Annotated in this window: 98 protein-coding genes, 1 tRNA gene, 1 other RNA gene and 1 riboswitch (2 of these 101 cut by a window edge); of the genes, 48 read left to right on the top strand and 52 right to left on the bottom strand. The window is 59.5% G+C overall.

The features are described 5' to 3' along the window. The 4 genes in view from cas7e to cas3 are tightly spaced (at most 23 nt apart) and all read right to left on the bottom strand, a layout consistent with a single transcriptional unit that may run on beyond the window. Positions 1-639: the 5' portion of a type I-E CRISPR-associated protein Cas7/Cse4/CasC gene (gene cas7e / locus VSX42_RS05810; protein WP_326503388.1), read on the bottom strand. 480 nt of this gene lie to the left of the window's left edge; only the first 639 of its 1119 coding nucleotides appear in the window; it begins with the start codon at positions 637-639; its stop codon lies off the left edge, out of view. Positions 640-662: 23 nt separating this feature from the next. Further along, positions 663-1286, bottom strand: coding sequence for a type I-E CRISPR-associated protein Cse2/CasB (gene casB, locus VSX42_RS05805; RefSeq protein WP_326503387.1), 624 nt, complete (start codon positions 1284-1286; stop codon positions 663-665). Between the two features lie 11 nt (positions 1287-1297). Further along, a complete protein-coding gene (gene casA / locus VSX42_RS05800) occupies positions 1298-2977 on the bottom strand; it encodes a type I-E CRISPR-associated protein Cse1/CasA (RefSeq protein WP_326503386.1) in 1680 nt (559 codons plus the stop codon). After that, positions 2974-5853: a CRISPR-associated helicase Cas3' gene (cas3, locus tag VSX42_RS05795; protein WP_326503385.1), complete on the bottom strand. Its 2880-nt coding sequence runs from the start codon at positions 5851-5853 to the stop codon at positions 2974-2976. Before cas3 ends, casA begins: the two co-directional genes overlap by 4 nt. A 351-nt stretch (positions 5854-6204) precedes the next feature. Here cas3 and VSX42_RS05790 point away from each other — a divergent pair, with 351 nt between their 5' ends. The 5 genes from VSX42_RS05790 (at position 6205) to VSX42_RS05770 (ending at position 10754) form a co-directional block, all read left to right on the top strand. Beyond that, on the top strand, positions 6205-7647 hold the full coding sequence (locus tag VSX42_RS05790) for an RNA-binding domain-containing protein (protein WP_326503384.1): 1443 nt from the start codon (positions 6205-6207) through the stop codon (positions 7645-7647). A 138-nt stretch (positions 7648-7785) separates the two neighbouring features. Next, on the top strand, positions 7786-8517 hold the full coding sequence (locus VSX42_RS05785) for a glycerophosphodiester phosphodiesterase family protein (protein ID WP_326503383.1): 732 nt from the start codon (positions 7786-7788) through the stop codon (positions 8515-8517). Positions 8518-8567: 50 nt separating this feature from the next. After that, the gene (locus tag VSX42_RS05780; RefSeq protein ID WP_326503382.1) at positions 8568-8771 is read left to right on the top strand and encodes a type II toxin-antitoxin system HicA family toxin; all 204 of its coding nucleotides are present in this window, start codon (positions 8568-8570) and stop codon (positions 8769-8771) included. Positions 8772-8775: 4 nt separating this feature from the next. Then, the gene (locus tag VSX42_RS05775; RefSeq protein ID WP_326503381.1) at positions 8776-9150 is read left to right on the top strand and encodes a hypothetical protein; all 375 of its coding nucleotides are present in this window, start codon (positions 8776-8778) and stop codon (positions 9148-9150) included. 110 nt (positions 9151-9260) lie between these two features. Continuing rightward, positions 9261-10754, top strand: coding sequence for a DUF1846 domain-containing protein (locus tag VSX42_RS05770; protein WP_326503380.1), 1494 nt, complete (start codon positions 9261-9263; stop codon positions 10752-10754). Positions 10755-10853: 99 nt separating this feature from the next. Here the strand turns inward: VSX42_RS05770 and VSX42_RS05765 are convergent, their stop codons facing one another. The 3 genes from VSX42_RS05765 to VSX42_RS05755 all read right to left on the bottom strand — a co-directional run bounded on the left by VSX42_RS05765 (position 10854) and on the right by VSX42_RS05755 (position 15007). Beyond that, positions 10854-11255 (bottom strand): cupin domain-containing protein, encoded by a 402-nt coding sequence (locus VSX42_RS05765; protein ID WP_326503379.1) that lies wholly within the window; start codon positions 11253-11255, stop codon positions 10854-10856. A gap of 164 nt (positions 11256-11419) precedes the next feature. Continuing rightward, positions 11420-12037 (bottom strand): lytic transglycosylase domain-containing protein, encoded by a 618-nt coding sequence (locus VSX42_RS05760; protein WP_326503378.1) that lies wholly within the window; start codon positions 12035-12037, stop codon positions 11420-11422. A 138-nt stretch (positions 12038-12175) separates the two neighbouring features. Continuing rightward, the gene (locus tag VSX42_RS05755; RefSeq protein WP_326503377.1) at positions 12176-15007 is read right to left on the bottom strand and encodes a multicopper oxidase domain-containing protein; all 2832 of its coding nucleotides are present in this window, start codon (positions 15005-15007) and stop codon (positions 12176-12178) included. A 60-nt stretch (positions 15008-15067) separates the two neighbouring features. On the opposite strand from VSX42_RS05755, the gene VSX42_RS05750 reads away from it, so the two are divergent. From VSX42_RS05750 to VSX42_RS05730, 5 genes are all read left to right on the top strand, one after another. Further along, on the top strand, positions 15068-15571 hold the full coding sequence (locus tag VSX42_RS05750; protein WP_326503376.1) for a DUF456 domain-containing protein: 504 nt from the start codon (positions 15068-15070) through the stop codon (positions 15569-15571). 18 nt (positions 15572-15589) lie between these two features. Then, positions 15590-16057 (top strand): hypothetical protein, encoded by a 468-nt coding sequence (locus VSX42_RS05745; RefSeq protein ID WP_326503375.1) that lies wholly within the window; start codon positions 15590-15592, stop codon positions 16055-16057. Positions 16058-16063: 6 nt separating this feature from the next. Then, a complete protein-coding gene (locus VSX42_RS05740; protein ID WP_326503374.1) occupies positions 16064-17341 on the top strand; it encodes a glycosyltransferase 87 family protein in 1278 nt (425 codons plus the stop codon). Positions 17342-17418: 77 nt separating this feature from the next. Then, positions 17419-18567 (top strand): CPBP family intramembrane glutamic endopeptidase, encoded by a 1149-nt coding sequence (locus VSX42_RS05735; RefSeq protein WP_326503373.1) that lies wholly within the window; start codon positions 17419-17421, stop codon positions 18565-18567. A 10-nt stretch (positions 18568-18577) separates the two neighbouring features. Then, the gene (locus tag VSX42_RS05730) at positions 18578-19882 is read left to right on the top strand and encodes a M18 family aminopeptidase (RefSeq protein ID WP_326503372.1); all 1305 of its coding nucleotides are present in this window, start codon (positions 18578-18580) and stop codon (positions 19880-19882) included. Between the two features lie 106 nt (positions 19883-19988). Here the strand turns inward: VSX42_RS05730 and VSX42_RS05725 are convergent, their stop codons facing one another. Next, positions 19989-20312: a carboxymuconolactone decarboxylase family protein gene (locus VSX42_RS05725; RefSeq protein ID WP_326503371.1), complete on the bottom strand. Its 324-nt coding sequence runs from the start codon at positions 20310-20312 to the stop codon at positions 19989-19991. A gap of 167 nt (positions 20313-20479) precedes the next feature. On the opposite strand from VSX42_RS05725, the gene VSX42_RS05720 reads away from it, so the two are divergent. Continuing rightward, the gene (locus tag VSX42_RS05720; protein ID WP_326503370.1) at positions 20480-21217 is read left to right on the top strand and encodes a phosphatase PAP2 family protein; all 738 of its coding nucleotides are present in this window, start codon (positions 20480-20482) and stop codon (positions 21215-21217) included. A gap of 14 nt (positions 21218-21231) precedes the next feature. Here VSX42_RS05720 and VSX42_RS05715 read toward each other — a convergent pair whose 3' ends face one another. Together VSX42_RS05715 and nadE are read right to left on the bottom strand one after the other, a co-directional pair. Next, a complete protein-coding gene (locus tag VSX42_RS05715; protein WP_326503369.1) occupies positions 21232-22473 on the bottom strand; it encodes an ATP-binding protein in 1242 nt (413 codons plus the stop codon). An 86-nt stretch (positions 22474-22559) separates the two neighbouring features. Beyond that, complete coding sequence (nadE, locus tag VSX42_RS05710) at positions 22560-23384, bottom strand: ammonia-dependent NAD(+) synthetase (RefSeq protein WP_326503368.1); 825 nt, start codon at positions 23382-23384, stop codon at positions 22560-22562. 171 nt (positions 23385-23555) lie between these two features. Here nadE and VSX42_RS05705 point away from each other — a divergent pair, with 171 nt between their 5' ends. Continuing rightward, positions 23556-24068 carry a DUF4870 domain-containing protein gene (locus tag VSX42_RS05705; RefSeq protein WP_326503367.1) on the top strand — a complete coding sequence of 171 codons (513 nt, stop codon included), beginning with the start codon at positions 23556-23558 and terminating at the stop codon, positions 24066-24068. Positions 24069-24282: 214 nt separating this feature from the next. After that, on the top strand, positions 24283-25467 hold the full coding sequence (locus VSX42_RS05700; RefSeq protein ID WP_326503366.1) for a tyramine oxidase subunit B: 1185 nt from the start codon (positions 24283-24285) through the stop codon (positions 25465-25467). A 152-nt stretch (positions 25468-25619) separates the two neighbouring features. Here the strand turns inward: VSX42_RS05700 and VSX42_RS05695 are convergent, their stop codons facing one another. Then, positions 25620-27596, bottom strand: coding sequence for a M13 family metallopeptidase (locus VSX42_RS05695; protein ID WP_326503365.1), 1977 nt, complete (start codon positions 27594-27596; stop codon positions 25620-25622). Positions 27597-27866: 270 nt separating this feature from the next. Here VSX42_RS05695 and VSX42_RS05690 point away from each other — a divergent pair, with 270 nt between their 5' ends. Both VSX42_RS05690 and VSX42_RS05685 read left to right on the top strand, forming a co-directional pair. Further along, complete coding sequence (locus tag VSX42_RS05690; protein ID WP_326503364.1) at positions 27867-28514, top strand: Rho termination factor N-terminal domain-containing protein; 648 nt, start codon at positions 27867-27869, stop codon at positions 28512-28514. A 94-nt stretch (positions 28515-28608) separates the two neighbouring features. After that, positions 28609-30126 (top strand): MDR family MFS transporter, encoded by a 1518-nt coding sequence (locus VSX42_RS05685; RefSeq protein ID WP_326503363.1) that lies wholly within the window; start codon positions 28609-28611, stop codon positions 30124-30126. Between the two features lie 103 nt (positions 30127-30229). On the opposite strand, the gene VSX42_RS05680 is transcribed toward VSX42_RS05685, so the two are convergent. Next, on the bottom strand, positions 30230-30640 hold the full coding sequence (locus tag VSX42_RS05680) for a methylenetetrahydrofolate reductase (protein ID WP_326503362.1): 411 nt from the start codon (positions 30638-30640) through the stop codon (positions 30230-30232). Positions 30641-30786: 146 nt separating this feature from the next. Here VSX42_RS05680 and VSX42_RS05675 point away from each other — a divergent pair, with 146 nt between their 5' ends. Beyond that, complete coding sequence (locus VSX42_RS05675; protein ID WP_418950777.1) at positions 30787-31773, top strand: aldo/keto reductase; 987 nt, start codon at positions 30787-30789, stop codon at positions 31771-31773. A 93-nt stretch (positions 31774-31866) separates the two neighbouring features. Here VSX42_RS05675 and VSX42_RS05670 read toward each other — a convergent pair whose 3' ends face one another. Further along, on the bottom strand, positions 31867-32292 hold the full coding sequence (locus tag VSX42_RS05670; protein WP_326503360.1) for a low molecular weight phosphatase family protein: 426 nt from the start codon (positions 32290-32292) through the stop codon (positions 31867-31869). A gap of 104 nt (positions 32293-32396) precedes the next feature. Then, positions 32397-33422, bottom strand: coding sequence for an Ltp family lipoprotein (locus tag VSX42_RS05665; protein WP_326503359.1), 1026 nt, complete (start codon positions 33420-33422; stop codon positions 32397-32399). A gap of 268 nt (positions 33423-33690) precedes the next feature. Here VSX42_RS05665 and VSX42_RS05660 point away from each other — a divergent pair, with 268 nt between their 5' ends. Further along, positions 33691-34986: an adenylosuccinate synthase gene (locus tag VSX42_RS05660; RefSeq protein ID WP_326503451.1), complete on the top strand. Its 1296-nt coding sequence runs from the start codon at positions 33691-33693 to the stop codon at positions 34984-34986. Between the two features lie 93 nt (positions 34987-35079). On the opposite strand, the gene VSX42_RS05655 is transcribed toward VSX42_RS05660, so the two are convergent. Continuing rightward, positions 35080-36615 (bottom strand): MFS transporter, encoded by a 1536-nt coding sequence (locus tag VSX42_RS05655; RefSeq protein ID WP_326503358.1) that lies wholly within the window; start codon positions 36613-36615, stop codon positions 35080-35082. A 176-nt stretch (positions 36616-36791) separates the two neighbouring features. Between VSX42_RS05655 and VSX42_RS05650 the strand changes: the two genes are divergently transcribed. Beyond that, positions 36792-37322: a helix-turn-helix domain-containing protein gene (locus VSX42_RS05650; RefSeq protein ID WP_326503357.1), complete on the top strand. Its 531-nt coding sequence runs from the start codon at positions 36792-36794 to the stop codon at positions 37320-37322. Here the strand turns inward: VSX42_RS05650 and VSX42_RS05645 are convergent. Continuing rightward, the gene (locus tag VSX42_RS05645) at positions 37319-38968 is read right to left on the bottom strand and encodes an alpha,alpha-phosphotrehalase (protein WP_326503356.1); all 1650 of its coding nucleotides are present in this window, start codon (positions 38966-38968) and stop codon (positions 37319-37321) included. The two genes, VSX42_RS05650 and VSX42_RS05645, sit on opposite strands and share 4 nt — an antisense overlap. A gap of 159 nt (positions 38969-39127) precedes the next feature. Further along, on the bottom strand, positions 39128-39862 hold the full coding sequence (gene treR, locus VSX42_RS05640; protein ID WP_326503355.1) for a trehalose operon repressor: 735 nt from the start codon (positions 39860-39862) through the stop codon (positions 39128-39130). Positions 39863-40252: 390 nt separating this feature from the next. On the opposite strand from treR, the gene ilvD reads away from it, so the two are divergent. Further along, positions 40253-42091 carry a dihydroxy-acid dehydratase gene (gene ilvD, locus VSX42_RS05635; protein ID WP_326503354.1) on the top strand — a complete coding sequence of 613 codons (1839 nt, stop codon included), beginning with the start codon at positions 40253-40255 and terminating at the stop codon, positions 42089-42091. Between the two features lie 332 nt (positions 42092-42423). Then, a complete protein-coding gene (locus VSX42_RS05630) occupies positions 42424-43968 on the top strand; it encodes an amino acid permease (protein WP_326503353.1) in 1545 nt (514 codons plus the stop codon). Between the two features lie 62 nt (positions 43969-44030). On the opposite strand, the gene VSX42_RS10940 is transcribed toward VSX42_RS05630, so the two are convergent. After that, positions 44031-44465 carry an Lrp/AsnC family transcriptional regulator gene (locus VSX42_RS10940; RefSeq protein ID WP_418950780.1) on the bottom strand — a complete coding sequence of 145 codons (435 nt, stop codon included), beginning with the start codon at positions 44463-44465 and terminating at the stop codon, positions 44031-44033. Between the two features lie 147 nt (positions 44466-44612). Between VSX42_RS10940 and VSX42_RS05625 the strand changes: the two genes are divergently transcribed. Together VSX42_RS05625 and VSX42_RS05620 are read left to right on the top strand one after the other, a co-directional pair. After that, positions 44613-45641, top strand: a complete 1029-nt coding sequence (locus tag VSX42_RS05625; RefSeq protein WP_326503352.1) for an ornithine cyclodeaminase — start codon at positions 44613-44615, stop codon at positions 45639-45641. 355 nt (positions 45642-45996) lie between these two features. Then, a complete protein-coding gene (locus VSX42_RS05620; protein ID WP_326503351.1) occupies positions 45997-47193 on the top strand; it encodes an RNase H family protein in 1197 nt (398 codons plus the stop codon). Between the two features lie 159 nt (positions 47194-47352). Here VSX42_RS05620 and VSX42_RS05615 read toward each other — a convergent pair whose 3' ends face one another. Continuing rightward, positions 47353-47979 carry a DedA family protein gene (locus VSX42_RS05615; RefSeq protein ID WP_326503350.1) on the bottom strand — a complete coding sequence of 209 codons (627 nt, stop codon included), beginning with the start codon at positions 47977-47979 and terminating at the stop codon, positions 47353-47355. Between the two features lie 230 nt (positions 47980-48209). On the opposite strand from VSX42_RS05615, the gene VSX42_RS05610 reads away from it, so the two are divergent. The 4 genes from VSX42_RS05610 to VSX42_RS05595 all read left to right on the top strand — a co-directional run bounded on the left by VSX42_RS05610 (position 48210) and on the right by VSX42_RS05595 (position 52369). After that, entirely contained in the window at positions 48210-49712 is a 1503-nt protein-coding gene (locus VSX42_RS05610) for an O-acetylhomoserine aminocarboxypropyltransferase/cysteine synthase family protein (protein ID WP_326503349.1), read from the top strand. A gap of 3 nt (positions 49713-49715) precedes the next feature. Continuing rightward, positions 49716-50219 (top strand): CoA-binding protein, encoded by a 504-nt coding sequence (locus VSX42_RS05605; RefSeq protein WP_135012911.1) that lies wholly within the window; start codon positions 49716-49718, stop codon positions 50217-50219. 385 nt (positions 50220-50604) lie between these two features. Further along, positions 50605-51120: a pirin family protein gene (locus VSX42_RS10935; RefSeq protein ID WP_418950776.1), complete on the top strand. Its 516-nt coding sequence runs from the start codon at positions 50605-50607 to the stop codon at positions 51118-51120. Between the two features lie 403 nt (positions 51121-51523). Further along, positions 51524-52369, top strand: coding sequence for an NlpC/P60 family protein (locus tag VSX42_RS05595; RefSeq protein WP_326503348.1), 846 nt, complete (start codon positions 51524-51526; stop codon positions 52367-52369). Between the two features lie 96 nt (positions 52370-52465). Here the strand turns inward: VSX42_RS05595 and VSX42_RS05590 are convergent, their stop codons facing one another. Next, positions 52466-54688 carry a ZmpA/ZmpB/ZmpC family metallo-endopeptidase gene (locus tag VSX42_RS05590; RefSeq protein ID WP_326503347.1) on the bottom strand — a complete coding sequence of 741 codons (2223 nt, stop codon included), beginning with the start codon at positions 54686-54688 and terminating at the stop codon, positions 52466-52468. Positions 54689-54989: 301 nt separating this feature from the next. On the opposite strand from VSX42_RS05590, the gene VSX42_RS05585 reads away from it, so the two are divergent. The 5 genes from VSX42_RS05585 (at position 54990) to VSX42_RS05565 (ending at position 59037) form a co-directional block, all read left to right on the top strand. After that, positions 54990-56126, top strand: coding sequence for a PLP-dependent aspartate aminotransferase family protein (locus tag VSX42_RS05585; RefSeq protein ID WP_326503346.1), 1137 nt, complete (start codon positions 54990-54992; stop codon positions 56124-56126). Positions 56127-56166: 40 nt separating this feature from the next. After that, complete coding sequence (locus tag VSX42_RS05580; protein ID WP_326503345.1) at positions 56167-56994, top strand: transporter substrate-binding domain-containing protein; 828 nt, start codon at positions 56167-56169, stop codon at positions 56992-56994. Positions 56995-57050: 56 nt separating this feature from the next. Next, entirely contained in the window at positions 57051-57728 is a 678-nt protein-coding gene (locus tag VSX42_RS05575; protein ID WP_326503344.1) for an amino acid ABC transporter permease, read from the top strand. Then, positions 57721-58470 (top strand): amino acid ABC transporter ATP-binding protein, encoded by a 750-nt coding sequence (locus tag VSX42_RS05570; protein WP_326503343.1) that lies wholly within the window; start codon positions 57721-57723, stop codon positions 58468-58470. The genes VSX42_RS05575 and VSX42_RS05570 overlap by 8 nt, the downstream gene beginning before the upstream one ends. A gap of 129 nt (positions 58471-58599) precedes the next feature. Further along, entirely contained in the window at positions 58600-59037 is a 438-nt protein-coding gene (locus tag VSX42_RS05565; RefSeq protein WP_326503342.1) for a GNAT family N-acetyltransferase, read from the top strand. A 333-nt stretch (positions 59038-59370) separates the two neighbouring features. On the opposite strand, the gene VSX42_RS05560 is transcribed toward VSX42_RS05565, so the two are convergent. The 6 genes from VSX42_RS05560 to VSX42_RS05535 all read right to left on the bottom strand — a co-directional run bounded on the left by VSX42_RS05560 (position 59371) and on the right by VSX42_RS05535 (position 66313). Then, positions 59371-59808, bottom strand: coding sequence for a gamma-glutamylcyclotransferase family protein (locus VSX42_RS05560; RefSeq protein WP_326503341.1), 438 nt, complete (start codon positions 59806-59808; stop codon positions 59371-59373). 90 nt (positions 59809-59898) lie between these two features. Next, the gene (locus tag VSX42_RS05555) at positions 59899-60573 is read right to left on the bottom strand and encodes a hypothetical protein (RefSeq protein WP_326503340.1); all 675 of its coding nucleotides are present in this window, start codon (positions 60571-60573) and stop codon (positions 59899-59901) included. A gap of 281 nt (positions 60574-60854) precedes the next feature. Continuing rightward, positions 60855-62963, bottom strand: coding sequence for an AMP-binding protein (locus VSX42_RS05550; RefSeq protein ID WP_326503339.1), 2109 nt, complete (start codon positions 62961-62963; stop codon positions 60855-60857). 359 nt (positions 62964-63322) lie between these two features. Further along, a complete protein-coding gene (locus VSX42_RS05545; RefSeq protein ID WP_326503338.1) occupies positions 63323-64219 on the bottom strand; it encodes a type IV toxin-antitoxin system AbiEi family antitoxin domain-containing protein in 897 nt (298 codons plus the stop codon). A gap of 239 nt (positions 64220-64458) precedes the next feature. Beyond that, on the bottom strand, positions 64459-65796 hold the full coding sequence (locus tag VSX42_RS05540) for an NtaA/DmoA family FMN-dependent monooxygenase (protein WP_326503337.1): 1338 nt from the start codon (positions 65794-65796) through the stop codon (positions 64459-64461). A gap of 31 nt (positions 65797-65827) precedes the next feature. Next, a complete protein-coding gene (locus VSX42_RS05535; RefSeq protein ID WP_326503336.1) occupies positions 65828-66313 on the bottom strand; it encodes a flavin reductase family protein in 486 nt (161 codons plus the stop codon). A gap of 88 nt (positions 66314-66401) precedes the next feature. Between VSX42_RS05535 and VSX42_RS05530 the strand changes: the two genes are divergently transcribed. Continuing rightward, positions 66402-66971 (top strand): helix-turn-helix domain-containing protein, encoded by a 570-nt coding sequence (locus tag VSX42_RS05530; protein ID WP_326503335.1) that lies wholly within the window; start codon positions 66402-66404, stop codon positions 66969-66971. A gap of 74 nt (positions 66972-67045) precedes the next feature. Here the strand turns inward: VSX42_RS05530 and VSX42_RS05525 are convergent, their stop codons facing one another. Next, positions 67046-68059: an NAD(P)-dependent alcohol dehydrogenase gene (locus VSX42_RS05525; RefSeq protein ID WP_326503334.1), complete on the bottom strand. Its 1014-nt coding sequence runs from the start codon at positions 68057-68059 to the stop codon at positions 67046-67048. 39 nt (positions 68060-68098) lie between these two features. Then, positions 68099-68785, bottom strand: a complete 687-nt coding sequence (locus VSX42_RS05520) for a nitroreductase (RefSeq protein WP_326503333.1) — start codon at positions 68783-68785, stop codon at positions 68099-68101. Positions 68786-69074: 289 nt separating this feature from the next. Continuing rightward, a riboswitch (SAM riboswitch) is annotated at positions 69075-69175 on the top strand. A gap of 109 nt (positions 69176-69284) precedes the next feature. Here VSX42_RS05520 and VSX42_RS05515 point away from each other — a divergent pair. Next, positions 69285-70751 (top strand): LLM class flavin-dependent oxidoreductase, encoded by a 1467-nt coding sequence (locus tag VSX42_RS05515; protein ID WP_326503332.1) that lies wholly within the window; start codon positions 69285-69287, stop codon positions 70749-70751. Positions 70752-70844: 93 nt separating this feature from the next. Here the strand turns inward: VSX42_RS05515 and cls are convergent, their stop codons facing one another. Beyond that, the gene (gene cls / locus VSX42_RS05510) at positions 70845-72356 is read right to left on the bottom strand and encodes a cardiolipin synthase (protein ID WP_418950775.1); all 1512 of its coding nucleotides are present in this window, start codon (positions 72354-72356) and stop codon (positions 70845-70847) included. Positions 72357-72428: 72 nt separating this feature from the next. On the opposite strand from cls, the gene VSX42_RS05505 reads away from it, so the two are divergent. Then, positions 72429-73085 (top strand): helix-turn-helix domain-containing protein, encoded by a 657-nt coding sequence (locus VSX42_RS05505; protein WP_326503330.1) that lies wholly within the window; start codon positions 72429-72431, stop codon positions 73083-73085. A gap of 111 nt (positions 73086-73196) precedes the next feature. Next, the gene (locus VSX42_RS05500; protein ID WP_326503329.1) at positions 73197-74159 is read left to right on the top strand and encodes an NAD(P)-dependent oxidoreductase; all 963 of its coding nucleotides are present in this window, start codon (positions 73197-73199) and stop codon (positions 74157-74159) included. Positions 74160-74364: 205 nt separating this feature from the next. On the opposite strand, the gene VSX42_RS05495 is transcribed toward VSX42_RS05500, so the two are convergent. Then, a complete protein-coding gene (locus VSX42_RS05495; RefSeq protein ID WP_326503328.1) occupies positions 74365-76116 on the bottom strand; it encodes an ABC transporter ATP-binding protein in 1752 nt (583 codons plus the stop codon). A 76-nt stretch (positions 76117-76192) separates the two neighbouring features. Here VSX42_RS05495 and VSX42_RS05490 point away from each other — a divergent pair, with 76 nt between their 5' ends. Next, positions 76193-76813 carry a PH domain-containing protein gene (locus tag VSX42_RS05490; RefSeq protein ID WP_326503327.1) on the top strand — a complete coding sequence of 207 codons (621 nt, stop codon included), beginning with the start codon at positions 76193-76195 and terminating at the stop codon, positions 76811-76813. A 91-nt stretch (positions 76814-76904) separates the two neighbouring features. On the opposite strand, the gene VSX42_RS05485 is transcribed toward VSX42_RS05490, so the two are convergent. From VSX42_RS05485 to VSX42_RS05450, 8 genes are all read right to left on the bottom strand, one after another. Next, positions 76905-78116, bottom strand: coding sequence for an ABC transporter permease (locus tag VSX42_RS05485; protein WP_326503326.1), 1212 nt, complete (start codon positions 78114-78116; stop codon positions 76905-76907). Further along, positions 78116-79648, bottom strand: a complete 1533-nt coding sequence (locus tag VSX42_RS05480) for an ABC transporter permease (RefSeq protein ID WP_326503325.1) — start codon at positions 79646-79648, stop codon at positions 78116-78118. The genes VSX42_RS05485 and VSX42_RS05480 overlap by 1 nt, the downstream gene beginning before the upstream one ends. Before the next feature lie 150 nt (positions 79649-79798). Continuing rightward, the gene (locus tag VSX42_RS05475; protein ID WP_326503324.1) at positions 79799-81553 is read right to left on the bottom strand and encodes an ABC transporter family substrate-binding protein; all 1755 of its coding nucleotides are present in this window, start codon (positions 81551-81553) and stop codon (positions 79799-79801) included. Positions 81554-81806: 253 nt separating this feature from the next. Beyond that, positions 81807-82286 (bottom strand): GNAT family N-acetyltransferase, encoded by a 480-nt coding sequence (locus VSX42_RS05470; RefSeq protein WP_326503323.1) that lies wholly within the window; start codon positions 82284-82286, stop codon positions 81807-81809. A 133-nt stretch (positions 82287-82419) separates the two neighbouring features. Further along, positions 82420-84510: a glucose PTS transporter subunit IIA gene (locus tag VSX42_RS05465; RefSeq protein WP_326503322.1), complete on the bottom strand. Its 2091-nt coding sequence runs from the start codon at positions 84508-84510 to the stop codon at positions 82420-82422. Positions 84511-84764: 254 nt separating this feature from the next. Then, a complete protein-coding gene (locus tag VSX42_RS05460; RefSeq protein WP_326503321.1) occupies positions 84765-87284 on the bottom strand; it encodes an HAD-IC family P-type ATPase in 2520 nt (839 codons plus the stop codon). Positions 87285-87379: 95 nt separating this feature from the next. After that, positions 87380-87640, bottom strand: a complete 261-nt coding sequence (locus VSX42_RS05455; protein WP_326503320.1) for a hypothetical protein — start codon at positions 87638-87640, stop codon at positions 87380-87382. An 84-nt stretch (positions 87641-87724) separates the two neighbouring features. After that, positions 87725-88120 carry a hypothetical protein gene (locus VSX42_RS05450; RefSeq protein ID WP_326503319.1) on the bottom strand — a complete coding sequence of 132 codons (396 nt, stop codon included), beginning with the start codon at positions 88118-88120 and terminating at the stop codon, positions 87725-87727. Here VSX42_RS05450 and VSX42_RS05445 point away from each other — a divergent pair. Then, positions 88097-88324 carry a biliverdin-producing heme oxygenase gene (locus VSX42_RS05445; protein ID WP_326503318.1) on the top strand — a complete coding sequence of 76 codons (228 nt, stop codon included), beginning with the start codon at positions 88097-88099 and terminating at the stop codon, positions 88322-88324. The genes VSX42_RS05450 and VSX42_RS05445 overlap by 24 nt on opposite strands. 247 nt (positions 88325-88571) lie before the next feature. Next, a complete protein-coding gene (locus VSX42_RS05440) occupies positions 88572-89468 on the top strand; it encodes a hypothetical protein (RefSeq protein WP_326503317.1) in 897 nt (298 codons plus the stop codon). Positions 89469-89632: 164 nt separating this feature from the next. Here VSX42_RS05440 and purL read toward each other — a convergent pair whose 3' ends face one another. The 4 genes from purL to VSX42_RS05420 form a co-directional block, all read right to left on the bottom strand. Continuing rightward, entirely contained in the window at positions 89633-91951 is a 2319-nt protein-coding gene (gene purL, locus VSX42_RS05435; protein WP_326503316.1) for a phosphoribosylformylglycinamidine synthase subunit PurL, read from the bottom strand. Positions 91952-91976: 25 nt separating this feature from the next. Continuing rightward, complete coding sequence (gene purQ / locus VSX42_RS05430) at positions 91977-92786, bottom strand: phosphoribosylformylglycinamidine synthase subunit PurQ (protein ID WP_326503315.1); 810 nt, start codon at positions 92784-92786, stop codon at positions 91977-91979. A gap of 5 nt (positions 92787-92791) precedes the next feature. Further along, the gene (purS, locus tag VSX42_RS05425; RefSeq protein WP_135013794.1) at positions 92792-93043 is read right to left on the bottom strand and encodes a phosphoribosylformylglycinamidine synthase subunit PurS; all 252 of its coding nucleotides are present in this window, start codon (positions 93041-93043) and stop codon (positions 92792-92794) included. A gap of 232 nt (positions 93044-93275) precedes the next feature. After that, a complete protein-coding gene (locus tag VSX42_RS05420; protein ID WP_326503314.1) occupies positions 93276-93851 on the bottom strand; it encodes a TetR/AcrR family transcriptional regulator in 576 nt (191 codons plus the stop codon). A 91-nt stretch (positions 93852-93942) separates the two neighbouring features. Here VSX42_RS05420 and VSX42_RS05415 point away from each other — a divergent pair, with 91 nt between their 5' ends. Then, a complete protein-coding gene (locus tag VSX42_RS05415; protein WP_326503313.1) occupies positions 93943-94326 on the top strand; it encodes a DUF1304 domain-containing protein in 384 nt (127 codons plus the stop codon). A gap of 45 nt (positions 94327-94371) precedes the next feature. Continuing rightward, positions 94372-95757 carry a PepSY domain-containing protein gene (locus VSX42_RS05410; RefSeq protein ID WP_326503312.1) on the top strand — a complete coding sequence of 462 codons (1386 nt, stop codon included), beginning with the start codon at positions 94372-94374 and terminating at the stop codon, positions 95755-95757. A 464-nt stretch (positions 95758-96221) separates the two neighbouring features. On the opposite strand, the gene VSX42_RS05405 is transcribed toward VSX42_RS05410, so the two are convergent. The 6 genes from VSX42_RS05405 to ffs all read right to left on the bottom strand — a co-directional run bounded on the left by VSX42_RS05405 (position 96222) and on the right by ffs (position 104668). Beyond that, positions 96222-97154 (bottom strand): 3-methyladenine DNA glycosylase, encoded by a 933-nt coding sequence (locus VSX42_RS05405; protein WP_326503311.1) that lies wholly within the window; start codon positions 97152-97154, stop codon positions 96222-96224. A gap of 61 nt (positions 97155-97215) precedes the next feature. Next, positions 97216-97992, bottom strand: a complete 777-nt coding sequence (locus VSX42_RS05400) for a hypothetical protein (protein ID WP_326503310.1) — start codon at positions 97990-97992, stop codon at positions 97216-97218. A gap of 681 nt (positions 97993-98673) precedes the next feature. Next, positions 98674-99963, bottom strand: a complete 1290-nt coding sequence (locus VSX42_RS05395) for an aspartate kinase (protein ID WP_326503309.1) — start codon at positions 99961-99963, stop codon at positions 98674-98676. Between the two features lie 145 nt (positions 99964-100108). Then, positions 100109-101218, bottom strand: a complete 1110-nt coding sequence (gene recR, locus VSX42_RS05390; protein WP_326503308.1) for a recombination mediator RecR — start codon at positions 101216-101218, stop codon at positions 100109-100111. 12 nt (positions 101219-101230) lie between these two features. Next, complete coding sequence (locus tag VSX42_RS05385) at positions 101231-104296, bottom strand: DNA polymerase III subunit gamma and tau (RefSeq protein ID WP_326503307.1); 3066 nt, start codon at positions 104294-104296, stop codon at positions 101231-101233. Positions 104297-104571: 275 nt separating this feature from the next. Then, positions 104572-104668, bottom strand: an RNA gene (gene ffs / locus VSX42_RS05380) — signal recognition particle sRNA small type. Between the two features lie 204 nt (positions 104669-104872). Here ffs and VSX42_RS05375 point away from each other — a divergent pair. Both VSX42_RS05375 and VSX42_RS05370 read left to right on the top strand, forming a co-directional pair. Beyond that, positions 104873-104957: transfer RNA gene (locus tag VSX42_RS05375), tRNA-Ser, on the top strand. A 234-nt stretch (positions 104958-105191) separates the two neighbouring features. Further along, complete coding sequence (locus tag VSX42_RS05370) at positions 105192-105515, top strand: type II toxin-antitoxin system VapB family antitoxin (protein WP_326503306.1); 324 nt, start codon at positions 105192-105194, stop codon at positions 105513-105515. Positions 105516-105530: 15 nt separating this feature from the next. Here the strand turns inward: VSX42_RS05370 and VSX42_RS05365 are convergent, their stop codons facing one another. Next, a complete protein-coding gene (locus VSX42_RS05365) occupies positions 105531-106199 on the bottom strand; it encodes a TetR/AcrR family transcriptional regulator (protein ID WP_326503305.1) in 669 nt (222 codons plus the stop codon). Between the two features lie 219 nt (positions 106200-106418). On the opposite strand from VSX42_RS05365, the gene VSX42_RS05360 reads away from it, so the two are divergent. From VSX42_RS05360 to VSX42_RS05335, 6 genes are all read left to right on the top strand, one after another. Beyond that, complete coding sequence (locus VSX42_RS05360) at positions 106419-107129, top strand: queuosine precursor transporter (protein WP_418950774.1); 711 nt, start codon at positions 106419-106421, stop codon at positions 107127-107129. A 167-nt stretch (positions 107130-107296) separates the two neighbouring features. Next, on the top strand, positions 107297-108754 hold the full coding sequence (locus VSX42_RS05355) for an amino acid permease (RefSeq protein WP_326503304.1): 1458 nt from the start codon (positions 107297-107299) through the stop codon (positions 108752-108754). 197 nt (positions 108755-108951) lie between these two features. After that, complete coding sequence (locus VSX42_RS05350; protein WP_418950779.1) at positions 108952-110322, top strand: amino acid permease; 1371 nt, start codon at positions 108952-108954, stop codon at positions 110320-110322. A gap of 103 nt (positions 110323-110425) precedes the next feature. Beyond that, complete coding sequence (locus tag VSX42_RS05345; RefSeq protein ID WP_326503302.1) at positions 110426-111490, top strand: GTP-binding protein; 1065 nt, start codon at positions 110426-110428, stop codon at positions 111488-111490. A gap of 126 nt (positions 111491-111616) precedes the next feature. After that, positions 111617-111739: a type B 50S ribosomal protein L36 gene (gene ykgO / locus VSX42_RS05340; protein ID WP_326503301.1), complete on the top strand. Its 123-nt coding sequence runs from the start codon at positions 111617-111619 to the stop codon at positions 111737-111739. Positions 111740-111860: 121 nt separating this feature from the next. Then, a complete protein-coding gene (locus tag VSX42_RS05335) occupies positions 111861-112301 on the top strand; it encodes a thioesterase family protein (protein ID WP_326503300.1) in 441 nt (146 codons plus the stop codon). Between the two features lie 34 nt (positions 112302-112335). Here VSX42_RS05335 and VSX42_RS05330 read toward each other — a convergent pair whose 3' ends face one another. The 3 genes in view from VSX42_RS05330 to VSX42_RS05320 are tightly spaced (at most 32 nt apart) and all read right to left on the bottom strand, a layout consistent with a single transcriptional unit that may run on beyond the window. After that, a complete protein-coding gene (locus VSX42_RS05330) occupies positions 112336-112983 on the bottom strand; it encodes an ABC transporter ATP-binding protein (RefSeq protein WP_326503299.1) in 648 nt (215 codons plus the stop codon). A 9-nt stretch (positions 112984-112992) separates the two neighbouring features. Then, entirely contained in the window at positions 112993-115194 is a 2202-nt protein-coding gene (locus tag VSX42_RS05325) for a hypothetical protein (RefSeq protein ID WP_326503298.1), read from the bottom strand. Positions 115195-115226: 32 nt separating this feature from the next. Next, positions 115227-115343: the final stretch of a hypothetical protein gene (locus VSX42_RS05320; RefSeq protein ID WP_326503297.1), read on the bottom strand. 180 nt of this gene lie beyond the right edge of the window; 117 of the gene's 297 nt are visible here — the last part of the coding sequence; its start codon lies beyond the right edge, outside the window; its stop codon occupies positions 115227-115229.

The raw sequence follows: 115343 nt of genomic DNA, 5'->3' as shown, positions 1-115343 counted from the left end.
GGTTTCCTCGGCGTCTTTCACCACGTCATCTACTGCGGTGAAGAAGTCGAACTCGGGCTCAGCGCCCGCTACACCCAGGGCGTGAGCTACCTGGGCTGAAGCATCCACATTAAATGAGGCGTCATTTGCAACCATGCGGCCGAAGAGAGCGATGTCTACGGAGTGCTTATCATCCAGGAGCTTCTTCGCATCGCTCTTAGCGATTTTCTTACCATCAGCGTCAAGAATTGCCTGGGCAGCGGCGCTAATCTGGTGGTTGCTGAGGAAGAGTAAGTAACCTGTTTCTACCTCAGGTTCGATCTCTGCATCCTTTTTCTTTTTAGGACGTTCCACCTTAATACCTGCGGTCTTGAGCAGGGTTTCCGCTTCTGCCAGCGCACGGGTCTTATCCCAGGAAACATCCAGCTGTAAAACTCGATCAGCAATTTTCTGCACAACCCGTTTGGTGCGTACGCCCATCTGATCGGGGGTCAGCACCTCAGCGAGGTTGTGGCGCATGACGTGCTTCCACGCCTGGGAAGATACACGCTGGCGGGGTACACCGCCGAAGGTCGCGGTCTTGGGTGAGCCGGTATCATCGCGGTTGATGTTGCTGGGGGGCAGGGTCTGCAGGGCGTGGATATCAATAAAGAGGGACATAGTATTTTTCCTTATCTAGAGGGTTATACGGAAGGTTCGGAAGAAGAGGCTGTTTTCCAGATGGCTGAGGCGTAATCCCTGCCCCAGCGCAGAATGACGCCCTGGCACTTAGCGGGTCGGGCTAGGTTCCAGAGGTCGCTGCCCAGCTGGGCGTAGTCTAGGGGAATCTCATGGGCGTGCAGCAGGTTGACGAGTGAACGCAGGTGGTAGTGGGTTGCTGCCTGAGTGCGTGCCAGCATGAGAGTATCGAGCCTGCTTTTTACCGACTTGCTGTTGGAGGCTACGGTTAGTTCGGCAACCGCAGTTCCCAGCGACCTGTTGGGTTGGTGCATAGGACGTGAGAGCGAACGCTGGTGCAGGGCGTAGAGCGTAAATGCGGTGAAAGCGGCAGTTTCTGCCTCATTGGCGGTGTCTCCTCTTCCTTCGTAAGCGAAATGAGGCAGAAGACCCAGGGCATATGACCACGCCATCGGGTCTTTTTCTGGCGACTTGCCTGCTGCCTTACGCAGAGCGGCAAGGGTAGCCCGGTTTCCTTTCTCATAGTCCCCGTACAGGGTGTAAATAGCCTGGGCTAGGGAGCTATAGAAAGAGGTTTTGGCAGTGGACGCGGCACCCGGTTGAGTTGCGTCTGATGCGGTGGTTTCCACAGTCTTCCTTTCTATGCTTGGGTTTCGACATCGGGTATGCGTTCTAGGGTTTTCTTGAGAGAAATCTCGAGTCTGCCTAGGGCAGTTGAGGTGCTGAGCAAGCGGGGCTTTTCAGATTTGGGATCAAGCCTGCCAATCAGAGCTTTGTTACCTGCGCCATCTGCCAGAACCTTTGCTTCTTTCTTGATGAGCTCTTCAACAGTGTCAGACCACTGATTCAGAAGATAATCTGCATTAGCCTCGGGGGTTACGGTGAGCAGCCACGCCTTGTAACTGTTTTCTAGCTTGTTCAGTACACGTCCAGTAGCTGTAGCACGCGCTGTTTGCCGGTGGGTAGCTTCTTTCCCAAATTCGTTGTTGTTACCCGCTGCTTCTGCTAAGAACCCAACAAACTGCCCCAAGTGGACAGACGCTTGAACCGCTCTGCGGGCAGCAAGCACGATAGTTCTTTGGGGGAGTGTATCCCGCGCGATAAGCGTACGGAGCTTGAAGGGAATGAGCTCATGGATTGAGTTAGCAATAACAGCTGAATTATTGCCGTAGATAATACCTACTAACTCCACCTGAACTTCCTGCTCTGCTTCTAGGACCTCACTACCCTGTAAATCTTGCAAAAACTTTAGGGTGACCGGCTGCTTGTCCGATTCACCTCCCTGAGGGATGTCCTGTAGCTGTTCGCCCGCTAATAGTGCTTCAACACCCCGCCAGAGGGTGCGTTCTTCCTGATGCGATTTGGCGAAGAACACCGGATTGCCTTTTTTGGATTGCGCTGTACTGTAGCGGTAGCCAGTCATAGGATCAGCGAACTGGTTCCTGAACTCAATCCTGTCGCCATTGGTCACCAGAACCCCAGTTACTGAGTCCTGCTCTCTAAAGAGTCGAACGCGACGGATCTGCCAGGTCAGCACGTCACAGGGACCTTCGGGGAACTCGCTAGAACGCGGTGCTGAGGTGTCAGGTTTACGTTCCCACACGGGGCGGTCTATATCCCACAGCGTGTTATCTAGAACGGTGGTTGCTGGGGTATTGAGCATGAGTGTTTGCCCCAGATGCGCGCCGTGGATAACTACACCGCCGGTCCAGCCCGTCCAGCCGATACCAATGGGATAGCCTTTACCATCCTTGACACGGGGGTCCCCCAGCGCACCGGGTTTGATACCTGAATAATCCCAAGCGTGGATTGCTACGAGCCAGCGCGCTGCTTCAGCCGGTGTCACTGCCTCCCTGCCTGCACCTGCCCGCATGGTGAAGTAGTCCAGCTCAGCTTCTGGAATCAGACGCTGAATAGAAGAATGTTCCCCTTTCTTCGTTGCCAAATCTGCTACCTGCATGAAGGGTACTTGATCATCGAAAAGATTAAAGCGGTGGCGGTAGCTCTCAAGATAATCTGCCACAGGGGAAGCAAGATGAGCTGTCTCGCCTTCGTAAAGGTCTGCCCACCAGCCCATGAGGTCATCAGCTGAATCTCGCAGTTCATCGGTAGTGGCTTGCGCTCTCCAGAATATTGCCAACAAAAGGCGGAAGACAGCGTAATCCTGCTGGGGTGAATCCCCTGCCAGCCGGCGAACCTGGTCCAGCTGGTCAAAAACCTCAAGTAGGGAAAGGGTCTTGATCTCTCCATTCAGCATAGAACACCGAATCCACCCCCTATCAAGCAGGTTAAAAGCCTCCTGGGTTGTTGTGGAACTCATTCGCCGTCCTTTCTCTGGTAGGGAATATCAATCAGTTGCAGGCCAAGCTCCTGGCTGTAGCGCAGCCTGAAATCGGCTAGTTCTGTCTCATAGTTGTCATCAAGCTTTAGTTGGAGTAGCCCCCTCAGCAGGTGGGACTTTTGCCAGGCAATATCCGTTGTGCCTTCAAGAACATCGAGTACCTGGTCAACTATCCAGGGGCGAGACATCTGATAGGGCAACCGCACCGTTGCCTGGGCAAGTAAATAAGATAAATCCTCGTCAGGAACGGAACCATTGGCCAGAACCGGCGGCTCATCATCCATCAGCCAGGGCAGTGGACGGTAGTAGCCCTGCCCCACTTCTTGAACCAGAACCACCTCAATAGTTGGTTCGGTATCGCGTACCTGGGCGGCGCCCTGTTCATCGGTGAGGTCACCTGTTTGTGTTGCCCACACATTGGCGAAGGGGCGCACAGACGTACTTAGTTCTGCTCTGAACGTTGCCGACTTGCCGCGTGCATGGTTTTTGGCATTCTCAAGCTGCTTCACCGCTTCCTCGTATGTGGTATTCCAAGCAGGCAGGACGCTGGGAGTCGAGTAAACCGCGCGTACCATACGCGGAATATCCCTGGGAATATCTAGCACCGTGCCCTCTGAGGTGTGCAGAGCCAGCTCCTTACAGGTGGGTAGGAGCAGAGCGGGTTGGTAGACCGTGTCCACGCCACGAGCAAAGACCGGGGCAGTAAACTCGGTAGGAGGCTCTTCCATGCCCCGCACGTACACCACTGGTTCCTGCGCCCACTCTGGCCTATCTCCGGTGGGTCTGCGGTGCCGGTGTAGACGCCCCAAACGCTGCAAAACCAAGTCAATGGGTGCAATATCCGTGATCATACAGTCAAAATCAAGATCCAGAGACTGCTCAACCACCTGCGTTGCCACCACAATCCGGCGTTCCGGGCGGCCCTGCCCTAGGGAAGCGTCCGGACCCAGTTCACCCGCTAGGTAGGACTCACGCTCCACCCTCTCAAGTGCCGTGAAACGTGAGTGGAGTAGATAGGCCTCCTCACCCACCGCGTCCTTAGCTAACCGGTAGGCAGCCTGGGCGCGATCCACAGTATTGCAGATAACTAGCAGACAACCGCCGCCATCCCGCACTCTACCCATCACAGCATCTAGCGACTGTGGATCGTCAGCCATAGGTAATACCGAATAGCTGGTGCGGCGGGCGCTGGGGGCAACCTCATACACATCAATACTTTCGTTGCCCACCGCCGTAATAACTGGATAGGCATCCCCGACATCCGGCACTTCCACGGCCTCGTGGGTCCGACCCACTAGACCCCTACGGTAGGCAAGGGCAAGATCATTCTTCATGCTCTGTGGCAGAGTAGCTGACAGCAGCACTACCGGCACCCCGTAACTGCCTAACCAGGTTAGCGCCGCCGCCATGTAGTGCCCCATATAGGTATCGTAGGAATGAACCTCATCAATTACTACGACTTTGCCTGCCAAACCCAGATGCCGCAACATCAGGTGCTTGCTCTGGAGCGCCATCATCAGCACCTGGTCAACCGTGGCAACCACCAGGCTTGAGAGGATACCCTGCTTGCGCCCGCGGAACCACTGGTGGGCAATCACCTGAACATGGTTTGTGGTGTGGTTGCTTTCGTCAGCAAGATTGAAACGAGCAAAACGGTCAAGCTCGCTGTAGGACGCGTTGAGTTGGTTCTTCGAATGACCCAAGTACATAGATACCACGGGTGACTTGTGGGACTGCTCCGCCCATCTGCGAATGCGGTTGAAAAGAGCATCGGTAGTTGCCATGGTGGGGGCACCGAAGAAAATACCGTTACATCCATTGATCTCAGCCAGACGCTCTGCTGCCACGAGTGCTGCCTCGGTTTTACCCTCACCCATGGGGGCCTCAATAATCAGCATTTTGGGTGGTTTTTCTGTGTTGAGGACATCCAACACGGCTTCCTGTACAGGCCGTGGGGAGTCTGCCGCATTCCACAAAAACTTGGCGGCATAAATTTCAGCCGGTGAGCGCCCTGCAAAATGCTCAGGTGACCACTGAGCCGGTAAGCGCAATTTCGCGATACCCGCCTCGAAACGCTTGTGCTGCTGTTCTGGGGTGTAGCTACCCAACGGAAAATAGTAGGCGTTAGAAGCAATCCAGTCAGCCATAATCACCAAACCCGTGAACAGCATCTTGGTACTGTCCTTGAACTTAGCGCGATTCTGAAGCAGCTTCTCGATAACAGTTTCAGCCTCTGTCAATTCAAGAATCTTATCCAGCAGCTCGGTGTGTACCGCAAACCAGGGCGTGCCCATATGGTCACTCTCGAAGGCCATTTGTTGTACAAAGGTCTTACCTGATGGCAGACCGTGGTGGGCATCCAGTGCCTCACAGAGACCGGTGAGTTTGCGGCGGCTGGACCTGCCAAATTTAGCACTCAGGTAATCAAGGGTGATGTAGTAGCTTGCTGCTGAGTGGGGCAGCCACATATCTTTCGGAACCGACGAAGGAAGCGGTAAATCTGCCGAACGGATCTTATCGAGTAGAAAGCTGTAACGTTCGGAGTGGTTAAGCTGGGTTGCGAAGGAGTGACTTGCCTTGCCTACATCGTGAGCGCCACAGAGGAAAGCTGCCAGCTGCTGGGCTTCGTCACCCGTGAGGTTGAGTTCTTTGCTGATGAAGCGACGGTGATTGGCTGACAGGTAGTTCTCCCAAAGATAGGCACCCACCTGGGCTGAATCGAGCATGTGCTGAGGCAGGTTGAGCCACGCGGTGCTGTCCTCTTCAGTGCGGTCAGTCTTTGCCCAGAGACTAGCCGCCTGGGTGCTCCAATCCGGGAAGGTGCCCGCAAAAAGTGGCTTCATTGAGACCTCCATGTCTACTCACATCTAGTGTATAGCCTGTCGTGATGTAAGCTACTCTAATGTGGCTTCAGAAATTAATCAAGTAATATCTATAAATAGACTTTGTGGGGTAAGAAAGCTCCCCGTCCGTCTGGGCGGGGAGCTTGCCCCAATGCTTTGAGGATTATGCTGAGTATGTATAGCTATTAGGGCTCATCCACCCTTGCTCGGGTGGAACATGTCATGGAAGCCCTCTCCATTCCATCAGTTTTGCGGGCGCAGGACAATTCAGAGGCCCCGCAGGGGGCTCTAAGTGTGTAAATATCATGTGTAAAAATGTAACTAACAGTGTAAAAATGTAACTAACAGTGTAAAAATGTAACTATGAAATGGACTCTTCAACGTCTACAGAAGACACTGGATAAGCTCACTGCCTACGGAGCAGAGCTCCCCAACATTGAGGTTAAGAAAGCCCTTGATGGCCACCCTGAGAACATCGCACAGACTCTCTGCGCCTTCTCTAATATGCCTGACGGGGGCACTCTCATCTGCGGTATTGATGAGGCGCAGAGCTTCGCACCTGTCGGCGTCTACAATATCAATGAGCTTGAAAAGTCCATGAGCGCAACCTTGCGCAACCACCTCAAACCCGCAGGTAACGCTGATTTTACGCGTCTAAACCTGGGTGGGCACGAAATCCTCATTGCTGAGGTAGCCCCACTGCCCATCACCGAGCGCCCCTGCTACTACAAGAAAAAAGCCTATATGCGCTCCTCTGATGGTGACTATGCCATGGATGACTATGAGATCACGCGCATCCTAGCCTCCCGTGAACGTGGCAATGATGATATGACACCGGTCGCAGGCAGTACCGTAAACGATCTTGACTCCGTTTACCAGCAACAGTTCGTGCAGGACGCTCGGCGCACCTCCCAGCGCCTGAGTAGCTTAGATGACACCACCGTCCTTAAAAGAAAGAGTGTGCTTGCTCCGCAGGGAGAGCAGCTTACTGTGGCGGGCCTTTACGCGCTGGGCGACTATCCACAGCAGTTCTTCCCCTCGCTCAAAGTTTCGGGTGTGGTTACCGGCGCGGTTGCGCGTAACCTCGATAAGTTGGAAGCAGATGGCCCCCTGCCTGACCTACTAGAACAGTCTCTTGCTTGGCTTAGCCGCAACCTGCGCGCCGCAGTTGTTGATGACGGTAGGGGCGGTCTCAAAAATGAGACGGAAATTCCCGGTATTGTCTTACGCGAGCTGGTGGCGAACGCATTGGTGCATCGCGCGCTTGACGCCGATACCGCTCATGTCAAGGATATCGTCATCAGAATCCTGCCTGACCGCGTTGTAATGACCAATCCTGGTGGCCTGTGGGCAATCACTACTGACCGGTTGGCCGAGCCGGGGCATAAAACCGCCGTGAACCCTGCCCTCTACGAAATCTGTAAGCTGTTGCAAACGTCCTCAGGTTCCCGTGTCATTGAGGGTGAGGGTAACGGAATTTATGAGGCGCAACGGGCTATGGAACGTGCTGGTTTGCTACCCATTGAATTTGTGGATAGGGGCTTCCAATTCACTGCTATCATTCGGCGTGCTCCGCTGGCTATGAATGCAGGATCGGTGCTGCCACAGGTTCTTGACGGACCCACCCACGAGATTATTTACAACCACCTTTTGCGTTCAGGATTGCACACCGTTCAAGAAATTATGGAAGCCACCGGGCTGAGTCGTCGTCAGGTGGACTACAACCTCAACAAACTACGCAAGCAGGGCAAGGTTACCTCAGAGCCGGTAGGGGGGCGTAAGAGCCGAGCTTATCGGGTGGTTTAGTTCTGCCAAAGGCTACTTTCTTAGATGTTGCTTAAAAACGGTATTTGAGCGACATCTGCCGGTGCGGACGCGCTTGTTTGGCTATCTTCTGTCGTGTGGTTCACCTGCCGTTTAGGCGCACGGGGGCACAATGGGTGCATGATCTATTTTGCTCACCGCGGGGCGTCCGGAACCCGCCCTGAAAACACCCTCGCTGCCTTCACCGCCGCTGCTGACTCCGGCGCGACCTGGGTCGAAACCGACGTTGACGTTGCCGCCTGCGGCACGCCTGTCCTGCTGCACGACACCGACCTCGACCGCACCACCAACCTCACCGGCCCCCTCTACAGCTACACCGCCAAGCAGCTTTCCGAGGCGGACGCTGGCGCCTGGTTTTCACCCGACACGGCAGGGGAGGCTGTGCCCACCCTGGCCCAGCTGATTGACCTGGCCAATGAGCGCGGGCTCAACCTCAACATCGAACTGAAATCCAACGAGCAGGGGGCAGAGCGTTCCCGTCTGCTGATTGACCGGGTTATCGAAGAGCTAGCCCGCCTGCAGCCGGGGCGGGAGGTGATCGTCTCCTCCTTCAACCACTTGCTCCTGGCCGAGTTTAAACGCCGTGCCCCGCAGTATGCGGTGGGAGCCCTCTTCGTCACCGAGATGTTCCAGCCCGACTGGCGCTCCGTTCTAGAGCTCATCAACGCTAGCGCCGCCCACCTGGAAGACCGGGGCCTGACCCGCGCGACCGTCCGGGCCCTGCGCGAAGCCGGGTACGAGGTCAACGTCTGGACGGTCAACAGCCCCGCCCGCGCCAACGAGCTCAAAAACTGGGGCGCCACCGGCGTCTTTACCGACTACCCCGAGCAGCTGCTGCACCTAGAGAAGTAAATTATCTATACCCCCTTGATTTTCCAATCAAGGGGGTATAGATTTTAAAAATGACCAAGGAGCAAAAATACCGGGATGTTATTAAGGTTCTTAGGTCTCTAGGCTGGCAGAAACTCAGAGTTAAAGGTTCTCATGAGATTTGGCAAGGCCCAGGTGGGGAGCGTTTCGTTGTTCCCCGGCGCCGTTCCGTTTCATCGGGAGTGATGCAAAAGCTTATTAAAATACTGCCGCCTGAGGCTCATGACTGGAGGTAGAAAAATGCAAGAAATTAAAGCAACAGCCCGTAAGGACGGACGCTGGTGGCTGGTTGATATCCCTAGCCTGGACAGTGCGGGGCAGGCTGCCAAACTTGATGATGTTGAACGCGCTGCCCAGGAAGTGATTGAGCTGGTGACTGAGCAGAAGCCCGGTAGCTACAGGTTGCTCATTGACTACATCATGCCCGCAGATATTAGGGTTGTCTGGGAAGGCTCAAAAGAGCGCGACCGTAGAGCTCGTGAGGAGCAAGCTATTGCGGCTCGGCTGGCTCGGCAGACTGTGCAGGGTCTTCTTGAGCGCGGGTATAACCAAAAAGAAACGGCGAGGCTGCTCGGTCTATCGAACCAGAGAGTCAACCAGTTAATCCATAGCTAGAGAAAGCGTGCAGTAAATTCCACCGGGGTGCTGTACGTGCTCGCCCTCACCGCCGCCACGCGGTCGGGGTGCGGGCACTCGCACCCCTCGTCTTGATAGGCTTGAATTCCATGGTAAACAAAATTGGTTTTGACCGTGAGAAGTACATCGAGATGCAGTCTCGACACATCCAGGAGCGCCGCGAAGAAATCGGCGGCAAGCTCTACCTCGAAATGGGTGGCAAGCTCTTTGACGACATGCACGCCTCCCGCGTTCTGCCCGGCTTCACACCCGACAACAAGATTGCGATGCTGGAGCAAATCCGCGACGAGGTAGAGATTCTCATCTGCCTCAACGCCAAGGACCTGCAGCGCAACAAAATCCGCGCTGACCTGGGCATTACCTACGAGGATGACGTGCTCCGCCTGGTCGACGTCTTCCGCGACCGCGGCTTCCTGGTCGAGCACGTGGTGCTCACCCAGATGGAGGACGACAACGCCAAGGCTGTTGCCTTCAAGCAGCGCCTAGAGCGCCTGGGCCTGAAGGTTTCGCGTCACCGCGTCATCCCCGGCTACCCCACCAACACCGACCTGATCGTGAGCGAGGACGGCCTGGGCCGCAACGAGTTCGCCGAAACCACCCGTGACCTGGTGGTTGTTACCGCCCCCGGCCCCGGTTCCGGCAAGCTAGCAACCGCCCTGTCACAGGTCTACCACGAGAACAAGCGCGGGGTGAAGGCTGGCTACGCCAAGTTCGAGACCTTCCCCATCTGGAACCTGCCCCTGGAGCACCCGGTCAACCTTGCCTACGAGGCTGCCACCGTTGACCTTGACGATGCTAATGTAATCGACCATTTCCACCTGACCGCCTACGGCGAGTCCACCGTCAACTACAACCGCGACGTTGAGGCCTTCCCCCTGCTCAAGGTGCTGCTGCAGAAGATGACCGGCACCACCCCCTACCAGTCACCCACCGACATGGGCGTGAACATGGCCGGTAACTGTATCACCGATGACGCCGCCTGCCGGTACGCTTCTGAGCAGGAGATTATCCGCCGCTACTTCAAGGCCCTGGTGGACGAGGCCCGTGGCGGCCTGGACTCCACCCAGTCAGACCGCGCCGCCGTGGTCATGGCCAAGGCCGGTATCAAGGAAACCGACCGCCCGGTCGTCACCCCCGCCCGCCTGCGCGAAGAAACCACCGGTGCCCCCGGTGCGGCGATCGAGCTGGCAGATGGAACCATCATCACCGGTAAGACCACCGACCTGCTCGGCTGCTCGGCTGTTGCCCTGCTGAATGCCCTTAAGTACCTAGCTGGTCTGGATGATTCCAAGCACCTGCTGTCGAATGAGGCTATTGAGCCGATTCAGCAGCTCAAGACCCTGCACCTGGGCAGCCAGAACCCCCGCCTGCACACCGACGAGGTGCTGATTGCCCTCTCAACCTCTGCGGCCCACGATGAGGACGCCCGCGCCGCCCTTGAGCAGATTAAGAACCTGCGTGGGGCTGATGTGCACACCACCACCATTTTGGGCTCGGTGGACGAGGGAATCTTCCGCTCCCTGGGCATGCTGGTCACCTCCGACCCCAAGTTCCAGAAGAAGGCCCTCTACCAGAAGCGCTAGGCTTCCCCGGCAGGGCTTCTGAGTAAGGACACCACCACCCGCTTTCCTGCCTGAGGGCAGGGGAGCAGGTGGCGGCGTCCTTGTTGAAGGTCTGTGGGCCTATCCGGTGTAGGTGGCGTCGTCGACGGGCTCGCCCCAGTTGACGAATTCGCCGTCCTCGTTGAAGGGAGTGACGGCGATGTGGGTCATGGGACCGTCGCTGGTAGCCCCGTGCCAGTGGTTGACGCCGGGTTCGAAGAAGAAGGCTTCCCCGGGCTTGAGGGTCTGGGGCTCCTTGCCTTCGAGCTGGTAGACACAGATGCCGGAGGTCACCACGATAAGCTGGCCAACGTCGTGGGTGTGCCAGTTGGTGCGGGCTTCAGCCTCGAAGGTAACAGCCAGGGACTGTAGCTGGCTGCTGGGGGCCAGCGGGTGCATATAGGCCTGGCCGGTGAAAGAACCGGCAGGCGCGGGCTTGCCTTGCGGGAAGAGCTGGTCTGAAGGAAGGGATGATGCGGTCATATGGGGCCTCCTGAGGGTTTTGTGAAGCAGGCTCGCAGCGAAGCTGCTGGTTCGGGGCTGGCGTGAATCGCCTTGTGAGCGCTAGCGAACCGGGCGAGAGGGTCGGCAGTGAGCGCGAGCCTGCAGAACCTTTTGCCCAGCCCCATATGTATTTTACGGCTCCTCTAGCGCACCAGGGTAGCCTGCTTGAAATCGGGGCTGGGGGCGCAGGTGACCGCGTATTTAGTGGCAGCCAGCTCGTCAATTTTGACCACGTAGTTTTGGGTCTCAAAGTAGGGTGGGATGCCGCCGTATTCTTCGACTGCACCGGGCCCGGCGTTGTAGCCAGCTAGAACAATATCCTGAAGCGAAGCCTCATCCGTTACATAGGGGGCTAGGCGCTCCGAAAGGTAGGCCAGGTAGCGGCCCTGGGCGGCGATGGAGTCTTCGGGGCTGTTGATATCGCCCTTGCCCCAGATGTCCCAGGTGTCTTGGGTGAACTGGGCTAGACCGTGGGCGCCTGCATGTGATTGGGCGGTGGTGACCCAGCCTGATTCGGTTTCTAGCTGGGCTGCCAGCACGCCTGCGCGGAAACCAGAAACCTGGGCGGCAGCTTCAATGTCGTCCCGCAGTTCTGTGGGGGCGTAGGTTAGGTCGGTCTGCCCGCAGTAGTCCTCGTAGGTAGCAGAAAGCCCCACGACACCGGCCGACATCAGCACCGCCGATGCCACAATCTGCCAGTGCGCGACCAGCCCCGCGCCGATGCGCAGGGCTAGGTTGGGCTTGGGGCGTTCACTTGTCATCAGGTCAAGACTACTGGATAACCGCCTTACCCGTCAGGCGCTCACCTGCCATACACGCCCTAGGGTGATGCACTCAACCCGGCAGGCAGCTCCTGCCCGGTGTTGCCTGCCACCGGCGTCCGCACCGGTGAGCCAGCCCTACCCGCCGGTGACGATAATCTGCCCGCGGGCCCCGCGTTCGGCGGCGGCAAAGTTGTGGTTGACGAAGGTGTAGGTGCCCGGCTCAGTAAAGACCATCTCAACGAAGCCGCCCTGGGCGGCAGAGAGATCAAGGGCTTGGGCGCCGCCACCGCTGGTACCAAAGGCATCTACGCCGTCCTGTAGCAGGTAGCCGCCCTCCTTGTAGACCGTGTCGAACTGGCTACCGACCACATGGAAGCTCAGCTCCCCGTTGGGCCCGGCATTGAGCACCCAAATGCGCACGCGCTCGCCGACGCGGGCGGTAAGGGGGTCGCGCAGGTACTGGGTGGCATGCCCGTTAAAGAGGGTGAGGGTGGGGGTGCCTGCGGCTAGACCCTCGGGTGAGATATCGGTGAGGACGCCATCGCCCGGGTCGGTGGTGGAGGTTTGGGTGCTCGTGGTTTTGGTGAGTGCCACCTCGGACTGCACCAGCAGGTATTCGCGGTCTACCTCGGGCAGGTCGGCGGGGTCGATGATGACAGCCCCGAACATGCCCGCTGCAAGGTGGGCGCTCATGGGCATGGCGGAGCAGTGGTAGAGCCAGATGCCAGAGCGCACGGCCTCAAAACGGTAGGTGAGAGATTCACCCGGGGCGATGGTGCGCATGACCTCGTCGGGGGAGACGGTTCCGGCGTGGAAGTCTACCGAGTGGCCCATGCTGCCGTTGTTGACGAGTGTAATTTCAAAAATATCGCCCACGCGCCCGCGCAGGGTGGGGCCCATGTAGGAGCCGTTGAAGGTCCAGGCGTTGAGATTGACCCCGGGGGCGATTTCGCGGGGGAGTTCCTGAACATCCAGGGTCTGGCGGTGCACGGTGCGGCCGTCTACGTTTTCTCCCTCGGGCACGGGGGCGAGGGTGGCGTCGCGGGTCTGGTAGCTTTCAGAGATATCGCCCTGCAGGTCAATATCGGTTGAAGCAAGCACTGGGCTGCTCGCGCTGTGCCCGGCGTGGTCTGCGCCGCTAGCGCCGCTGGAACCTGCTTGGGCGGCGTCCGCCCCGCTTGCTACTACCGTGAAGGTCATGCCCATAGCCTGGTGCCCGACCACCGAGCACCAGCCCTCTAAGTCGCCGGTGATGATGCCGACGTCCACGGTCTTGCTCGCCCCGGGGTCGATGCGGCCGGTAGAAGTTCCGTTAGAGAAAGTTAGGTCGTGGGCGTTTTTGGTGTCGGTGTTGGTGACCTCAATGACCAGACGGTTGCCCACCGGCACCTCCACGGTATCGGGGGTAAAGCGCATGTCGGCGGTGGCTTCAACGGCCAGGGTGGTGGTCTGGCCGGTGGCGCTAGCTGTGGACGCCCCCGTAGTCAGGCGGGCGCGGGCCGCCGGGTCAACCGCTACTCCCAAGGCTACGACCATGACGACGGCTAGGGTGCCGATGAGGGCGTTGCGCAGGTGGGGGGCTGGTGCGGGGGTGAGGGCTTGCGGGTCGGGGGTGGGGGCTTCGCCGCGGGCGCGGGCCTGAATCATAGCCTTGCGGACGCTCACCGAGGCGCGTACCCCGCGTAGCATGAGGGGGATGAAGGCGAAGAGGGTGAAGGCGCCGAGCAGGGAGACACCGGTTCGCACCCAGGAGCCGGTGAAGGAAACCGGCAGGAGGAAGATGAGCAGGGAGAGGTTGACCATGATGGCGCGGCCTGCGGCGAAGCGGTTGAATTCGGTGTTAGCGGCGCGCACTGCTTTGGGGCCGCCGCCCATGCGGGCAGGTAGTAGGTAGGTCATGGCACCTAGCAGGGTCTGGGCCAGGAAGCCGGCAACGAAGATGGGGGTGACCGGGCGCAAGGTTAGGGAGTCGAAGAGGGATGTTGCCACTAGGTAGGCGGAGAAAAGGACGCCAGCGGTCAGCCAGACCATGCCGGCGGCTACCGAGAAGGCGGCGTAGTCGGAGGGTTTCTTGGCGGTGGTGGTGTGTACCATCAGGGCAAGCACCAGTGCCAGGGCAGCTGCGTAGAGAAGCAGTCCAGCAACGGCTAGCCAGGTAAGACCTGCCAGGGCACCTGCCACGGTGAGCCCCAGACCCGCGCACAGGCCTGCCAGGGCGCGGGTGGAGCGGGCGACGGCGTCCGGCACCATCACCGTGCGTAGCATGGTGGGCCAGAGGGTCATGAGGGTGCCGACCACGGTGATGCCCACAAAGCCCAGAACGTTGATAGCCTCGTGGGCCAGCAAAAGACGGCCGTGCCAGCTTGCGCTCAGACCGTCGTAGGCCAGCAGGGCGCCGAAGGTTGCACCCAACGGCAGTAGCCAGGAGGCTGCAATGTAGTAGTGGATCGTCACCCCGAAGCGGGCGGGCAGGGCCGTGCGCATCTGCTGTAACAGGGCCACCCCGTGCCAGGTCACCGCAGCACCCACGCCTACCGAGCCCAGCACAGTCAGCGGGTAGAGGGAAAAGACTACACCCACCATTAACACCACCATTGAGGCGTTTAGGGTGTAGATGCGGGCCAGCTGCACGGGCCTAGCGCTATCGGGGAGCTTGTGCTTGAGCAGTGCCTCGGTAAAGTGCTGGGACCAGACCAGAATCGAGTTGGTAATGAGGCCCAGGGTTACCATGTGAACCATTAGCCAGAGGGACTCTGGAATCCACCTATGGGTCATGAGCACGATGAAGAGGGCGAACATCCACACCGACACCGGCTTCGATGCCTTCCGATGCCAGGTGCGGCGGCCGGTGGCGATATCGCGGGCCTGCTGGTCGGTGATAGGTGTGCCGGGAGCGTCGAGCGGACGCGCCCCCAAGGTCAGCTGCTCGCGGTAACCGGGGCGGGGGGCGGCGTCCTTCTCAGGCATCTCAACTCCAAAACTTGTATGCGTAATGCTGATTATAGCAAGCTGGGTAAACTGAACAGTATGACCCTAGCTATCGTGATGACCTTTATCGCCGTCGTCCTCATTGCCGTTGGCATCGTCGGTATTGTTTACCCTATTTTGCCCGGCTCTTTCGCTGTGCTCGGCGGCGTGCTGCTCTGGGGGCTGACCCTGCGCGGGCCTGAGGGCTGGTGGCTACTGGGTCTAGGCCTACCCATCATGCTTGCGGGCATGGCTGCCCAGGCCCTGCTCACCGGTAAGACCCTCAAACAGCGAGCTATTCCCAACCGCTCAATCCTCTGGGGCGTTCTCGGTGCGGTAATCGGCATGTTTGTAATCCCCGTCGTCGGCCTCTTCGTCGGCTTCGCGGTAGCCCTACTGCTCAGCGAAACCGTGCGCAGCCAGGGCGATATCGCTACCTCAGTACGCAGCACCCTGGCCGCCCTCAAATCAATGGGCATCGGCATCCTCATCGAACTCGCCGCAGCCCTAACCACAGGCACTATCTTTACGATCTGCGCCATCACCTACTTCATCACCGCCTAGTCGGTAGACTGGTTTCCCGTGAAAACACTGCCTGCTTCCCTCATTCTTGCCGCCACCGCCATCGTCCAGGCCCTCGGCATCTTCCGCTACACCGAAGACACCATGGCTCTTTCCGGTCACATCTTCTTCCCCGTGCTCTTTGCGCTCATGGCCATCTACATCACCTGGCGCAACAAAGAGAACAACGGCGCCTTTCCCCTTGCCCACATCATCATCGCCGCCCTCGCCGTTGTAGCCCTGGGCGCCACCATCGCCGGGTGGAGCGCCAGCCTCTACTACTTCTACCCCTCCTACTACGTCTTCTACGCAGCGCTGGCCCTACTCGTCCTCGAACTCGCCCTGCGCATCGCCGCCCTGCCCATGAAGACTGCCGAGCAACGTCCTGCCAAGTGCCTACCCGGCCGCGCCAAAACCAAGCGCGGTACCAACCTGGTAGCCGTCCGCAAGACCGCAGACCAGGACGCCGCAACCCCCACCGAAAAGTAGCCCCAGGTGCCCCTCTTCAGCCTCACCACCCGCCTGCCCGCCCGGCACATCATCTGGCCGGTCCTCACCGGCATCTTCTTCGTAGCGGTCATGCAGTGGCACATCCGCCACTCCATGATCCTCACCGGCCAAGACTTCGAGGTCTACCGCACCGGCGCAGGCGTAGTCTTCGGCGACCTCTACCCCGGTAAAACCCTCTACAACTACTACCTCGAGGACGGGCAGCCCATCACCCTGCCCTTCACCTACCCGCCCTTTGCGGTCATGGTTTTCGCCCCCTTCGCCTTCCTGCCCCTCTGGGTCGGTGCCGGGGTCATGACTCTCCTGGCCGTCCTCGCAGCCCTCTGGGTCTCGGTACTGATCCTCAACCACGCGCGCGCTCGCGGAATCACCGTACCCGGCGAGGCCCTGTTGGGGAGCCGCTCGACGGTTGTAGCGATGGCTACCTGCATCACCATGTTCAGCCCCTGGGACCGCGGTATTGGACTGGCTCAGATTAACGCCCTGATCCTGCTGCTGGTGCTCATTGATCTGCTGCGCCCGGCAACCAGAGTGCCCCGCGGCGTGCTCATCGGTATCGCTGGCGGCATCAAGCTCACCCCGCTGGCTTTCGGCCTGATTCTGCTCATGCGCCGAGACGTCAAGGGGGTGCTCACCCTGGGAGCCACCTTCGCAGCCACGGTTGCCGCCGGTTTCATCTTCATGCCAGCCACCGCCCGCGAATTCTGGTTCTTTGCCATCTCAGACCCCTCCCGCGTAGGCAACATCGCCTATGTCGATAACATCTCCACCCTGGGCTGGCTTCTGCACCTTGGCCTGGCTGAGGGGCCGCTGCTCTCGGCCCTGCGCTACGGTCTTATCCTTGCCCTCTTAGTGGGTGTCGCCTACCTGATCCCGGTGCTACACCGCCACGGCATGGTGCTCTCCCAGATAGCCCTCAACGGGTTTCTCATGATGGCCATGTCGCCCATTTCCTGGTCCCACCACAACATCTGGCTACCCCTGCTCATTGCCGTCTTCTGGCTGGATGCCTTCCCCACCTTCTTCGCCCTCGCCCCCCGCGCACTTCGCCTACTAGCCGGTGCCCTGGCAACCATCGGCTTCACCGGGCTCATCTACGGGCCCATGCGCATCGGCATCTACCTGGACCCTGACACTCACAACCTGGATGAGCTCAGCCAGGCTGCCCTGGCGGCGTCCTCTGCCCCCATCGTCTGCCTCACCGCAGCGGTGTTGCTCTGGGTCGCGGTTGCGGTGCGCTACCGGCGGGCGCTGGCGGTCTAGCCCCTCGGACCGGTTTATGACGCGGACGTCCGCCCTCCCCTTGCGCGGGGTAGGGCGGGTTTCGCTAGGGTAGAGGCATGAGCACACCTAACGACCCCCGTATTCCCTGGCAGACACCTGCCCACCACCCAGCACAGGGTGCGGCACCCGGTGCCGTGCCGGCGTCCGCCCACCTGCAGGAGCAGCTGCCCCACCCGCGTGCACCCCACCCCAACCCGGTACCCCTGCCACCGGTCGGCTGGCGCCCCGGCTATCGGCAAGAAGAGCAGGAGCTAGGTTACCACCGACTCTCCCACGCTGATCCTAAAGGGGCCTGGTGGAAGCCCCTGGTCGAAGCGGTCATCGGGGTGCCGCTCTACCTGGTGCTCTCTCTGCTGCTGGTTGTCGCCTTCTTCTTCGTGCTCCTGCTGGGCCTGGACCCCGCCCTGCCCGCTGACCCCAGCTACCTCATCCTCGCTGCGAGCCCGGAAATCCTCGAACAAGAGGCCCTGCGCAGCCCCGCTACCTTTGTCTTCCTGTTCGGGTCGGTAGCACTCATGTTCCCCGCCCTCTGGGTTGCCCGCCTGATTCTGGGCCCTAAACCCTGGGGCCTGATTCACTCGGTTGCCGGGCGTATGCGCTGGGGCTGGCTAGCTACCTGCTTTGGGATAGCAGCCCTGCTCATTGTGGCCCTGCCCCTCGCCTTTGATATGGCCCTGGGGGCCCGCTACGTTCCCAGTACGACCCTGCCAGCGAGCGGTCTTATCGCCATGCTGGTAGCCATCATTCTGGTGGTACCGGTGCAGGCCTACGCCGAAGAACTAGTCTTCCGCGGCTACCTTATGCAGACCATCGGCCGCTGGCTCAAACACCCTGCCTGGGCCATCGTGATTCCGGCACCGCTCTTTATGCTGGGACACCTCTACGACCTGTGGGGCCAGCTCTCTGTACTGGTCATGGGCCTGGCCGCCGGGTACATCACCTGGCGCACTGGAGGGCTCGAAGCGGCTATTACCCTGCACGTGGTCAACAACCTGCTGGCTATGAGCTTCGGTGTACTGGGTATGGCCGACCCCTTCCTGCAGGAAGGTTCCACCGTGGGCATGTTCATCTCGTCGCTGGTGTCGAACGGTCTGTTCGTGCTGGTCGTTATCTGGGCGGCGAACCGTCGCGGGCTAGAATGCACCCGCTCATCCCTGGTCTGGGTCAAGGGCGACCACACTGAGGGAGCACAGCCTGTCCGGTAAAATGTGGTCTATGACTCTTTCACAGACTTTCGATGCCCGAACCAACATTGATGATTTAGCCGCCTTCGTCACCGCGTCCCCCACCTCCTTCCACGCGGCGGCCGAGGCCGCCCGCCGCCTGACCGCCGCCGGCTTCACCGAGCTGAGCGAGCAGGACGCCTGGGGCAGCACAGCTGCGACCGGCAAGCACTTTGTGGTGCGCGATGGGGCCATCATCGCATGGGTGGGCACCGAAGCCCACGAAAGCTACCGGGTGCTGGGCGCCCACACCGACTCACCGGGCTTCAAGGTTAAGCCCAAGTCCTCCGTGCGCACCCTGACCTGGAACCAGGTGGGGGTCGAAGTCTACGGCGGGCCCCTGCTCAACTCCTGGCTCGACCGCGAACTGCGCCTGGCCGGGCGTCTCACCGTCCTGGTCGACGGGGCGCTCGAAACCCGCCTGGTCGCCACCGGGCCAATTGCCCGCGTCCCCCAGCTCGCCATCCACCTGGACCGTGCCGCCAACGAGGGCCTCAAACTCGATAAGCAGGGCAATCTCTACCCCGTCTGGGGCTTCGGCGACTCCACCGGCAACGTGCTCGCTTACCTGGCCGAACGCGCCGAGGGCGGGCCTATCGACCCCGAAACCATCGTGGGCTACGACCTCATGTTCGCCGACTCCGCCGAACCTCGTGTCTTTGGTGAGAACGATGAACTCTTTGCCTCCGGGCGCCTGGATAACCTCAGCTCCGTCCACGCCGGCCTCACCGCCCTCATCCGCTACGCCGAGACCGGGGTAGAGTCTGCCCAGACCGCAGTGCTCGTCGCCTTTGACCACGAAGAGATCGGCTCAGAATCCCGCTCCGGGGCAGCAGGGCCCTTCCTCGAGGACATCCTGGTTCGGCTTTCTGAGGCCCGTGGCGACTCCTCCGAAGCCTACCGCCGCTCCATCGCAGAGTCGGTCTGCCTCTCATCCGATGCCGGGCACCTGGTCCACCCCAACTACGCAGGGCACCACGACCCGACCGTCCGCCCCGTGCCCGGAGGCGGGCCCCTGCTCAAAATCAACGCCAACCAGCGCTACGCCACCGACGCCGTCGGCGCCGGAATCTTCGCCCAGGCCTGCGCCCTGGCAGGTGTGCCCTACCAGGAGTTCGTCTCCAACAACAACGTGCCCTGCGGCTCCACCATCGGCCCCATCACCGCCACCCGCTTAGGTATGCGCACCGTGGACGTCGGCGTCGGCCTGCTCTCCATGCACTCAGCCCGCGAACTCACCACCGTTGCTGACATGGCCTACCTGACCCGCGCGATTGAGGGGTTCTACAGAATCTAGAGGGCACAGCCCGATGGTCTTGTGCGCGTCGGCACCCTGAACGCCAGCCCCGAGCCAGCCGCCGCGCACAAGACCATCGGGCTTTACCTTTACTTAACTGCCTTCGCTAAAAGCGCAGGTGGGCAGGTTCAGGCTTGCAGGTCTTTTCGGCGTAGGTGAAGAACTGGGTGAAGCCAGCCGGGTTGCTGGAACTGTCGGCAAAAATCTCGTAGGCGCCGCGGCCGTCCTCGTCGCGCTCAGCAACAAGCGGGTTCTCAAGGGCTGCGTTCATAGAGATCGCTAGCCACTGCACGGCACTGTACTGCTCATCGGTGAGCGCACCCCGGGCGTAGGCGCAGCCATTGATCTGCGAGATGCGCAGGCAGACCAGTTCGATGAGCTGGTCATCAAGGCCCGCTGCGCGGGCTGACTCGCCCGCCTGCTTGCTCAAGACGCCAAAAGCTGCCCAGGCTGCCGGGTCAGATTTATCGAGATAAAACTCTTTGGGTGTATCAGATATAGCACCAGCTTACTTGCCAGGCTCTCTAGCAAGCAGCTAGACGGGAGGGCCCGGGGCAAGCCGGTAATCTAGAGGTGCCCCCGTGAAGAGAGGTAACCGTGAACCACACCCCCGAATCGCCCCGTACCGGTGGGGCGCGCGTCCGTCCGCCCGCTGCATCCAAGGATGCCCCCGCGCCCACTCCTGCCCCCGGTGAGCTGGCGGGGCTCCAGGCCCGTCTGGCTCGTGCCAGCCTCACGGGATTTCTGGTTTTTGTGGCAATGTGGCTGGTCAATGCACAGTCCCTTACCAACCCCGTGGATGACGCCGTCTGGCAGGCGTCGCTGACCTGGCGCACGGGCGCGCTCGATGCCTTTTTCTCGGTGCTTACCCAGGCCTTCAACACCCTGCCCATGACGATCTATGTGCTGGTGGCCCTGGGGTTCTTTATCTGGCGCTACCGCTCTGCCTGGCCCCTGGCAACCCTGGGCGTAACCATGATTCTGGCCCCGCTCACCGTCACCCTCATCAAGAATCTTGTGGACCGCCCGCGTCCCTCCCTTACGCACCACCTGGTTGAGGAGCTGACCTTCTCGTTCCCATCGGGGCATTCCACCAGCACCGCTGCCTTCTGCGCTGCCCTCTTTCTCACAGCCTACCCCGCCCTGACACAGCGAGGACGCCGCGCCCTGGGGGTAGGGCTCGGCGCGCTCGCTGTGACCGTCGGGTTTTCCCGTATCTATGTGGGGGTGCACTGGGCTAGCGACGTGGTCGGCGGCCTAGCTCTAGGACTGGCAATCGCCTGCCTGGTGCACCTGGCGGTCTTTACTGCCTATACCAGGAATCAAAAATCGTAACCGGGGTGGTGCGCTTAAACGCGCGGATGCGTCCATAACGCTGATACCGGAAGAACGTGAAGCCAGGGTTCGGGGGAAAAAGCTAGCTCACCGGTGTAGAGAACTGCCGCTGCTGCGACCCTATCGCCTAGGCGCTCCTTCATAGCCTGAAGGTGCCAAGCTTGCTTTATACCAGCGACCGACCGGCTTTTAACCTCGAGAAGAATAAGGCGACCATCGTTGAGTTCTAGGACGAGATCAATCTCTTGGTTACGTTCCCGGAAATGATGCACACGGAAGGCCGCATCGCTCCATTCTTGCTGCTTAAGTAGCTCATTGGTGACAAACTGTTCCAGTAAAGAGCCGTAGTGTTCTCTTCCCCCAATGGTTGAAATTTTATCTATGGTGAACCCGGTCAATGATGCTGCTAAACCGGTATCTACTAACCCGACTTTAGGGCGTCGGATGACCCGAGAGCCATAGTTGAGCCCCCAAGCGGGAGCCTCTTCTAGCAGATACATGCGTTGAAGCAACCCGATGTACTTGTTCACGGTTGTTTCACTGGTGCCTAGGTGCTGAGCTATCCGGCGTTTGACAAGCTCATGGGCTCCGTGAGTTGCAAGATAGCTCATAAGGTTTCGGAGATGTGCTGAAAAATCTCCTTCTTCAATTTCTGCGGCATCATGAGTAGCTAATGCGTCAACATAGTTAGTGAACCACGACCGTTTAGTGCGTTCGCTGGTGCGGAGCAGAGGTACAGGATAACCACCCCTCAGCACGAAGGGAGCGGGGTCCTGGGCGGTGATGTCGCCTTGTGCTCCGGCGAGGATCCAGCTGACAAAATCTTCAGGGGGTAGTGAGAGCTGTTCACCTACACTCAGGGGGCGAAGTGTCACTGACTCTTGACGTCCCGCGAGCGAGTCACCAGAGCCTCTCGTTTTGAGAAGGTTAGCTGATCCTGTAATGATAAAACGCCCTGGGCGACGGTCCTGGTCAACGGCCGCTTTGAGTTGTAAGGTCAGTTCAGGAACACGCTGGAGCTCATCAATCACGAGGGTGTGCCCATTAGCCTGCTGTAGAAATCTAGCGGGATCAGCCTGCGCGAATTCTCGTTGACCGGCATCGTCAAGCGTAACGACGGTTGACTTTTCTCCGGCGAGTTGTTGCGCCAAGGTGGACTTCCCCACCTGCCTGGCTCCTTGGATGACCATAATGGGGGCATCTAAAAGGAGCTCTTGGCAGATGGGGTAAAGATGGCGTGGGAAGGGGGCAGTCATACTCCTTATTTTAGAGAGTGCGTGGAGATTTGCCACCCTTAGAATGGAGATTTACCGCCTCTAGAATGGAGATTTACCCCTGAACGTTACTGCCTATACCAGGAGTCAAAAATCGTAACCGGGGTGGTGCGCTTGTGGCGCGACCGCAGGAACCTGCCCTCGATGTTCTCAGCTGCTGCCGGGGTGATGTCCTTACCCTCGAGGTAGTCATCAATCTGGTCGTAGGTGACTCCCAGTTCGTCCTCGTCGGTACGGCCGGGCTTACCGTCGAGCAGGTCGGCTGTGGGTACCTTCTCCCACAGGCGGGTATCAGCGCCCAGTACCTTGAGCAGGGCCCGGTTCTGGCGCTTATTCAGACCGAAGAGGGGCATGATGTCAGCTCCACCGTCACCGAACTTGGTAAAGAAGCCGGTGACAGCCTCAGCGCCGTGGTCGGTGCCGACCACCAGCAGGTTCTTCTCACCCGCCAGGGCGTACTGGGCGATCATGCGGGCCCGGGCCTTGACGTTGCCCTTGTTGAAGTCAGCAATGGGGTGGCCGGTTGCGGCAGCAAAAGCGGACTCGAAGCCGTCAACAGCCTCTGCGATGTTGTAGGTGACGGTCTGCTGGGGCATGATGAAGCGCAGGGCTGCCTGGGCGTCGTCCTCGTCTGCCTGCACCTTGTAGGGCAGGCGGACGGCAATAAACTCAGCCTCAACCCCCTCTAGCTCTAGCTGCTCCACGGCCAGCTGGCACAGGCGTCCGGCCAGGGTAGAATCCAGCCCGCCCGAAATGCCAAGCACAAAACCGCTGGTGCCGGTGGACTTGAGGTAGTCCACGAGGAATTGGACGCGCTTGCGCACCTCCTCAGCCGGGTCGATGGAGGGCTTCACGCCCAGTTCTTCAATGATGTGAGCCTGTAAATCGCGCATGACTCTATGCTACTGCCCGGCATGCCCCGGGCTTATCGTTAGGACGTAACGCGCCGGTTAACTCTCCACCCAGAGTATGAACTCGCATACGTATGCACAGGCCTACGTTCACTTGAGCCCGTCAGGTGACTACAGTGAAAAGTAGAACACTGACGATGAGGAAATACAGCCATGACTGAACAGAACCAAAACCATAACCCTTACGGTAATTACTATCAGCAGGGTCAGAATGGCCCTTCACACGCGCAACAAGGCCAGCCCTCTCAACAGCAGCCTGGCTTTGGCGCTCCTACTTACGATGCGTACGGCAACGTCATTCCTGCTGATGCTAAAAGCATGGCTATGTTTGCCCATCTCTCGGGTCTGCTGGGCCTGGTGCTAACCGCATCTTTTGCCAGCTTTATCGGCCCCCTCATTTTCTGGGCTATCTACAAGGACAAGCCGGGCTACGGGTTTGTGCGCGTAGCTGCCGCAGGGGCTTTCAATTTCAGCTTCACCCTCTGGTTGGTCAATATTGCCGCCTGGGTACTGACTATCGTTACCTTCGGGCTGGCAGGTTTATTGACCTGGATTGTTTTCATGGCGGTGTGGGTAGCTCTCGTCGTTGTGCATATTCTTGCTGCGGTCAAAGCTAATAGCGGCGAAGTGTTCACTTATCCTATGGTTCTGAAGGTGCTCAAATAGCTAAGGCCAGTCAGAGAAGGGTCTGATTTTTGTTCAACAGCAAATGAATTCTTGCCCAACCTGTTTGGCAGATGAAGCGAATCTATGGCGGAAGCAGGCGAAATAGCGTCCACCCAGCTGTCGGATATGCTCAAAAACTCATTTATCAGCGGCGTTTAAAAGTGTTATGTTGATTCGTCTGAACTTTTAACACTCACAGTTGGAGATCCCCCGCTTGACTTCACACGACGCCTACCTCAACGCAGCCGTTGACCCCGAACTCAACCCCGTCTTCCCCCGCATCGACTTCCGCTACCTCTCAGAAGCCGACATGATTGCAGCGGGCGTAGAAGACGTCGCCGCCTGCACCGACGCCATGGAAGAAGCCCTGGCTCTGCATGCCCGCGGCGACTACCGCATGGCAGGCCACAACGGCGAATCCCACGGCGCCAAAGTCCAATTCCCCGTAAACCCCGCCCACGAGGGTATGCCCGCCGACGGCCCCGACCGCCGCTACGTCGCCATGCCCGCCTACCTGGGTGGCTCCTTCCGCACCATGGGCGTCAAAACCTACGCCTCTAACATCGACAACCGTGAGATTGGCCTGCCCCGCTCCATTCTCATGCTCACCCTCAACGACGCAACCTCTGGTGCCCCCCTGGCCTACATGAGCGCCAACCTGCTCTCGGCCTACCGCACCGGCTGCACCTCCGGCGTCGGCGCCCGCCGCTTCGCCCCCAAAAACGCAAAGGTACTTGGCCTGCTGGGCCCCGGCGTAATCGCCAAAGCAACCGTCGCAGCCCTCATTGAAGCCCGCCCCACCGTTGAGACCATTAAGGTTCTCGGCCGCTCTCAAAAGGGCATCGACACGTTCATCAGCTGGGCCGAAGAAACCTACCCCGGTATGAACGTCATCGCCGTTGAAGAACTCGAAGAGGTCGTGCGCGACTCAGACATCGTCACCTTCTGCACCTCAATCCACGTGGGCGACCCCGAAACCTACCCCACCGTCCGCCGCGAATGGGTCAAGCCCGGCGCCTTCTTCGCCATGCCCGCCGCCTGCAACCTCGACGAGGGCATGTTCGAACCTGACGTGCGCAAACTCGTTGACAACGCCGGTATGTACGATGCCTGGGCTGAAGAAACCGAACCCGGCAAGTCCCACAACTACGTCTCCATCGTCGGCTGCAAGTTCAACGACCGCATCCACAACGGCCTCATGGCCCCTGAAGAACTACGTGACATGGGCGAAGCCCTCAACCACCCCGCCCCCGAGGACGACGAAGAAAAAATCACCGTCTACTCCGTCGGCGGCATGCCTATTGAGGACGTCGCCTGGGGCACCGTGGTCTACCGCAACGCCGTCAGCAAGGGCATCGGCACCGTGCTGAACCTCTGGGACGTCCCCGCAATGTCCTAGCCCTCGGGCGCACACATACTACTAAGGGCGCAGGGGGCTTTCCCCTCCGGCGACTAACCTTCTCGAGCTCGCGCTGGCGCGCTCTCTCGATTCATGCCAGACCCAGCCAGTCGCCTTCCAGGGAAAGCCCCCTGCACCTTATGTAGTTTCTTCTACCAGATACGCACGCGCTCCTCCGGTGCCAGGTAGAGGGCGTTCTCGGGCTGCACATCGAAGGCGGTGTAGAACTCGTCGATGTTGCGGACCACACCGTTGACGCGGAACTCCTCGGGGGAGTGCGGGTCGATGGCCAGGAACATCTCGGCGGTCTGTGGGCGGGTCTTCATGCGCCAGCCCTGGGCCCAGGAGATAAAGACGCGCTGGGTGGCGGTCAGGCCGTCGATGACGGGGGCGGTCTCGAGGGTGAGGCCCTGGCGTTCCAGGTAAATCTGGTAGGCCTTGAGCGCGATGGAGAGGCCGCCCAGGTCACCGATGTTTTCGCCCAGGGTCAGTTCGCCGTTGACGGTAAACTTCTTGGGGTCGAGGCCGGTGGGGGTGTAGCCGTTGTACTGTTCCACCAGGGCCTTGGTGCGGGCGGTGAATTCTTCGCGGTCGGCGTCCGTCCACCAGTTGTTGAGTGCACCGGTGCCGTCGTACTTGGAGCCTTGGTCGTCGAAGCCGTGGCCGATCTCGTGGCCAATGACGCCGCCGATGGCGCCGTAGTTGACGGCGGCGTCCGCGTCCACGTCGAAGTAGGGGGCCTGCAGAATTGCGGCGGGGAAGACGATTTCGTTGGCCGGGGGCATGTAGTAGGCGTTGACGGTCTGCGGGGTCATGAGCCACTCGGTCTTGTCAACGGGCTCGTTGATGCGGGTGACCTGGAACTCGTGTTCAAAGACGCCCGAGCGGCGCAGGTTTTCGAAGAGGTCGTCGGTCAGTTCCAGGGTGGAATAGTCGCGCCATTTGTCGGGGTAGCCGATCTTGGTGACGAACTTGCTGAGCTTCTCGAGGGCGCGGGCGCGGGTCTCGTCGGTCATCCAGTCTAGGTCGGTGATGGAGCGGCGGTAGGCTTCGAGCAGGTCGTCGACCAGTTCCATCATTTTGGCCTTATGGGTGGGCGGGAAGTGAATGGCCACGTATTCCTTGCCCAGTTCTTCGCCCAGGGAGTTTTCGACCAGACTGACGCCGCGCTTCCAGCGGTCGCGCAGTTCTTCGGAGCCTGAGAGGGTGCGGCCGTAGAAGTCAAAGTTTTCTTCGACGATGGCCTGATTGAGGTAGGGGGCGCGGGAGTGGGCCATGTGCCAGATGTACCAGAGCTTCCAGATGAAGAGGGGAGCGGTGGCCCACATCTGGGCGGCTGCCTCAAAGTAGGAGGGCTGGTTGACCACAACGGTGCCGGCCTTCTCGGTAGAAATGCCCATGCCAGCTAACCAGGTGGTGAAGGGGAAGCCGGGGAACTTCTCGTCCAGCTCGGCGGCATCGACCGGGTTGTAGCGGGCATCGGCGTCGCGGGTGCGCACGTTATCCCAGTGGTGGGAGGCAATTTCGGTCTCGTGGGCGAAGACGGCGCGGGCGGCGTCCGCCGGTTCAAGTCCGAAGTTCTCTGCCAGGCCGGTCAGCTCAAACATGCGTTCAATGTGGGCGACGTAGGCCTCGCGCAGTTCGGCGTACTTCTCGTCGCGGTAGTAGGACTCATCGGGCAGACCCAGGCCGGTCTGCGCCAGGTAGAGCACGTACTTCTCGGGGTTCTTCGCGTCGATGCTGGTGTACCAGCCGAAGGGGCCACCGTGGCCCTGGCGGTCAAGCTCCGCCATGACCTGCACAAAATCATCGGGGGTAGCCGCGTCCAGCACCGGCTGCACCTCGGCGTGAAGCGGGGCGACGGCGTCCGCCTCAATTTTCTCGGTGTTCATGAAGGATGAGTAGAGGGCGCCAATGCGTGAGGACGGCTGTTCGGCGGCGAACTTCTCGACGATGTCGCGCACGTGCTCCTCGGCGGCGTCACGCAGGAAGTACATGCCACCGTCGCGGGAGCGGTCGGCGGGGATGAGGTGGGCGTCGTACCAGGTGCCGTTGACGTGACGGAAGAAGTCGTCGGCGGGGCTGGTCGCGGGGTCTAGGAAGCTAGTGTCGATACCTGAGTTAGTCATATCACCTAGTTTAGGGGCGCGGACGCCACCCGTCAGGTGCCCTGCGCGGGTTCGGCTCAGAGCGTGAGGGGCTGTTCTATCCCCTTCCGCTACTCCGTATTGTCGCCCCGCTATTTTGTACCGCGCTCTGCCCACTTTTTGGGTCAAAAGTGGGCAGAGCGCGGTACAAAGTCGGCAGGAGGGGCGTAACTAAACCGTGCCGCGCTTGGGGTGGCGCGTGACCGGGACTACGCTTAGACAATAAGAACACTGATAAATGGAAGGTGAACCATGGGCAAGAAACTAGAACTCAGCAAGGAACTCAAGCGCTCCAGCGACAAGGCGCAGAAGCGCTATGTGAAGGCCTACGCCAAGGCCCTAGACAAGCACGGCGACGAGAAGAAAGCCCGCAAGAAGGCCCAGAAGAGGCTTGAGAAGAAGTACGAGCTGGTGGGTAAGAAGTACAAAAAAATTACCGATAAGCCTCAGGCTGCGCCCAAGGGTAAGGGCGCCGCCGCCCTCTCTGCCGGTAAGGGTAAGAAGGGCTCCGAGAAAGTAAAGGCAGAGAAGACGGCCGACCAGAAGAAGTCTGACAAGAAGGACTCAAAGAAGAAAGCTAAGAACAATAAGAAGAGCGCGGCCCAGCGGGAAGCTGAGCTGATTCTGGCTGATGTAACCGAGGGCGGGGAAGAAACCGCCGGCTACGAAGAGATTCTTGATGCTGAGAGCCTGGAGCCCGGTGATCTTGAAGCGTTCGAGGGTGAGGAAGAAGCCCCCGATCTGCAGAGCGATGACCAGACCTTCCTCGTTGCAGAGGTGCGCCCCCTGGCGGAGCTGACGCGTGCTGAGCTCTACGAGCTGGCGAAACAGCTTGAGGTGCCGGGCCGCTCGTCCATGAACAAGGGTGATCTGCTGATTGCGGTGCGCGCCGCCCAGTAAGTCCGCTGGCCTAGCTCGCCTAGGCAGGTGTGACCTGGGTCTGTGAGCAACCAGCTATTACGCGAGCGCGCTGCAAAGAGTAGGCTTAACACCTATGTCTTCTACGCAAACACACCCCAACCCCGAAACTGGAGCGCACGCGGTCACCGAACCGGCAGCGCGCACCGCATCAATGCCCGCCGCCCATAAACTAGAGCGCCAGGAGTTACTGCTCCTGGCCATTATGGTAATCGCGGCTTTCGTGCTGATTCTTAATGAAACCCTGCTGGGTGTAGCCTTGCCCGACATCATGTCAGACCTGAACATCAGCGCCTCAACCGCCCAGTGGACCTCCACCGGCTTCATGCTGACCATGGCGGTCGTAACCCCGGCTTCTGGCTTCATCATCTCCCGCTACTCCATCCGCACGGTCTTTGTGGGCGCTATGGTCCTCTTCTCCCTGGGCACCCTGGTGGCTGCCACCGCCCCCGGCATTGCCCTGCTGTTGGTCGGCCGCGTACTCCAGGCCAGCGGTACCGGTGTGATGATTCCGCTGCTCATGACCACCATGATGCGCCTGGTCGCCCCCAGTAAAATCGGTCAGGCTATGGGCATCATCGGTATGGTCATCTCGGCCGCTCCCGCCGCGGGCCCGACCGTCTCGGGCATCATCCTGAACGCCGCTGGCTGGCGCTGGCTCTTCTGGCTGATTCTGCCCATCGGCATCATCGCCCTGGTGACTGGCCTGCGTCTGGCACCTGCCGAGAAGCCCGAGGGTAACTCGCAGAAGCTCGATGTGCTCTCAATTATTCTCTCCACCCTGGGCTTCGGCGGCCTGGTACTGGGGCTTTCATCCATGGGCGGCGATTCTTCCCATGGTGGCGCCCACCTACCCGTTAACCCCTGGGTTATTGTGGCTATCTCAGCTGCCCTGCTGGCAGTGTTCGCCCGCCGTCAGATTCAGCTGCAAGACCGAGGCCCCTTCATGGATCTGCGTATCTTCGGTGCCCGCCCCTTCACCCTGACCGTCATTATGACCTCCCTGGGTATGGGAGTCATGCTGGGAACCGCGATTATGATTCCCCTCTACGCCGCAAATGTGCTGGGTCTGAGCGCCCTGCAGACCGGCCTGATGCTGCTGCCCGGTGGTGTGCTCATGGCCGTGCTGAGCCCCTTCGTCGGCCGCCTGTCGGATCGCTTCGGTGCCCGCACCCTGGTCATCCCCGGTGCCCTTCTCTTTAGCGCCTCTATCTGGCTGATGAGCACCTTTAGCGCCACGACCCCGATTTGGTACCTGGTGGGCACCTACATGCTTATGACCTTCGCCCTGCCGCTCATCAATACTCCTATGATGTCGCTGGGTCTGGGCTCTCTGGGGCACGAGCTGCACGCTTTTGGATCCTCGGCTATGACCACCTTCCAGCAGGTATCCGGTGCCGCAGCAACCGCTCTCTTCGTGGCCCTGCTGGGTATCGGTTCAGCTGCCCACGGCGGCACCGGTACCGAGGCCTACATGGCAGGTGTGCACCTTGCCTTCCTGGTGGCAGCCTTCATGTCGCTGGGCTCTATCGTGGTAGCCCTGCTTCTGCCTGCCGGCAAGCAGGCTGCGGGCTCTGTGCCCATGGCCCACTAGGGACGCACCTGCGCTTCGCGGATGCAAGGACGCCGCCTCCCACCCTCCTGCCAGGCGGCAGGGAAGGTGGGAGACGACGTCCTTTTGCCTACCCGGGGTATTGCTAGACCGCTACGGTGAGGCTGGCTCGTACAGCCTCGGTTGCGGCGACCAGGGACCGAGCAAGAGGGATGTCAGGCGCCTGCGTGCTGCCCGGCGGCAGGTCGCCGCGCAGGGCTAAAAACCCGCGGACGCCGATCGCTAGAATACGGCGAACAGCAGTTTCCAGCTCCTCGGCGGTGTGCCCCACACAGGTGAGGTGAGCCAGGGGAGTGAGCCGGGTTTCATGCACCAGATGGTCGAGCAAGGCCAGGGTTTTCTGCACAGGTCGTTGGGTAGACCCGAAAGAATGCGGTGGCCGCTCCCACTGGCGGCGGGAGGGCGCCACACAGTGCGGTGGCCGCTCCCACTGGTGATGCACTCTATCGGTCCTAGAAGGAGCACCCTTTCCCGTCAGGGGGTGCTGCGACGTCATCGAGCTAGGTCTCTTGGTCGCTCTGGATAGATTTGATGGTTCTACAGTAGGAGCGCAGGTAGGGCGCTGGCAAGAAACTGCCGCTCTGTGTAGCTCTTTGACTCTGTGCCGGGTGTGGTGAGACACATGACAGTAATATGAAGGGTATGAGCATTGAATACCGACAACTGGGAAAAAGCGGCCTCACCGTTTCACATGTAGGCCTGGGGTGCAATAACCTGGGCCGCGCCAAAACCGCCACCGAAACGCAAGCCGGAACCAACGCCGTCATCACCGCCGCCGTTGAAGCAGGCATTACCCTTTTCGATGTGGCAGATATTTACGGGGCTGAACCGGGTGTTTCTGAAACCATGTTTGGGAAGGCCCTGCGCGAGACCGGAATCGACCGCGATGAGATTGTGATTGTCTCTAAGTTCGGTATGGATATGGGCGGGGCTAACGGCACCGATCACGGGGTGCGCGGCTCCCGCCGCTATATTATGCGGGCGGTTGAGGCTTCCCTGAGCCGCCTGGGCACCGACTACATCGACCTCTACTTCCACCACACCCCCGACCCGGCAACCCCCATGGAAGAAACCCTCTCAGCCCTGGGCACCCTGATTGAGCAGGGCAAGGTGCGCTACATTGGGTCATCCAACCACACCGGCTGGCAGATTGCCCACGCCGAACACCTGGGCCGGGCCCTGGGCCACCGCTACATTGCGGCTGAAAACCACTACAACCTGCTCGACCGCCGCGCTGAGCTTGAGGTGCTGCCCGCCGCCCGCGAATTCGGGCTGGGCGTGCTGCCCTACTTCCCCCTGGCCAACGGCCTGCTGACGGGTAAGTATTCCCGCTCTTTTGCTCCTGCCGACGGGCGCCTGACCCGCATCAAACCCGATATTTTGGACGGCGCCAACTGGGACCAGCTCGAAGCTTTCTCAGCCTTTGCCGCCGAGCTCGATCTCACTGAGGTGCAGGTTGCCTTCTCGTGGCTGGCTCAGCAGGAGCCGGTTTCCTCCGTCATTGCCGGTGCCACCACCGAGGAGCAGGTGCGCGCCAACGCCGCTTCCGTCGTCCGCCGGTTTGACGCGGACGAACTCGCCCGCCTCGACGAGATCTTCCCGGCACCGCCGAAGGTGGCACTCTTCTAAAGTGCCCGCCCAATATACGACGCCCTCCCTCTCTTACCAGCGACGCTAGCGGCTGTGAAGAAGAGAAGGAAGGCGTGCCCGTTGTATGTAGAACTAGACGGTGAGCTCAGCCAGCAGGGCACGGACACGGGCGTCGATATCGTCCCGAATCAGGTTCATACGCTCAGCCCCTTCAATTCCCTCGTGGGAGGGCTCCACAGTATTCCAGCGTTCGGTCTTAGCCAAGATCTCCTCATCCGTAGTTTCAAGCTGGGCCGCCCCACCGAGAATGACGATACGGTCGGCAACAGCCAGGTCGTCAGCGCTCGCAAACTTGGGCGTACCCTTGCTCATATCTGCGCCGAGTTCGGCGAGCGAGGCGGCTGATTCCGCATTGACCGCGCTGCCCACCGCAGCCTTGGTGCCCGCAGACGTTGCTCGCACGCGTCCTTGCGCGTGAAGGTTCATCAGGGCCTCAGCCATCTGAGACTTGCCCTTGTTGGACTGGCAGATAAAAAGAACGTGAGGGGTGGAAGTCATAGTTCCATCATATGATTCACCAAGAACTTCCACATACATAAAAGCCTGCCCCGACCCCCTTCTCAGAGAAGGGGTCAGGGCGGGCTTTTATATTTTTCTCGTCTTTAGAGATTGTCGATGGCGTACTGGGCCTGTTCGGGGGTGAACTTTTCACCGTATTCACTAGTGAGTTGATCGTAGAGACGGTTTGTGCTCATATCCATAGTATCTAGGTAATTACGGGCTGACTCTAGAGCCTCAGCATTCCAATCTGCCTTAACATTATCTACTGCATATTGAGCCTGCTCAGGTGTGAACTGTTCGCCGTATTCACTAGTTAACTGGTCATAGAGACCCGCGTATGAGAAAGGCATGATATCGATGTAGTTCTGTGCGCTTCCCAAGGCTTCAGCATTCCAGTCAGCGTTGAGATTATCCATTGCATACTGGGCTGCCTCAGGTGAGAACTTTTCACCGTATTCACTGGTGAGTTGCTCGTAGAGGCCTGCGTATGAGAAATCCATGATGCTAAGGTAGCGGTTTGCGGTGGAAAGGGCATTGCTGTAATCGCGGGGTACATCACTGGTGGCGGCATTAGTTTGCTGAGATGCTTCGGTAGATGGCGCGCTCGAAGCGGCAGGGGTAGTTGTAGTTGGGACGGTTGTAGCCGGGGCTGTGGAACGTATGGGAGCAGCTGCCGACGGGCTAGCTGCCGCTGACTCAAGCTCCTTCAAATTCTGCTGGAGCTCGGCATCGTTAGCGATGGCGTTGAAGGCAAAGAAAAACAGGACGATACCTGAAATCACTGACCCGATCACCGAGAGTGCAATGGCGATAATCGAGGTGACCTTTTCCTTGTTTTTCTGGAAAAGGCCAACAATGCCGGTCACAAAAGCTGCAAACAGCAAGAGCCAACCGAGTAACATGACCGCGGGGATGCAACCTAGGATAAAGCCGAGGATGCCCAGGCCTAGAGCCACCAGGCCAACCACGTTCTTAGGCTTTTTGCCGTTAGGTTGCTGGGGTGAGGCATAGGGATCGTAGTAGGGCTGCTGGCCCGGTGCGGCATAAGCGCCAGCAGGCGCGGAAGGCCCACCTGGCTGATTGGGCTGAGAAAACGGTGTGTTAGGTGTGTATGGGTTTTCGCTCATACACTCCAGCTTAAAGACGAACTGGGTACCTGCTGGCTAGATGTCGGATTATTTCTCGATGATTCCAGGGAACCTGCCACCGGCGTCCGCCCACCCTCTACCGCTAGCAGCGCAAAACCTGGAATACCTCACCCAAACACAAACCACCCTTACCCTTGCTATCCTTAAGAATGGTGTGCCCTGCGTCCGCGCTGTCCGCACAGGCCGCGCAGCCCCACCCCACCGCCGTGAAACCCGGCAGGTGACCCCCTATTCAGGAGTAAGACTTATGCCAGCAATTGTGATTGTAGGCGCCCAGTGGGGCGACGAAGGTAAGGGCAAAGCAACCGACCTGCTCGGCGGCCGCGTCGACTACGTCGTCAAGCCCAACGGCGGCAACAACGCCGGCCACACCGTCGTCGTCAACGGCCAGAAGTTTGAGCTCAAGCTCCTTCCCGCCGGCATTCTCTCAGAAAACGCTGTGCCCGTCATTGGCAACGGTGTCGTTGTGAACCCCGAGGCCCTCTTCGAAGAAATTGACGGCCTCGAAGCGCGAGGTGCAGACATCTCCAAGCTCAAAATTTCAGCTAACGCCCACCTGGTAGCGCCCTATCACCAGACCATGGACAAGGTCACCGAGCGCTTCCTCGGCAAGCGCGCCATCGGCACCACTGGCCGCGGCATCGGCCCCACCTACATGGATAAGGTTGGCCGTCTGGGCATTCGCGTGCAGGACATCCTCGACGAGTCCATCCTGCGCCAGAAGGTTGAAGGTGCCCTGCGCCAGAAGAACGAACTGCTGGTCAAGGTCTACAACCGTCGCCACGTTGAGGTCGAAGAAATCGTGGAGTACTTCATGAGCTTCGCCGACCGCCTGGCCCCCATGATTGTTGAGTCAACCCAGCTGCTCAACAAGGCCCTGGACGAGGGTAAGACCCTGCTCATGGAAGGCGGCCAGGCTACCTTCCTGGACGTTGACCATGGCACCTACCCCTTCGTGACTTCCTCCAACCCCACTGCAGGCGGTGCCTCCGTTGGCTCCGGTGTTGGCCCCACCCGTATCTCCCGCGTCATCGGTATTCAGAAGGCCTACACCACCCGCGTGGGTGCTGGCCCCTTCCCCACTGAACTCTTCGATGAGATGGGTGAATTCCTGCGCACCACCGGTGGTGAGTTCGGTGTGAACACCGGCCGCCCCCGCCGCTGCGGCTGGTACGACGCGGTTCTGGCCCGCCAGGCTGTACGTATCAACGGCTTCACCGACCTCTTCATCACCAAGCTGGACGTGCTCACTGGGCTTGAGAAGATTCCTGTCTGCGTCGCCTACGATGTAGATGGTGTTCGCCACGACGAAATGCCCATGACTCAGTCAGACTTCCACCACGCCAAGCCCATCTATGAGTACTTCGACGGCTGGACCGAAGACATCACCGAGGCCAAGACCCTCGACGAGCTGCCCGAAAACGCTCGTCTCTACCTGGAGAAGCTAGAAGAGATCTCTGGTTGCCGCATCTCCGCTATTGGTGTTGGCCCCGGCCGCGAGCAGACCATCGTCGTGCGCGACCTGATTGAGGACGAAAAGTAGGGCGGACGTCCACGCCCCCTCCTTACAAGGGGACCTCAAAACTTAAAAAGGACCGCAAAATATGCGGTCCTTTTTAAGTTTTGCGGTCCCTTCCTACATCTTTACCCCGCGCAGGGTGCGCACCACCATCACAGTGCAGATCAGCATCAGCACCACGCCGATAGCCGACGTATAAACCACACCCGAGTCGAAGGCGTGCTGGGCCGAAGCTAGTAGGGCAGCGCCGGTTTCCCCGCCGACGCGCTCGGCAGTTTCCGCCGCTCCGCCCAGGGTCTCGCGAGCGGCGTCCGCGTCCGCAGCGCTGACCCCCTCGGGCACCACCAGGTGGGCAACGTAAGCCGCGTTCAGAATCGACCCCAGAATCGCAGTACCCATGACCGAGCCGGTTTCATAGGCGGTCTCCGAGATAGCGGACGCCGCACCCGCCTTGTGCGGGGGCACAGCGGCCAGGATGATGTCGTTGGTCAGGGTCTCGGCAAAGCCGATACCCACACCGAGTAAGGCAAAAGCCACCAGAATGCCGGTATCAGAGCCTGAATTAGCGGTGAAGAAGACCAGGGCGAAGGCAGCTGCATTCATGAGCAGGGCCCCTGAAATGACGATCCAGGGCTTGAGGATCTTGACGATATAGACAACCACCAGACCCGCAACAACGGTCAGCACCAGACCCGGCAGTAGCAGTAGAGCCGCACTAAAGGGAGAGTGGCCGCTGACCAGCTGCAAGTGCTGGGAGACGAAGTAGAGAAAGCCAACCAGTGAGAAGATCGCCATGAGGTTGGTGAGCACCGCGCCGGTGAACTGCTTGTTGGTGAAGAGGCGCACGTCCAGCATGGGGTTAGTGCGTGCCAGCTGGCGGCGGGTAAAAGCAATGCCGCAGATGGTTGCTACCAGCAGCAGGACGACGGTGAGCAGGTCGAAGCCGTCGTAGGCAAAGTGCTTGATGGCGTAGACGAAGGGGGTCATGGTCGCCATAATCAGGGCGATGCTGACGAAGTCGATGGTGCCGGGGTTGGGGTCTTTGGAATTGGGAATCAGCCAGAAGCCCAGCAGGAGCATGGGCAGTAGCACGGGCACAGCCATGAGGAAGACCGAGCCCCAGTAGAAGTGTTCCAGCAGGAAGCCGCCAACAACCGGGCCCAGAGCTGCACCGCCAGCAAAGCCTGAGGCCCAAATGGCGATAGCGGTGCGGCGTTCGGTAGCGTCGGCAAACATGTTGCGAATAATCGAGAGCGTCGCGGGCATGAGCATGGCCCCGAAGATACCCATACCGGCGCGGGCGGCAATGAGCCAGGCGGCGGTGGGGGCGAAGGCCGCGGCAGCTGAAATGACGGTAAAGCCGAAACCGCCCAGCAGGAGCATGGTGCGGCGACCAAAACGGTCACCCATGCTGCCTGCGGGAATGAGTAGACCCGAGAGAATCAGCGGGTAAATGTCGTTAATCCAGAGCAGCTGGGTGCCGCTGGGCGAAAGCTGGGCTGAGATTTCGGGCAGGGCAAAGGAGAGCACCGTGTTATCGACTGAGACCAGCAGCACTGGCAGCATAAGGACGGCTAGGGCCGCCCAGCGGCGGGAGTAGGGGGCTGTGGTGGGTTCGGTAACGGCTCTCATTTGGCCGGTTGCGGGGTGCATGTCTGCTCTTTCGTGAGGACGGCTACCTGGGGTTGGTGCGGGTGCGGTACCGGGGGCAGGACGCCGGCGGTACGCTACACCGCTCATCGGTAGCGGGGTGCTCGCCAGGAACACACTCATTACTATACCGTCTGGACGGTTTTGTTTTCAAGTGGGGAGGCGGTAGGGTGGGGCACATGAGTTCTCGCGAAAAAATCCTCGACGCCTACGAAGCCCTGCTCATTGAAGAGGGGGAGCGGGCGGCGTCCATGAACGCTATTGCCGCCCGCGCCGGGGTGTCGAAGGGTGGGCTGCTCTACCATTTCCCCGATAAGACAGCCCTGGTCGATGGGCTGTTGGCGCGGGCCTGGGCGCTCGCTGAGCAGGATTTCAAGGCTATGGCGGGCGACCCGGCCGGGGCCTGCGCCTACTATGTGCGCACCTCCATGTACGAAGACACCCCTTTTGACCGGGTGTTTGTGGCCGCGTCGCGCCTGCGTCAGGACGCCGCCGAGAAGGTAGCCGAGGTCTACGACAGGATCCAGGGGCGCTGGTTTGAGATGATTCGGGCCGAGGTTCCCTCGGATGCGGTGGCCCGCGTTATCTTGCTGATGGGGGACGGGCTCTACTACAACGCGGCGGTCGCCAGTAGCGAATCCCGCCCCAACCTTGCCCTCAGTGGCGACATGGATGCCCTGCTGGAAGTAGTAGAGCAGCTCAAAGGCTAGTCAGCCAGCACCGCTACCGCCTCATAGGGGCGGAGCACGATTTCATTGCCCCCCAGCGCGGGTTCATTCTTGTAATTACACAGAAGCACCGACCCCGCCGCGAACTCCGCGGGCAGCTGCACGGCGGCGTCCTGGCCGTAGAAATTGCAGAGCACCAGCAGGCGCTGGCCCTCGTGCTCGCGCACAAAACCGTAGACGCTCTCGTGCTCGCGGGCAAAGGGCTCATAAGACCCTTCAGCAATCAGCGGCAGCTCATGACGCAGGCGCACCAGCTCCCGGTAGAAGGGCAGAATGGTACCCTCTGCCTCTTCGCGCTCAACGTTAATGTCGGCCTGCGAGGTAGGCATGAGCCAGGGCTTTACCCGCGAGAAGCCGGCGAATTCGGAAGAATCCCATTGCATGGGGGTGCGGGAGTTATCGCGGGACTTCTTGGTGACAATGCGGAAGGCCTCGGCCTTACTCACGCCCCGATCCTGCAGAATGGCAAAGGCGTTGTGGGATTCAACGTCCACGTAGTCATCCATGGATGAATAGACCGGATCAACCATGCCGATCTCTTCGCCCTGGTAGATGTAGGGGGTGCCGCGGGTCAGGTGCACGGCAGCAGCCAGCATGGTGGCGGACTCAGCCCGGTAACGCTCCACGTCACCAAAGCGGTTGAGGGCGCGGGGTTGGTCGTGGTTATTCCAGAAGGACGCCTGCCAGCCGCCCCCTGCCTGAATACCCACGGCCCAGTCGGTCAGCAGGCTCTTGAGCGCCATGAAGTCAAAGGGCACGTCAGACCACTTTTCGGCCCCATCGTAGTCCACCTTGAGGTGGTGGAAGGAGAAGACCATATCCAGCTCTTCATTAGCCGGGTTGGTGTAGCGCACGCTGCTTTCGATGGTGGTCGATGACATCTCACCCACAGTCACGGTGCCCTCGGTGCCGCCAAAGGTGGCCCGGTGCAGTTCCTGCACCCAGGGGTGTACGCGGTCGGTGTCGGTGTAGATGAGCTTGTCGTTCTCGCCGGGGGCCGCATCCCGCAGATCCTCGGCCTTGCCAATCACGTTGAGCACGTCAAAGCGGAAGCCGCGAACGCCCTTGTCCTTCCAGAAATTTACGACCTTAAAGAGTTCTTCGCGCACCCTGGGGTTGTGCCAGTTCAGGTCTGCCTGGGTCACGTCGTAGAGATGCATGTAGTAGAGGTCGGTATCACCAAACTGTGACCAGGCCGGGCCACCGAACTTGGACTCCCAATTGGTCGGTAGGGAGCCGTCCTCCTGCGCCGGGCGCAGGTAGAAGAAGTCCTGGTACTCCTTCTCACCGGCCAGTGCCCGCTGGAACCACTCGTGCTCGGTAGAGACATGGTTGAGCACCATATCGAACATTACCCCGATGCCCTCTCGCCCCAAGGCCGTAATCAGCTCTTCGGTGTCCGCCATGGTGCCCATTGCGGGGTCTACCTCATAGTAGTTGGCGATGTCGTAGCCGTTATCGTTCTGCGGCGAGACAAAAAAGGGGTTGAACCAGACCATGTCCACCCCCAGCGAGGCAATGTAGGGGACCTTCTCGATGATGCCCCGCAGGTCGCCTATGCCGTTGCCGCTCGAATCGTAGAAGGACTTGGGGTAGACCTGGTAGATGACCTTATCGTGAAAGCTCATAGTGTGCTCCAAAGGGTGGGACGCCGGTGCTGGGGTGGCTGCGCCCGGTAGGTTAGGTGGGGTAAAAGAAAAGAAGCGTGCCCCGTCAAAGCGGGGTACGCTTCTTAAGCTTACCTGTCTAACAGGTGCTTCGGCCTTTGTCGCAGCCGATGTGGAACTTTATTCAGAAACCGGAATTTCCTGGCGACGGTGGGCGAAGTCCAGGTAACGGAACTTATCGGCGCGGTGGCGGGAGATGGTGTACTGGAAGGCGGTGCCGTCCTCAAGCACGGTGATAGAGGTGGTCACAGCAACGTACTCGCCAGCGTGCAGGTTCAGGTACTTGGCATCGTTGGGGGTAGCCTGCTCGATGGTGATTTGCTTGGCAGATGATACGATGCTTAGGCCCAGCTCACCCTCGAAGTAGTGGTAGAGGGAATCCTCCGCGACCTCGCGGGGAATCTCGGGAACTACGCTCTTGATGATGTAGTCGTGGTCGATAATGGCGGGGGCACCATCCATGTGGCGCACGCGCATGACATGGGTGACGGGAACCTGCTCAACGGCACCATCGGTCAGGGCCTGGAAAGGTACGTGGGGCAGGATAGCGTCTTCGAGCTCAACCAGTTCGGTCTGGGTGTCGCGGCTGGTTGACTCGGCAAATTCCTTGTAGCTCACCAGAGAAGACACCGGAATGGAGTAACGCTTGTGGTCAATGACCAGGGAGCCCTTACCCATGATGCGCTGGATGTAGCCGCGGTCGGTCAGAATTGCCAGGGCCTTGCGGGCGGTCTCACGAGAGACGTTGTACTTCTCGGTCAGCTTCTTTTCGCTGGGCAGCAGGTCGCCCACGCCGTACTTACCTTCATCAATATCACGAGCCAGGTCGTGGTAGATGCGTTCAAACTTTCCCATTTGGTTCCCCTATGTAATAGGTGCAAGAGCACATTGTGTGAGATGGAGTGAGGGTTTCACACGGTGATTGTGTTTCCCTATAGTCTAGGGCGCACCTCAGGGGTTTGCGAGAGAAACACCTATAAATTTGTGTCACACGTTAGACAGGGTAGTGACATGCCGGTTTTTACCGGGAGGGTGCGAGTCTGGCATGCGGAAACAATGGTTAGTAAGAGCACTGCTCGCACCGGGTGTGGCGCGAAACGCACTCTCTCGTCGTGAGAAGCGGGCCGCCGGCGTCCGCCCCTTCTCCAGTATGTGAGAACGCCGCTTCCCATCCTGTGGACTACCCGCGCTCAGGCGTAGACTAGTACCCAAATCTCCAACCACAAACTTTCTTGGGAGCTATCGATGCCAGAATTGCGCTCGCGCACATCAACCCACGGCAGAAACATGGCAGGTGCCCGCGCACTGTGGCGCGCCACTGGCATGGGCGACGACGACTTCGGCAAGCCCATCATCGCTATTGCCAACTCCTTCACCCAGTTCGTGCCCGGCCACGTGCACCTGAAGAACATGGGCGAACTGGTCGCCGGTGCAATCCGCGAAGCAGGCGGCGTAGCCAAGGAATTCAACACCATCGCCGTGGACGACGGTATCGCCATGGGCCACGACGGTATGCTCTACTCCCTGCCCTCCCGCGACCTGATCGCCGACTCGGTCGAATACATGGTCAACGCCCACCGCGCCGACGCCCTGGTCTGTATCTCTAACTGTGACAAGATCACCCCCGGTATGCTCCTGGCGGCTATGCGCCTGAACATCCCCGTCATCTTCGTCTCCGGCGGCCCCATGGAATCCGGTGAAGGCATCGAGGGCGTCGTTGAGCACCGCCTCGACCTGGTGGACGCCATGGTCATGGCCGTAGACGACAGCGTCAGCGACGACGCCTTGGCCCAGGTTGAGAAGAACGCCTGCCCCACCTGTGGCTCCTGCGCAGGTATGTTCACCGCTAACTCCATGAACTGCCTGAACGAGGCTATCGGCCTGGCCCTGCCCGGCAACGGCACCACCCTGGCCACCCAGGTTGCCCGCAAGCAGCTCTTCCTCGAAGCTGGCGCCAAGATTGTTGAGTTGGCCAAGCGCTACTACGAGCAGGATGACGAGAGCGTGCTGCCCCGCTCCATTGCCACCAAGGCTGCCTTCGAGAACGCCATGGCCCTGGACGTTGCTATGGGCGGCTCTACCAACACCGTTCTGCATATTCTGGCGATTGCCCACGAAGCCGGCGTTGACTTCACCCTGCGCGACATCGATGCGATTTCCCGTAAGGTGCCCTGCCTGGCCAAGGTAGCTCCCAACTCCACCAAGTACCACATCGAGCACGTGCACCGCGCAGGCGGTATTCCCGCTCTGCTCGGCGAACTGGACCGCGCAGGTCTGCTGAACCGTGATGTCCACTCCGTGCACTCCGACTCCCTCCAGCAGTGGCTCTCTGACTGGGACATCCGTTCCGGCGCCGCCACCGACACTGCCAAGGAGCTCTTCCTGGCTGCCCCGGGCGGCGTCCGCACCACCCAGGCCTTCTCTACCGCCAACAAGTACGAGAGCCACGAAACCGACGCCGAAAACGGCTGCATCCGCGCCGTTGAGCACGCTTACACCAAGGACGGCGGTCTGGCTGTGCTCTACGGCAACATCGCCGAGGACGGGGCTATCATCAAGAGCGCCGGTATCGACGAGGAGCTCTTCCACTTCGTCGGCAAGGCCTTCGTGGTGGAGTCCCAGGACGAGGCCGTCTTCGAAATCCTGTCGAAGAACGTGAAGGAGGGCGACATCGTCGTCATCCAGTACGAGGGCCCCAAGGGTGGCCCCGGCATGCAGGAAATGCTCTACCCCACCTCCTACCTCAAGGGTCTGGGCCTGGGTAAGAAGTGCGCCCTGATTACCGACGGACGCTTCTCGGGTGGCACCTCCGGTATCTCCATCGGCCATATTTCCCCCGAAGCTGCCGCCGGCGGCGCCGTGGGCCTGATTGAGCACGGTGACGAGATCGAGATTGACGTTCACAACCGCATCCTGCGCGTGAACGTCTCCGACGAGGTGCTGGCCGAGCGTCGGGCTAAGAAGGGCCCTGCCCCCTGGAAGCCCACCAAGCCCCGTGAACGCCAGGTCTCCAGCGCCCTGCGCGCCTACGCCTCCATGGTCACCAGCGCCGACAAAGGCGCGGTGCGCATCGTCCCCGAGTAAAACCGCGGTTTCACCCAAAATAAAGACGCCCCGCCCCAGCTTGCACAAGCCGGGGCGGGGCATCCTTGTGCTGGAGGGGGCTTGCCCGGGTTAACTCAGCGCGCGTCCGCCCCCTGCCTGCCCGGGCTGTTAGGGGAGGGGGCATCCGTCCGTGAGTGCCCACCAGACTCGCGCGGTGCTTACGCGCGGGGTGGACGCCACGCGAGGGTGGTGCTCCCCCGGTAGCCGCTGAAGCTTTTTCTTGGTCTGTTTCCCTTTGGCAGACTTGTGATGTAATCTACATATTGATAAACCTGTGGCTTGAAATCCTCACTACACAGATAAGGGATGTCATGTCGCAACAGACACCTCCAGTCGTGACCGAAGATCCTTTCGCTCACGAAGATGATGGCTTGCACAAAGGCCTAGGTCGCCGCCAGCTTCAAATGATTGCTATGGGTAGCGCGATTGGTACTGGTCTTTTCTTGGGCGCAGGCTCACGATTAGAAACTGCTGGTCCCTCACTATTTATTCTTTATGCAATTTGTGGCTTTTTCGGCTATCTCATTTTGCGTGCTCTGGGTGAACTGATTGTTCACCGACCTTCATCAGGCTCTTTCGTTTCGTACTCCCGCGAATTCTACGGGGAGAAAGCCGCTTATGTATCTGGGTGGTTGTACTGGCTCAACTGGGCAATGACTGCCGTAGCTGATGCAACTGCTATCGCCATTTATATCAAATGGTTCGGTCAATACAGCTCCTTTATTGCGGGAGTGGATCAGTGGATTATGGCCCTCATCGTGGTCTGCTTTGTACTCTGCTTCAACTTAGTTTCGGTGAAGGTCTTTGGCGAGATGGAGTTCTGGTTCTCGCTAATCAAGATTGCCGCGCTTGTAATTTTTATGTTAGTGGGTATCTACATGGTGATTTTTGGTACTCCGACAGGTAGCGTTACCGGATTCTCACTCATTACCGATAACGGAGGCTTAATACCTAACGGGGTACTGCCTGCTTTGATTGTGGTTCAAGGTGTTGTTTTTGCCTATGCAGGTATTGAACTGGTGGGCACTACATCCGGTGAAACTAAGGACGCTCGCAAAATCATTCCCCGAGCCATCAACACCGTGATTCTGCGTATTGCAGTGTTCTACGTTGGATCTGTGCTTCTACTGTGTCTACTGCTTCCCTACACCGCCTACTCGGCTGGTGAATCCCCATTCGTAACTTTCTTTGGGTCGATTGGTGTTGAGTATGCTGCCCCTATCATGCAGCTAGTGGTTATTACAGCGGCACTTTCATCACTGAATGCCGGTCTCTACTCAACCGGTCGCATTATGTACTCCATGTCTCAAGCAGGGTCAGCTCCATTATTTGCGGGCAAGCTGACTAAGAGCGGTGTACCTTTTGGCGGTATTGTGCTCACCGCAGGAGTGGCGGTTGCTGGCGTATTCCTTAACTTTGTTGTCCCAGAGCAGGCCTTTGAGATTGTGCTGAATATGGGTGCTCTAGGAACAATGGCGGGTTGGGCCGCAATTACTCTTTCGCACATGAAATTCGTCAAACTAGCGAAGCAAGGTAAATACCAACGCCCTGAATACCGCGCTCCTCTGTCGCCCGTTAGCGACTGGTTGGTACTTGCCTTCTTGGCAGCTGTGATTGTGCTGATGGCCGTAGATTACCCGGTGGGAACCTGGACTCTCGGTTCCTTTATCCTACTGGTTCCTGTACTAGTAGGAGGTTGGTTTGCTGTACGTAACCGGGTTAACGAGATTGCTCGTGTACGAGAAGGCTACACCGGCAACTTCCCTATTGTTGCCCATCGTCCGGGAACCGACGCTTACCTGCAACGCACACAAGGTAGCGTGAAAATCCACAGAGATCTTACCTCAGACGACTAACTCAGAGTCTCACACATGAAAGAAGGGCGCCCACACCTCATGGCGGTATGGGCGCCCTTCTTCTACAGCCGACTAATGGTGCGAAGAAGCAGGCTAGATTCAGTATTTACGACTCCGGCTACAGAACGTATATGATGCAGGACTCTATCGAAGTCGGCTAGGGTTCTGCAGGTTACTTCGAGAACCAAGTCCCAGCTGCCGTTAGTAGTATGTAACGCCATAACCTCGGGGACCCCGCGTAAGTCTGCGATGGCTTGGGTGGCATTTTTGCGTTCCAGTGCAACCATGGAAATAGCGTGTACTTCATCGGGGCGACTATCTGTTGTGGTCCGCACGGTGTAGCCAACAATGATGCCCTCGCTCTCGAGAGCATCCATTTTCTTCGTAACGGTTGCCCGCGTCACCCCCAATGTCTCCGCAAGGTGAGATATAGAAGCTCGCCCGTTGATGCGTAACTCAGTGATGAGTTTGGTTTCTAGGTCACTCAAAGGTCTCATAGTCATAATGTTAGTGCTGTATATACAATCTGCTCTCATCAGGTGAAAAATAGATCATTTTTTTACTTTTAGGTTATGGTGACCGATTGTACTGTTGTACTTGTCACAGGTTTGTATCTAGTCCATCCTCAATGAAGAGAGCACTACATGGTTCAGTTTGTTAATGTCACTAATATGGCACGTTGGATTCAGCGCGAGAGTGTTGAAAAAATTATCGACACCATGATCGACTACATCGAACGTGACTTCACGAGGTGGGAGAAGTTCGACAAAATTGCCCGTGTGGCTAGCCATACACCATTTGGTGTCATTGAACTGATGCCCACCTCCGATGGCGAAGAGTACTCGTTTAAGTACGTCAATGGCCACCCTTCAAACCCAGCCCGTGGTTTCCAAACCGTTACCGCGTATGGGATGCTAGCAGATGTTGATAATGGCTATCCTACATTTATTGCAGAGATGACTCTGTTAACCGCTCTGCGCACGGCAGCTACTTCAGCTATGGTGGCAAGAAAACTTGCACGTCCTGAGTCTCGTACTATGGCGATGATCGGTAGCGGTTCGCAGTCAGAGTTCCAGGCACTAGGTTTCCGTGCTGCAATGGGGATTGAGGATTTGAGGATCTTTGATACAGATCCTGCCGCAATGGAAAAGTTCCGCCGCAACATGGAGCCTCTTGGGTTTAAAATCCATACAGCTTCCTCTGTCGATGAAGCTGTGGAGGGCGCCGATATCATTACTACCTGCACTGCAGATAAAGCCCAAAACAAAATCTTGACTCGTGATCAGGTAGCTCCGGGAGTGCATCTCAATGCGGTTGGTGGTGACTGCCCGGGTAAGACAGAGCTAGAAGAGCAAATCGTGCGTGACTCTACTGTATTTGTAGAGTTCCCGCCTCAAACCCGTATTGAAGGCGAGATTCAGCAGGTAGAGGACGACTTCCCTGTGGTTGAATTCTGGAAGGTTCTCACCGGAGCTGAGTCAGGACGCACATCAGATGAAGAAATTACTTTGTTTGATTCAGTTGGTTTTGCAATTGCTGATTTCTCTGCCTTGCGGTGTGTGCGTGACTGGACTAAAGATAGCGATTTGCAGGACTACATTGAACTTATCGCTGACCCTGAGGATCCTAAAGACCTATTTTCACTTGTTGGATCGCTCAAGCCCGTAGGTTAATCAGGTCTAGATGAGCCATATTCTATAAATCTTGGGTAGCGGTGAGTACCGCTTCAAAGGACGCCTGCCCCGGCTTACGTAAGCCGGGGCAGGCGTCCTTGTGTGGGGTTTTGTAGTTCTTACCCGGTTTGTCTCCTGCCGGGCTGCCTCGGCGTCCGCCCGCCCGTCCGTGAGTGCCCACCAGACTCGCGCGGTGCTTACGCGCGGGGTGGACGCTCCGCGAAGCTGGTGGGTGTTCACCGAGAGAGTGAAGAGGGCCCCGATGCCCCTCACCTGTTGGCAAAACGGCGTGAACTTGATATAGCTTTAAAGAGTAAGCAAAACAACTATAGACACCCCCTAGGAGCTGAATAATGTGGAAATCACGCCTGCACATATCAAAAAATGTGAACTAACCTGGGAGCCGCCAGACTACACCAGCTCCTACCCGGCAGGGTTTACCGAGCAGGGCGTGGCAGTGATTGTGGTGGTCATGGACCAGGTGCGAGCCGCCGGTGACTGCCATGTGGGGCTGACGTCCTTCGCCTTTATCTCGCGTGAAAACGGCGAGCGAGAGGTCATTGAAAGCGAGCCTATCGCCGAATCCCTGACCCACAGCCTCATGGACCCCTGCGACACCGTGCACACCGACATGCTCGGCCGCGCCATCTTGGCCGCGATGGAGGCTATCCCCGAGGACTACAAGACCAACCTCATCACTGTGGCCGCCGATAAGCACTACCTGAAGCTGCTCTTCCGCAAGTTCACGGCCTTCCGCGATTTTTTGGAGTACCGCTCTATCGATAAGGTGATGAACCCCTACGAGTCGCACTCTCTGGGTGAGATTCACGTGAAGCTGATTGGCACTCCCGCGGGGGAGCTCATGCCCCACTTCATGGACGAGGCCTCGCGTCTGGCCCATACCGAGTTTGAGAAGAACACCGCCCAGCTGCCGGTAGAGAAGCTGGTGGAGTACAGCGTCTTTACCGACTGTTCGTACAGGTCAACGAACAATAAGAAGTATTTAAAGGGCGGACGCATGGGCATCGGCGGGGTGAGCGAAGACGGCTTCTTCTTCCACGCCCACTACGATGCAACGAACATTATGACCGGGGAACTCTCGGCCATGTTGGCTGCTTTTAATATCTTCTACCACGGTGGCCGTCAGCTGATTATTCACACCGATTCGCTGGGGGCTCTGACCTTTGTGCTGCGCCTGGCGCACAACCGCTGGGTTTACAACACCTGGGTTGAAGAGGGCGTGCAGAACCAGCAGGTTTTGGACGAGATGGGGCGGCTGACCGAGGCCATTCGGGAGCGCCGGGTGTTGGTGAAGCACATCCCGGGGCATACCGGGCACGGGCTGCAGGAGTCGTCGGATTCTGTGTCGAAGATGCACCGGCATTTCCCCGGGCAGATTGTGGATAAGGGGCATGTCTCTGAGTTCAACAAGCGGTGCGAGTCTATTATTACTGCCCTGTCTGGGTGTGAGAAGGCTCTGCGTCTGCCCTGTGCGGATTGGATTCAGATTCGCCCGTCGGTGGTGCACGCCCGTAACCGCTTGTGGAAGTAGCGGGGCCGCTGCCGTAGGGCGCCTTACTTCCTCAAAGGGGACCTTAAAACCTAAAAGGGACCGCGTATTACGCGGTCCCTTTTAGGTTTTAAGGTCCCCATGGGCGAGGGGAGCAGGTGCGGGCGCGGGGCTCAGCTTAAGCCGTGAGGACGCCCGCCGTTAGGCTACGTCGCGCTTTTCCTGGCGGGCGCGGCGCAGCAGCCAGATGAAGATGGCCACCAGGGCCAGGGCTACCAGGGCGTAGACCACCTTGGAGTACTGATCGATGACGCCTTCAACAGCGTGCCAGTTTTCGCCCAGGACCCAGCCGCAGTAGATGAGCAGGGCATTCCAGATGGAGGAACCGAGCAGAGTATAAAGACCGAAAGTCAGCGGGTTCATGCGGTCGATACCGGCGGGAATCGAAATAAGGGAACGAATACCGGGGATTACGCGGCCGATCAGAATGGAGGCCTTGCCGTACTTGTCGAACCAGGCCAGGGCGTTGTCGACGTCCTCAACCTTGACCAGCCACATCCAGGCCGCAATCTTGCGCAGGCGGTCAGCCCCGATAGCAGCCCCCAGGTAGTAGAGGAAGTAGGCGCCGGCCAGGGAGCCGACGGTCGCCCAGATGAAGGCGGCTACTACGTTGATGGAGCCCTGGGAGGCGGTGAAGCCAGCGAGCGGCAGGATAACCTCGGAGGGGATGGGCGGGAAGACGTTCTCAAGGAAGACCGCCAGGCCAACACCGGGGGATCCGATGGCTTCCATGATGGAGATAACCCAGTCGATAATGTTCTGGAGCACGAGTGCCCTTTCTTCTGCGAGTGCGGGCAGCCGCCCGGTGACAAAACTTTCTCTATTCTCTCGTAGAACCCTGTGTTTTCCTATGAGCTAGCTTGTAGAGAAGCTGGGGGTTTTGGTCACGTTATAGTAACGCTGCGTAACCTGTTCACACGGTGAAATAAGTTACCGCCGCAGTGCGGGCATGGGTGACTATGGAGGGTAGAGAACTACGCCTACCATCAGGAGAGTCCATGGCTGAGCATACTTTTGGCTTCCGCACCCGCGCCCTGCACGCGGGCGGTACCCCCGACGCCGAGCACGGTGCCCGTGCGGTTCCGATTTACCAGTCCACCTCCTTTGTTTTTAAGGACGCGGACGACGCCGCCAACCTTTTTGCCCTGCAGAAGTACGGCAACATCTACTCCCGCCTGGGCAACCCGACCGTGGCGGCGCTGGAAGAGCGCATCGCTTCGCTGGAGGGCGGTATCGGCGCGGTAGCGACTGCCTCGGGTATGGCCGCTGAGTTCATTACCTTCGCGGCACTCTGCCAGGCCGGCGACCATATCGTTGCTTCGTCCAACCTCTACGGCGGTACCATCACCCAGCTGGATGTTTCCCTGCGCCGCTTCGGTATCGACACGACCTTTGTGGACGGCACCGACCCTGCCGACTTTGCCGCCGCAATCCGCCCCGAAACCAAGGCCCTCTATACCGAGACCGTGGCTAACCCCTCGGGTCAGGTCGCTGACCTAGAGGGCCTGGCCCGTGTGGCCCACGAGAACGACATCCCCCTGGTCGTCGATGCCACCCTCTCTACCCCCTACCTGATTCGCCCCATTGAGCATGGCGCTGACATAGTGATTCACTCGGTCACTAAGTTCCTGGGCGGGCACGGCACCACCCTGGGCGGTGTGGTCGTCGAGTCGGGTCGTTTCAACTGGGGCAATGGCAAGTTCCCCACCATGACCGAGCCGATTCCCTCGTACAACAACATTTCCTGGTGGGGTAACTTCGGCGAGTACGGCTTTTTGACCAAGCTGCGTTCGGAGCAGCTGCGCGACTTTGGCCCCTCCCTCTCAGCCCAGGCCGCTTTCAACCTCTTGCAGGGCGTTGAGACCCTGCCCCAGCGCATGGACGCCCACCTGGCCAACGCTAAGGACGTTGTTGCCTGGCTGAACGAGGACGCCCGCATCTCCTACGTTAACTACGCCGGCCTGCCCGAGCACCCCCACTATGAGCGGGCGCAGAAGCTGCTGCCGCTGGGTGTTGGGTCGGTCTTCTCCTTCGGCGTTGCCGGTACTGAGAAGGCGGGCGGACGCGACGTGGGCGCCGAGTTCATCAAGAACCTGCAGCTGGCGTCGCACCTTGCCAACATTGGCGATGCCCGAACCCTGATTCTGCATCCCGCCTCAACTACCCACCAGCAGCTGACCGCTGAGCAGCTGGCAGCCGGTGGTGTGGGCGAAGACCTGATTCGTATTTCGGTGGGGCTGGAAGATGCCGTCGATATTATCTGGGACCTGGACCAGGCTCTGACCATTGCCTCTGGCCGCAACCACGCCGGTGAGGTCGTCGGTACTGCCAGCGCGGACGAGCTGGTAGCCCGCCGCGAGGCTGCCGAAGCTGAGGCAGCTGCCCAGAAGCAGGCACTGGAGGCGGACGCCGCCGCCCACGCTGCCGAGCGCGCAGCGCGTGAGGGGGCTGGAGCGTCCGCACCCGCCTGCGAAATTCCTGCACCCAAGAAGGAGGCTTAAGCCGTGACTGAGATTCGTACCTGGGAAGGCCCCAGCGCGCCTGAGCGACTGAAGATTTTGCACGAGACGAAGTCCATTGCGATTGTGGGTATGTCTGACAAGATTTCGCGGTCTTCGTATTTTGTGGCGACGTATTTGCAGTCGTCGAGCCCCTACACCCTGTATTTTGTGAACCCGATTTTGGCGGCGAAGGGTAAGGAGGTGCTGGGGCAGAAGGTGTATGCGTCGCTGGCTGATCTGCCTGAGGCCCCTGACCTGGTGGAGATTTTCCGCCGCAACGAGGACCTACCGGGTGTGGTTCAGGAAGCCATTGAGGTAGGCGCGAAGACGGTGTGGATGCAGCTGGGATCATGGAATGAGGAGGCTGCGCGCCTGGGTGAGGACGCCGGGCTGAACGTGGTGATGGACCGGTGCGTGAAGATTGAGCACGCCCGCTTCCACGGCGGCCTGCACCTGGCCGGGTTCGTGACCGGCGTGATTTCGTCAAAGCGGCAGGTGCTGGCCTAGCCCCTGGGGTAGGTACCATCTACATCAGAAATGACCACGAACTAGGTGGTCATTTCTGGTTTAAATGGGTATTTCCCGAGAACACTGAGTTTAAGTCTCTACTGTATCTGGCGCAGGTAAGGATATCGCTGTTCCTCATATGGGTTTATAACGTTAAGGCATTCCTCCACTTTAGCGGAGAATGGGCAAGCCGTGTCCATAGGTGGCGGTTACCAACAGAAGTACCCCGCCTGAGCGGGGAATGTTATGTACCTTAAACCGAAGGCGCTGCTCGCTGGAAATACCCCCGCGAGTGCGGGGAAGAGTACCCAGCAGCCCGGATAGCGCCTGCACGCCGGGAAATACCCCCCACTACGGAAGTCCCTGCGGTTTCTAACCGTGGGACTTGGCTGAAGGACGTTGGTACTCAGCTAAAGCGTCGCAAGACCGTCCTCTCTGCCTAGGGCGCACCGCCGAATGCGACTCCTTTTCCCAACAGGACGTTAAAGCAACGCCCGCTCGGGAAAAGGAGTCGCATTCGGCGTATCTGCCCTCCACCGTCCGCTTGCCCCAACCTTCACACCCACTCACCCCCGTCCGCCCCGGCGAACTCAACCTTATGACCGCCGGCTACGGCATCAATCACTCCGAATACTCCACGCCAGATACCACCGTGCTGCACGGCATCCAACTCTGGATCGCCCTGCCCCACCGAGACATGAACACCGCCCCCGCCTTCGAAAACTTTGTGCCCGAGGCCCTCACTGTCGGTGGGCAGGGGAGTGGGCAGGACGCCGGCCCCGGCTACCCCCGCTTTGGCGGGGTGGTGCTGCTGCCCGGGGAATATGAAGAGAAGCTTCGCACGTCAGTGACTCCTGCCCCCGATCTGCCCAACGCGTGCTTGAAGCTACGCGGCGACTAGCCCCCGGGCAGGGGAGTGGGCGGGTGCGCGTCCGCCTTCAAAGCCCCCTTAAGTAACCGGCCGGGTCACAGTTTCGTCATGAAACCGTGACCCGGCCGCTATCGTGTCGCATTTTATTTCGGTAGGTTCTGCCCGCACAGGTTACTCGCCAGTAACCCCAGGGTGACCAGTATTAACAGGTGATTTTCAGGGTCTTTTGGGTGTCTTTAGAGACGTGACATAGGGCAGGAAAATCAACTTTTTATAACGATTCGGTATACATCGTTACCAAATCGTTATAGGCTGTTCAGAGTCCAATCAGCTTCCGAGGGAAGCATGGGAGCCCACAAACCCCACGTATGGGCCACCCAGCAGTAGCAGCAACCCGGCTGCGAAATCTCAAGAAGAGACGAAAGGTACAACATTGCGTCGTTCACTCTCAGTAGGTGCGGTAGGCGTCATCCTGTCCGGCGCTGTTCTCGCAGCAGCAAACGCAGCCGTCAATGAAGCCCCGCAGACCACCGTAGACAACGGTGCAGCTGTTTCAGCCCCCCTGCTCAAGGCATTCGCCGTTGCAGGTGAAGGCAAGGTTGTAAGCTGGGGTATTCCCGCTTACATCGTAGCTCCCGAAAAGCCCGTCGAGGCAACCCCCGTCATCGAAGAAGCTCCCGTTGAGGAAGCCCCCGTCGTTGAAGAGGCTCCCGTAGAAGAAGCTCCGGTTGTTGAAGAAGCACCCGTTGAAGCTCCTGCCGAAGAAGCCACCGTTGCTGTTCAGTCCGAGACCGTTGAGGTTGTAGAGGCAACCCCCGCTCCTGCCCCCGTTGAGACTGTAGCTCCTGCAGCAACCCAGGCACCCGCTCCTGCACCTGCAGCAACCACCGCCGCTCCCGCAGCAACCCCCACTCTTTCCACCGCCACCAACCAGGCTAAGCGCGACGCTGTTGTAGCAGCCGCCCTGGCCGCCGCAGCCGTCAACGCTCAGACCGACTGCACCATGCTGGCAACCAACTCCCTGCGTGCCGCTGGCATCAACTTCCACGGCTGGCCCATGGACTACATGTCACTGGGTACCGTAACCTCCAACCCCCAGCCCGGCGACCTGGTTCTCTACCAGTCCAACGGTTTCGGCCAGCAGCACATCGCTGTTTACATTGGCAACGGTCAGGCTGTACACGGTGGCTGGAATGGCATGGGCACCTCCATCTTCTCAGTGAACCTGCCCACCGCGTCCGCACCGATCTTCGTATCACCCGCTGGCTACAACAGCTAAGGCAACCGCCAACAGCGTCTTTTCTTGAGAAAAGTCCCGCTCCCTCACCAGGGAGCGGGACTTTTTCAGTTCCTGGGGCTCTAACGCTAGGGGGCTCTAGAGCTGCATAGCCGCCCGGTAGAAGGAGGCCTTGAGCTCGCGCACGGCAGTCACCGACCAGATAGCGCTGGTAGAGCCAGCCCGGGCCTGCTGTAGGTGGGGCAGGTCGGCGGCGAGGGCCTGGTCAAACTGGGCCCGCAGGTCGTCGAGGGAGGCGATGGTCTGGCCACGGTGGGTGAAGGGGAAGACCCCGGACGCCCCCGCCCGCTCAAGCCCCTGGCGGTAGCGGGCCGCGCGGTCGGCGGCATAGTCGGCAATGCCGATCTGCCCCATGATGAAGCTATCCGAGAGCGCCCCACCTGCAGAGGCCTTGTACTGGTTGGAGATGTAGGGGACCATGCCCTCGTCGTAGCCCTTGTAGGCCAGCAGGTCGAAGGCCTGACGGCGGACGGTAATATCACCGGGCGCCCCGGTAGCGGGGGTGTAGGCGCCGTAAGCCGGGTCAAACAGGGGGATGGTGTAGTAGCTGTTGGCCGGTGCGGTGCCAATGGTGCTGATGCCGCGCCACTGGTAGCGGGATACCACCAGGCCCTGGGCAGTAAAGTCTTCCACCGTTGAGAGGGCGGCAGCTTCGTCCACGGTGATGGCGCTGAAGGTGTCGTCGGTGTGGCCGGTGGTGCCGCGCGGGGTCTGGCTCAGGCGGTTGAGCAGGACGGCGCGCTCTTCGGCCTGGCAGCGCAGGATAGCTTCTGCCTCGAGGGCATCCAGCAGATAGAGGGTGTCGAGCTGCTGGCGCATGTAGGCAGAGAGGTCCTGCTTGGTGGCGAACTGCTCGGGACTGCTGTTGTGCAGGCGGTCGGCGACCGAGGTCCAGTCGAAGTACTGGTTGAAGCCAACGATGGCTGAGGTGGGGGCGTCGGGGCCTTCGAAGATGCCGCGGGCTATGGTTTCTCCGCCTACTCCATCGCGCAGGCCGTGGCCCTTGGTGAGCAGGGTGTCATCGATCAGGTGGGTCATCTCGTGGCCATAGGTAGTCACACCGTTGGCCGAGATAGCCTTGCCCATGAAGTAGCGCATGCCGGTGCCCTCGGCCTGGGCGGCTGCCTGAGTGTAGGGCGCCCAGAGGTTGAGGGGCGCGAAGAAGTCGCTGATAGCCCCGGGATTGGTCTTGGGCAGCCAGGAGGCTGAGATGTTCTGGGCCTTGTAACCCTGGAAAGTGTCAATCGCCAGGCGGTTTCCGGTGAGCTCGCCGGCGTAGGCGGGAGTCAGGCGGGTCCAGAGTTCCACAAAGGCGTTCTGCTCGGCTGCCCGGCGGTTGAGCTCGTCGATGAAGGCGGTCTTCTCAGTGGTGCTGCTACCTGCGGTGGCGGGGTCTACATAGGTGTAGGTATGGCCGAAGGTAATAGAGGCCGGGGTGGTTGCAACATAGACCCCGTCATTCTCTTGCGAAAGCAGGGGCAGAATAAAGCGCTGGGTGGCAGGGTCTGCCGCCAGCTTGCTGTAGAGCGGGGCGGCGGCGTCCGCAATGATGGCCCCGCTCTGCTCGCGCATCCAGGCGTCCAGGTCGCTGGTGCCCGCCCGGTCGGCAATGAAGCTGGTGAGCTCCGGCAGGCGCACCACGGTGCGGTGGGCAGCGGGGGAGTTGTTGAAGGCCAGTGCGCTAGCCCGCTGGGAGCCGATATTGAGAATGTAGTCAATCGGGTCAACCCCGGTGATGCCGAATTGCTCGGGGTTGGCAATGAGGGCCTCGGCCACATTCACGCCGTCTAGCTCGAAGGAGTAGAGCGACCGCAGGTAGGCCAGGCCCAGCAGGAACTGCTCTTTGCGCCGGCTGACCTTATTGGTAATCAGAGTTTCGCGCTCTTGGGGCGAGAGATGGGCGTAGAGAGGGTTTGCGGCAATCGCGGTGAGAGTGTTTTGGGCCAGGAACTTTGAGACGTTGAACTGCTTCTCAAGGCCGGTAGCTTTGAGCACCTCTGGGCGTAGCTCGGCGCGGGCCTCTGCCTCGGTCACGGAGTTGAAAGGACGCCCGGTGCGGCGGGAAATCTCCAGCCGTTTGTTGGTGATGTCGGTAAAGCGAATGGTGGGTGAGAGCGAGTCATAGACGGTCTGTGACTCGGTGAAGGAGATGCCGCCCAGTTCTGCTGCCACGGAGGCAAAAGGGTCGGCGGACGGCGTTGAGGCGGCGTAGACGGGCACCGCCGAGCTGGCAATAATGGTTGGGGCAGACCAGGCTGCGCCGTGAATGAGGGTACGGCGATGGATGGGGGAGGAGGGCATAGGGCGTTTGGACCTCAGTGTGGAAGGGACATGTGTGGGCGGTGTGTGTTCTTTGAATAGGGGGAGAGAACTCTTGGCAACGATGCCTGACCGCTTACCTTTAAGAATACCGGCTGGAGGTGGCTGGGAGCAGGAGAGGTGCGCCGATGAGGCTCGTGGGCAGGCGCGGATGTGCCCTTGGCTATATCTCTTGTGTTTGCCCAAGAGTAACGTCATAAATGCGTAACATTAATTCTCTGTCTTGTAGATTGCCGGTATAGGCTCTACAGATACGCTTTTCTTGATATCGAAAGGAATCACCGTGGCAGGCTTTACCACTCGCGCCATTCACGCCGTGCACTCTAACGAAGAGCAGGCAGTCGTGCCCCCGATATACACCGCCTCCACCTTCGGCCAGCCCACCGACGGCACCGAAGGCCCCTTCGAATACCAGCGCGGCGGCAACCCCACCCGCTCCAAGGCAGAAACTACCCTCGCCGCCATCGAAGGCGCCGAGCACGCCTTCCTCTACGCCTCCGGCATGAGCGCCACCGCCGCAGCTATGGGAATCCTGGAACACGGACAGACCCTCATCATGGGCATGCCCGTCTACGGCGGCAACTACCGCTTCGCCACCATCGAACTCCCCAAGCGCGGGGTGGAGCACGAGCTGGTCTACGACCTCTCCACCCTCTCCGACGCCCACTTTGAGGGCAAGAACGTGGGCATGGTCTTTATCGAGACCCCCTCCAACCCCACCCTGCGCGTCACCGACATCAAGAAGGTCGCCGAGCTGGCCCACCGCCACGGTGCCCTGCTGGTTGTCGACAACACCGTCATGACCCCCTACCTGCAGAAGCCCCTCGACCTGGGTGCAGACATCGTGGTGCAGTCAGCCACCAAGTACCTGGCGGGTCACGGCGACCTGCTCGCGGGCGTCGCCACCACCAACAACGCAGAGTTGGCCGACAAGCTCTTCAAGGCCCAGCTGATTTCTGGCGGCGTGCTCTCACCCATCGACTCCTACCGTCTGCTGCAGAACGTCAAGACCCTGTCCCTGCGCATGGAACGCCAACAGGCCAATGCCGACCTCCTCATCGCAGCAGTAGCCGCCCACCCCGCCGTCGACACCGTCTACTTCCCCGGCTCCTACAGCGCCGAAGAAGCTAAGATCCAGGCCGAACAGGCCACCGGCAAGGGTGCCCTCTTCTCCTTCACCATCAAAGAAGGTTACGACATCAAGGCCTTCCTCGATGCCCTGCAGGTCTTCACCTTCGCCGTCTCCCTCGGCGGCATCGAGTCCCTGGTCTGCCTGCCCACCACCATGACCCAGGGCGCCTACTCCCCAGAAGACCGCGACGACGCTGGCCTCACCACCCGCCTGGTGCGTGTAGCCGTTGGTATTGAGGACGTTGAGGACCTGCGCGCCGATATCATCGGCGCCCTCGACGCCGCCTAAACTTTCCTTTTCCAAAACACCACCACCGAAAGGTAAACCCATGCAGAACATCACCCGCCGTACCGCGCTCTCTGCCGCTGGCGCGTCCGCCCTCGCCCTGGCCCTGGCCGCCTGCGGCTCCTCATCCTCCACCACCTCCGGCTCATCCTCCGCAGCTGCCGACAAGCTGCAGGCCATCAAGGACGCCGGCAAGATCCGCATCGGCTTCGAAGGCACCTTCGCCCCCTGGAACTACCACAACGAAGCCGGCGAACTCGTCGGCATAGAAAAGGAAATCGGCGACCTCATCGCCGCCGACCTGGGCGTCACCGCAGAATACACCGAAACCCCCTGGGACTCCCTGATCGCCGGTGTCGATGCTGACCGCTACGACATCGTCATCAACAACGTCTCACCCACCGAAGAGCGCAAGCAGAAGTACGACTTCTCCAACCCCTACGTCGCCTCAGAAGGCAAGGTCGCCGTCCTGCAGGACTCCAGCCTGCAGACCATCGCCGACCTCAACGGCGCCACCGCAGCCTCATCAGAGACCTCTAACTTCCGCACCCTGCTCGAAGAAGCTGGCGCCCAGATGACCATCGTCACCGGCTTCGACGAAGCCATCGAGCAGGTCCTCACCGGCCGCGTGGACGCCTGCGGTAACGATGCCGTCACCTTCGCCTACTATCAGGAGCAGCACCCCGACGCCCCCATCCGCCTGCTCGACGGTGTGCTCGGCGACGCCTCCCAGGCCTCAATCCTCATGCCCAAGGGCGCCACCACCCTGCAGACCGCCATCAACGACTCCATCGCCAAGCACCTTGAAAACGGCGACTTCAAGGCCATCTACGAAAAGTACGTTGGCATCGACCTCAGCCCCAAGGCCTAGCCACACGCGGCTAGCCGAACCCCGGCGTCCGAACCGAAAGTAACCCGTAGAACACTATGGACCGCTACCTAGAACTCTGGGCACAATCCCTGCCCTCCCTGCTGCTGGCCACCGTGCAGGTGACCATCCCGCTGACCCTCATCTCCTTCGTCCTCGCGCTGGTGCTGGGTCTGCTGGCCACCGCCGCCCGCAACCTCAGCCGCTACAACCCGCTCAATTGGCTAGCCACAGCCTTTGTGTGGTTCTTCCGCGGCACCCCGCTTCTAGTGCAGCTCTTCCTGGTGTTCTACGGGCTACCCCGCATCGGCATCACCCTTGGCACCTGGCCCGCCGCCATCATCGCGCTCAGCCTCAACACCGGCGCCTACGTGGCTGAAACCTTCCGCTCAGCCTACGCCTCCATTCCACGCGGCCAGTTTGAGGCCGCTAAGACCCTCAACTTCACCAAGATGCAGACCCTGCGCCACGTCGTCGTCCCGCAGGCCACCCGCATCGCCCTACCGCCCCTGGGCAATGACCTGATTGACCTGGTCAAGGGTACCTCCCTGGTCTCGGTGATCTCCATGGTCGACCTCTTCCAGTCCGGCAAGCAGGTCGCTGCTCGCACCTTCGAACCCCTGGCCATGTACCTTGAAGTAGCCGCCATCTACCTGGTCATCTTCACCCTTCTCTCCATCGCCCAGCGCGCCCTAGAGAAGCGCACCAGCCGTTACATAAGGACAGTCAATGCTTAGCCTGAAGAACCTCACCAAAAGCTTCGGCGAGAACACCATTCTGCGTGACATCTCCCTCGACCTCGACAACGGCGAAACCACGGTTATTCTCGGCCCCTCCGGCTCCGGCAAGTCCACCCTCCTGCGCTGCCTCAACCTGCTTGAAACCCCCGAGTCCGGCGTCCTCACCATCGAGGGCGACTCGGTGGACTTCGCCGCCGACCTGAGCGACGAGCAAGTACGCACCATCCGCAAGCACTCGGCCATGGTCTTCCAGAACTTCAACCTCTTCCCCCACTACACCGCTGAGCAGAACGTGGCCCTGGCCCCGGTGCTCAACGGCAAGATGGGTAAGGATGCCGCCGCCCAGCTTGCGCGCGAGCTCTTGGAGAAGGTGGGTTTGGGGCATAAAACAGACGCCTATCCCGATAACCTCTCGGGCGGCCAGCAGCAGCGCGTCGCCATCGCCCGTGCCCTGGCTGTAGCTCCTGATTACCTGCTCTTTGACGAACCCACCTCTGCCCTTGACCCCGAGCTTGAAGCCGAGGTTATTCGTGTGCTCATCGACCTGGCCCGCGAAAAGCGCTCCCTGGTGGTTGTTACCCACAACATGGCCTTCGCCCGCCGGGTCGCCGACCGCATCGTCTTCCTCGACGGCGGCAGCGTGCTCTACAACGGTGCCCCCGAAGCCTTCTTCGCCTCCGACAACGAACGCATCCAGCGCTTCCTGCAGATCTTTGAAATGACGGACTACTGCATCTAAGGAGCTAGGGCTGTCTGGGCGCTAGAACCGTCCTGTGCGCCGCAGATCCGACTTCACCCCGTCCTTTCTCTCTTCACCCCGAGATAATCACTAGGGTGAAGAGAGAAAGGGTGGGGTAAAGTTTTTCCCATGAACACCGCTTTTACGTTTTCAGTAGGTCTGGTACCTAGCCAGCAGGAGTTGATTGACCTCTACACCTCTGTTGGGTGGAGCGCTTACACCGACCGCCCTGAAGACCTGGTGCCCATGTGCGCTGGTAGCCTCTACCTGGCGGTAGCCCGCGAGGACGCCACCGGCCGGCTCGCCGGGCTAGTGCGGGTTGTCGGTGATGGGGTCAGCATCAGCTATATTCAAGACCTACTCATCAACCCGGACTTTCAGAAGTCCGGCCTGGGCTCCCACCTACTCGACATGGCGCTGGAGACCGTGGGTGGCGTCCGCCAGGTCTACATCACCACAGACACCCACCCTAGCAACCAGCACGTGATTGACCTCTACCGGGGCAGAGGCTTTGCGCCCGTTGAGGGCTACGGCTGCGTGACCCTGGCGAAATTTACATTTGATTAGGTTAAAGGGGTGAATGCTACACTCTAAGCCCGCCCCTTGCGATGGGCGCGTGTAACCGCCCCACCCAGCAGGCCATTAGTGACGATTGCCGCCACGTTGATGACGCGGAACCAAAAATGCGGTTCAAGCTATGGCACAGGCAACCTTTCACGGCAGGGTAAGGGACTGCTTAAGCGTACGCGAGTGAAGCAGCTTAGATTTTACAGCCTGACCAGCGGCTTTCTACACTGTTTAACCCTTCAGGCTTTACCTAAGCGCCGTGGGTACGAACCTGCAGCCGCTAGTAGAGCTTGAAAGATTGTGCACCTGCCCTCCGTAGAGCACACGTATTTCCTACTGCTTGAACCAATCGCCGCTTTCAACCAACCGATAGCGTTGTCTGAGCCCTGCCTGGGCAATCCTCGGGGGTATATAGACCCAGGCTGTATGTTCGCTTCCGTCTGCTGCGGTTACGGTTTTCTGCACCCGGTTGTAGAGGTTGGCATCCGAGATGGGACGGCGCGGGTCGGTTCCCTCTAACTCGTCCAGGCAGTTTACAGTAGTAGACCAGTCCGATGCCGCTATAAAAACCAGCGTGCCAGTAATCAACGGCGGCGCGCCGTCCGCCCCTGCCTGAGCCGAGAGAATATAGGGGTAGGAGCTATTACTGACCATCTCAAAGCCCGCAAGAGTAGCAGGGACGTGGGTACGGGCAGCTGACCCGAAGACGTGCTCATTGCTACCGCCGGGGCGCAAGGTGCCGTAAACAAAAACGGGAAGGTGCCTGGTCATATATTTTTACCCTAAAACTAAAAATGACGGTTTTGGATTAAAACCAGCCGTTCTTAACCCAAAACCGTCACTTTAACACAGCTCGGAAATTTACCAACCTGTCGATGCGAAGTAGTTAGTATTCAGCGCAGGCTGAGTAGGTAGCACGCTCTGTACAACCTCATAGGTGCGGCCGTCCGCTAAGGTGTAGGTCCAATGCGCTGCAATGTGCAGGTCATCGGCGCTAAGAGATGAAGGGGAGCGCTGACCGGTCCAGTTAATCTCTATCGCTGACCCAAGATTCTGCAGCGAATTCAGATCACCGTTCCCCGTATCAAAAACAGCATTACAATCATTAGAGCCTGCGGTGTAGTAGGCATCGCTAAAGTTTGAAAGCTCATAGCTGAGGGTATAGGTAGTGTAAGGAGTGCCGCTAGTTGATGCAGGATCATAGACTGCAGTTGACCCAGACGTACCGAAGTAAACGGTCTGGTCGGTAGCGGTCTGAGTCAGGATGCCAGTAGCTCCTTTAGTTGTCAGACCGGTCTGAGTACCGAAGTAGGTACGCCCGTTGACGAAGTCGCTGCCAGCGGCGGTTGCCAGGGGAGCACCAGGACGAGTGGTGCCATCAGCACGCTGCTGGATGACATAATCAACCTTAACGCTGGTAATGCTACCTACCGATACATTCTGAATCCGTAGACGCGAGAACAGCAGCAGCTGCTGGCGCTGGTTAGTTTGGTTGGGTACAGTGCCCCAGTGGAATTTAGCTGCACCGACATACACCGGTTGCCCTGTTGAAGGGCACTGAACGGGAGATGCCGCGTAAGCGGGGAAAGTGGATGTTGCAAGAACAGCAGGTGCTGACCACGCTGCGCCTTTAGCAAGATTTCTACGAGAAATAGAAGAAGTAGACATGGATATCCTTGAGTTGCGAGTGACAGAACCCTTCCATTCTAAAGGTAGTAACCCGCCACTTTAGCTCAATACCGGACTTAATAAAATATGCCCAAGTGAAATAGTGGACGTGTCGCGCTGAATCGGGTGAATACCCCCTCGTACCTGCTCTAACGGGCAGCCAGTACCGCAGCGATAGCTCCCAGAGCCTCCTCGTTCTGCAGAGACGAGGTATCGCCCAGGGCCCGGCCCTGATAGAGCTCCCCGAGCAGACGGCGGGTAATCTTGCCCGACCGGGTCTTAGGGATATCAGCTACCGCAATGACGTCCTTGGGCTTGGCAATGGGGCCAATCTCGTGGCGGATGTGCTCGGTCAGCGCTTTCTTGAGCTCTTCGGCGCTCAGGGCCCGGCCGGCCTCAGACAGGGTCACATAGGCAACCGCCTGGTGGCCGGTCAGCTCGTCCTCTACCGGGCAGACCCCCGCCTCAACTACGGCTTCGTGAGTGACCAGGGCAGACTCAATCTCAATGGTCGACAGGCGGTGGCCCGAAATGTTAATAACATCGTCGATACGACCCAGAATATAGACATCGCCCTCATCATCGACCTTAGCTCCGTCCCCGGCCAGGAACCAGCCGCGCTCGCCATAGTGGCGCCAGTAGGAATCCAGGTAGCGTTGCGGGTTGCCCCAGACCGTTCGAGCCATTGAGGGGCCAATCTTATCGACCACAATGAAGCCCTGCAGGCCGGGCTCAACGTCGGCCCCCTGTTCGTCGACCACGCGGGTTGAGATACCCGGAACCGCCCGGGTCGCACAGCCGGGCTTGGACGCCGTGTGGGGGGCGTCGTCCGCGAAGGTGCCAGTGGGTGCGAACTGGGGGTCGTGGGGGCGAGGGGAGCAGACCGTCGAACCGGTCTCTGACTGCCACCAGGTATCGATGAAGCTGGCGGTACCGCTACCTACATGGGTGCGTAGCCAGCGCCAAGCCTCCGGATTAATAGACTCGCCCACCGACCCCAGCAGGCGCACCGACGAGAGGTCGTACTTGCCGGCGGGCGGGCCGTCGGGGAAGGCGCCCATGAGGGAGCGGATTAGGGTGGGAGCGGTGTAGTAGTTAGTTACCCCGTAGCGCTCAATAACCTCAAAGTGACGCTCAAAAGTAGGAGTGTTAGGCGTACCTTCATAGATGACCTGGCTGACCCCGTTCAGTAGCGGCCCGTAGATTTCGTAGGTGTGGGCGGTGACCCAGGCCAGGTCGGCGGTGCACCAGTGAACGGTGTTCTCAACCTTGGCGGGGTCGTTGACGGTTGCCAGTTCGTCCACGCGGCGCTGGCCCTGCTCGTCCTCAATCTCGGGGAGCAGGTCGAAGAGCAAGGCGTGGGTGTAGGCCACCTGGGTCAGGTAGCCAGCGGACGTGTGTACCAGGCCCTTGGGCTTACCGGTGGTACCGGAGGTGTAGATGATGAAGAGCGGGGTCTCAGCGTCAAAGAGCTGGTAGTCGTGAGTGTCGGGCAGGTTATCAACCAGGTCGTGGTACCAGATGTCGCGCCCCTCGGTCCAGGGCACGGCGGCGTGGGCTTCGGGGGTGCCAGCGGCGCGGTCAATGACAATGACGTGCTCGATGTTGTTCTCACCTGCGCAGGCCTCATCGGCGGTTGCCTTGACCGGTACGACGGTGCCGCGGCGGTTCTGCCCATCGGTGGTAATGAGCACCTTAGCGCCGGTATCTTCCACCCGGAACTTCAGGGCCTCGGCGGAGAAACCGCCAAAGACCAGGGAATGGATAGCACCAATGCGGGCGCAGGCTAGAGTGAAGATGATGGTTTCGGGGATGACCGGCAGGTAAATGACCACACGGTCACCCTGGGTGATGCCCAGCTTCTCCAGGCCGTGGGCTGCTTTGGTGATACGGCGCTGCAACTCAGCGTAGGTGATGGCCTCGCGGTCACCGGGTTCACCCTCGAAGTAGAGGGCTACCTTATCGCCCTTACCCGCTTCGACGTGGCGGTCTACGCAGTTGTAGGCAACATTGAGTTTGCCGCCCTCGAACCACTTAATCTCGGGCACGGTGAACTGCTCGATACCCTCATCATCGAGGCCTAGGCTCTGCGGCTTGGCAAAGGTGTGGGGGTTGGCCTCATCGAAGAGTTCACCCCAAGTCAGGCGGGCTTTAGCCTGGTCAGCCCAGAACTGGATGCGGGCCTCGTCTGAGATGAGTGCCGGGTTGGGCGTGGGATTGAAAGGGTCGGTGTACACGAAGTCGGCAGGTGCGCCCAAGGGTATCTCCCATCGGTAGCTGGCTGTAGCACCGGCGCCGGTTCTCGCAGGACGCCCGTGGGCGGCTTGTTCGGCGTGGTTGCTGCGATCGTCGTAGAGCCAGGTCTCTCGTATCGCTCTTGATGGACAAAATCTCTTTCAGGGTAAGCATCTGCGAGCCACTGTTACTAAACCGTGACGCCCCTTAACGTTTATGACGCCGCGTGACGCGCGTCCGTCCGCCCCCCATTCTTGTATGTAGCGGCAATTGCCATCTGCACGAGAACCTTCCGTGCTGATGGCACTTACCGCCACACTCAACTGTCATACCTATACATAAGTAGGTTTCATTCCACACCTGTTCCATACCTGCGGCCCTGCTAACGTACCCCAGCGTTCAGTAACAGGGCACGGAAGGTCTCGGGTGACCGCATAATATCGTCCCAGGTCACCCGCAACACCCGGTACCCGAGTTGCTCAAGAGCCCGATGCCGTTGCTTCTCCCGCCTGATTACATGAACCGGATTGCCATGGCTACCGTCATATTTCACGTTGCCATCAACCTCCAGAATGACCCTATACCGCTCCCATAGAAAATCAGGACGGTACACAGAGCTACCAACCTGAATGCTCACTTGTTCCTGTGGTGGGGCAAAACCCCAAGTCAGAATGCGGTAGCGAGCAATAGTTTCTGCTGGTGATTCAGCTTTATCACTCATTAAATCGGCCACCGCACGGGCAGTGCATACGCCCTTGCCCTTCAGTAGCGTGATAGCTTCCCGCAGACTTTCCATAGACACAAGCCCTCGATTTAGAAAGTAGTCAGCAACGCACAGGGCATCAAGTAGGGGGAGCGTCATGGCACAGTCGAGCACCGTCTGCAGCGGTAGGGTGACAAAGACTCCGCGATGGAAGATGCTTTCAGCACATATATCTTCTCTCCCCCGGCTGACATGCACCTGCGGCCGCGAGCGTACCGTAGAGGCAGGGTGGCTCACCCAAATTTTGCGCGGAAGCCGCAATAGGGGTGCGTCCCACCAAAGCGCTGCGGATACATGGCTGAGTACATAATGTTGGTGCGTTTTTATGAAGCTGACGTGGCGGGCTTTGGTACGGGTTGTCTCGTCCCATTGAACCCATTGGTGTGCGCCAACATAGGCATTGGGCATGATGCGGATGAGCCTGCCTTGAGCGCAGCGTCGGCGGATAGTGGAGGGGCTGATGCCCTCGTGCCTTAGTTCGGGGGATGTTTTGATGTCGTTGAAAAGCTGTTCCATGGGAGCGACTTTTGCCCTGGAAAGCTGACATGGCAAGAGCTACGAGGCAATCTGTGGATAACTTTTTATCTAAACCAGTGAGTATTTGCTGCGGGCGATTAATGTGTCGCGAACGTGACGCGGGTGCGCGGCGGTGTTGATTATGCGGCGGTGGCGGACGTGAATGTAACGCTCATTGCCATCTGCGTGAGAACTGTCCGCGCTGATGGCAATGAGCATTACCCTCAACGGTGAGAGGCTTAGCCACGAGCCTCTAGCAGGTGCTCCGCCAGGCCGTACTGGTCCGGTGCTCCCAGATGCTCGCGGAGGGTCTCACCTTCGTATTCGGTGTGGAAGAGGCCGCGCTCCTGCAGGATCGGTACAACACCATCGACGAAGGCATCGATGCCGTCCTCGTAGACGTCGGGGGAGAACCAGAAGCCGTCTGCCGCACCAGCTTCGAACCATTCGGTCATGTGGTCAGCGGTTACCTCAGCCGGGCCGATGGGGGAGGGGTGGAAGTCAATGATGCCGTGGTAGAGAATATCGCGCACGGTCCAGCCTTCGCGGGCAATCTCAAGGGCCTTAGCGGAGCGGGGGTCGCCGGGGTTGGGGCGGGCATGGGCCAGCTGGGCGGGATCGATGGGCTTGTCCAGATCTGAGGAGCTGAGCGGGATTCCTAACATCATGCCCAGGTAGCCCACGCGCTGGTGAATCTGGGGTTCAACCAGCAGGCCGCGGCGGTCGAGTGCCTCGCGCTTGGTGGCGGCAATGGTGGGCATGACGCCGGCGAAGAACTTGATTTCGTCGGGGTTGCGGCCTGCGCGTTCGGCGGCGTCGCGCACTGCCTGACGCTGGCGGATGGAGTCCTCAATGGTGAAGGTTGCGCCGATGACGGCGTTGGCGTAGCGGCCTGCCATGGCAAGGCCGTTGGGGGAGCCGCCTGCCTGGAAGATGACGGGCTGGCCCTGCTTGGAGGGCGGGATGGGCAGGGGGCCTGCGGAGGCCAGGTAGCGGCCCTGGAGGTTGACGGGCTGAATCTTGCGGCGGTCAGCGAAGATGCCCTTGTCCTTGTCGGCTACCCAGGTGTCCTTGCCCCAGGAGCCCCAGAGGCCCTGCACGATCTGTACGAATTCGTGGGCGCGGCCGTAGCGTTCTTCAGAGGATTTCATTTCCTGGCCAAAGTTGGCGGCACCGCGGGGGTCTGAGCCAGTGACGGCGTTCCAGCCGATACGACCGCCGCTCATGACGTCGAGTGCCTTGAACTGGCGGGCGAGGTTGTAGGGTTCGTTCCACTGGGTGGAGGCGGTGGCGGCTAGGCCGATGCGTTCGGTGCCGCGGGCAATGGCTGCCATGGTGACCACGGGGTCCAGGGTCATCTGGGGTGCTACCTGGTCGGAGGCCTGGGATTCGTTGGGGGAGTCGGGGAAGAAGATGAACTGGAAGAGGCCGCGTTCTGCTTTCTGGGCGTAGCGCACATGGGAGTCGAGGTTGGCGTAGTTGTGGGGGTCTACTCCGGGGAAGTTCCAGGCGGTGACCTGTGAGCCGTAGCCGTTGCCCATTTGCATGCCGATGAGCATTTTCTTTTTGTCTGCCATGATTTTTTCTCTTTCTGTTGGTTGGTGTTTTTTAGGCTGCGAGGGGTCGCATGGTGCTGTTGTGGAAGATGAGGGGTTGGGTGTCGTCGGCGCGGTGGTGGTCGAGGACGCGGTAGAGGGCGATGATGTGGTCGCCTGCTTCGATGGTTTGGTAGGGCTCTACGATGAGGTGGGCTGCTGCGCCGGGGAGGGTGAGGGCGCCGCCGTCGTGGGTGGTGTAGGTAATGTCTTTGAAACGGTCTTGGGTGGCACGGCGGAGGAGGTTGGCGTTTTCTAGATCGTCTGCGGCGAGGATGCTGATGCCGAGCTGGGGTAGTTTGCTGAGGTCAGGCCAGGTAGTGGAGGTTTTGGCGAAGCTGACGCTGATAAGGGGTGGATCGAGGGAGATGGTGGTGAAGGAGTTGGTAAGCATGCCGGCGGGTGTGCCGTTGGTGTGGCCTGCGGTGAGGGCGATGCCGGTGGGGTAGGCACCGAAGGTGGTGCGGAGTTCGCGGGGGTCTATTGCTGTTGTTGTCATGCTTAACCTTTCTAAGTGGAGAAGTTTTCCGTTTATGTTTGTAACTATACGGAGACTTTTTCCGTTTATCAAGTGTAGGATAGGGAACATGACACAAACACTTGCCCCCCAGGCCCGTAAACCCCGCGCTGATGCCCTGCGCAACCGCGAAAAAATTCTTGAGGTTGCCCGCGTGGCTTTCGAGAAGGAGGGCGTCAATATCTCTATGGACGCCGTTGCCAAGCAGGCGGGTGTGGGTGCGGGTACGCTCTACCGTAATTTCCCTAACCGCCCTGCCCTGGTAGCGGCTGTGCTGGAATCGCAGGGTATGGGTGCGCCGGAGCCTGCTGCTGATTCGCTGGCACGCGGTGAAGATTCCTTAGAGGTTCTTAAGATTTGGTTGCGTGCGACTGCCCGCTGGTTTGGCACCTATGAGGGGCTAACGGAGCCTATGCGCACGGCGGTGGATGAGGCATCCTCCCCGCTAGGTATGGCGTGCCAGGACGTGATTAGCCAGCTGGATACCCTGCTGGCGGCAGCCCAGGCGGACGGCTATGTGCGGGAGGATGTCACCGGTAAAGATCTGTATTTGGCGACTCTGGGCATAGCGTGGGCTGCCCGGCACTCTGATGAGCCAGAGCGTCTCTTTGACCTGCTGGCAAGCGGCTGGCTGCGCTAGAAGGGGGCTGGAGGCAACGAGGAGAGCCCCACCCGTTGAGTCGGGTGGGGCTCTTTGGTGTTCCTTAGGCGGGGTTAGCGGGTGAAGTCGATGACGACTTTGCCTAGTGCTCCATCAAAGAGGCGCTGGTAGGCGGTCTTAGCCTCGTCAAAGGAGTAGACAGAGTCGATTTCAGGTTTAATATCAAGCTGGTTGAGTGCGCGGGTGAAATCCTCAAAGGCGCGGTGATGACCCACGTTAATGCCCTGGAGTTTCGCTTGCTTGGCTAGCAGGTCAAAGAGATTTACCTGAGCGTTCATATCATCTAGGAAGCCGATAACATAGATGTTTCCCTGGAAGGCAAGCGCCTTGATGGACTTGTTGATGCTTGACCCACCTACTACCTCAATAATGTGTTCAACGCCCTGACCGCCGGTGAGGGCCAGAATCTGGTCCTCCCAGTTGGGGGTTGTGCTGTAGTTAATGGTGTGTGTTGCACCGAGCTTGCGGGCTTTCTCTAGTTTTTCGTCACTGCTACTGGTGACGATAACTTCTGCCCCGAGAGCGGAAGCAATTTGGATAGCGAAGATGGAGACACCGCCGGTCCCGAGAACAAGGACTCGGTCACCTGCCTTGATACTGCCGTACTCCACGAGAGAGAACCAGACAGTGAAGGCCGCGACGGGCAGGGTGGATGCTTCCTTGTCGCTGAGGGTGCTGGGAGTGTGTACGGTGGCATCCTCGTTCAGTACCATGTATTCGGCAAGGCCGCCATCGATGGTTGCGCCCAGTGCGTGTTCTACCTCGTTTCCCTGGGGTTTTCCGTCGAGCCAGGTGGTGAACATGTGGGAGGTAACGCGGTCTCCTACCTTAAACCGTGTGACGGCAGATCCTATCTCAACTACTTCGCCGGAGGCGTCGGAGACAGGAATGATGGGGAAGGTGATGAGGTCGGGGGTGTAGTTGCCCTCAACGATTGCTTTGTCGCGGTAGTTGAGGGAAACTGCGTTCACCTTGATGAGAATCTGGTGGTCGTTGATGGTGGGCTTGTTGATATCGACCTGTTCAAGGGAGTCGATACCGAAGTCTTTGAGTTGCCAGGCTCGCATTATTCTCCTTGGGTTATTGATAGTAGAAAATCTGTGGGATTAGAGTACGCCGGGAGTATCGTGCAGGGTAACGGATTCGCTGAGGGGCACGCGTCCCACCCCTGCGTTGTAGAGGGGTGAGGTGGGGTCGCCCTTGCCGATGGCGAGGGCAAACTGGAGCTTAAACTCCGCTGGTACCTCCAGAATCTCACGCACCGTATCAGGAAACATGGCGGCAGATGCCAGAGGAATGCCGTGGTAGCCGTGAGCGGTCAGTGAGAGTAGGAAATTCTGGGCATACATGCCGAGGTCGCCACTGGCGCGAATGCCGTCGCCCATCATGGGCATGAAGAGGAAAACGGCGTGAGGTGCGTCGTAGAAGCGCAGGTTCTTGCGGATTACTTCGACTCTGCCTTCTGTGTCGTTGCGGGCTACGCCCTGTGCGAGGTAGGTGGAGGCTGCAAGCTCCTGGGAGCGGCGTAGGTAGGTATCGGTACCGTAGTCGGTGTTGAAATCAGGGTGGAATTTGCCGGCTTCAAGGTCGGCAATCATCGCCTGGGTGACGCGGTCTTTGGTGGCGCCAGAGACGATGTGGATGTTCCAGGGTTGGGTGTTGGAGTTGGATGGCGCACTTTGGGCATCTTCGAGGACTTGGCGGAGGGTAGGCGCGGGGATAGGCTCGGGGAGGAACTGACGGGGTGAGTGGCGGCTGCGGATGAAGTCTGAGAGCTGTTGAGTCGTCGTCATGTTTTCACCTTAGCATTAAGTGGAGATTATCTCCATAAATATATGGAGGATATTTCCATTTTTATACCCTGGTATAAATACCGCGCATAAGAGCTAGATATACTGTGGATCACACCGCTATGCCTGTATCTGCCAGGCTTTCGGTATAGCATCTCCACCGGTAACGCAGGGGAAATAATATGTATGGGAGGTCAATCCAGGTCGTAATATCTACACCTTTCGTCATGTTCGGCAATATCTTCATGCTTGTGCCTGCGGTCACCGTGGTGTTGTGTACACTAAAACCTAAGATCATGAGTCCTAACGTCAAGCTCTGGCTAGTTGGGCGGCAACCCTCTCCCGTAGCGGGGTGCCCCAGATGAGGATCAGGCAGTAATGCAAGTACGGCGCACCCAGGCGCCACCTTCGCGAAGGCTCGGCGCCTTTTACTTTTGGGTAAGGACGCCGGTGGCAGCACGGGCGCGAAGGGCCAAGCACTATTTGTGAAAGGGCCCGGTTTATGACCGAGAAGAAGCGCATCGTTGTCAACGCCTTCGATATGACCACCACTAGCCACCAGAGCTTTGGCCTGTGGCGCCACCCCCGTAACCGGGCGGATGAGTATAACACCATTAAGTACTGGACTGATCTGGCGAAGGTCTGCGAGAAGGGTCTGTTCGACGCTGTATTTATCGCTGACGTGGTGGGCGTCTACGACGTCTACAAGGATTCAGTAGCTCCCGTACTCAAGGACGGTGCCCAGGTTCCTGTGGGTGACCCCTTCCTGCAGATTTCTGCTATGGCTGCTGTAACCGAGCACCTGGGCTTTGGTGTTACCGCCGCCGTGACCTACAACCAGCCCTACACCCTGGCCCGCTCCTACTCCACCCTGGATCACCTGACCGGCGGCCGCGTGGGCTTCAACGTGGTGACCTCCTACCTACAGTCCGCTGCTGAGAACCAGGGTCTACCCGGTCAGATTGAGCACGATAAGCGGTACGAGATTGCCGAAGAGTTCCTCGATGTCTGTTACAAGCTGTGGGAAGGCTCCTGGGAGGACGGCTCTGTGCCCCGCGACCGTGAAAACGGCGTCTTCGCTGACCCCTCTAAGGTGCACCCCATCCTGCACAAGGGCAAGTACTTCCAGGTACCCGGCATCGCCCTGACTGAGCCTTCACCCCAGCGCACTCCCGTGATTTTCCAGGCCGGTGCGTCCTCCCGCGGCCAGGCTTTCTCTGGCCAGCACGCCGAGGCTATCTTCATCACCGCTCTGCGCCCCCACCTGACTAAGGTGCTGACCGAGCGTATCCGCAACGAGGCTGAAAAGGCCGGCCGCAAGCGCGATGACGTGAAGATTCTGGCTATGCTCTCCGTTGTCGTGGATGAGACCGACGAGAAGGCTCAGGCCAAGTACGCTGAGTACCTCAAGTACCAGAACGTTGAGGCATCTCAGGGCATCATCGGCGGCTGGAGCGGTCTTGACCTGAATCAGTTCGATGAGGAAGAGGCTCTCAAGTACGTTGAGACCGAGTCGATTCAGTCCTTCCTGACCCCATTTACCCTGCAGGATAAGGAGAAGGAGTGGACCCGCAAGGACATCGCCGAGCACTGCGCCACCGGCGGTATGGGGGCGGTTCTGGTGGGCTCCCCCCAGACCGTTGCCGATGAGCTGGAGAAGTGGATTGACGAGGGTGGTCTGGACGGCATCAACCTGGCCTACCACGTTTCTCCCGGATCCTTCGAAGACTTCGTTGAGTTCGTGGTCCCCGAACTGCAGAAGCGTGGCCGCTACCGCACCGCCTATGAGGGCTCCACCCTGCGCGAGAGCCTCTTCGGTGAGGGCAACAAGTACGTGGACGAGCGCCACCCCGCTGCCAAGTACCGCGGCGCCTACGCGGGCAAGCCCTCCGCCGCCGACACCCCGGCCCGTGACTTCCTCAAGCTGGCGATTGAGAAGGCTGAGAAGGCAGAGGCCGCAGGCCACTAGTTCTGCAGATGCCAGGCCGCTGCCCCGCGCCTTCCTGCCAACGGGCAGGGGAGTGCGGGGGGCGTCCTTATCTTCTTTCAGCCGTGCCGACGGTTAGAGCAGGGCGCTCCACAGACGGCAGAAGTTCTCGGCAATCTTCTGGTGGGTGGGGCGGTTGACCCACTCGTCATAGCGCAGGCGCTTACAGCGGGAGATATAGTCCCGGGCAACTTCTTCGAGTTCCTGCACCATGGGCTTACCCACGATGAAGGTGGAAACCTCAAAGTTGAGGGCGAAGGAACGGGGGTCCATGTTGGAGGAACCGATGAAGGTAATTTCGTCGTCCACAATCATGAACTTGGAGTGCAGCACGGTGGGGCCAGGGTACTGCTGAATCTTCACACCCGAACGGAGTAGCTGCTCGTAGTAGGAGCGCTGGCCCATAATCGGCAGGAACTGGTCGCCCTTCTCGCAGACAATCAGGGTTACGTCGATACCCGAAAGCGCCATATTGGTGAGCGCCTGCAGCAGAGTTTCTTCGGGCACGAAGTAGGGGGAGCAGATGATGATGCGGTCTTCTGCGTTGTAAATCAGGTGGTTGATCAGGCGCAGGTTATTTTCGGTTTCGAACCCGGGGCCAGAAGGTACGATTTGGGCGAGCGGACGCTGGCCCTCCTGCCCTGCCTCGTCGTGGGCTTCGATGTCAGCGTCGATTTCATCGAGTAGGAGTTCCTTGGTCTCGGCGTACCAGTCAGAGATGAATACCGCGTTGAGCTCGTGCACCACAGGGCCGGTGCAGAAGAATGAGAGGTCCTTCCACTCCAGACCCTTTTTGATGTTGCCCTTGAGATTATAGGTGCGGTCGATGGCGTTCTGGGAGCCTGAGAAGGCAATCTCGCCGTCAATGACCACAATCTTGCGGTGGTTGCGCAGGTCGGGGCGCTGCCACTGGCCCTTCCAGGGCTTGAGGGGGAGCATAAGTCGCCAGGGCACCCCGGTATCGTTGAGCTTGCGCTGAAGTTCCCGCCAGCGGGGGTACTTGCGGGAGCCGATATGGTCAATGAGCACGTGCACCGCAACCCCGCGCTGATGGGCGCGCACCAGGGCATCCCAGAGGGGCTCGGTGGTTGAATCGAGGGCGGTGATGTAGAACTCGAAGTGAACGTACTTCTTAGCCTGATCGATTTTCTCGGCAATTTCTTGCAGGGCCGCATTGTTATCGTGGCGCAGCTCGAAGTCGTTGCCGCCAATCAGCGGCAGGGCACCGAGCTTGTAGTTGAGGTTAGCTGCCACCCGCGCAGGCTCAGAGAGCACCGGGTCGCCCAGCACTGCGTCATCCCCCTGAATGGCCTCTTTAATGATCTGGTTCATGCTGCGCTGACGGCTACGGCGGTGCCGGGGCACCAGGTTGGAGCCAAACACCAAGAAGGCGAAGAGACCCACAAAGGGGATAAAGAAAATCGCCATCAGCCAGCCGAGCGCCACCACCGGTTTGCGGTTATAGGGTAGCCAGAAAATCACGGTCAGACGAATCAGCAGGTCAACCACCAGCAGGGTAATAGAAGCCCACTGCGGGAGGTTCAGCAAGTCAATCAGGGGAGGAATACCTAGGTTCACCTTTTTCATTTTACCGGGGCAGCTAGCTTCGTGGGGGTTGTATGTCCAAATCTGTACCTGCCCCTGCAATAGACTGGTGGTGTGAAGAAACCCGAGAAGTCTGTGCGCCAGCAGCGCCGCGAGCGAACCCACACCGCTATCCACGAGGCCGCCCTCACCCTGGTGCAAGAAAAGGGCCTCAAAGCCACCACCACCGATGAGATCGCTGAGCGTGCCGGGGTGAGCCCCCGCACCCTCTTCAACTATTTCGCCAGTAAGGAGGACGCCGTGCTGGGCCTGCGCGCCCCCGTCATCACCGATGACATCCTGCAACGCGATGCTGCCCGCCAGGACCTCTACATCTTCGAACGCGTCGCCCACCTGATGCTCGATATTATGGTCGCTTCGGTCGACAGCCCCACCTACCCGCAGGTGCGCCCCCTAGTGCAGGAATACCCGGAACTGCGCTACCGCCTGAAAACCCACCATATTGAGTGTGAAAAGATCCTGGCTGACCTGCTTCGCACCGTCAACTGGGTGGAGTTCAGCGCGAGTGGGCGCCGCGGCCCCTGGCCCTACCTGCCCGAGAGCGAGGCGGACGCGGGCACCTCAGAACCCCGCCTGCGTGCGGCTCTCTGTATCACCTCGGCTCTGCTCCGCTACCTGGACTACACCCGCGGCGTCCCCGAGGGTGAAGAACGCGATGAGATTATCAGCGAGGCCGTGCAGACCTTCCGCCACCTGCTGCGCGAGGATTAGCCGCGGCCCGTCCGTCATGCTACGTCACGGGTAGACCCCCGCAGGGCTCTACAGGGGTAAAGTGGCTAATGGGTGCCCCCGCGCCTAAAACTTGGAACAAAGGAGTAGACCATGAAGATTCTTCTGCCCACATCAATCACCCTCGACCAGAGCGCACTGGGAGCTGAGGACGGCGACGAGCTCATCAGCTACGACCCGGCAGTTAATATCGCCCCCGAACACCATGACGCCGATGTGCTGGTGGCATGGGGCAACACCAACGACCAGCTCAAGGACGCCGCCGCCCACCTCCAGCAGGTAGAGCTGGTTCAGGCCCTGCTGGCTGGCCCCGATCAGGCACGGGCCGCGGGCTTCCGCCCCGAAGCCGTCATCGCCTCCGGCAGTGGTCTGCACTCAAAGACCGTTGCTGAGCACACCCTGGCCCTGGCCCTCAACTTTGTGCGCTTCCTACCCACCCTGGCCGAGCACCAGGCACAGAAGAACTGGGCCACCGAACTCGGCGGCCCCCAGGAACTCCACCCCGCTGACCAGGTCACCACCCTGCTCGGCGCCAAGGTCACCATCTGGGGCTTTGGCTCCATTGGCCAGGCAACCGCCCGCCTCTTCGATGCCTTCGGGGCCGACGTCACCGGTATTGCCCGTTCTGCTGGTGAGCGCGCGGGCTTCCCCGTGGTCGCCACCGACGACATCGACTCGGTCCTAGAAACCACCGACATCCTGGTCATGATCCTGCCCAACTCTGAGGAAACCAAGAACTCCCTCGACGCCGCTCGCTTGGCCAAGCTGCCCCAGCGTGCCTACGTCATCAACGTCGGTCGCGGCCCCACCGTTAACGAGGCAGACCTGATTGAAGCCCTCAACTCAGGCAGTATCGCCGGCGCCGCCGTCGACGTTGTCGTCGAAGAGCCCCTGCCCGCTAGCGACCCCCTGTGGGACGCCAAGAACATTGTCATCACCCCCCACTCAGCGGGCGGCCGCCCCGTCGAGCCCGAAGCTCTCATCAAGCAGAACCTGCAGGCCCTGCGCGATGCCCGCGCGGGTAAGGACGCTGAGTGGCGCAACAAGATGAATTAGAGGAGGGAAGTTAAGGGGTAGGGTAGGGCGCTACGTCCGCCGACCCTCTCACTCCTCGCCTGGCGGCTCGTCGTGATTCACGCCAGCCCCGAGCCAGCGGACGTAGCTCCCTACCCCACCCCTGGCCTGGGCCGGTTGACTACGTACTACCCACATACACAAAAGGAGCTCCACCAGAATCTGGTGGAGCTCCTTTTAGTTGTGTTTAGCTGACGACGTGGCCGGTTTCATCCAGCAGCTTGGCGCGCAGTTCGCGGCGCTCAGCCTGGGCGTCCGGGTCAGGCAGCGGCACAGCGGCCAGCAGGCGCTGGGTGTAGACCTCGCGGGGGTGGCGCAGAATCTGCTCGCGCGGCCCCTGCTCTACGATTTCGCCGCGGCGCATCACCGCGATACGGTCGGCCAGGGCGTCGATGACTGCCAGGTCGTGGGTGACGAAGAGGCAGGCGAAGCCCATTTCTTCCTGGAGCTCCTGGAAGAGCTCAAGCACACGTGCCTGCACCGATACGTCCAGAGCCGAGGTGGGTTCGTCCGCAATGAGCAGCTTGGGCTTGAGGGAGAGGGCGCGGGCGATACCGACGCGCTGCTTCTGACCGCCGGAGAGCTCGTGCGGGTAGCGGTTGCGGTAGGAGCGAGGAAGCTCTACACGGTCGAGGAGCTCTTCGATATGCTTCTGCAGTTCGGCCCCCTTGGCGACACCGGCCAGCATCATGGGTTCACCGATGGATTCGCCGATGGGCAGGCGGGGGTTGAGGGAGGATGAGGGGTCCTGGAAGACCATGCCCACGTGCTTGCGTACCTCGGCCAGGTCCTTGCGGCTGGGCTTGCGCATATCAACGCCGCAGACGTTCAGCTCACCTTCGGCGACCTGCAGGAAGCCCACGGTGGCACGGCCGATGGTGGACTTACCGGAGCCCGATTCACCCACAAGACCCAGTACCTCACCGGCACGGATTTCGAGGTTGGCGCCGGTGACAGCGCGGAAGGGACCAACGCGACCCTGCTTGGGGTACTCGAGGGCAACGTCCTTGAGAGAGAGGATAACCTCGCCGGTGCGCTGGGGGGCAACCTGTTCCAGAAGGGCGGTGGCCGGACGCTGGTGTTCGGCGGCGTCGTCAATGGCGGCATTCACGTCGATTTCGTCGCCACCCAGGTGGAGCACAGCGCCCAGCAGGGCCTGGGTGTACTCGTGCTGGGGGTTGTTGAAGACCTCGTGAATCTCGCCGGTCTCAACGATCTGGCCGCGACGCATGACCGCTACGCGGTCAGCGAGGTCAGCGACCACACCCATGTCGTGGGTAATCAGGATGATGGCTGAGTTGAGCTTCTTCTGCAGGTTACGCATGAGCTCAAGAATTTCAGCCTGTACGGTCACATCGAGCGCCGTGGTGGGCTCGTCGGCAATCAGCAGCTTGGGGTTGGTCGAAAGCGACTGGGCAATCATGGCGCGCTGACGCTGGCCGCCCGACATCTGGTGGGGGTAGGAGTTGAAAGCCTTGACGGGGTCGGGCATTTCGACCATCTCAAGCATCTTGATGGCTTCTTCTTTGGCCTCTGCCGGCGAGATGTTCTTATGCAGGCGCAGGGTTTCAACAATCTGGTCGCCCACGGTCATGACCGGGTTCATGGCGGTCATGGGCTCCTGGAAAATCACGGCGACTTCTTCACCGCGCACACCGAGCAGCTCTGTGTTGGATAGGCCAACGAGTTCGCGGCCGTTGAGTTTAACAGAGCCGGTGACGCGGGCGTTCTTGGGCAGCAGCCCGATCATACCCATGGACGAAACTGACTTACCTGAGCCGGATTCACCCACAATGGCGAGGACCTCACCGGCATGCACCTCGTAGTTGAGGTTCATAGCGGCGGGAACCCAGGTACGTTCGACGCCGAAGTCAACGCTGAGGTCGCGGACTTCGAGGACCGGCTGGGCGCCGGTTGGCTGAGTGGTTGGTGTATTCACTGGTTTTCCCAACTCTTGGTTGTTTCTGTAGAAGTTAGTGGGGTGGAGCTGTCTCATCTGAGAGAATCGAGAGACTATGAAGTCTCAGTATTTGCAGAACCCTCCGGTGACCTTTCGCGTGAAAACCGCCCCTTTCTATACCTGGTGCGCTGTGCTGGTTGCAGCGAGCGTGCTGGTGGCCTTAGCTGTTAGCGGTGGCCTTTCGGCCCTGCTGACCGGCGGTTGGGGTGCGCTCTGGATGGCCTACACTGTCTGGTACGTGCTGGGCCGCTCTCGGCTGGTGGTGGGCGCTGATGAGCTCACCATCTATAACCCCTTTGTGACGCATACGGTCAATTACGCGGCCCTCATCGATGTCTCGACCAGGTACCACCTAACTCTGGTAACGCCGTCCAAGCGCTTTCAGGCTTTTGGTCTGCCGTCAAGCGGGATGGTGGCGTCCCTTTCTGCCCACCGTCAAGACCTTGAGCGTTTGCCCGCTATTACCTACGGTGCGGAACGCTCTATCCGGGCTTCGGACCTGCCGAATTCAGCGGCGGGGGCCGTTGCCCTGGTGGTGCGCGGCTACTGGCAGGAGCTGGTTGAGGACGCCGCCCTGGAGGGGGTCTCGCCTCGGCAGGAATCGCGGGTGGACGCTGTCGGGGCGGCTATCTTCGTCCTTCTGCTTCTAGCAGCAGTAGCGGGTCTGGTTTTCTAGGCTCAGGGTGAGCCGGGAGGTTCTGCCTTCTCTATTCGGTTATCAATGAGGCGGTGAGTGCTGGTGCGCTCACCGCCTCAAGCGATGAGAGCTACTTGTTCTGGGGTGAGCCCGCCGGGCCGTCCAGGTCCTGATCAAGGGAACCTGAGGTGCGGGTGCTGTGCGGGGTCTCTACCTCTGAGGCAAGTGAGGCGTGCACGGTAGCGGTGCTCGCTCCAGCGGCTGCTGCTGCCGGGGCGGCTACGGAACCGTCGATACCCACGCCGTTTTCGGCTGAATGGGCGGTACGCTTGGTTGCCTTCTTGGGGTTGAACTTCTTCTGGCGGGGGTCAAAGGCGTCGCGCAGGCCATCGCCCACAAAGTTGACGGCCAGTGAAATCACCAGGATGAAGAGGCCGGGGAACCAGAAGAGCCAGGGGCGGGTAGAGAAGGCTGACTGGTTAGCTGAAATCAGCGAACCCAGCGACCAGTCGGGGGCCTTAATACCGAAGCCCAGGTAAGAGAGCGCGGTCTCGGTCAGAATAGCGGAGCTCATCATCAGTGACACGTTCACGGTGACCACGCCGATGGCGTTGGGCAGGATGTGCTTGAAGATGATGCGCAGGTCCGAGGCACCTGCCAGGCGGGCGGCATCCACGAACTCGCGTTCACGCAGTGAAAGGAACTCTGCACGGACCAGACGGGCCAGGGATGACCAGAAGAGCAGACCCACGACCACACCGAACATGATGGTGTTCCAGATGCCGTGGAAGTAGCTACCGGCCAGCTTACCGAGCACGGCGGTCAGCAGCATCAGGGGGATGATGATGACCATGTCGGTAAAGCGCATGATGACGGCTTCAACCCAGCCGCGGTAGTAGCCTGCCAGGCCACCGAAGAGCACACCGAGGAAGCCGGCGATGCTGGTAATCAGGAAGACGACCAGGAAGGTGTTCTGCACACCGCGCATGGTCATGGCGAAGAGGTCGCGACCGGTGGCGTCCTGGCCAAACCAGTGCTGGGCGTTGGGGGCTGCACCGTTGACGATGGGGTTCATCTCGGTGTAGTTGTACTTCCACCAGCCGGGGATGGGGCCCACGCCGATGGAGGTGAGGGCCAGCAGGAGCACAGCGGCCAGGACGGCTAGTGAGATGACCGCACCGGTGTTCTGGCGGAAGCGCTTGCGCACAATCTGGCCCTGGGTTTTACCCACGGACTCTTGAGCGCGGATATCGATGTTGGTTTCGATGGAGCGCAGTGCGGTGGTCTCGGTGGTGGGCTCCTTGGCGGTCCCTGAGCTGAGGTTCTTGTCGTTGGTGCTCATTATGCTTTCACCCTCACGCGCGGGTCGAGGGCTGAGTAGAGGAGGTCAGCCACAAGGTTGAAGACGAGCGCCAGGATGCCGGTGAGCAGGAAGACGCCCATGACGGGGTTGGGGTCGGTGTGCGCCAACGAGTCGAGGAAGAGGGTACCCATGCCCTTGAAGGCGAAGATACGCTCGGTAATCGCTGCGCCACCGATGATGCTGCCGATGTCCATGGCGATGATGGTGGCCAGGGGGATCAGGGCGTTGCGGAAGGCGTGCTTCATGACGACGGAGCGCTCTGAGACGCCCTTGGCGCGGGCGGTGCGGATGTAGTCCTGGTTCATGATTTCGAGCATGGACGCACGCGAGTAGCGTGAATAGGACGCCAGTGAAATCAGGGTCAGGGCGATGGTGGGGAGCAGGATGTGGGTGAGGGTGTCGGTGTTGAGAATCCAGAAGTCACCCTGCAGGTTGGGGGTAGAAGCGTTAGCGGTGGGGATGGGGCGTCCCTTGATACGGCTGTTGCTGATGTAGGCGGGCCAGGCCTGCATGAAGCGGTCGGCGATAATCAGCAGGGCCATGACCAGGCCGGTGAGCATACCGACGCGGGCACCCTGGCCCTTGTCGTAGCCGCCCCAGCCGAGACCGACGACCCAGCCCAGAGCCATGAAGGCAAGGGTAATGAGGACGACGATGAGCATGGTGGCCAGATCGAGCAGGTCCTGCAGGGGGAAGTAGGCTGCCAGACCAGCAACGACCATGGTCAGACCTGCACCCAGGGCCCGGCGGTTACGCAGGCCGGAGACCAGGATAGTGAAGACGATGGCGGCGCCCAGGCCCAGGGGCAACATGAAGGGGATGCCCAGGAAGGGGGTGAGGAACCACTTGGTGGTAGACACAAAGATGATAGCGCCTGCGGTGATGACGAAGCCCAGCAGGCCCATCAGGTAGCGGGTCTTCTGCTTGCCGAAGGAGGCGGAGTACCAGAAGAGGCCTGCTAGAACCGATATGAGCAGGGTCGTGGGTACGGTGATCACCGGGTTGCGGAGGAAGTCGTTGAAGCCGATAGCGACGAATTCCTTGAGCAGAACTGCAATCCAGAAGGAGGGCAGGGAGAAGAAGAGGAAGCTGGCGAAGGTCACGGTGTAGTCCAGGCCTGAGTACTGGCGCAGGGCTGAGATAATACCCAGGCTGACGCCAATCAGGATGGAGAGCACGGTGGCTGCTACAACCAGGGTGAGGGTCTGGTAGACAGCGTTGGAGAGAAGCTGGGTGACGGGGGTACCTGCCAGGTTCTGGCCAAAGTCGCACTTACCTGCGAAGCAACCGAGCACGCCGCCGAGCCACTTGAAGTAGCGCAGGGGGGCGGGGATATCAAGGTCGAGCGCTTCGATGCGCTGGGCGATGAGTGCTTCTTTGTTCGGGGAGGACGAGGTGCGTAGCTCTTCGAGGGGATCACCCGCGATTGCTACGAGGTTGTAGATGAGGAACGATGCACCGAAGAGGATGAAAACTGCGGTGATCAGGCGCCTCACGGAGTACATGAGCATGATGAATCCTGATGGGTAGGGGAGTGCACCCTGGGAATAGAGGGGGTGCTCTCAAACAGCCAGAGGCGCGGACGCTCGTGAGCGTCCGCGCCGTAGGGCAGTTACAGATTGTTAGTTGCCATCTGTAGCGTGACTAGAGCGTAACTGTACTTACTCTGCGATGTCCCACTCTTCGATGTTCCAGGTCAGGGGCTGCTGACCGGGCTTGGGCTCTACACCGGTGATGGTGTCGCTGTAGGAAGAAACAGCGATGGACTGGAAGAGGGGCAGACCGTAGCCGTCCTTGAACAGTTCGCCGTCTGCCTGCATCTTCAGTTCTTCGATGCGGGCGGTGTCGGTGGTGGTCATGATTTCATCGGCTGCTGCGTCAACGGTTGCGTTGGAGTAGCCGGTGAAGTTGGAGGGTGAACCGGTCTTGAAGATCTGGCCCAGTGAGGAGTTACCTACACCTGAGGAAACCCAGCCGAAGATAGATGCCTCGTAGTCGCCACCGGGCAGCAGGGATGACCACTGCTCGGTACCGGCGTCAACAACCACGAAGCCTGCCTTCTCAGCGGATTCCTTGATCATCTGGAAGGAGTTGATGCGGTTGGGGTTCTTGTTGTTGTAGAGGATGCGGATGGTGGGGGTCTGGCCGCCCAGCAGTTCCTTAGCCTTCTCGATGTTGGCGTCCATGTCGTCTGAGGGGTACTCAGAGGAGTTGTTGGACTTAACGGTCTTGGCGTAGTTCTCAGCGTCGGAGGCTACGTAGAGCTGGGAGTTCAGAACCTCAGCGTTAGCGTCCATGGGCTTGATGAGCTTGTCGACGATATCCTGGCGGGGAACGGTCAGCAGGAAGGCCTTGCGGACGTTCTCGTCAGCGAAGGGTGAGCCTTCCTTGACGTTCAGATCCAGGTGGTCGTAAGACTGGTCGGGCTGGGTCTCGGTGACAACGCCGCTCAGAGCTTGCAGCTGGGAGACGGTGTCGATGGAAGCCTGGGGGGCAACAGCGTTGACTTCGCCGTTCTGCAGAGCCTGAATTTGGGTTGCAACGTCACCCTGTACCTTAAGCACAACCTCGTTGATGGCGGGCTTCTTGTCGCCCTGGTAGTTGGGGTTGGCGGTCAGGGTAACTGACTGGTTCTCTTCAACGGCGGTGACCAGGTAGGGGCCGTTGCCCACGGTCAGAGCTTCGTTGGAGGGGAAGGTGGTGGTGTTGTAGCCGGTGTTCCAAGCGTCTGCGATCTTGCGCAGGTTCTCGTTCTCTTCACCGGGGGTTGCGGCCTCGATGGTCTCGATGAGCTCGTCTTCGGTCAGGCCAGCCAGCTCAGCAACAACGTGGGCGGGCTTGTCGATGTTGTAAGCGATTTCCCAGTCAGCGAAAGCCTTGGGGTAGGTGAAGGAGATGGAGCGGCCGTCTTCGCTCACAACGGGGACCTCTGCGCCGCCGAGGCCAGCGGTTTCACCTGCGAAGTCGAAGTAGGTGAGTTCACCGTCTTCGCTATCGAAGTGACCGGACTGGGTAGCCCATGCCAGGAGCAAGTCGCCCTTGTCGATGTCGTTGCCATCTGACCACTTCTGGTTGTCGTTGACCTTGTAGTCAACCTTGATGCCTTCGCCCTCTTCGGTCATGGAGTAGGTACCGAACCACTCGTTGTGGCGGATGTCGAAGGTGTTGGTGATGGTGTAGAAGCCACGGTTGGTCATCTGAGCGATGATGCCGTTGGTGTCTGAGTTACCTTCAGCGGTGTCTACGTTCAGTGAGGAGAAAACGTTGGTGATAGCAATTGAAACTGACTTGTCTGATGCAGCCGCGTCGGAGCCTGAGGTGCTGGAGGCGCCGGTGTCGGAGCTGGCGCAGGCTGAGAGAGCCAGAGCAGCTACAGCTGAGAGGCCGAGAGCTGAGGAAATGCGGGTCTTGCGCATTAGTGTCTCCTTGCTGAAAAGGGGAAATGTATGTTGTGGTCCTCGATCTTCACCCTGTGTGTGCGGGGCGGCGCAAGCCTTCCCAACTCTTGGGTGCGGTGAATCACACGATGTGTAATGTATATACTAGGTCACTTTTGGGGAGCTGCGCCACAAAAACCCCTTTTTGTCTGTAAAACTCTTCAAAAAAATGTAAAAAGTACGTTACAGCGTCTTTTAGGGGCACGAATTTGGCGCAGCGTAACGTCTTTTGCTATCGCTCGATGGGGCGCACCATGTGCACGTGCTCGATGCCCGCTTCCAGGTAGGGCTCTCCCACAACCTCAAAGCCTGCCGCCCCGTAGTAGCTCTCTGCTAGGTAGGCCTGGGCACTAATAGAGATGCGTTCGGCCTCAGTGTTTTCTTCAATCCAGGTCAGTGCCTCATTGAGCAGGCGGCGTCCCAGGCCGGTGCTGCGGGCGTCCGGGTGTACTGCCACCCGCCCCAGCGTCCAGGCGCCGGGCTCTGCCGGGTGGGATTCGTCAGAGAAGGTTGCCAGATCAAAAAGCCGCAGATAGGCCAGCACCTCACCGCGCTCATTGGCGTGAAAGAAATGCAGGGCCTGCCGGTCTGCCCGGTCAATCTCGTTCTCTTCGGTAATCTTCTGGCCCACCACAAAGACCAGCCCGCGTAGCAGGTAAATCTCGTTGAGTTCATCAAGAGTCAGGTCATAAAAGGATTTCAGGGTAAACATACAGTCATTCTAAAACCCTTTGAACTGCGCTTATTACTGGGCGGTAACTATGAGATTTGCTCAAAGGCATAGAAAGCCGCCCCGCACCGTCCGGAAGGACGATACGGGGCGGCTTTCGCTGAGCTATTGCGGGTTACTTGGTGGTAACCTTCAGCAGCTCAAAGCCGGGCTGAACAGTGCCGGTAGCGCCCTCAACCTCAGCGAAGCGGTTGGTGTTGGTGACCAGAACGGGGGTTACCAGGGAGTAGCCGGCGTTCTTAATGATCTCGGGGTCGAAGGTCAGCAGGATGTCGCCGGGGTTAACGCGCTGGCCCTTTTCAACCTTCACGTCGAAGCCTTCGCCGTTCATGTTTACGGTGTCGATACCCACGTGAATGAGCAGTTCTACGCCGTTGTCGAGCTTCAGGCCTACGGCGTGGCCAGAGGGCATGGTGACGGAGACCTTACCGGCTGCGGGGGCTACCACGGTGTTGCCAGTGGGGATGATGGCCGCGCCCTTGCCGAGCTTTTCGGCGGCAAAGATGGGGTCGGGGGTCTCAGACAGGGGAACTGCCTGGCCTTCCAGGGGGGATGCCATGGTCAGGACGGTGCCTGCTGCGGGTGCTGCTGCCCCTTCAGCGGCCCAGGGGGTAGCTGAGGTGGTGGCGGCGTCCGCTTCGTTGCGAACCTCGGTGGCTGCGGGGGTAACTGACTCGCCAATGCCGGTTTCTGCAACGGCTGCGGCCTTGGCGACAGCTTCAGCCTTCTGATCCTTGGACTCGTAGCCGAAAATCAGTACACCTGCCATAGCACCGAAGAAGGCGATAGCTAGACCCAGACTGTAGAAGGGGATGGGCTGCATAGCGGGAATAGAAATCAGGGAGGTGAAGGCAAAAGCGTAGGACTTAACACCCAGAGCTGAGATGGTTGCACCACCGATAATTGCCGGGATGAGGATGATCGGGAAGACTCGCTTGTAGCGCAGTACAATACCGTAGAGGGAGGGCTCAGAAATACCACCGAGCAAACCTGAAACGGCGGCACCGGTTGCGGTCTGGCGCAGTTCCTTGTTCTTACGGGCACGGATAGCAACACCGGTGACCAGACCGAAAACGGCGAAGTTGTAGGCGCCCATGGGGGACTGGATGAAGTCGGTGCCCATGGTCTGCAGGTTGTTGATCATGACGGCGTTCAGCGGCCAGTGCAGGCCCAGGGGAACCATGAAGAGGTAGAGACCAGCGATGATACCGCCGACCAACCAGGGCAGGGTTTCGTTAACGCTGCCGATGAAGTCAGAGATAGCCAGTGCGAAGCGGATGCCGATGGGACCAACCACAAAAGCGGTGAGCGGTACCAGGATCATCACGGAGATCATGGGAACGAAGACCATGTGCAGCATGGTGGGAATAATCTTCTTCAAGAAGCGTTCCAGGGGTGCCAGCAGGGCTGCCGCCAGCAGGGGTGGGAAGACCTGGCCGGTGTAGTTCATAACGTAGAGGGGCACATCCAAGCCGAGGAAGGGGACGTTGACGACGCCGTCCACGGCAATGTTGGAAAAGCTCTGGAAGGTGCCGGTCATCAACGCTGCGGGAATTGCTGCACCAACCCACATGTTGGCACCCAGACGCTTAGCGGCGGTTGCACCGAGCATGATAGGCATGAACTGTAGTACGGACAGGGCTGCCGCTAGCAGGATGAACCAGAAGGGGAAGGCAGCTCGCCATTCCTCGAGCAGAGCCGCTGCAGCGTCGGGGTCAGTCAGACGCGGGCCGTTGACGATATCGACGTTCACGACCTGGCCGGTGAGGTCGGTGTACTGGCCAAAGAAGCCGAACTGCTGCAGGAAGACGATTAGGGTCAGAATCATGGAGGTGCCCAGCAACGCCCAGAGCAGGGGACGGAAGGAATCTGAGAGCACATCGAAGACGCGGGTGAGCACACCGGCCTTCTTCTCGCCGTCTACAGCCTTCTTCTGGTCGGAAGATTCACCAACCTTGTTCATGCCGGGCAGCTTGACCATTTCGTTGTAGACTGATTCGACCTTGTCGCCGAGGACGACCTGGGTCTGGCCGGACTGCTCGATGATGGTGAGCACGCCGGGAATGTTTTCGATCTTGGTGCGGTCGATGGCGCTGTTGGACTTGGGGGTCACGCGCAGGCGGGTGGCGCAGTGGGTAAAGTGCGAGATGTTCTCGGGGCCGCCCAGGCCTTCGAGAATCTTTTCGCCCATCTGGGAGTTGTTCACGGGTGGAACCTTACTGGTGTGTGTGGACTGCTAGCCGGTTCTTAAGACGAAAAAGACCCGAGTTGCCTATCGAACCGTGTGCCCTGATGCGGGTAGACGGGTGCTCATAGAAGCAGCGTGGGCGCGGGTGCACCGGTGCCGTATGAGCTGATAGCAACTCAGGTCTTGCCTGCTGAACCAGTAACAATCCTGATGATTGACTACATAGAGTGTGGGGTGTGAACCCCGTTCGTGGTCAAGCGTACTCCCTGAGGTTAGCCCTGTGCAAGTACCTGGGGGTGTTTGGCTCGCAGCCAGGCGGTGTGCAGGCGCAGGTTGACTTCGATAGCCAGGCAGCCCAGAGCGGCTGAGCCTATAGTGGCTAGTAAGTATGCCCCGGTGGGAATGGTGAATTGGTGGTACCAGAGCGAGGGCGGAAGTAGTAGAACCAGGGCCAGCCCGGCGTACATGGCCGCCACGATAGCCAGGCGGACGCCGCGCACGGGCCGCACTACGGTGGTGATGTTGTAGATGCCCATGAGTACAAGGGCGATGAAGGTGGCAGTCTGAATTTCCGCTGTCGCCACCCCTGCGAGAGCGTGCCCGTAGCCGTTGACGAAGACCAGTACCGCTGTGATGATAACGGCTGCCGGTAGGGCATAGTGCAGGGCCCTGCCCAAGAAGCCGCTGACGTAGCGGCGGGTGTTGGGCAGCATAGTTAGGAAGAAGGCGGGGCCGCCCACAATGAGCAGGTCGGCGGTGGAGTACTGGCGCGGCAGGAAGGGGAACTGCCAGCAGAGCACACCCAGGGTGAGACCCAGCAGGATAGCGAAGGCAGTCTTGGTGAGGAAGAGGTTGGTGACCCGCTCGATATTGGCGATAATCTTGCGCCCCTCGGCGAGTACGCCGGGTAGGCGGTTAAAACGTCCGTCGAGAAGCACCAGGCGCGATACCGCCTTGGTGGCGGGTGCGGCGTTGCCCATGGCAATGCCCAGGTCGGCGTGTTTGAGGGCCAGGGCGTCGTTGATGCCGTCACCGGTCATCGCTACTACGTGCCCGGCCTCGCGCAGACCCAGCACCATGTTCTTCTTCTGTTCGGGGGAGACCCGGCCAAAGACGGCGTGGGTTCGGGCAGCTTCTACCAGCTCAGGGCCGGATTCGGGCAGGGTTGAGGCATCGACCGCACCGGCTGAGACGTCCATACCGGCGGCTGCCGCTGCGGCGGCTACCGTGCGGGGGTTGTCGCCAGAGAAGACCTTCAGGTCGATGCCCTGGCTTCTGAAGTAGGCCAGGGTTTCGGGGGCTTCGGAGCGTACCTGCTCGCGGAAAATCACGAGCACCTGGGGCTCAAGGCCGGCAGGAACCCGGGTGGCTACCTTGCCGGAAGACTCGCGCAGTAGGGCGGGGGCATGGGCCAGCACCAGCACACGCAGCCCGCTCTCGGCCAGCTCACCGGCCAGGTCGCGGGCAGCAGAGCCTTCGGGCAAAAGTGCCTCGGGGGCACCGAGTAGCCAGGCCCCGGTGCCCGTGAACTCAACGCCGCTAAAGCGCAGGGCAGATGAGAAGGGCAGGACGCCGGTGGCAGCTGGAGCGCTAGCACCGGCAGGGGCTGCGGCGCCCGCTGCCTCAGCAAAGGGCTCTTTCAGGGCAGCCGCGGTGGGGTTGGCGTTCTGGTCGGCTCCCAGCCAACCCAGGGCGGCAGCCCAGCCGTCCTTAACCAGGGAAGCGGCGGCGTCCTGATGCCCGGTCTTTGCCCAGAGCACCTGCCCGGTCAGGGAGCGAACCGAATCAAAGCGCACCCCGCCCTCGGTCAGGGTGCCGGTCTTATCGAAGCAGACGGTATCAACGCGGGCCAGCACCTCAACGGCGGGCTGCTCCTGAATCAGCACCTCGGTGCGGGCCAGCTTAACCGACGCCACGGCAAAGGAAATCGTGGTCATCAGGGCTAGACCCTGGGGAATCATGGAGGCCACCGACGAGACGGAGGTAATCAGAGCATCACGCCAGGCCCCGGATTCAAGGGCCAGCTGCCAGCCGCCAGCGGCCTGCATCTGCCCGTTGAGCACAATCGCGATGATGGGAACCAGAGCCCAGGTAATCCAGGTGACCACCCGCTCCATACCCGCCCGGAGCTCTGAATGGATGGTGGTGAACTGGCGGGCTTCGGCCGTAATTTTCGCGGCGCGGGAGGTCGCCCCCACCGCTGTCAGCCGCACCTTGCCCGACCCGCCGATCACGGATGAAGCCGACAGGACGCCGTCCCCCGGTACCTTACCGACGGGGTCGTTTTCGCCGGTGAGCAGGGATTCATCAAGGTCCAGGCCGTCGCTGGTGAGTACCACGGCGTCGGCAGGAACCTGGTCCCCGCGCTTGAGCAGCACAACGTCGTCAAGAACCAGCTCATCGAGGGCAACCGGCACCAGCGTGCCATCGCGCAGGGCGGTAGCGGGGTCGCGGCGCAGCAGGGCGATGCGGTCCAGCTGGCGCTTCGCCGAGAACTCCTGGGTGAAGCCGATGACCACGTTGGCAATAGCAGCCAAAAGGAAAAGGGTATCGAGCCAGGAACCCACCAGAATCACGGCCAGCCCGCAGAGCCCCAACACCAGGTTAAACATGGTGAACAGGTGGGTGCGGATAATGGTGGCGGTAGAGCGGGAGGTCGCATTATTCTGCGTATTCACTAACCCGGCAGAGGTGCGTTCAGCGACCTGCTCGCTGGTGAGCCCACCGGCCTCAAGGACGCTGTCTGGAGGGGTACTCACATTCACGCGGTGGGCAGGCGCGGTGTGAGACATAGAAAGCTCCTTGGGGCGTCGGACGGGGTGAAACTAGTACCCAGTCTAGTGGGAGAAGCCGAGGGTACACGTCCGTCTCAAGGATGAAAACAGCCTCAGTCGCGGGCCGGAAGCACCAGCAGACGCCCGGTCACCGGGTGGGTGAGCACCTCAATGGGGTGGCCGTAGACCGCGCTGAGCCGCTCGGCGGTGCAGACCTGCTGCGGGCATCCTTGCGCCACCACCTGCCCCTGGGCAAGAAGCACCAGCCGGTCAGAATAAGAGGCTGCAACATCGAGGTCGTGAAGGACCACCACCACAGCAGCCCCCTGCCGGGCGTAGGCGCGGGCGCGGGTGAGGGTCTGCTCCTGGTGCATAATATCGAGGGCTGCGGTGGGCTCATCGAGCAGGAGCAGGGGGTGCTTTGGGCAAAGACTCTTGCCAGGTGAGCTCGGCTGGCCTCACCCCCCCGAGAGGGTGCGGACGTCCCTTCCCGACAGGTACTCGGTATCGGTGTCGGCAAGGGCGGCGGCGACAATTTCGTGATCCTGCTTGGCTTGAGCAGTGCCCCGCCAGGGAGCCCTGCCCATCTGAACCACCTGCTCCACGGTGTAGGAGAATGCTACCGAGGTGTGCTGCAGCAACATAGCCCGGGTGCGGGCCAGCTCTACTGGCCGGTAGTCTGCCAGCGGACGTCCGCCCAGGGCCGTAATCAGCTCATCGGCCCCCGAACCGTCACCCAGGATAAAGAAGACACCGGCAGTACCCCGAACGTAGAGGAAGGCCATGCCCACTTTCTGCGCTACCTGGGCGACCTGTCGGGTGGGCAGGCCGTGGTCGCCCTGGTTACCCGGCACTACGGCGTGCCCGCTGAGGCTCTGAGCATGTACCGGTTTGAGGTGCTCCCGAAGCCCAAGGTATTCAAAGATTCCTACCGGGGTCTGCTCGATAGCGCTCCGCTAACGGACGTCCAGCGCGATGCTCTGGTCGATGAGGCCCTGGCCGGCTTCGACTGCAACACCCGTATGTTTGCGCAGCTGGGTGAGAGCCTAGCCTCATAGGTGTGTAGCTAGAGGCCTCCATGGTGTGTGCGGGTTTCTTAGGCTGTGTGCAGGGTTTTCTCTGCACGCGCACCAAGAACCCTGCACAGGCTAAGGCAGAAGGACGCTCCCCGGGCCGGTACCCACCAAGCTAGAGCGTGCGGCTTATCCACAGGCCTGGCTGCTATATGACCTGTTTGTGAACCAAAAGGGGCTGCGATGTTCACACCCCTTGCAAGAGGTAGACGAGCTTGGTGACACTGCCCTTATGAATGATGTTGCAGAGATTTACCAGCAGGTGCGCTGCCTTAAAGATTTACAAGATATTGGTGTAAGCCCCTCTGTGGCTTCGACTCGTTTTAGGTCTGGTTACTACACCAAAATCAAGCAGGGGATCTATATTGAGACCTCTATATGGAACCAGTGGGGCACTCGCCAGAGATGCATAGCCCACCACGCTGCACATATCAAAACGGTGCCGAGCGGGGTGCTGAGCCACCAGTCGGCTGCGCTTTGGTTAGGAGCTCCGCTTCTGACCCTACCTCACAAGGTGCATATGAGTTTTGCGTCGGCTTCTGTGCAGCACCGCCCTTCAGTAACAGCGCATCGCGGACGCACGGACGTAGTTCGCGAGGCTCGGCTGGTAGTAGGGGCTTCTGTTGCTGCTCCTGAGCAAACTCTACGCGATGTCGCCCTATCTCTACCTCGCGTTGAGGCGCTGGTGATTGGTGATTATTTTCTGCGGCAGGGTGTTATATCTGTAGCGTCGGCACGTGCTGCTCTGGCTGAGGCGGGTGGAGCTGCGCTTACTGTGGGGCAGAGACTGAGCGCTTTAGCAGATTCTCCTGCTGAGACGATTGCGCGCGACCTTATCTATGAGTGGAATCTGCCTCTACCTCAGGAGCAGTTCGAGGTATTCACCCACTATGGCCGTGTTTGCCGTGCTGATTTTGCTTGGCCTGAGTTGGGGGTCATTCTTGAGGTCGACGGTGAGGTGAAGTATTCGGGAGTCTATGGCCGTGCTGACGACGTAGTTCAGGCGGAACATCGGCGGCATCGCGAATTAGAGATGGCTGGCTGGAAGGTGGTGCGTACGCGCTGGAAGGAGTTGATGTCGCACCCTGCTACTCTCCGGCAACGGCTGTGGGAGGCTGGCGTCCGGTGAGCCAGATTGGAAGTGAGCAGGTTTCTTGGGCTGTGTGCAGGGTTTTCTCTGCACATGCACCAAGAACCCTGCACAGGGCTAAGACAAAAGGACGCCACCACGCACCTGCCTGCCCGAAGGCAGGGGAGGGGCGTGGCGGCGTCCTTACACCGTGTAGCTAGCGACTAGCTGGGGGCAACCTCACCGAAGTGGCGGGCCAGGGTGCCCTCGTGGGCTTCGCGCAGCTCGTCCAGGTCGATAGCGACCTCACCCTGAATATCCAGGGCGTTAGAGGCTGCATCGACCACGCCAATGCGGGCGAAGGGGTAATCGCGGGCGGTGCACATATCCTTGAAGCGAACTTCCTCAGAGCGGGGCACAGATACAACCACGCGGCCCAGAGACTCAGAGAAGAGCAGGGTGAAGAGGTCGATACCGTCGCGCTCAGCAACCTCACCCAGGCCTACGCGGGCACCCACACCAAAGCGCAGGCAGCCCTCAACCAGGGCAGCAGCCAGGCCACCGGCAGAGACATCGTGGGCGGCGTCAATCATGCCGTCACGGCTCATGTTCACCAGCATATCGCCCAGCAGCTTCTCGGCAGCCAGATCAACCTTGGGAGGCAAGCCGCCCAGGTGACCCTTGAAGCGGGCCCACTCGGAGCCATCCAGCTCATCGCGAGTAGTACCCAGCAGGTAGAGGGCCTGACCGTCATGCTCAGGAGCCCAACCAGAGGGGGTGCGGCGGGTTACGTCGTCCATCACGCCCATCATGGCAACCACGGGGGTGGGGTTAATGGCCTTACCGCCGGTCTGGTTGTAGAGGGAGACATTACCGCCGGTGACAGGCACGCCCAGCTCCATACAGCCATCGGCGATGCCGCGTACAGCCTCGGCGAACTGCCACATGATGTCCGGGTCCTCGGGGGAGCCGAAGTTCAGGCAGTCCGAGACAGCCACGGGGCGGGCGCCCACGGTAGCCACGTTGCGGTAGGCCTCAGCCAGGGACGCCTTCGCACCCTCGTAGGGGTCAAGCTTGGTGAAGCGGGGGTTAGAGTCGGTCGCCAGGGCAACGCCCAGGCCGGTCTCTTCGTCCACGCGGATCACGCCAGAATCATCGGGCATAGACAGGGCGGTGTTGCCCTGAACGTAGCGGTCGTACTGGTTAGTAATCCAGGACTTAGAGCACAGGTTGGGGGCAGCCATAAACTCCTTGATGGCCTCGCCCAGCTCAGCGCCTGTGGGGCGGACGTCGTCCGCGCTAGAACCGGTGAACTTGTCGGCCTGCAGGGCGTCCTGCCACTCGGGGCGGGCATAGGGGCGCTCGTAGGTGGGGCCGTCATGGGCGACGGTCTTGGGGTCAACGTCCACGATAATCTCGCCCTGCCATTCGATGGTCAGGCGGCCGGAGCCGGTAACCTCACCCAGAATGGAGTACTCGACGTCCCACTTGGCCATGATGTCTTCGAAGCGGCTCAGGTTCTCGGGAGTCACAACCGCCATCATTCGCTCCTGGGACTCAGACATGAGAATCTCGCCCGGGGTCAGGGTGGGGTCGCGCAGCAGAACCTTGGTTAGGTCAACGTGCATACCGCCGTCGCCGTTGGAGGCCAGCTCGGAGGTAGCGCAGGAGATGCCCGCAGCACCGAGATCCTGAATACCCTCAACGATGGAGTTCTTGAAGAGCTCCAGGCAGCACTCAATCAGCACCTTCTCTGCGAAGGGGTCGCCCACCTGCACGGCGGGGCGCTTGGAGGGCTTGGTGTCGTCGAAGGATTCTGACGCCAGAACGGAGGCGCCACCAATGCCGTCGCCACCGGTACGGGCACCGAAGAGAATCACCTTGTTGCCGGTACCAGAAGCGTTAGCGGTGCGGATGTCCTCATGGCGCATAATGCCCACAGCCAGGGCATTGACCAGGGGGTTTGCCTGGTAGCACTCGTCAAACTCGACTTCGCCGCCGATGTTGGGCAGGCCCAGGGAGTTGCCGTAGCCGCCAACACCGGAAACAACACCGGGCAGGACGCGGGCGGTGTCGGGGTGGTCGATGGCACCGAAACGCAGGGGGTCCATGACGGCCACGGGGCGGGCACCCATCGAGATAATATCGCGCACGATGCCGCCCACACCGGTCGCTGCACCCTGGTAGGGCTCAACGTAGGAGGGGTGGTTGTGGGACTCAATCTTGAAGGTTACGGCCCAGCCGTTGCCAATGTTGGTCACACCGGCGTTCTCGCCGATGCCGACCATGAGGTCCTTCTTCATCTCATCGGTGACCTTAGCGCCGAACTGCTTGAGGTGCACCTTGGAGGACTTATAGGAGCAGTGCTCTGACCACATGACCGAGTACATGGCCAGTTCGGCTGCGGTGGGGCGGCGGCCGAGAATCTTCTTAATGTCCTCGAACTCGTTCTCCTTCAGGCCCAGCTCAGCCCAAGGCAGCTCGGTGTCGGGGGTAGCAGCGGCGTGCTCAACGGTGTCGAGGTTAAACTTCTTGTCGCTCAAAATTCTTCTTCCTTATGCCAGGAGTTTAGGCCGAAACCAGCTGGTTGAGTACGGAGGTGAAGACGCCCAGGCCGTCCGCGCCACCGCGCAGACCAACGGTGCCAAAACCGGAGGACGAGGGGCCGAAGCCGGGCTCGACCGCGTGCTCGGGGTGGGGCATGAGACCAACGACGTTACCGCGCTCGTTGGCGATGCCGGCGATGTCGTTGCGAGAACCGTTGGGGTTGACGTCTACGTAGCGGAACACCACGCGTCCTTCAGCTTCAAGCGCCTCAAGGGTCTTGGCATCGGCGACGTACTGGCCGTCCTGGTTCTTGAGGGGGACCACAATGTTCTGGCCTGCTTCGAAGTCGCTGGTCCAGGCAGTCTGGTTGGTTTCAACGCGCAGGGTCTGATCGCGGCAGATGAACTTGCGGTGATCGTTCTTGATCATGGAGCCGGGCAGCAGGTGGGTTTCGGTCAGAATCTGGAAACCGTTGCAGATGCCGAGCACCGGCAGGGGAGCGGAACCCGAGGTGCCAGTTGCGCTAGCTGCCTCAACGACCTTGCTCATGACCGGGGCCTTCGCGGCGATAGCGCCTGCGCGCAGGTAGTCACCGTACGAAAAACCGCCGGGCACAATCACAGCGTCTACATCGTGCAGAGCTGCTTCATCGTGCCACAGCGGTAGGGGGGTGCCACCAGCTAGGCGGACGGCGCGGGAGGCGTCGCGGTCGTCCAAGGTGCCGGGGAAGGTGATGACGCCGACGCGCACATCGGCCAGGGCAGGGTTGGGAGTGTGCTGGGAGAAGTCGCCCACCAGGGGCACTTCGGTTGCTGCGAGGGATTCTGCCACGTCTTTTAGTCCTCCAGAGCTTCGACGTTGACGACGTCTTCAATCACAGGGTTAGACAGCAACTCTTCAGCTGCCTGGCGGGCCTGCGCGAGCAGTTCTTCGGTGACTTCACCATCGACGGTCAGTTCAAAACGCTTACCCTGGCGAACATCGGTGAAGTTGTTTAGACCGATACGGGGAAGCTCGTGAGCGATAGCCTTGCCCTGGGGGTCGAGGATTTCGGGCTTGAGCATAACGTCAACAACAATACGGGCCATGAATGGGCACTCCTTGGGTGCTGGAATCTATATAGAGCCAGGTCTCATTTTACCGGTTTGTGTGAGCTTCTGCACCCAAGTGAAACGGTGGGGCGCGGGGCTTTTCTGTGGCGTCCGGTCATGACGAGCGTGCGCTATATCGCTGAGCGTGCACCCAGCAACCGCACGCTCGGCGATATGGCGCACGCTCGCCCCTTAGATTGTGCCCATTGCTGGAGCGCACCGACTGTACCTAGTCTTTGGGGGTGGCGAGTTCCTGTGCGGTTTGCAGGTTAGCAAGAGCCAGAGTCTTGTTGGTGCGGGCAAGGGCCAGGGCTGAGATGGTGAGGGCAACCAGGGTGTGGGCTTGGCCGTCCGCTTCGTCCTCGGTGAGGTGTGGACGCGCCCTGCCCACCCCTGCGCGGAAAGCAGCAAGTAGCTCGTCGTAGTAGCCGCTGATGGCTGCGCTGACCACCGGGTCGGTGCCCACTGGGGCGTTGGCTGCCGCTATGAGCAGGCAGCCGGGGTGGCTACCGGCAGAGTTAATAGAGCTGGCCAGGGTTGCAAAGTAGTCGTTGAGGGCATCGGGCTTCGCGTCTTTGCTGGTGATGGGGGCAAGGAGCGGACGGACGCTTTCTGCCAGGTAATTCTCTACCGCTGCGTCAAAAAGTCCCTTTTTGGACTCGAAGGCGTGGTAGAGGCTGGAGCGCTTGAGACCGGTTGCCTGTTCAAGGTCGGGGATTGAGGTTGCCTCGTAGCCCCGATCCCAGAAAACGCTGCGGGCTGCCCTGACGGCGTCCGCTCGGTCGAAGGTCGCTGTACGCCCCATGGTCTGCCTCGTTTCATGGCTGTCAAGATTGTGTACTGCTCATTCTAGTATATATTGGAACGAGCATTACAAAAATAATAGAAAGACCGCCATGATTACCGCCGCCCTTATCTTTACCCTGTTCGCCGCAGGTCTACACGTTTTTATCTTCTACCTCGAATCCTTCGCCTGGACCACCCGAGCCCTGCCCGTTTTCGGCATGAGCCGGGAATCAGCCGAACAGACCAAGGAAATGGCCTACAACCAGGGCTTCTATAACCTCTTCCTGGCAATCATTGCCGCCGCCGGCGTCCTAGCCCACTTCGCAGGTGACCCCGCCGTGGGGCTAGCCCTCATGCTCGCCGGTACCGGGTCAATGCTGGCTGCCGCGGCTGTCCTCTTCATCACCTCACCCGACAAGCGGAGTGCCGCCATCAAGCAGGGCACCTTCCCCCTGCTGGCCGTCATCCTGCTCTTTCTCGGTGCATTCCTCTAAAGCACTAGCCCTTACCCCGCTAGAGATAGCCTAGAATGGCTACCTATGCGAACCTCTGCCTCAGTTGCCTGGCTCTACCCCCTAGCCCGCCGCCTGCATTTCTATGCGGGTATTCTGGTAGCCCCCTTCATCGCGGTAGCAGCAGCCTCGGGCGCCCTCTACGCCCTAGCTCCTCAGATTGAGAAAATAGCCTACAGCCATGTACTCACAGTAGAGGCTACAGAGACTCGCCTTGCCCTTGATGAACAGGTGGCTTTGGCCAATAACTATGTGGGGCAGGAGCTGCCGGTAGCCGTCCGCCCAGCTGTCGCCCCCGGTACCACCACCCGCGTCATGTACGCCGACGAAACCCTGGGCGAATCAACCACCCGCGCCGTCTTTCTTGACCCCGGTACCGGGCAGATACTGGGTGACTACCCGGTGTACGGTTCCAGCGGCTCTTTACCCTTCCGTACCTGGGTCAGCGGTCTGCACCGTAACCTCCACCTGGGTGAGGGTGGGCGCCTCTACAGCGAATTGGCTGCCTCTTGGCTCTGGGTGATTGCGGTCAGCGGCCTGGTGCTGTGGGCTGTGCGTGCTCATAGGTTGAGCAGAAAAAAGGACGCCTTCCTGCCGCGCCGCGGGCTCCGCGGCTATCTGCGCACCCTCTCCCGCCACAGTGCGGTGGGCTTCTGCTTAGCAGCTGGCCTGCTCTTTCTCTCAGCCACAGGCCTGACCTGGTCTCAGTATGCCGGAGCCAACGTGAGTGAACTGCGTGCGGCACTGAGTTGGACCACCCCGGCTGTCAGCACCTCTCTGACCGGGGCGACAACAGATTCTTCGGGTTCAGCCGACCACGCCGACCACGCTTCCCCTGCTGCTGAACGCTCCACTGACCTACCCAATGCCCTGCCTGTGATTTCCTATGCCAAGGTGCTCAGCGCCGCCCGGGCCATCAATATCGATTCCGTGAACCTGGAAATACGCCCCAGCCAAGACCCAAACACAGCCTGGGTGGTTCAAGAAACCCAACGTTTCTACCCTACCCAGGTCGATTCCGTAGCCATAGACCCCTATGCTTACACCGCCATCGACCGCACCGACTTTGCCGCTTACCCCCTAGCAGCCAAACTAACCCGCTGGGGAATCGACCTGCACATGGGCACCCATTTTGGGTTGGCCAACCAGCTGGCACTTTTTGTCCTGGCTCTTGCGACCCTAGCCCTCTGCGCCTGGGGCTACCTGATGTGGTGGCAGCGGCGTCCGCGCGGTACCCAAACCTGGGGTAGTGTGCCGCCGCTGACGTCCTTAGCACAGGTGCCCCTACCCGCCTGGTTCCTACTGGTTATCGCTGCCGTGGCGGTCGGAGTCTTTCTGCCCCTGCTGGGGGCGAGTCTGCTGGTTTTTACCATCTGCGACCTCCTGATCTACAGCCTACGCCGCAAAGCATAGCGCCCCTGTGCTACTCCTTCACAAGGGGAGAGAAGAACGTGATTACTCGGCAGGCAGGTAGCCTAGTTCACGGGCTAGGTCTGCCGTCATCTCGTTTTCTCAACCTCAGGTTCCTGCTGCTCATAGGGCAAAATGCCGGGGGCAGAGGACCGGGCCTGGAACTTTTGAGGGTCATCAGGTCATTCAGGGCGCGGGGTGGAATTAGTGCCGGGCATGTAGTCCATCTCAACGAAGAGGTCTTTGCGGTAGGGGGGGGGGCAGCACCCATAGCAGCGAAGTCGATGTCGATGACGCCGTCGTTGTTGTAGTCTTACCCGTTGGTCTCCCAGACATCGAGCAGCTTATCGCCGTCGGTGTCCATGGTGACTGCTGAGGCAATCGGGGCGCTTAGCCCGGTAAAGGCTATGGCAGCAACCGCTGCGGTGGCGAGTTTGCGCGGGAAACGCCTGTGTGTTTTCCGTTCCCTAAGTGTGGTGTGAGGATGATTCTAGGGCATCGAGCAGTCTCTGCCGCAGGGCCACAGATCGGTCGGCGAAGAGTCTTTGCTGGCGCACGTATTCGGCCTTGCCCTCGGGGGTTTCAATGGCAACCGGCTCGTAGCCCCACTCCTTTAGGTCGTAGGGGGCGGCTTTCATGTCGAGTTCGCGCACATCCCAGGCCAGTTCGAAGCAGTCCATGACTAGGTGCGAGGGCACCAGGGGCAGGAGCTTATAGGCCCACTTGTAGATATCCATATTGGCGTGCAGGCAGGCCGGCTGTTCCAGGTTGCGCTGTTGCTCACGCGTGGGCTGTAGCTCGTTCATGGGCACCGCCTGGGGCATGAAGAACCGGAAGGCATCGAAGTGGGAGCACCTAATTTTATGGCTCTCAACCACCCGGTCAGTTCCCTCTGCCCCCAGGCGCAGTTCTAGGTAGTCGTGGCGGATGTTATTCTCCACCGACTTATAGGCCATAGCCCACTCGTGTAGGCCAAAACAGCCAAAGAAACCGGGCTTGGCTGCGGTTTTGCCCAAGATAATCCGCGCAAAATCAATGGCTGAGGCGCGGGCCTCAGCAAACTTTTCGGTATCGACAAGGACGCTGGTGCCCGCCTGCGCCGCCGCAGCGGCTTCGGCGGGCGGTAAGCCTGCCTCTTCCAATTCTTGCTGGGTAGCGGCCCGGTAGAACTTCCAGTCTGCCCGCTCACCGGCGTCCTGCAGAATGACCCCCGCACCGGGGTGCCAGCGCATAAACTGCCCGGGCTTAAGGGTGTAGTAGGTGAAGAGGAAGTCCTCAACCGGGTGAGCCTGCCCGCGCTCGCGGCGGCGTGCGAAGGGGAGGGCGTAGTGGCCAGCGCGCTGTTCGTGGGCGGACGCCTGCGCGCGCCAGACTTCAGAGGTGAGGAGGGTAAGAGGCATGGGGTCTATTTTAACGCCCGTTATAAGGCTGCTACTTTACAGCTATCTACGAAATGAGCCTTTAGGGAAGTATCCGCTGTTGAAGTAGCTCAGGAACTCTATCTACTGGGAGAGGGGTATGAAGGCCGGGGTGAGTTCCTTGCTCCCAGACTAAGAGCGGTTCACCAGGGTGCCACATCACTAATTCTATGGGATTTTGAGTAATACTAGAACTTACGACAGCCTGATAACCTATAATCTCATCATCAACGCCGTAAAGCTCTTTGGGATGAGAGATGATATAGCTTTGTGCTGCATCTGGGGAATATATAAACCAAACCTGCCACCACTCAACAGTGCTTGCACTATTATCTAATCTATCTATGATTGGTTCGAGGCCGGTTTTCGAATGGTTTATTAAATTTGAGCGGGATTTCTGTTGTATTTCACCTTCTGAGAAGAGGTTTATGAAGGCAAGAAGAATCTGCTGCAGGTAGTCTGCTAGGCCTGAATCTTTGGGCTCCAGTAAGTATTCGGACAAAACGTTATTTTCATGTATGGAAAGGCGTCCTATCAGGGTATCTTGTTGTCCCCAGTTCCATTGTAATATCTTGACGAGGGCACCAGATAAGGTTTTTTTATCTGCTACCTCGATAAGAATCTCAAGGCGATAAGGGGTTTTGTAATAAAGATACGGGGTAATTTCATACATCAAGATACTTTCGTGGAGCCGCACAAGAAGGGTTTCGTCATACCTTTCTCCGATGCGAAGAACTCCGTATGTTTGAGGCACGGCAGGTGCTTCAGGTTCTTGAATCCCCTGTGGCCAAGGGAGAAAAAGAGGAAACTTATTTTCCAACTAGGTATCCCTTGCAGTTGATTGAGGCAATTCTGTTTTCGTTACGGTCTATAAGCTTCCAGCAACTACCTTTATGCATATCTCTATCTTTATCTATCATATATTTCTTTCGATTCTCTCTGTATCGGACAGAATTGCCTGATACTTTGTGTTTAAAAAGTGATAGATCCACTCTGTTTGTGTAACCAGCTAGAAGTAGATGTGAAGGGAGTTTGACCCCGCAGTATAATTCAAAGCCAGGGTTATTGAAATTATTGAATTGTCCTGCTGGCTGATTGAATGTAAGGAGGGTTGGGGCAGCGTTATGTCCCTGCCCCATTGGTGAACAACGCGCTATCTGTGGCCCTGATTCATAGCTGTGAGCTTTATGTATTGGAAGGGTTATGCCTGAAACAGAAAGCGCGATAGTGACTGTGATAGCCAATTTTTTAAGTATTTGGTCGGCATATCTACTGCTCCTTTAGTGCTTGACCAGCCGGTTGGCTGAATTTGGGGGTAAAGAAGATGTGATGTACAGCAATACTATATTGGTCTATATGTTCCCGACGAGTCTTTGGGTGAAAAATATAGAAAATTTTTTTTACACGCCCTTGAAGTGGGCAAAAGCCGGGCCCCGGGCCAGCAGCGTGGTGCTGCCAGCCCGGGGCCCGAGCGTCCTCGCGGACAAACCTAGTTCACGACCTAGCGGCCGGTACCACCGTAAACGGTAGCTTCACCCTCGGTATCAAGGTCAAAAGCTGAGTGCACAGCGCGCACAGCCTCATCAAGCTTCTCAATATCGGTGATAACCGAAATACGAATTTCAGAGGTAGAAATCATTTCGATGTTCACACCGGCGGTGCTCAGCGCATCAAAGAACTTAAAGGACACACCGGGGTTAGACTTCATACCCGCACCCACCAGCGACAGCTTACCGATGGACTCGTTGTACTGGACCTCTTCAAAGCCCAGCTCAGCCTTCTTAGCTTCAAGCGCAGCCAGAGCAGCAGCGCCCTGGTCCTGGGGCAGGGTGAAGGAGATATCGGTGACGTCGGGGCGGTCGGTTGAGACGTTCTGAACAATCATATCGAGGTTCACGTTGGTCTCATTGAGAATACCGAACACCTTGGCCGCGGAACCGGGCACGTCGGGCACACCAATAACGGTGACCTTAGCCTGGCTACGGTCGTGGGCGACGCCCGAGACGAGGGGCTGTTCCAAGGGGATCTCCTTCACATTAGTTTCCATACCCTCATTGTCGGGGATAACGAGAGTGCCTTCAAGCTGTGAGAATGAAGAGCGAACATGCAGTTTCAGGTTGAAACGGCGCGCGTACTCCACCGAACGCAGGTGCAGAATCTTGGCGCCGTTAGCAGCCATCTCAAGCATTTCTTCGCTCGTGACGGTATCGAGCTTGTGGGCGGACGGCACGATACGCGGGTCAGCGGTGAACACACCATCAACGTCTGAGTAAATCTCACAGACGTCAGCACCCAGCGCAGCTGCCAGAGCAACCGCGGTGGTGTCTGAGCCGCCGCGGCCCAGGGTGGTGATGTCACGGGTCTGGCGGTTCATGCCCTGGAAGCCTGCGACAACGGCGACGTAGCCTTCATCAAGGGCAGTGCGAATACGTTCGGGGTTGACCTCAACCAGGCGGGCAGAACCGTGCACGCCGTCGGTAATCATGCCGGCCTGGGAGCCGGTGAAGGACTGGGCGCGGCCGCCCATGTTGTTAATAGCCAGGGCCAGCACGGCCATGGAAATTCGCTCGCCGGCGCTCAGCAGCATATCGAGTTCACGCGAGGGGCCGGCGTTGGGGGTTACTTCAGCCGCAAGGTCGAGCAGCTCATCGGTGGTATCGCCCATTGCTGAGACCACCACGACGACCTCGTTGCCAGCCTTCTGCGTGTCCACAATACGGCGAGCTACACGCTTAATACCCTCGGCGTCAGAAACCGAGGACCCACCGAACTTTTGGACAATCAGGCTCATTGAAACTTCTCCAGTACAAAGGTGTTGAAGGTGCCGGGCATTTTCCGGCCTAAAACTATCGTAGGGGTGGGCGTCGCACTTGGACGATTTTTGCTCAAATGACGGGAATATAACGTGTGTGACGCTAAATTACAGACCCATGGGTTTAAGTCCAGGGGTTCACGTAGGTCTTACCCGGAATCGGTGGGATCTCGGGGGCGACCGTGCGCAGCGGGGTCTTCTTGAGCTCTTCTAACTTGGCCTCGTAGGCATCGCGTAGCTCTTCTGACTGCACGCCCTCACCGGCCTCTTCAGCCTCAAAGGCAGCGGCTGCCGCAAGTTCAGCCTTCTCTTCGGCTGACAGCTCACCCGGAATACCCGCCAGCTCCTGCTCCAAGAGCTCTTCGTTCAGGTCCCCCTGCTGCCCCTCAGTAGGGGAGGGCTCGCTGGGAGCTGCGGGGGTGGCGTCCGGACGCTTCCCCCCGCCCTCCTGCCCTTTGGCAGGGGAGGGGGTGGCAGCGTCTGCGCTATCAAGATCATCGAACATGGAACCAGACCAGCGGGCCCGCGGGCCCTTAGCTGCCTGCTCCGCTGCGGCCTGCTGCTCCTTGGCCTCGGTTTCTGCCTCAAGGGCGGCCTCAAAATCTTCGGCGGGGTTTGCGGCCTCGGCGCGGGTACCCTCGCTGATAATGCGGCGGCCCTCAAGGGCACGGCCCAGGGTTATTTCGTCGGCGTATTCCAGGTCGCCACCCACCGGCAGACCCGACGCCAGGCGCGATACGCGAATACCGATGGGCACCAGAAGGCGCGAGAGGTAGGTGGCGGTAGCCTCACCCTCAAGGTTGGGGTCCATGGCGAGAATTAGCTCGGTGATGCGCTCGTCCGACAGGCGGGCCACCAGCTCGCGGATGCGCAGCTGCTCCGGCCCGATACCAGCCATAGGGTTAATGGACCCGCCCAGCACATGGTAGCGGCCGGTGAAAGAGCGGGTGCGCTCAACGGCCACCACGTCCTTGGATTCTTCTACCACGCACAGCACAGCCGGGTCGCGCTGCTCGTCGCGGCAGATAGCGCAGAGCTTGGTTTCAGAGACGTTGCCGCAGATTTCGCAGAAGCTCACGGTCTTCTTCACGCGCGCGATAGCGTCGGTGAGCTTGGCCATCTCAGAGCTTTCCGCATTCAGAATGTAGAAGGCGATACGCTGGGCTGACTTGGGGCCCACGCCGGGTAGACGGCCCAGCTCGTCAATCAGGTTCTGGACGGCACTCTCGTACACAAAAACTCCTTGTTAGCCCTGATGAAGGGGCTGTTCATCAATTACTTTGCCGCCCAAAATCTTCTCGACGGCCCGCTGGCCAATCAGCACGGACGACTCAAGGGCGGCGTCGTCGTCGCTGGGGGTGAAGTCCTCGGGGGCTTCTGCCGGGGCAGGGGCTTGAGCCTGCTGGACGGCCCGCTGGCCGGCCGCAATCTGCGCCGCGTGGCGCTCTCGGAAGGAGAGTTTCTTACCGCCGCCGGGCTGTTGGGTGGTGGACTGCTCGGTGGCTGGCTGGGGGCTGGCCTGCTGGCTCTGCGGGGTTGAGCCCTGCGGCGCGGGAATCTGCGGTGCGGACGCCTGGGCTTGGGCGCCCTGCGCCAGGGGAGCACCGGGGGCGCTGGGCGTGCCTGCTAGGGGCGCACCGGCAGGGGGTGTTGCCTGTGGAGTCTCAGCCTTAAGGTAGCCAACCCCGGCGACGTACTCGGGCTCGTCCTCGGGAGCATCGTCAAAGTAGCCGCCATTGTAGTCACCGTACTCGTAGGCTACCGGGGCTTGGTTGGAGGCTGGTGCCTGGCTCGGGGCCTGAGCCGGTGCCTGTTCCTGGTGTTGAGCCTGGGGCGCGGTGCTGCTCTCGCCCTTGGCCTCTTCTTGGAGGGCAGCGTTGTCGGCGTCCTTATGCCCCTGCTCGGCCAGGCCCTCACTGGTGGGGACAGGCTCAAGGGAAACCGCGTGTGGGCTATCCTCGTGGGGCACCTGGGAGGCGGGATCGGCATCCTCTGACTCCTGGGCGTCGTCCTTCGCCAGAGAGATGTTGTGCTGTTCCTGCGGGCCGCGGGAGGGGTGCTGAGCCTTGGCGATTTCAACGGGGTCGGCCTCGCCCTCAATCACACGCAGATGCGGTGCTGAGGGGGCTTGCGCCTCGGGGGCCTCGGCCGCATCACCACTGGGGATAGCTGCGACCGACCAGGAGGTGACGGGGTTATTCCAGTCGTTGGGGCTCCACGAGGGGGGCTCTTCGGAGCGGGGCTGGCCGTGCGCTGCCCAGGCCTGGTCACCACCGCGCGGGCCCTCAGCGACATCGGCAGCGGGCTGCCTGTTCGCAGCCTGGGGCGCGGGAGCCTGAGATGCGGGAGCGGGGCTTTCACCTGACGGGCCTGTCCCACCGGGGCTGTCGGGACCTCCGCCATCGGGCCTTCCACCGCCGGGGGTATTGCCGCCGTCGCCGGGCTTCTTGATTTCACCGCGCAGCTGCACCTGCAGACCAAGCACCTGGAAGAGGGCCTGCTGAAGCTGGGGCAGGTACTCCTTAACCGCCTTGAGCACGGGCAGCTCAGCCCGCAGGAAGAGGGCGCCGTTTTCAAACTTGGACGGCTCACACAGGGCAAACTGGGCGCGGGCAAAGGGGGCAGGCACCTTGGCCACTACATCGGCCCAGGAGTTAGCCACCATATCGACCGTGTTTTCACCGGGCACTGGGCGCGCTGGGCTCTGAGGCGCGGACGCCTGCTGCCCGACCTGGGTGGGCTGGGCGCTCTGGGGAGGTTGGTTGGGTTGGGCAGACTGGTGGGGCCCACCGAGTGGCGGAACGCCCCGACCTGCTAGCGGGGCACCGCTCAGGGGAGCACCCGCCAAGGGGGCTCCAGCCAGGGGAGCACCGGCTAGAGGTGCGCCGCTCGACTGGGCAGGAGCCTGAGTTTGCTGAACGGTCTGGCTCTGCTGGCTGGGCTGGCCTTGACGTTGGGGCTGAGCTTGCTGCTGAGGCTGGGCTTGCTGCTGAGGCTGAGCTTGCTGAGCAGGGGCTTGACCTTCGACGCCACCCTGCTGGGCTAGCTGTTGCCGGGCGCGTGCCAGGGGGCTGGCGGCGTCCGCACCGGTGCCAGAAGCGGAACCTGCCGGTGCAGAATTGCTGCCCGCGGGCGCAGGGAACTGACCCGAGGCCAGCTTGCGCTCAAGCCGATCAAGACGGGCGGCTAGGTTGCCGATGCCCTGATCCCCGGCAGCCAGCAGAATGCGGGCGCAGAGTAGCTCCAGGTGAAGCTGGGGATTCATGGCCCCGCTCATCTCGTTCAGGGCCTCATTGGTGACGTCCGCAGCCCGCGACAGCTCAGCAGAACCCAGCTGCTCAGCCTGGGCGCGCATACGGTCGATCTGGTCAGCGGCCAGGCCGCGCAGGATCGAACCCGCTGAGTCGGGCACGGCTTTGACAATAATGAGGTCGCGGAAGCGCTCGAGTAGGTCCTCGACAAAGCGGCGGGGGTCCTGGCCAGTCTGAATTACCCTATCGACCGAGGCGAAAACCTCGGCGGCAGAACCTGATGCGAAAGCATCGACGACCTCATCAAGCAGCTCACCGTGGGTAAAGCCCAACAGGGCAACAGCCAGGTCGTAGGAGATACCCTGCTCGTCCGAGGCACCCGCCATGAGCTGGTCAAGAATCGACAGCGAGTCACGCACCGACCCGCCACCGGCGCGGACGACCAACGGCAGCACGCCATCAGCAACCTTCACACCCTCTTCGGTGCAGAGCTTAGCCAGGTAGTCCCCCAGAATCTGCGGGGGCACCAGGCGGAAGGGGTAGTGGTGGGTGCGCGACCGAATAGTGCCGAGCACCTTGTTAGGCTCGGTGGTCGCAAAAATAAACTTAATGTGCGCCGGGGGCTCTTCCACGATCTTGAGCAGGGCGTTGAAGCCCTCGCGGGTGACCATGTGCGCCTCGTCGATAATGAAAATCTTGTAGCGGTCGCGCACCGGTGCAAAAGTAGCGCGTTCACGCAGGTCACGGGCGTGATCCACACCACCGTGGCTAGCGGCGTCCATCTCAATCACATCGAGGGAACCGCCGCCGTCGCGGGAAAGCTCCTTACAGGACTCACACACACCACACGGGGTAGGAGTGGGACCCTCAGCACAGTTGAGGCAGCGCGCCAAAATACGAGCCGAAGTGGTCTTGCCACACCCGCGCGGCCCCGAGAACAGGTAGGCATGGTTCACTCTGTTCTTCTCAAGGGCAGTCATGAGAGGTTCGGTGACATGCTCCTGCCCGATAACGTCGGCAAACGACTCAGGGCGATAACGGCGATACAGCGCAGTGCTCACAATAAACCTTCGGTTGAGTGCAGAAAAACTGAGCCCGGCCCAGGGAGAAAAGCAAGAGTAAAGAATCAGGCGCTCGCCGCCCCGGGTGTGCTGGTTAACAGTGTAGTGGGGGTGGCTGACGTTTTAAGAACCGTGCGCGAAAGGCTTAAGCCGCTGCCGGCGTCCGCCCCGCTTTGTGTCAGTAGGGACCAGATTCCTCCCAAAATCCCTAACGCCCACACATACTATTGTGATTTTTCTGGTCCCTAACGGGGGAGGGGGCAGAAATTGGGCAAAATAAAGACCCCCTACGCACCCGTCAGAGCCCAGATACCCTTGCTGCCTTCCGGCCCTGGGGGAGTTTTCCAAGATGACGCCACGTAAGGGGCTCCAACAACTGTACCCTAAGCCGTCGCGAAAAACAAAGGACGGGCGGCGGTGTCCACCAGGGCTCGGCTGGGTCGAGCCTGACCCGGGTTCCTCCGGTGCGGACGCCGCGCCCCGCCCGCGCGCCTGATTTGCGCGGACGCCCAGACATGGGGTATGCTCGTATCTGTTCGCTTTCGTGAAGCTATGTAAATAGCTAAGCAACAGCCTGGAGGATTCGCCTAGCGGCCTATGGCGCACGCCTGGAACGCGTGTTGGGTTCACGCCCTCGGGGGTTCAAATCCCCCATCCTCCGCTGAAGCCGGTTTCATCGCCCACTTGATGAAACCGGCTTTTTCTTTGCCTACATTCTTTGTATATAGCAAGAATTTGGGTTATAGGCAGAAAAGTGTGTCCCACCCCGCACTCGCAGCGAAGCTTCTGGCTCGATGGAGTGACGGATATGGCCGGCGGCACTTTAGGGTATTGGTGGGGCAATTCTCACCAAACTTTACTCAGGGCCTGCCCCGCCCGGCGTACAATAGACCGCATGATTTTCAAAGGTGTAGGCGACACGCGCCCTTACCCCGACCACGGGCTTACTCAGCGTACCTGGGGCTCCATTGCCCCCTCGCAGGTGCGCCTCGACCGCCTGATCACCACGCAGAAAAACCTCAACCTCGAAACCCTGCTGGCCGAAGACTCCACCTTCTACGGGGACCTCTTCCCCCATGTGGTGCGCTACCGGGGCGAGCTCTACCTCGAAGATGGCGTCCATCGCGCCCTACGTACCGCCCTGCAACGCCGAGCCGTCATGTACGCCCGCGTGCTCGACCTCGATTCCCTTGCCCCCTCGCTGTTGCCCCAGGGCTAGGGGCGCCAGTCTCGGCTAGGAAGCAGCTACCAGGTGCACCTCGGGGGTGCCGTCCAGGCGCACGGGGTGCCCACTCTCATCAAAGCGCGCACCCAGACCCAGCTGAATAAAGCGAATCGTGTTTTCAATGTGGCGCTCGCGGGCTGCCCTGTCGCTGGCCTCGTCGGTGCGGTCAGCGCTGGATGACAGGGAACCGTGAACCAGCTGCGCCAGCTCGCGGATGTCGTTCTCGGGTAGGTAGCCGCGCTCAATCGCCGCAGAAAGAATGCCTGCCAGAACCATCTGAAGCTCGCGCACATGATCACCCAGCTTGGCAAAAGCCTCGGGTGAAAGAACCGACCGCATAGCGGGGCCGGGGGGCATGTGGCGGCGGGAAAGATCCTCAATCTGCAGACGCGCGTAGACAGCCAGCTGGTCGATGGGGTTCTCCACCCCGGCCAGGGCCTCGCGCAGCTCGGTGAGGAAGCGCTCGGTCTCGTCGAGGGCGTAGGCAATAAGTAGTTCGCCCATGTCGGCAAAGTAGTTGTAGACCGCGGTGCGGCCGATGCCGGCGGTCTTAGCCACGTGAGTCATGGTGAGGCCGGGCAGGCCGCGCTCGTAGAGCAGGCGGCCGAAGGAATCGAGAATAGCGCGCTTGGTATTCTCGCGCTGGGCAGCATTGGTGGCGGCAGTAATTCGAGGCATAATGACACCTTACCGCTATCTGTCACTAAAACCTATTTTTCACGACAGAACCCAGCAAACTGTCAGCAAAACCTGCCACTGGTTCACCGGCGCGGACGCCACTGCGCCCCACCCCACACCCGGCAGGCCGTGCGGGGTCGCCTAAAAATCGGTAAGCTAGTGGGCGCCCAGGTGGCAGGTGGGCACTCTTCAAACCGATACTCAACCCAGGGGATAACTGTGTCTACACCTCCCACCAGCTCACCGGTGTCCGCCCACAAGCAGGGCAACGATACCGACTTTGCCCGCCCCACTCGCACCTACTACGACCTGCTGCTGGCAGCTACCTGCGTGGTCTTTATTCTCTCTAACATCGGGGCTACCAAGGGCGTCGCCTTCGGGTCAATCATCACCGACGGCGGCTTCTTCCTCTTCCCCCTGGCTTACGTGCTGGGTGATGTGATCAGCGAAATTTACGGCTTTAAACTAGCCCGCCGTGCCATTATCACCAGCTTCGTTGCAGCAGCTGCTGCCGCGGCCAGCTTCTGGATTCTCATTGCCCTGCCCGCCGCCGATTTCTATGATGGGCAGGCAGCCCTTGAAGCCGTACTGGGCCCCGTGCCCCAAATTCTCGCGGGCTCCCTACTGGGCTTCCTGACGGGCCAGCTACTGAACTCCTGGGTGCTAGTGAAGCTCAAGGCAGCAACCGGCGGCCGCCACCTCTGGGGCCGACTCATGGGCTCAACCCTGGTCGGTGAACTGGCTGATACCATCATCTTCTGCTCTATTGCCGCCCCCATTATTGGAATTACAAGTTTCGGCGATTTCCTCAACTATGTCATCGTGGGCTACGTGTACAAGTGCGTTGTAGAGCTACTCCTGCTGCCCATCACCTACCCCGTCATCGGCTGGTTCAAGCGCAAAGAGCCTACCTACAGCCTTGCCCGCTAAAGCGGGTGCTGCGCACAGCCCGCCAAGCGCCCTGCACCTACCACCAAGAGAGTGATGTGTCTCTCACTGCATAATGGTGAGCACTGAAGACCGGTTTTCCCTCAGAAAACCTGTGTAAACTTTCGGTTCATTGCATACACCACACTCTCTTGAAAGGGAGGGCACCCGTGGCATCAACCACCACCGGCCAGCAGGAGGGCGGCAACCTCAGCCGCGCCCTCTCCCACGGCCAGCTCACCATGATTGCCCTCGGCCTCGCCGTGGGCACCGGCCTCTTTTTGGGCTCCGGCGCAGCTATCTCTATCGCGGGCCCGGCCGTCATCGTCTCCTACGCCATCGGCTCACTGATCGCCGCCATTATCGGCGCCTGCGCCGGTGAAATGGCCGTGCGCTACCCCGTGCGCGGCGGCTTCGGCACCATCGCCGGTAAGTTCCTCAGCCCCTACGCGGGCTACCTGACCCGCTGGGCCTACTGGATGACCACCGTCACCCTGGCCGGTGCCGAGGTCGTAGCCGTCGGCGCCTACATGGCCTACTGGTACCCCAACGTCCCCCTCTGGGTCTGGGTACTCATCGCGGGTGGCGCGATCTTCGTGCTCAACCTGACCAGCGTCAAGTCCTTCGGTGTGGTGGAATTCTTCTTGTCCTCGATCAAGGTGAGCGCGGTCGTCCTCTTCATCATCTTCGGCCTGGCCTTGGTATTCTTCGGCCTGCCCGGCCAGGACGCCACCGGCGTTGCCAACCTCACCGCCCACGGCGGCTTCATGCCCAACGGCCTCTCCTCCATCTGGATCGCCCTGGCAGTGGTCATGTTCTCCTTCGGCGGTATCGAGTTGATCTCCATTTCAGCGGCAGAAGCCAAGGACCCGGTCCGCTCCGTACGTTCCTCGGCTAAAGCTATGATGTGGCGCCTGGCTACCTTCTACGTGCTCTCCCTCTTCATCGTGGTCGCCATCATCCCCTGGACCAGCGCCGCCACCCTGGGCAAGGACATCGAAGGCTCCCCCTTCGTCATGGTCTTCACCGAACTGGGCATCCCCTACATTGGCGGTATCACCAACTTCATCCTGATGACCGCAGCCCTCTCCGGTGCTAACGCCGCCCTTTATGCAGCCACCCGCCTGCTGCACGCCCTGGGCCACGAGGGCATGGCACCCAAGGTGCTCTCCCGCACCAGCTCTTCGGGCATTCCCGCCCTGGCGCTGACCGTCTCATCCCTGGGCGCCGTGGTCGCCATGATTATGGCAATATCGGGCGTCGGCGGAATCTTCGGCTACATGATGGCCCTGGTGACCGTCTGCGTGCTGGTGGTCTGGTGCATGATTCTGCTGTCCTACATGGCCTACAAGAAAGTCGAAGGCGACGCCTCCCCCTTCCGCGTCTTCGGTGGCTCCGCCACCGCAGCGGTTGGTCTGACCGGCGTGATTGCCACCTTCATCGCCATGTTCTTCGCAGGCGGCTCCATGCTCCCCTCCATCTTCGTGGGCCTGGGCTTCTTCGGCCTGATTACCGTCATCTACTTCGCCGGTGTCAACAAGAATATCAGCACCTCAGACGACGCCTTTGAAGAGGTCCGCACCGTTACCACCCAGGTGCCCGTCGTCGACGGCACCAAACAGCGCTAAAATCAGTAGCAGGTCTACACAAGGACGCCGGTAGCCCGCCCCCAGCCTCGCGGCAGGGGAGCAGCGCACCGGCGTCCGCGCATTAACACCGCTACCGCACACGACGTTTTCTCACAGTAAGGCTTACCGTGGCACACACACCTTCGCAGGGGCAGGCCCAGGCGACCACCCTCAAACGCTCACTCACGCACGGGCAGATGACCATGATTGTGCTGGGCTCGGCCCTGGGTACCGGCCTCTTTTTGGGTTCCTCGGGCGCTATCGCGCTGGCGGGCCCGGCCGTCATTCTGGCCTATGCTATCGGCTCCCTGGTCGCCGCCATTATCGCCGCTTCTACCGGCGAAATGGCCGTGCGCTACCCGGTGCGCGGTGGCTTCGGCTCCATCGCTGGCCGCTACCTGGGCCCCTACGCCGGCTACCTGACCCGCTGGGCCTACTGGACCGTCACCGCCATTATCACCGGTATTGAGCTGGTCGCGGTTGCTACCTACCTGCAGTACTGGTGGCCTTCCCTGCCCCTGTGGGTTGGTATCGTCCTTTTTGGTGCGGTGATTGTGCTGCTCAATATTCGCTCGGTCAAGTACTTTGGCACCATGGAGTTCTTCCTCTCCTCCATTAAGGTCATCGCCCTGCTCCTTTTCGTCATCGTGGGCCTGGCCCTGGTCTTTGTGGGCTTCCCCGGACAGGAGGCTACCGGCATCGCCAATCTGACCAATGACGGCGGCTTCATGCCTACCGGCGTCCACGGGGTCTGGCTTTCCCTGGCTGTGGTCATGTTCTCCTTCGGCGGTATCGAGATGCTCTCTATCTCGGCTGCTGAAGCGAAGGACCCGGTGCGCTCAGTACGGGCCTCAACCAAGGCGAATATGTGGCGCCTGGCGACTATCTATGTGGTCTCACTCTTTATCGTGGTCTCGATTATTCCCTGGCAGTCAGCCGCCCAGCTCGACGGCTCTGTTGAAGCCTCCCCCTTCGTGCTGGTCTTCTCAGAAATCGGTGTACCGGCCATTGCCTCCATCACCAACTTCATTATTCTGGTTGCTGCCCTGTCTGCCGCCAACGCTAACCTCTACGCGGGCACCCGCCTGCTGCACTCGCTGGCGAGCGAAAAGATGGCACCTGCGCCCCTGGCCCGCGTCAGCGGTGGCGGTATTCCCGTGCTGGCCATGTGGGCCTCAACCTCGGGCGTGGTGCTGGCGATTCTGCTGGCCCTCTTCCTGCCCGGCCAGGCCTTTGGTCTGATGATGACCCTGACCATGGTCTGCGCCCTCACCGTCTGGGTTCTGATTCTGCTGGCCTACATCGCCTTCAAGGGGGTTGAGGGTAACTCTTCGGCCTTCCGCATGTGGGGTGGTCGAATCACCGCTGGTCTGGGCATCTTCCTGCTGCTGGCCATCTGGGCGGCCCTCTTCGCCCGTACCGGCAACGCTGCTCCCGCGACTATGGGTATCGCCTACTTCCTGATTCTGACCATGATCTACTTCGGCGTGGTCAAGCGCGTGCATACCGGGCACGAGGACGCCTTCGCCGAGGCGGACGCCGCTGTGGCAGCTGGATCGCGAAAGTAGAATTTCTTCCCTTCCTCTTAACGGTCCCCGCTCCTGGTAGTGGAGCGGGGACCGTTTCACCCCCTATTTGTAAATGAGAACGATTCTCATTTATGATTGGGTTATGCCCCTGATTGCTCTCTCATCCCTGAGCCTCCTTGCCCGCAGTGCAGCTCTCGACATGCTCAGTACACGCTACCGGCAGGCAAGCATTATCCAGCTTGACGCTGAAGCAAGCCCAGAAACGGGTGTCACAATCACCAGCCGCACTTTCTCATCCGACCACCCCGATAGCAGCCCCCAGGTTGAGACCAGCGTCTACCCCAATCAAAACTGCACCAGCTGCACCACCTTCTCTTACCTCGCCCACCATTTACCCCGAGATCAAGAGATAGTCCTTGCCCTCCCCGTGGGAGTCTCTCTGGCCAACGTCATCGGGCTTACCCAAAAAAGAGCAGAATTCACTATCACAAGCTGCACTCTAGCCATCGCCAGCCAAGACCTAGAAGACGACCTCTGGTCTAGCGATAGCCTCTCGCGCATCGGTCTAGTGGGGTCTTGCTCAGACGAGAGAATCCCCGGCGAATATCTGGTCACTGAAATGGCCCATGCCGACACCATCATCAGCATCAACAACAGTCTGATAGACAGCCCCGAAAGCATCGACCGCGCAGAAGACCTACTGAGCCACCTGGCCCCTCACGCCCACCTCATCACTAGCTCCAACCCTATCGCCAGCTGCGCCCAATATCGGATACAAGAAGTCCGTCAACGCCTTGCCCCAGGGCACCTAGGCACCTGTAGTCAGGACATCCAACAAGCCGCCCGAGGTGACAAGGAATGCAATCACCACCACGGGCCTAACTTCACCACAGCCGTCCTCACCAGCGATACCATCATCGACACCCAAGCTCTCGCCCAACATCTACCCTCCATCGTCGAAGGAGCCTGCCGGGTGCGTGGCCATATCTGGTTAACAGACCACCCCGATGAACGGGTAGCCATCGAAGGAATCGGGCCAACCGTTTGGCTACAGACCTGCGGGCAATGGGGAAAAGACCTGCCACCTAAAACCATCATCGTTATCACCGGTGACGACCTAGAGCCAGAGCAGCTGCAAGCAATTCTCAACCTCTGTACCCTCAACACTGAAGCCCTCAGTCAACAACTCATCGAAAATTCTTCCTAACCACCGGGGTAAACAAGATCAAGGCTAGCTCAAAATATTGTGTAGCTTCACTTACCCATTCGAATAAGCCCCTATAAACAGACCCCTGCTCGTTTAGTCCACCCCCTATAGAAAGGAAAACCTCCCATGAAGGTTCGTAACTCAATTCGCTCGCTCAAGAAAATGCCCGGTGCTCAGGTGGTCCGCCGCCGCGGCCGCGTCTTTGTTATCAACAAAAAGAACCCCCGCTTCAAGGTCCGCCAGGGCTAAAGGCAGAGGGGAGCCAGCGCGCACCCTCTAGATAGCTCTGCCCCGGTGTCTTTACCCGCTCAGAAGGAAAGATGCTGGGGCTTTGCTCTATCTGAAACCCTGGCTCGGTAAAGTAGGGGACATGAGCACAGTGTATAGCCTTTCTATCCCCCTGCGCTGGGGTGACATGGACGCCTACGGCCACATCAATAACGTCACTATGATGCAGATTCTAGAAGAAGCCCGCGTGGCTCTCTTTGGCCCACCGCCGTCCTCAGGTGAGCCAGCCCCACGTCAGGTGCCCTTGCCGCTGTTTGCTACTCTGCCATCTGGAACCCAGGCTCTGGTTGCTGAAAACCACGTCAAATACCGTAGCCCCCTGGCCTACCGCGGGGTGCCGGTACGTGTAGAAATGCAGGTCAGTAAGGTAGTAGCTGCCTCGCTGGTTGTTGCTTACGAGCTCTTTGATCCGGTGACCGGCGTCCACTGTATTTCAGCAACCACCACGCTAGCTTTCTTCAATACCGAGACCGGCTCCCTGGTGCGCCTGAGCACCGAGCAACGGGAGCAGCTGGCGGCCTAGGTTGTAGATGCACTTTTAAAGGGGGCTTGATCCGTCATACCTTAAGCTCAAAGATCTGATCGCACATATGCGCTACCTCGGGGTCATGAGTAACAACTACAAGAGTTTTACCGTATGCACGATGTAGATGAAGCATCTCGGTCATCGCTACCATAGCAAGCTCCCTATCGAGAGATCCTGTTGGCTCATCGGCCAGTATCAGATTGCCGGGTTTCAGCAGGCACCTGGCCATTGCTACCCTCTGTTGCTCTCCACCCGAAAGGGTAGCTACCTTCTGGTGGGCAAGGTGCTCAACAGAAAGCTGCTGAAGAGTTTCCATGATTCGTTTATTTTTCTCGCTTTTTGGCTGGCTTACGTATTCCATGCCCAGCAGAATATTCTGCATTACGGTTTGAGATGGAATAAGAGCAAAGCTTTGGAAAAGATAGTTGATCGTGTTGCGGCGGAGCAACATTGCTTTACGAGAATGAACTCCAGGCGCTGCCTCGCCCCCCAAACGTAAGCTACCCGAATCCGCAGACTCAAGTAAGCCGATAATGTTAAGTAGCGTCGATTTTCCTGATCCGGATCTGCCGATGATAGCTAAAGAGCTGCCTTCTGGCACCTGCAATGAAACTCCATTGAGAACTGTTCTGCCACCAAAATGTTTTGAAATGTTCGAAACTTCAACAAAGTTTTTCATACTGTATACCTACGATTCTTTAATGAGGCTGACCATATGGGAGTAAGCAAATTTTCTAGAAAGCATATGTAGTAGTACTGGTTGTCCGACTAGCATAAGAACAGCAATGATTAGCCCCACCCGTGACTCAACAATAATCATTGCCAAGAGACCAAGTGCGTTTACCAGAATAACGAGCAGGTAGGCTGGCCTGAAAGAAGACCAGAGGTGGTGCCCTAGTAGTCTTGAGACAGCTATCTGATTGCGGAAGAGAAGCGAATAAAGCATGATAAATGCTGATAATGCGAAACCCGCAATAAGTCCAAGAATTAGGGTTACTGCACCAAATAGCTGAAGGTACTGATATATGCTTTTTTGTAGGCCAGCCACAAAGCTTTTAGATGATATAAAGATAGGCAGGTTATCGTCTAGGTTGTAAGTCTCCAGGTATGAGAGGGAAGTATATTTATGAACTGCTTCTTCTGAAAGCTTTATATAACTTTGTTCTAGCCCAGAAGCGGATAGACTTTCGGACTCAAAGTAGGTCATGTTAGCGGATGTTGCAACATAAATAACTACATCAGAGCTGAGGAAATCTTTTTCTGGATCGGCGTTCCAAGTAAAAATATCACCGTCAAGAGAATATTCTTCAATATACGTGTTTTGATTCTGTGTAAAAGCTGTGACTATATTTTGTTCTGCCTTTCCTTTCCGCTGTGCTTCTTGTTCCAGCCAACTGGTCAGTGATGCCTTATCTTGAAGGCTAAAATGCTCGGGCAATAAGAATACCTGTTCACCTTCTTCAGCTCTCTTAAGGGTAGCTGGTGGAATTTCTATGCCGATTCTTTTCAGGTAGTTAGGGGAAGCTGCCATGTACCAGAACTCCCGGTATGGAGCGTCTTCACCGAGAGCTCTCCACTGCTGGAGGATTTCCTGGTCTGCATAATAAGTGTTGACCAGCGATACCCCGTTGTCTTTCTCGATGGAGGCGTACCAAACGTAGAAATCTTCGGCTAACTCAGTGGATTGACCGGTGAAACTTGCGCTATCTGAGCCTGCACTTTGAGAGTAAAGGATGTATTGATCGGCAACCTTGTCCCATTCTTTTTGTACTGTGGTTATTTTCTCTACCTCTTTGATTGGAGTATCAAGAAAAGAGGCAGTGGTGTAAAGGCCTGCTGTGGTTGTTATGAATCCCAGGGCTAGAAGGGCCACAAAAAGTTTTTGTGGCCTGTATCCACGAACTGCATGAATCGGTTTCATGCCCAGCAGGGGCAAAGACGACAGCAAGAAACTAGCAATAGCAATACCTATAGTGAGCATAAGGGGACGGAATAGGGTAGAAGCTACTGCCAGGCTTATTCCGAAATCTTTTAGGGTTAGCCAGGTTCCGATTGCAGTTAGTAGCGAGGTGGGTATAAGGGTGTAGGCCAGAGGCTTGGCTATGGTTAGTAAGTAGTTAGTCTTTGACCAGCCCAAGATAAGATAGGTACCGAGTTCTTTTGCTCCTTGGGTGATGTAGATAAAGAGAACTAGAGTGAGCAGGGCTGTTGTCGAGAGCAATGACGTGAGGATAAATATAGGCCATAGGCTAGTGCTTTGGTTACTTCCGGAGAGGGGAGTCAGAAGCTCTTCTTGGCTGATTCCACTGACTGCTGAGAGTTCTTGAAGGAAATCATTGAAATCCTCTTCACTGAAGCCGTACAGGAAATATTGTCCGTTGACTGTATTTGTTTCCTCCACCAAATCTGAAAACTTCCCTACGCTCAGATTTGGCCCGAAGGTAACTTCTGGTAGTTCTTGTAGGACGTTTTCCTCTACTGTGTAGAGTCCAAGGGTTTTTCCTTGTTCTGATGTGAGGAGATCCCCAATATTTTTGGTACCCAGAATAGTCACGCCCAGATAATTCAGTTCTGGCAAATTACTAAGGTTGTTGGGGTCTGCGAGTAGACCTAGATGGGTTCCGTCCGCTGATCCGTCGACAGCGGATAGTTTTTTATCTGACCTGATAAGGACAGCCTGCTCTTGAAAAATCTTTGCGTTTAGGTAGCCTTCAACCTGCGCTGCTTGGTCAGGGTTCAGGCTTGAAATGGTAAAATTTTTCCCTTGGTGCAAATAATTAGTAATTTCTTTTTCGTAGCCATCTGCTCGAACAGCAGCGAAAAGGGCTATATTCACGACCGCTAGCAAGACTAATAATGCGCTAGCAAAGTATTTAAGAGTTTGGCGCATGGTGCTACTCACCCCCCTGGTGTCTTGTTTAATTAGCCACGGCAGTTCCAGTAGGCGGTTGCCTGCTGTGTGCCAACGAATTGAACAGCTGATGCCAAAACACCTGGCTTCTTCCAGCCAGAGAAGGTGGTGTTAGCAGTCGCAGAGTG

The organism is Rothia nasimurium, from assembly GCF_035916755.1.
Taxonomy (GTDB): domain Bacteria; phylum Actinomycetota; class Actinomycetes; order Actinomycetales; family Micrococcaceae; genus Rothia.
Note: the sequence above shows the minus strand (reverse complement) of the source record. Positions and strands in the feature narration are given on the sequence as shown.

Bases quoted from the DNA above. Each gene is read 5' to 3' on its own strand.
- VSX42_RS05575 (WP_326503344.1), top strand. From the start codon at position 57,051: ATGGACCGCTACCTAGAACTCTGGGCACAATCCCTGCCCTCCCTGCTG.
- VSX42_RS05535 (WP_326503336.1), bottom strand. From the start codon at position 66,313: ATGACAACAACAGCAATAGACCCCCGCGAACTCCGCACCACCTTCGGT.
- VSX42_RS05545 (WP_326503338.1), bottom strand. From the start codon at position 64,219: ATGGAACAGCTTTTCAACGACATCAAAACATCCCCCGAACTAAGGCAC.
- VSX42_RS05790 (WP_326503384.1), top strand. From the start codon at position 6,205: ATGAAATGGACTCTTCAACGTCTACAGAAGACACTGGATAAGCTCACT.
- VSX42_RS05565 (WP_326503342.1), top strand. From the start codon at position 58,600: ATGAACACCGCTTTTACGTTTTCAGTAGGTCTGGTACCTAGCCAGCAG.
- VSX42_RS05330 (WP_326503299.1), bottom strand. From the start codon at position 112,983: ATGAAAAACTTTGTTGAAGTTTCGAACATTTCAAAACATTTTGGTGGC.
- VSX42_RS05755 (WP_326503377.1), bottom strand. From the start codon at position 15,007: ATGCCTGAGAAGGACGCCGCCCCCCGCCCCGGTTACCGCGAGCAGCTG.
- VSX42_RS05325 (WP_326503298.1), bottom strand. From the start codon at position 115,194: ATGCGCCAAACTCTTAAATACTTTGCTAGCGCATTATTAGTCTTGCTA.
- ykgO (WP_326503301.1), top strand. From the start codon at position 111,617: ATGAAGGTTCGTAACTCAATTCGCTCGCTCAAGAAAATGCCCGGTGCT.
- VSX42_RS05780 (WP_326503382.1), top strand. From the start codon at position 8,568: ATGACCAAGGAGCAAAAATACCGGGATGTTATTAAGGTTCTTAGGTCT.
- purS (WP_135013794.1), bottom strand. From the start codon at position 93,043: ATGGCCCGTATTGTTGTTGACGTTATGCTCAAGCCCGAAATCCTCGAC.
- VSX42_RS05675 (WP_418950777.1), top strand. From the start codon at position 30,787: ATGAGCATTGAATACCGACAACTGGGAAAAAGCGGCCTCACCGTTTCA.
- VSX42_RS05770 (WP_326503380.1), top strand. From the start codon at position 9,261: ATGGTAAACAAAATTGGTTTTGACCGTGAGAAGTACATCGAGATGCAG.
- VSX42_RS05475 (WP_326503324.1), bottom strand. From the start codon at position 81,553: ATGCGCAAGACCCGCATTTCCTCAGCTCTCGGCCTCTCAGCTGTAGCT.
- VSX42_RS05645 (WP_326503356.1), bottom strand. From the start codon at position 38,968: ATGAGCTTTCACGATAAGGTCATCTACCAGGTCTACCCCAAGTCCTTC.
- VSX42_RS05370 (WP_326503306.1), top strand. From the start codon at position 105,192: ATGATTTTCAAAGGTGTAGGCGACACGCGCCCTTACCCCGACCACGGG.
- VSX42_RS05775 (WP_326503381.1), top strand. From the start codon at position 8,776: ATGCAAGAAATTAAAGCAACAGCCCGTAAGGACGGACGCTGGTGGCTG.
- VSX42_RS05365 (WP_326503305.1), bottom strand. From the start codon at position 106,199: ATGCCTCGAATTACTGCCGCCACCAATGCTGCCCAGCGCGAGAATACC.
- VSX42_RS10940 (WP_418950780.1), bottom strand. From the start codon at position 44,465: ATGAGACCTTTGAGTGACCTAGAAACCAAACTCATCACTGAGTTACGC.
- VSX42_RS05490 (WP_326503327.1), top strand. From the start codon at position 76,193: ATGAAGTCTCAGTATTTGCAGAACCCTCCGGTGACCTTTCGCGTGAAA.
- VSX42_RS05665 (WP_326503359.1), bottom strand. From the start codon at position 33,422: ATGAGCGAAAACCCATACACACCTAACACACCGTTTTCTCAGCCCAAT.
- VSX42_RS05405 (WP_326503311.1), bottom strand. From the start codon at position 97,154: ATGCCTCTTACCCTCCTCACCTCTGAAGTCTGGCGCGCGCAGGCGTCC.
- casA (WP_326503386.1), bottom strand. From the start codon at position 2,977: ATGAGTTCCACAACAACCCAGGAGGCTTTTAACCTGCTTGATAGGGGG.
- VSX42_RS05680 (WP_326503362.1), bottom strand. From the start codon at position 30,640: ATGACGTCGCAGCACCCCCTGACGGGAAAGGGTGCTCCTTCTAGGACC.
- VSX42_RS05670 (WP_326503360.1), bottom strand. From the start codon at position 32,292: ATGACTTCCACCCCTCACGTTCTTTTTATCTGCCAGTCCAACAAGGGC.
- VSX42_RS05395 (WP_326503309.1), bottom strand. From the start codon at position 99,963: ATGAGCCTGATTGTCCAAAAGTTCGGTGGGTCCTCGGTTTCTGACGCC.
- VSX42_RS05730 (WP_326503372.1), top strand. From the start codon at position 18,578: ATGACTCTTTCACAGACTTTCGATGCCCGAACCAACATTGATGATTTA.
- VSX42_RS05760 (WP_326503378.1), bottom strand. From the start codon at position 12,037: ATGACAAGTGAACGCCCCAAGCCCAACCTAGCCCTGCGCATCGGCGCG.
- VSX42_RS05455 (WP_326503320.1), bottom strand. From the start codon at position 87,640: ATGCACCAGGAGCAGACCCTCACCCGCGCCCGCGCCTACGCCCGGCAG.
- VSX42_RS05715 (WP_326503369.1), bottom strand. From the start codon at position 22,473: ATGACTGCCCCCTTCCCACGCCATCTTTACCCCATCTGCCAAGAGCTC.
- VSX42_RS05480 (WP_326503325.1), bottom strand. From the start codon at position 79,648: ATGCTCATGTACTCCGTGAGGCGCCTGATCACCGCAGTTTTCATCCTC.
- VSX42_RS05655 (WP_326503358.1), bottom strand. From the start codon at position 36,615: ATGCACCCCGCAACCGGCCAAATGAGAGCCGTTACCGAACCCACCACA.
- VSX42_RS05685 (WP_326503363.1), top strand. From the start codon at position 28,609: ATGTCTTCTACGCAAACACACCCCAACCCCGAAACTGGAGCGCACGCG.
- VSX42_RS05630 (WP_326503353.1), top strand. From the start codon at position 42,424: ATGTCGCAACAGACACCTCCAGTCGTGACCGAAGATCCTTTCGCTCAC.
- VSX42_RS05525 (WP_326503334.1), bottom strand. From the start codon at position 68,059: ATGCGAGCCTGGCAACTCAAAGACTTCGGTATCGACTCCCTTGAACAG.
- VSX42_RS05415 (WP_326503313.1), top strand. From the start codon at position 93,943: ATGATTACCGCCGCCCTTATCTTTACCCTGTTCGCCGCAGGTCTACAC.
- VSX42_RS05440 (WP_326503317.1), top strand. From the start codon at position 88,572: ATGAATGATGTTGCAGAGATTTACCAGCAGGTGCGCTGCCTTAAAGAT.
- VSX42_RS05735 (WP_326503373.1), top strand. From the start codon at position 17,419: ATGAGCACACCTAACGACCCCCGTATTCCCTGGCAGACACCTGCCCAC.
- VSX42_RS05350 (WP_418950779.1), top strand. From the start codon at position 108,952: ATGACCATGATTGTGCTGGGCTCGGCCCTGGGTACCGGCCTCTTTTTG.
- VSX42_RS05570 (WP_326503343.1), top strand. From the start codon at position 57,721: ATGCTTAGCCTGAAGAACCTCACCAAAAGCTTCGGCGAGAACACCATT.
- VSX42_RS05515 (WP_326503332.1), top strand. From the start codon at position 69,285: ATGACCGAGAAGAAGCGCATCGTTGTCAACGCCTTCGATATGACCACC.
- VSX42_RS05335 (WP_326503300.1), top strand. From the start codon at position 111,861: ATGAGCACAGTGTATAGCCTTTCTATCCCCCTGCGCTGGGGTGACATG.
- VSX42_RS05610 (WP_326503349.1), top strand. From the start codon at position 48,210: ATGGCTGAGCATACTTTTGGCTTCCGCACCCGCGCCCTGCACGCGGGC.
- VSX42_RS05650 (WP_326503357.1), top strand. From the start codon at position 36,792: ATGAGTTCTCGCGAAAAAATCCTCGACGCCTACGAAGCCCTGCTCATT.
- VSX42_RS05690 (WP_326503364.1), top strand. From the start codon at position 27,867: ATGGGCAAGAAACTAGAACTCAGCAAGGAACTCAAGCGCTCCAGCGAC.
- VSX42_RS05410 (WP_326503312.1), top strand. From the start codon at position 94,372: ATGCGAACCTCTGCCTCAGTTGCCTGGCTCTACCCCCTAGCCCGCCGC.
- cls (WP_418950775.1), bottom strand. From the start codon at position 72,356: ATGAAAAAGGTGAACCTAGGTATTCCTCCCCTGATTGACTTGCTGAAC.
- VSX42_RS05470 (WP_326503323.1), bottom strand. From the start codon at position 82,286: ATGTTTACCCTGAAATCCTTTTATGACCTGACTCTTGATGAACTCAAC.
- VSX42_RS05485 (WP_326503326.1), bottom strand. From the start codon at position 78,116: ATGAGCACCAACGACAAGAACCTCAGCTCAGGGACCGCCAAGGAGCCC.
- VSX42_RS05750 (WP_326503376.1), top strand. From the start codon at position 15,068: ATGACCCTAGCTATCGTGATGACCTTTATCGCCGTCGTCCTCATTGCC.
- VSX42_RS05560 (WP_326503341.1), bottom strand. From the start codon at position 59,808: ATGACCAGGCACCTTCCCGTTTTTGTTTACGGCACCTTGCGCCCCGGC.
- VSX42_RS05345 (WP_326503302.1), top strand. From the start codon at position 110,426: ATGCCCCTGATTGCTCTCTCATCCCTGAGCCTCCTTGCCCGCAGTGCA.
- ilvD (WP_326503354.1), top strand. From the start codon at position 40,253: ATGCCAGAATTGCGCTCGCGCACATCAACCCACGGCAGAAACATGGCA.
- VSX42_RS05590 (WP_326503347.1), bottom strand. From the start codon at position 54,688: ATGCCCTCCTCCCCCATCCATCGCCGTACCCTCATTCACGGCGCAGCC.
- VSX42_RS05530 (WP_326503335.1), top strand. From the start codon at position 66,402: ATGACACAAACACTTGCCCCCCAGGCCCGTAAACCCCGCGCTGATGCC.
- VSX42_RS05765 (WP_326503379.1), bottom strand. From the start codon at position 11,255: ATGACCGCATCATCCCTTCCTTCAGACCAGCTCTTCCCGCAAGGCAAG.
- VSX42_RS05625 (WP_326503352.1), top strand. From the start codon at position 44,613: ATGGTTCAGTTTGTTAATGTCACTAATATGGCACGTTGGATTCAGCGC.
- VSX42_RS05460 (WP_326503321.1), bottom strand. From the start codon at position 87,284: ATGTCTCACACCGCGCCTGCCCACCGCGTGAATGTGAGTACCCCTCCA.
- VSX42_RS05520 (WP_326503333.1), bottom strand. From the start codon at position 68,785: ATGACGACGACTCAACAGCTCTCAGACTTCATCCGCAGCCGCCACTCA.
- VSX42_RS05420 (WP_326503314.1), bottom strand. From the start codon at position 93,851: ATGGGGCGTACAGCGACCTTCGACCGAGCGGACGCCGTCAGGGCAGCC.
- VSX42_RS05785 (WP_326503383.1), top strand. From the start codon at position 7,786: ATGATCTATTTTGCTCACCGCGGGGCGTCCGGAACCCGCCCTGAAAAC.
- VSX42_RS05500 (WP_326503329.1), top strand. From the start codon at position 73,197: ATGAAGATTCTTCTGCCCACATCAATCACCCTCGACCAGAGCGCACTG.
- VSX42_RS05705 (WP_326503367.1), top strand. From the start codon at position 23,556: ATGACTGAACAGAACCAAAACCATAACCCTTACGGTAATTACTATCAG.
- treR (WP_326503355.1), bottom strand. From the start codon at position 39,862: ATGGGAAAGTTTGAACGCATCTACCACGACCTGGCTCGTGATATTGAT.
- cas3 (WP_326503385.1), bottom strand. From the start codon at position 5,853: ATGGAGGTCTCAATGAAGCCACTTTTTGCGGGCACCTTCCCGGATTGG.
- VSX42_RS05580 (WP_326503345.1), top strand. From the start codon at position 56,167: ATGCAGAACATCACCCGCCGTACCGCGCTCTCTGCCGCTGGCGCGTCC.
- VSX42_RS05660 (WP_326503451.1), top strand. From the start codon at position 33,691: ATGCCAGCAATTGTGATTGTAGGCGCCCAGTGGGGCGACGAAGGTAAG.
- nadE (WP_326503368.1), bottom strand. From the start codon at position 23,384: ATGCGCGATTTACAGGCTCACATCATTGAAGAACTGGGCGTGAAGCCC.
- VSX42_RS05695 (WP_326503365.1), bottom strand. From the start codon at position 27,596: ATGACTAACTCAGGTATCGACACTAGCTTCCTAGACCCCGCGACCAGC.
- VSX42_RS05540 (WP_326503337.1), bottom strand. From the start codon at position 65,796: ATGGCAGACAAAAAGAAAATGCTCATCGGCATGCAAATGGGCAACGGC.